General features: G+C 72.5%; 118 protein-coding genes, 3 tRNA genes and 2 pseudogenes (1 of these 123 cut by a window edge). 44 read left to right on the top strand and 79 right to left on the bottom strand.

The window, feature by feature from the left end; translation table 11 throughout:
• The 16 genes from BU204_RS20525 to BU204_RS20450 all read right to left on the bottom strand — a co-directional run.
• Positions 1-89: the start of a cytochrome c biogenesis CcdA family protein gene (locus tag BU204_RS20525; RefSeq protein WP_075127350.1), read on the bottom strand. Its footprint begins 793 nt before the window's first position; 89 of the gene's 882 nt are visible here — the first part of the coding sequence; its start codon is at positions 87-89; its stop codon lies off the left edge, out of view.
• A gap of 55 nt (positions 90-144) precedes the next feature.
• Positions 145-720, bottom strand: a complete 576-nt coding sequence (locus tag BU204_RS20520; RefSeq protein WP_075127313.1) for a TlpA family protein disulfide reductase — start codon at positions 718-720, stop codon at positions 145-147.
• A complete protein-coding gene (locus BU204_RS20515) occupies positions 717-1346 on the bottom strand; it encodes a histidine phosphatase family protein (protein ID WP_075127349.1) in 630 nt (209 codons plus the stop codon). The genes BU204_RS20520 and BU204_RS20515 overlap by 4 nt, the downstream gene beginning before the upstream one ends.
• Positions 1346-2656 carry a glutamate-1-semialdehyde 2,1-aminomutase gene (hemL, locus tag BU204_RS20510; protein WP_075127312.1) on the bottom strand — a complete coding sequence of 437 codons (1311 nt, stop codon included), beginning with the start codon at positions 2654-2656 and terminating at the stop codon, positions 1346-1348. The genes BU204_RS20515 and hemL overlap by 1 nt, the downstream gene beginning before the upstream one ends.
• The gene (locus BU204_RS20505) at positions 2653-3078 is read right to left on the bottom strand and encodes a hypothetical protein (RefSeq protein ID WP_075127311.1); all 426 of its coding nucleotides are present in this window, start codon (positions 3076-3078) and stop codon (positions 2653-2655) included. Before BU204_RS20505 ends, hemL begins: the two co-directional genes overlap by 4 nt.
• Before the next feature lie 23 nt (positions 3079-3101).
• The gene (locus BU204_RS20500) at positions 3102-3659 is read right to left on the bottom strand and encodes a hypothetical protein (protein WP_075127310.1); all 558 of its coding nucleotides are present in this window, start codon (positions 3657-3659) and stop codon (positions 3102-3104) included.
• Between the two features lie 28 nt (positions 3660-3687).
• Positions 3688-4146: a hypothetical protein gene (locus BU204_RS20495; RefSeq protein WP_233160433.1), complete on the bottom strand. Its 459-nt coding sequence runs from the start codon at positions 4144-4146 to the stop codon at positions 3688-3690.
• Positions 4143-4799, bottom strand: a complete 657-nt coding sequence (locus tag BU204_RS20490; RefSeq protein ID WP_143229613.1) for a hypothetical protein — start codon at positions 4797-4799, stop codon at positions 4143-4145. The genes BU204_RS20495 and BU204_RS20490 overlap by 4 nt, the downstream gene beginning before the upstream one ends.
• Positions 4800-4829: 30 nt before the next feature.
• Entirely contained in the window at positions 4830-5801 is a 972-nt protein-coding gene (hemB, locus tag BU204_RS20485) for a porphobilinogen synthase (RefSeq protein ID WP_075127308.1), read from the bottom strand.
• A gap of 9 nt (positions 5802-5810) precedes the next feature.
• Entirely contained in the window at positions 5811-7355 is a 1545-nt protein-coding gene (locus tag BU204_RS20480; protein ID WP_075127307.1) for a bifunctional uroporphyrinogen-III C-methyltransferase/uroporphyrinogen-III synthase, read from the bottom strand.
• Between the two features lie 12 nt (positions 7356-7367).
• On the bottom strand, positions 7368-8342 hold the full coding sequence (gene hemC / locus BU204_RS20475; RefSeq protein ID WP_075127306.1) for a hydroxymethylbilane synthase: 975 nt from the start codon (positions 8340-8342) through the stop codon (positions 7368-7370).
• Complete coding sequence (locus BU204_RS20470) at positions 8339-9664, bottom strand: glutamyl-tRNA reductase (RefSeq protein ID WP_075127305.1); 1326 nt, start codon at positions 9662-9664, stop codon at positions 8339-8341. The genes hemC and BU204_RS20470 overlap by 4 nt, the downstream gene beginning before the upstream one ends.
• Complete coding sequence (locus BU204_RS20465) at positions 9661-10497, bottom strand: redox-sensing transcriptional repressor Rex (RefSeq protein ID WP_075127304.1); 837 nt, start codon at positions 10495-10497, stop codon at positions 9661-9663. Before BU204_RS20465 ends, BU204_RS20470 begins: the two co-directional genes overlap by 4 nt.
• A 154-nt stretch (positions 10498-10651) precedes the next feature.
• Positions 10652-12172: a molybdopterin-dependent oxidoreductase gene (locus BU204_RS20460; RefSeq protein WP_408608025.1), complete on the bottom strand. Its 1521-nt coding sequence runs from the start codon at positions 12170-12172 to the stop codon at positions 10652-10654.
• 136 nt (positions 12173-12308) lie between these two features.
• Positions 12309-12557, bottom strand: coding sequence for a glutaredoxin family protein (locus BU204_RS20455; RefSeq protein ID WP_075127303.1), 249 nt, complete (start codon positions 12555-12557; stop codon positions 12309-12311).
• Entirely contained in the window at positions 12558-14132 is a 1575-nt protein-coding gene (locus tag BU204_RS20450) for an AMP-binding protein (RefSeq protein WP_075127302.1), read from the bottom strand.
• Positions 14133-14308: 176 nt separating this feature from the next.
• Between BU204_RS20450 and BU204_RS20445 the strand changes: the two genes are divergently transcribed.
• The 3 genes from BU204_RS20445 to BU204_RS20435 all read left to right on the top strand — a co-directional run bounded on the left by BU204_RS20445 (position 14309) and on the right by BU204_RS20435 (position 17354).
• Positions 14309-14953: a sigma-70 family RNA polymerase sigma factor gene (locus tag BU204_RS20445; RefSeq protein ID WP_198942932.1), complete on the top strand. Its 645-nt coding sequence runs from the start codon at positions 14309-14311 to the stop codon at positions 14951-14953.
• A 98-nt stretch (positions 14954-15051) separates the two neighbouring features.
• Positions 15052-16371, top strand: a complete 1320-nt coding sequence (locus BU204_RS20440; protein ID WP_075127300.1) for a DUF5667 domain-containing protein — start codon at positions 15052-15054, stop codon at positions 16369-16371.
• Positions 16372-16442: 71 nt separating this feature from the next.
• Positions 16443-17354, top strand: a complete 912-nt coding sequence (locus BU204_RS20435) for an HAD family hydrolase (RefSeq protein ID WP_075127299.1) — start codon at positions 16443-16445, stop codon at positions 17352-17354.
• 230 nt (positions 17355-17584) lie between these two features.
• Here BU204_RS20435 and BU204_RS20430 read toward each other — a convergent pair whose 3' ends face one another.
• From BU204_RS20430 to BU204_RS20370, 13 genes are all read right to left on the bottom strand, one after another.
• Positions 17585-18499 (bottom strand): lysophospholipid acyltransferase family protein, encoded by a 915-nt coding sequence (locus tag BU204_RS20430; RefSeq protein ID WP_075127298.1) that lies wholly within the window; start codon positions 18497-18499, stop codon positions 17585-17587.
• 34 nt (positions 18500-18533) lie between these two features.
• A complete protein-coding gene (locus tag BU204_RS20425; protein WP_075127297.1) occupies positions 18534-19466 on the bottom strand; it encodes an NAD-dependent epimerase/dehydratase family protein in 933 nt (310 codons plus the stop codon).
• A 179-nt stretch (positions 19467-19645) separates the two neighbouring features.
• Positions 19646-19747: a 30S ribosomal protein bS22 gene (locus tag BU204_RS20420; RefSeq protein ID WP_018684825.1), complete on the bottom strand. Its 102-nt coding sequence runs from the start codon at positions 19745-19747 to the stop codon at positions 19646-19648.
• A 154-nt stretch (positions 19748-19901) separates the two neighbouring features.
• Positions 19902-20120 (bottom strand): helix-turn-helix domain-containing protein, encoded by a 219-nt coding sequence (locus BU204_RS20415; protein ID WP_143229617.1) that lies wholly within the window; start codon positions 20118-20120, stop codon positions 19902-19904.
• 135 nt (positions 20121-20255) lie between these two features.
• Complete coding sequence (gene proC / locus BU204_RS20410; RefSeq protein WP_075127345.1) at positions 20256-21080, bottom strand: pyrroline-5-carboxylate reductase; 825 nt, start codon at positions 21078-21080, stop codon at positions 20256-20258.
• Positions 21081-21119: 39 nt separating this feature from the next.
• Positions 21120-21965 carry a thioesterase family protein gene (locus BU204_RS20405; RefSeq protein ID WP_075127296.1) on the bottom strand — a complete coding sequence of 282 codons (846 nt, stop codon included), beginning with the start codon at positions 21963-21965 and terminating at the stop codon, positions 21120-21122.
• A 58-nt stretch (positions 21966-22023) separates the two neighbouring features.
• On the bottom strand, positions 22024-22950 hold the full coding sequence (locus BU204_RS20400; protein WP_075127344.1) for a proline dehydrogenase family protein: 927 nt from the start codon (positions 22948-22950) through the stop codon (positions 22024-22026).
• A gap of 77 nt (positions 22951-23027) precedes the next feature.
• A complete protein-coding gene (locus tag BU204_RS20395) occupies positions 23028-23852 on the bottom strand; it encodes a sugar phosphate isomerase/epimerase family protein (RefSeq protein ID WP_233160432.1) in 825 nt (274 codons plus the stop codon).
• Between the two features lie 2 nt (positions 23853-23854).
• Complete coding sequence (locus tag BU204_RS41415; RefSeq protein ID WP_233160431.1) at positions 23855-25279, bottom strand: NfeD family protein; 1425 nt, start codon at positions 25277-25279, stop codon at positions 23855-23857.
• 142 nt (positions 25280-25421) lie between these two features.
• Positions 25422-26360, bottom strand: coding sequence for a Ppx/GppA phosphatase family protein (locus BU204_RS20385; RefSeq protein WP_075127295.1), 939 nt, complete (start codon positions 26358-26360; stop codon positions 25422-25424).
• Positions 26361-26431: 71 nt separating this feature from the next.
• Positions 26432-27118, bottom strand: a complete 687-nt coding sequence (locus BU204_RS20380; RefSeq protein ID WP_075127294.1) for a response regulator transcription factor — start codon at positions 27116-27118, stop codon at positions 26432-26434.
• Positions 27115-28260 (bottom strand): sensor histidine kinase, encoded by a 1146-nt coding sequence (locus BU204_RS20375; RefSeq protein WP_198942930.1) that lies wholly within the window; start codon positions 28258-28260, stop codon positions 27115-27117. Before BU204_RS20375 ends, BU204_RS20380 begins: the two co-directional genes overlap by 4 nt.
• A 107-nt stretch (positions 28261-28367) precedes the next feature.
• Positions 28368-29312 carry an oxidoreductase gene (locus tag BU204_RS20370; protein ID WP_075127293.1) on the bottom strand — a complete coding sequence of 315 codons (945 nt, stop codon included), beginning with the start codon at positions 29310-29312 and terminating at the stop codon, positions 28368-28370.
• A 94-nt stretch (positions 29313-29406) separates the two neighbouring features.
• Here BU204_RS20370 and BU204_RS20365 point away from each other — a divergent pair, with 94 nt between their 5' ends.
• The gene (locus BU204_RS20365) at positions 29407-30066 is read left to right on the top strand and encodes a helix-turn-helix domain-containing protein (protein ID WP_075127292.1); all 660 of its coding nucleotides are present in this window, start codon (positions 29407-29409) and stop codon (positions 30064-30066) included.
• 15 nt (positions 30067-30081) lie between these two features.
• On the opposite strand, the gene BU204_RS20360 is transcribed toward BU204_RS20365, so the two are convergent.
• The 5 genes from BU204_RS20360 to BU204_RS20340 all read right to left on the bottom strand — a co-directional run bounded on the left by BU204_RS20360 (position 30082) and on the right by BU204_RS20340 (position 35195).
• Entirely contained in the window at positions 30082-30846 is a 765-nt protein-coding gene (locus tag BU204_RS20360) for a phosphoglyceromutase (RefSeq protein WP_075127291.1), read from the bottom strand.
• Positions 30847-31259: 413 nt separating this feature from the next.
• Positions 31260-31760 carry a type III secretion system chaperone family protein gene (locus BU204_RS20355; protein ID WP_075127290.1) on the bottom strand — a complete coding sequence of 167 codons (501 nt, stop codon included), beginning with the start codon at positions 31758-31760 and terminating at the stop codon, positions 31260-31262.
• A gap of 127 nt (positions 31761-31887) precedes the next feature.
• A complete protein-coding gene (gene mshA / locus BU204_RS20350; protein WP_075127289.1) occupies positions 31888-33183 on the bottom strand; it encodes a D-inositol-3-phosphate glycosyltransferase in 1296 nt (431 codons plus the stop codon).
• 18 nt (positions 33184-33201) lie between these two features.
• The gene (locus BU204_RS20345; RefSeq protein WP_233160430.1) at positions 33202-34023 is read right to left on the bottom strand and encodes an alpha/beta fold hydrolase; all 822 of its coding nucleotides are present in this window, start codon (positions 34021-34023) and stop codon (positions 33202-33204) included.
• Positions 34023-35195 carry a L,D-transpeptidase gene (locus BU204_RS20340; RefSeq protein ID WP_075127287.1) on the bottom strand — a complete coding sequence of 391 codons (1173 nt, stop codon included), beginning with the start codon at positions 35193-35195 and terminating at the stop codon, positions 34023-34025. Before BU204_RS20340 ends, BU204_RS20345 begins: the two co-directional genes overlap by 1 nt.
• 116 nt (positions 35196-35311) lie before the next feature.
• Here BU204_RS20340 and BU204_RS20335 point away from each other — a divergent pair, with 116 nt between their 5' ends.
• Positions 35312-36046: an SDR family NAD(P)-dependent oxidoreductase gene (locus BU204_RS20335; RefSeq protein WP_083661462.1), complete on the top strand. Its 735-nt coding sequence runs from the start codon at positions 35312-35314 to the stop codon at positions 36044-36046.
• Between the two features lie 15 nt (positions 36047-36061).
• Here the strand turns inward: BU204_RS20335 and BU204_RS20330 are convergent, their stop codons facing one another.
• Complete coding sequence (locus BU204_RS20330) at positions 36062-37162, bottom strand: UDP-N-acetylmuramate dehydrogenase (protein ID WP_075127286.1); 1101 nt, start codon at positions 37160-37162, stop codon at positions 36062-36064.
• A gap of 25 nt (positions 37163-37187) precedes the next feature.
• On the opposite strand from BU204_RS20330, the gene BU204_RS20325 reads away from it, so the two are divergent.
• A complete protein-coding gene (locus tag BU204_RS20325; RefSeq protein WP_075127285.1) occupies positions 37188-37688 on the top strand; it encodes a DUF2505 domain-containing protein in 501 nt (166 codons plus the stop codon).
• Entirely contained in the window at positions 37667-38473 is an 807-nt protein-coding gene (locus BU204_RS20320; protein ID WP_075127284.1) for an SAM-dependent methyltransferase, read from the top strand. The genes BU204_RS20325 and BU204_RS20320 overlap by 22 nt, the downstream gene beginning before the upstream one ends.
• A gap of 378 nt (positions 38474-38851) precedes the next feature.
• Here the strand turns inward: BU204_RS20320 and BU204_RS20315 are convergent, their stop codons facing one another.
• A complete protein-coding gene (locus BU204_RS20315; protein WP_233160429.1) occupies positions 38852-39742 on the bottom strand; it encodes an ADP-ribosylglycohydrolase family protein in 891 nt (296 codons plus the stop codon).
• A gap of 105 nt (positions 39743-39847) precedes the next feature.
• On the opposite strand from BU204_RS20315, the gene BU204_RS20310 reads away from it, so the two are divergent.
• The 3 genes from BU204_RS20310 (at position 39848) to purU (ending at position 42303) form a co-directional block, all read left to right on the top strand.
• On the top strand, positions 39848-40615 hold the full coding sequence (locus BU204_RS20310) for a MerR family transcriptional regulator (RefSeq protein ID WP_075127282.1): 768 nt from the start codon (positions 39848-39850) through the stop codon (positions 40613-40615).
• 66 nt (positions 40616-40681) lie between these two features.
• Positions 40682-41443 (top strand): maleylpyruvate isomerase N-terminal domain-containing protein, encoded by a 762-nt coding sequence (locus BU204_RS20305; protein ID WP_075127281.1) that lies wholly within the window; start codon positions 40682-40684, stop codon positions 41441-41443.
• Positions 41440-42303, top strand: coding sequence for a formyltetrahydrofolate deformylase (purU, locus tag BU204_RS20300; RefSeq protein ID WP_075127280.1), 864 nt, complete (start codon positions 41440-41442; stop codon positions 42301-42303). Before BU204_RS20305 ends, purU begins: the two co-directional genes overlap by 4 nt.
• A 2-nt stretch (positions 42304-42305) precedes the next feature.
• On the opposite strand, the gene BU204_RS20295 is transcribed toward purU, so the two are convergent.
• The 6 genes from BU204_RS20295 to BU204_RS20270 form a co-directional block, all read right to left on the bottom strand.
• Complete coding sequence (locus BU204_RS20295; protein ID WP_075127279.1) at positions 42306-42851, bottom strand: YbaK/EbsC family protein; 546 nt, start codon at positions 42849-42851, stop codon at positions 42306-42308.
• Positions 42845-43138, bottom strand: coding sequence for a DUF2516 family protein (locus tag BU204_RS20290; protein WP_075127278.1), 294 nt, complete (start codon positions 43136-43138; stop codon positions 42845-42847). The genes BU204_RS20295 and BU204_RS20290 overlap by 7 nt, the downstream gene beginning before the upstream one ends.
• Before the next feature lie 125 nt (positions 43139-43263).
• A complete protein-coding gene (locus BU204_RS40165) occupies positions 43264-43926 on the bottom strand; it encodes a hypothetical protein (protein ID WP_075127277.1) in 663 nt (220 codons plus the stop codon).
• A gap of 5 nt (positions 43927-43931) precedes the next feature.
• Complete coding sequence (locus BU204_RS20280; protein ID WP_408608024.1) at positions 43932-44405, bottom strand: helix-turn-helix domain-containing protein; 474 nt, start codon at positions 44403-44405, stop codon at positions 43932-43934.
• An 89-nt stretch (positions 44406-44494) separates the two neighbouring features.
• Positions 44495-45121, bottom strand: coding sequence for an AAA family ATPase (locus tag BU204_RS20275; RefSeq protein ID WP_198942929.1), 627 nt, complete (start codon positions 45119-45121; stop codon positions 44495-44497).
• Positions 45122-45146: 25 nt separating this feature from the next.
• Positions 45147-45485: a TFIIB-type zinc ribbon-containing protein gene (locus BU204_RS20270; protein ID WP_075127275.1), complete on the bottom strand. Its 339-nt coding sequence runs from the start codon at positions 45483-45485 to the stop codon at positions 45147-45149.
• 125 nt (positions 45486-45610) lie between these two features.
• On the opposite strand from BU204_RS20270, the gene BU204_RS20265 reads away from it, so the two are divergent.
• The gene (locus tag BU204_RS20265) at positions 45611-46375 is read left to right on the top strand and encodes a 3-hydroxybutyrate dehydrogenase (protein WP_075127274.1); all 765 of its coding nucleotides are present in this window, start codon (positions 45611-45613) and stop codon (positions 46373-46375) included.
• A gap of 181 nt (positions 46376-46556) precedes the next feature.
• Positions 46557-48402: pseudogene (locus BU204_RS20260) on the top strand (helix-turn-helix domain-containing protein).
• On the opposite strand, the gene BU204_RS20255 reads toward BU204_RS20260, so the two are convergent.
• The 5 genes from BU204_RS20255 to BU204_RS20235 form a co-directional block, all read right to left on the bottom strand.
• Positions 48395-48715 carry an antibiotic biosynthesis monooxygenase family protein gene (locus BU204_RS20255; protein WP_075127273.1) on the bottom strand — a complete coding sequence of 107 codons (321 nt, stop codon included), beginning with the start codon at positions 48713-48715 and terminating at the stop codon, positions 48395-48397. The pseudogene BU204_RS20260 and the gene BU204_RS20255 overlap by 8 nt on opposite strands.
• Before the next feature lie 21 nt (positions 48716-48736).
• Positions 48737-51064 carry an FtsX-like permease family protein gene (locus BU204_RS20250; RefSeq protein WP_075127272.1) on the bottom strand — a complete coding sequence of 776 codons (2328 nt, stop codon included), beginning with the start codon at positions 51062-51064 and terminating at the stop codon, positions 48737-48739.
• Positions 51061-51738: an ABC transporter ATP-binding protein gene (locus tag BU204_RS20245; protein WP_075127271.1), complete on the bottom strand. Its 678-nt coding sequence runs from the start codon at positions 51736-51738 to the stop codon at positions 51061-51063. The genes BU204_RS20250 and BU204_RS20245 overlap by 4 nt, the downstream gene beginning before the upstream one ends.
• A complete protein-coding gene (locus BU204_RS20240; protein ID WP_075127270.1) occupies positions 51735-52259 on the bottom strand; it encodes a PadR family transcriptional regulator in 525 nt (174 codons plus the stop codon). Before BU204_RS20240 ends, BU204_RS20245 begins: the two co-directional genes overlap by 4 nt.
• Positions 52260-52332: 73 nt before the next feature.
• Positions 52333-52692, bottom strand: coding sequence for a VOC family protein (locus BU204_RS20235; protein ID WP_075127269.1), 360 nt, complete (start codon positions 52690-52692; stop codon positions 52333-52335).
• A 79-nt stretch (positions 52693-52771) separates the two neighbouring features.
• Here BU204_RS20235 and BU204_RS20230 point away from each other — a divergent pair, with 79 nt between their 5' ends.
• The gene (locus BU204_RS20230; protein ID WP_075127340.1) at positions 52772-53230 is read left to right on the top strand and encodes a CGNR zinc finger domain-containing protein; all 459 of its coding nucleotides are present in this window, start codon (positions 52772-52774) and stop codon (positions 53228-53230) included.
• Between the two features lie 26 nt (positions 53231-53256).
• Here BU204_RS20230 and BU204_RS20225 read toward each other — a convergent pair whose 3' ends face one another.
• Positions 53257-54465 (bottom strand): DUF445 domain-containing protein, encoded by a 1209-nt coding sequence (locus BU204_RS20225; RefSeq protein ID WP_083661467.1) that lies wholly within the window; start codon positions 54463-54465, stop codon positions 53257-53259.
• A 104-nt stretch (positions 54466-54569) separates the two neighbouring features.
• Between BU204_RS20225 and BU204_RS20220 the strand changes: the two genes are divergently transcribed.
• A complete protein-coding gene (locus BU204_RS20220; protein WP_075127339.1) occupies positions 54570-55736 on the top strand; it encodes a pyridoxal phosphate-dependent aminotransferase in 1167 nt (388 codons plus the stop codon).
• A gap of 7 nt (positions 55737-55743) precedes the next feature.
• Here BU204_RS20220 and BU204_RS20215 read toward each other — a convergent pair whose 3' ends face one another.
• Complete coding sequence (locus BU204_RS20215) at positions 55744-56571, bottom strand: hypothetical protein (RefSeq protein ID WP_075127267.1); 828 nt, start codon at positions 56569-56571, stop codon at positions 55744-55746.
• Between the two features lie 61 nt (positions 56572-56632).
• On the opposite strand from BU204_RS20215, the gene BU204_RS20210 reads away from it, so the two are divergent.
• Positions 56633-56842 (top strand): helix-turn-helix domain-containing protein, encoded by a 210-nt coding sequence (locus BU204_RS20210; RefSeq protein ID WP_075127266.1) that lies wholly within the window; start codon positions 56633-56635, stop codon positions 56840-56842.
• Position 56843: 1 nt separating this feature from the next.
• Entirely contained in the window at positions 56844-57386 is a 543-nt protein-coding gene (locus tag BU204_RS20205; protein WP_075127265.1) for a Clp protease N-terminal domain-containing protein, read from the top strand.
• A 16-nt stretch (positions 57387-57402) separates the two neighbouring features.
• Here the strand turns inward: BU204_RS20205 and yczE are convergent, their stop codons facing one another.
• Positions 57403-58014: a membrane protein YczE gene (yczE, locus tag BU204_RS20200; protein ID WP_075127338.1), complete on the bottom strand. Its 612-nt coding sequence runs from the start codon at positions 58012-58014 to the stop codon at positions 57403-57405.
• Positions 58015-58095: 81 nt separating this feature from the next.
• On the opposite strand from yczE, the gene yczR reads away from it, so the two are divergent.
• A complete protein-coding gene (gene yczR, locus BU204_RS20195) occupies positions 58096-59556 on the top strand; it encodes a MocR-like transcription factor YczR (protein WP_075127264.1) in 1461 nt (486 codons plus the stop codon).
• A 347-nt stretch (positions 59557-59903) separates the two neighbouring features.
• Here yczR and BU204_RS41975 read toward each other — a convergent pair whose 3' ends face one another.
• Positions 59904-60860, bottom strand: coding sequence for a hypothetical protein (locus tag BU204_RS41975; RefSeq protein WP_143229611.1), 957 nt, complete (start codon positions 60858-60860; stop codon positions 59904-59906).
• Between the two features lie 264 nt (positions 60861-61124).
• Between BU204_RS41975 and BU204_RS20185 the strand changes: the two genes are divergently transcribed.
• The gene (locus BU204_RS20185; RefSeq protein WP_075127262.1) at positions 61125-61658 is read left to right on the top strand and encodes an RNA polymerase sigma factor; all 534 of its coding nucleotides are present in this window, start codon (positions 61125-61127) and stop codon (positions 61656-61658) included.
• Here the strand turns inward: BU204_RS20185 and BU204_RS20180 are convergent.
• Positions 61655-62956, bottom strand: a complete 1302-nt coding sequence (locus BU204_RS20180; RefSeq protein WP_075127337.1) for a UDP-glucose dehydrogenase family protein — start codon at positions 62954-62956, stop codon at positions 61655-61657. The two genes, BU204_RS20185 and BU204_RS20180, sit on opposite strands and share 4 nt — an antisense overlap.
• Before the next feature lie 351 nt (positions 62957-63307).
• Here BU204_RS20180 and BU204_RS20175 point away from each other — a divergent pair, with 351 nt between their 5' ends.
• The 12 genes from BU204_RS20175 to BU204_RS20120 all read left to right on the top strand — a co-directional run bounded on the left by BU204_RS20175 (position 63308) and on the right by BU204_RS20120 (position 81279).
• The gene (locus BU204_RS20175) at positions 63308-64630 is read left to right on the top strand and encodes a nucleotide sugar dehydrogenase (RefSeq protein WP_075127261.1); all 1323 of its coding nucleotides are present in this window, start codon (positions 63308-63310) and stop codon (positions 64628-64630) included.
• Positions 64611-65807, top strand: coding sequence for a glycosyltransferase family 4 protein (locus tag BU204_RS20170; protein ID WP_075127260.1), 1197 nt, complete (start codon positions 64611-64613; stop codon positions 65805-65807). The genes BU204_RS20175 and BU204_RS20170 overlap by 20 nt, the downstream gene beginning before the upstream one ends.
• Positions 65808-65964: 157 nt before the next feature.
• On the top strand, positions 65965-67335 hold the full coding sequence (locus tag BU204_RS20165) for a YveK family protein (RefSeq protein ID WP_075127259.1): 1371 nt from the start codon (positions 65965-65967) through the stop codon (positions 67333-67335).
• Entirely contained in the window at positions 67332-69164 is a 1833-nt protein-coding gene (locus BU204_RS20160) for a Wzz/FepE/Etk N-terminal domain-containing protein (protein WP_083661460.1), read from the top strand. Before BU204_RS20165 ends, BU204_RS20160 begins: the two co-directional genes overlap by 4 nt.
• A gap of 12 nt (positions 69165-69176) precedes the next feature.
• Positions 69177-71087 carry an asparagine synthase (glutamine-hydrolyzing) gene (gene asnB, locus BU204_RS20155; RefSeq protein ID WP_075127258.1) on the top strand — a complete coding sequence of 637 codons (1911 nt, stop codon included), beginning with the start codon at positions 69177-69179 and terminating at the stop codon, positions 71085-71087.
• Positions 71088-71102: 15 nt separating this feature from the next.
• Entirely contained in the window at positions 71103-73385 is a 2283-nt protein-coding gene (locus BU204_RS20150) for a bi-domain-containing oxidoreductase (protein ID WP_083661459.1), read from the top strand.
• On the top strand, positions 73385-75364 hold the full coding sequence (locus BU204_RS20145; RefSeq protein WP_075127257.1) for an alginate lyase family protein: 1980 nt from the start codon (positions 73385-73387) through the stop codon (positions 75362-75364). Before BU204_RS20150 ends, BU204_RS20145 begins: the two co-directional genes overlap by 1 nt.
• Positions 75365-75378: 14 nt before the next feature.
• Complete coding sequence (locus BU204_RS20140) at positions 75379-76893, top strand: right-handed parallel beta-helix repeat-containing protein (protein ID WP_075127256.1); 1515 nt, start codon at positions 75379-75381, stop codon at positions 76891-76893.
• A gap of 13 nt (positions 76894-76906) precedes the next feature.
• Positions 76907-77770 carry a class I SAM-dependent methyltransferase gene (locus BU204_RS20135; RefSeq protein ID WP_075127255.1) on the top strand — a complete coding sequence of 288 codons (864 nt, stop codon included), beginning with the start codon at positions 76907-76909 and terminating at the stop codon, positions 77768-77770.
• Positions 77767-78990: an O-antigen ligase family protein gene (locus BU204_RS20130; RefSeq protein WP_143229610.1), complete on the top strand. Its 1224-nt coding sequence runs from the start codon at positions 77767-77769 to the stop codon at positions 78988-78990. Before BU204_RS20135 ends, BU204_RS20130 begins: the two co-directional genes overlap by 4 nt.
• Complete coding sequence (locus tag BU204_RS20125) at positions 78987-80189, top strand: glycosyltransferase (protein WP_075127254.1); 1203 nt, start codon at positions 78987-78989, stop codon at positions 80187-80189. The genes BU204_RS20130 and BU204_RS20125 overlap by 4 nt, the downstream gene beginning before the upstream one ends.
• Positions 80167-81279 carry a nucleotidyltransferase family protein gene (locus tag BU204_RS20120; protein ID WP_075127253.1) on the top strand — a complete coding sequence of 371 codons (1113 nt, stop codon included), beginning with the start codon at positions 80167-80169 and terminating at the stop codon, positions 81277-81279. Before BU204_RS20125 ends, BU204_RS20120 begins: the two co-directional genes overlap by 23 nt.
• Positions 81280-81328: 49 nt before the next feature.
• Here BU204_RS20120 and BU204_RS20115 read toward each other — a convergent pair whose 3' ends face one another.
• A complete protein-coding gene (locus tag BU204_RS20115) occupies positions 81329-83053 on the bottom strand; it encodes an ATP-binding cassette domain-containing protein (RefSeq protein ID WP_233160427.1) in 1725 nt (574 codons plus the stop codon).
• Positions 83054-83273: 220 nt separating this feature from the next.
• On the opposite strand from BU204_RS20115, the gene BU204_RS39235 reads away from it, so the two are divergent.
• Together BU204_RS39235 and BU204_RS20110 are read left to right on the top strand one after the other, a co-directional pair.
• Positions 83274-83408 (top strand): lasso RiPP family leader peptide-containing protein, encoded by a 135-nt coding sequence (locus BU204_RS39235; RefSeq protein WP_143229609.1) that lies wholly within the window; start codon positions 83274-83276, stop codon positions 83406-83408.
• 73 nt (positions 83409-83481) lie between these two features.
• Entirely contained in the window at positions 83482-84615 is a 1134-nt protein-coding gene (locus tag BU204_RS20110; RefSeq protein WP_233160426.1) for an asparagine synthase-related protein, read from the top strand.
• A 16-nt stretch (positions 84616-84631) separates the two neighbouring features.
• Here the strand turns inward: BU204_RS20110 and BU204_RS20105 are convergent, their stop codons facing one another.
• Entirely contained in the window at positions 84632-85606 is a 975-nt protein-coding gene (locus BU204_RS20105) for a helix-turn-helix transcriptional regulator (protein WP_075127250.1), read from the bottom strand.
• A 61-nt stretch (positions 85607-85667) separates the two neighbouring features.
• Here BU204_RS20105 and BU204_RS20100 point away from each other — a divergent pair, with 61 nt between their 5' ends.
• Positions 85668-86240, top strand: coding sequence for a DinB family protein (locus BU204_RS20100; protein WP_075127334.1), 573 nt, complete (start codon positions 85668-85670; stop codon positions 86238-86240).
• Positions 86240-86677: a VOC family protein gene (locus BU204_RS20095; protein ID WP_075127249.1), complete on the top strand. Its 438-nt coding sequence runs from the start codon at positions 86240-86242 to the stop codon at positions 86675-86677. Before BU204_RS20100 ends, BU204_RS20095 begins: the two co-directional genes overlap by 1 nt.
• 26 nt (positions 86678-86703) lie before the next feature.
• Here BU204_RS20095 and BU204_RS20090 read toward each other — a convergent pair whose 3' ends face one another.
• The 3 genes from BU204_RS20090 to BU204_RS20080 are packed head-to-tail and all read right to left on the bottom strand — an operon-like array spanning position 86704 to position 88302.
• A complete protein-coding gene (locus BU204_RS20090) occupies positions 86704-87648 on the bottom strand; it encodes a hypothetical protein (RefSeq protein WP_075127248.1) in 945 nt (314 codons plus the stop codon).
• Position 87649: 1 nt separating this feature from the next.
• Positions 87650-88051, bottom strand: coding sequence for a lasso peptide biosynthesis B2 protein (locus BU204_RS20085; RefSeq protein WP_075127247.1), 402 nt, complete (start codon positions 88049-88051; stop codon positions 87650-87652).
• Positions 88051-88302 (bottom strand): PqqD family protein, encoded by a 252-nt coding sequence (locus BU204_RS20080; RefSeq protein ID WP_075127246.1) that lies wholly within the window; start codon positions 88300-88302, stop codon positions 88051-88053. Before BU204_RS20080 ends, BU204_RS20085 begins: the two co-directional genes overlap by 1 nt.
• Before the next feature lie 113 nt (positions 88303-88415).
• Between BU204_RS20080 and BU204_RS20075 the strand changes: the two genes are divergently transcribed.
• Positions 88416-89102: a phosphatase PAP2 family protein gene (locus BU204_RS20075; RefSeq protein WP_143229608.1), complete on the top strand. Its 687-nt coding sequence runs from the start codon at positions 88416-88418 to the stop codon at positions 89100-89102.
• Here BU204_RS20075 and BU204_RS20070 read toward each other — a convergent pair.
• From BU204_RS20070 to BU204_RS20005, 14 genes are all read right to left on the bottom strand, one after another.
• A complete protein-coding gene (locus BU204_RS20070) occupies positions 89078-89875 on the bottom strand; it encodes a class I SAM-dependent methyltransferase (RefSeq protein WP_075127245.1) in 798 nt (265 codons plus the stop codon). The genes BU204_RS20075 and BU204_RS20070 overlap by 25 nt on opposite strands.
• A gap of 9 nt (positions 89876-89884) precedes the next feature.
• On the bottom strand, positions 89885-91195 hold the full coding sequence (locus BU204_RS20065) for a glutamate-1-semialdehyde 2,1-aminomutase (protein ID WP_075127244.1): 1311 nt from the start codon (positions 91193-91195) through the stop codon (positions 89885-89887).
• A gap of 5 nt (positions 91196-91200) precedes the next feature.
• Positions 91201-91746 (bottom strand): dTDP-4-dehydrorhamnose 3,5-epimerase, encoded by a 546-nt coding sequence (gene rfbC / locus BU204_RS20060; RefSeq protein ID WP_075127243.1) that lies wholly within the window; start codon positions 91744-91746, stop codon positions 91201-91203.
• The gene (locus BU204_RS20055; RefSeq protein WP_233160425.1) at positions 91743-92960 is read right to left on the bottom strand and encodes a polysaccharide pyruvyl transferase family protein; all 1218 of its coding nucleotides are present in this window, start codon (positions 92958-92960) and stop codon (positions 91743-91745) included. Before BU204_RS20055 ends, rfbC begins: the two co-directional genes overlap by 4 nt.
• Positions 92957-93895 carry a glycosyltransferase family 2 protein gene (locus BU204_RS20050; RefSeq protein WP_075127242.1) on the bottom strand — a complete coding sequence of 313 codons (939 nt, stop codon included), beginning with the start codon at positions 93893-93895 and terminating at the stop codon, positions 92957-92959. The genes BU204_RS20055 and BU204_RS20050 overlap by 4 nt, the downstream gene beginning before the upstream one ends.
• Positions 93892-95106 (bottom strand): MATE family efflux transporter, encoded by a 1215-nt coding sequence (locus tag BU204_RS20045; protein WP_233160435.1) that lies wholly within the window; start codon positions 95104-95106, stop codon positions 93892-93894. Before BU204_RS20045 ends, BU204_RS20050 begins: the two co-directional genes overlap by 4 nt.
• Before the next feature lie 68 nt (positions 95107-95174).
• The gene (locus BU204_RS20040) at positions 95175-96419 is read right to left on the bottom strand and encodes a DUF4910 domain-containing protein (RefSeq protein ID WP_075127331.1); all 1245 of its coding nucleotides are present in this window, start codon (positions 96417-96419) and stop codon (positions 95175-95177) included.
• Between the two features lie 20 nt (positions 96420-96439).
• Entirely contained in the window at positions 96440-97465 is a 1026-nt protein-coding gene (locus tag BU204_RS20035) for an NAD-dependent epimerase/dehydratase family protein (RefSeq protein WP_075127240.1), read from the bottom strand.
• A 1-nt stretch (position 97466) separates the two neighbouring features.
• Entirely contained in the window at positions 97467-98117 is a 651-nt protein-coding gene (locus tag BU204_RS20030) for a PIG-L deacetylase family protein (protein WP_075127330.1), read from the bottom strand.
• The gene (locus tag BU204_RS20025) at positions 98114-98911 is read right to left on the bottom strand and encodes a glycosyltransferase family protein (protein ID WP_075127239.1); all 798 of its coding nucleotides are present in this window, start codon (positions 98909-98911) and stop codon (positions 98114-98116) included. Before BU204_RS20025 ends, BU204_RS20030 begins: the two co-directional genes overlap by 4 nt.
• A complete protein-coding gene (locus BU204_RS20020) occupies positions 98908-100143 on the bottom strand; it encodes a class I SAM-dependent methyltransferase (RefSeq protein ID WP_075127238.1) in 1236 nt (411 codons plus the stop codon). Before BU204_RS20020 ends, BU204_RS20025 begins: the two co-directional genes overlap by 4 nt.
• Positions 100143-101645: a sugar transferase gene (locus BU204_RS20015; protein WP_083661457.1), complete on the bottom strand. Its 1503-nt coding sequence runs from the start codon at positions 101643-101645 to the stop codon at positions 100143-100145. The genes BU204_RS20020 and BU204_RS20015 overlap by 1 nt, the downstream gene beginning before the upstream one ends.
• Positions 101646-102378: 733 nt before the next feature.
• Positions 102379-102455, bottom strand: a tRNA-Phe gene (locus BU204_RS20010).
• 94 nt (positions 102456-102549) lie between these two features.
• A tRNA-Asp gene (locus BU204_RS20005) sits at positions 102550-102623 on the bottom strand.
• Positions 102624-102888: 265 nt separating this feature from the next.
• Here BU204_RS20005 and BU204_RS20000 point away from each other — a divergent pair.
• The 5 genes from BU204_RS20000 to BU204_RS19980 all read left to right on the top strand — a co-directional run bounded on the left by BU204_RS20000 (position 102889) and on the right by BU204_RS19980 (position 106516).
• On the top strand, positions 102889-104013 hold the full coding sequence (locus BU204_RS20000; RefSeq protein ID WP_075127236.1) for a hypothetical protein: 1125 nt from the start codon (positions 102889-102891) through the stop codon (positions 104011-104013).
• Between the two features lie 12 nt (positions 104014-104025).
• The gene (locus BU204_RS19995; protein WP_075127235.1) at positions 104026-104415 is read left to right on the top strand and encodes a hypothetical protein; all 390 of its coding nucleotides are present in this window, start codon (positions 104026-104028) and stop codon (positions 104413-104415) included.
• Positions 104412-104987 carry a DUF3558 family protein gene (locus BU204_RS19990; protein ID WP_083661456.1) on the top strand — a complete coding sequence of 192 codons (576 nt, stop codon included), beginning with the start codon at positions 104412-104414 and terminating at the stop codon, positions 104985-104987. Before BU204_RS19995 ends, BU204_RS19990 begins: the two co-directional genes overlap by 4 nt.
• A 38-nt stretch (positions 104988-105025) precedes the next feature.
• Positions 105026-105493 carry a hypothetical protein gene (locus tag BU204_RS19985; RefSeq protein ID WP_075127233.1) on the top strand — a complete coding sequence of 156 codons (468 nt, stop codon included), beginning with the start codon at positions 105026-105028 and terminating at the stop codon, positions 105491-105493.
• A gap of 102 nt (positions 105494-105595) precedes the next feature.
• Positions 105596-106516 (top strand): class A beta-lactamase-related serine hydrolase, encoded by a 921-nt coding sequence (locus BU204_RS19980; RefSeq protein ID WP_233160424.1) that lies wholly within the window; start codon positions 105596-105598, stop codon positions 106514-106516.
• Positions 106517-106604: 88 nt separating this feature from the next.
• Here the strand turns inward: BU204_RS19980 and BU204_RS19975 are convergent.
• Positions 106605-106680 (bottom strand) — tRNA-Glu (locus tag BU204_RS19975).
• A 110-nt stretch (positions 106681-106790) separates the two neighbouring features.
• Positions 106791-107033 (bottom strand): hypothetical protein, encoded by a 243-nt coding sequence (locus BU204_RS19970; protein WP_075127232.1) that lies wholly within the window; start codon positions 107031-107033, stop codon positions 106791-106793.
• Between the two features lie 298 nt (positions 107034-107331).
• On the opposite strand from BU204_RS19970, the gene BU204_RS19965 reads away from it, so the two are divergent.
• Complete coding sequence (locus BU204_RS19965) at positions 107332-107544, top strand: heavy-metal-associated domain-containing protein (protein WP_075127231.1); 213 nt, start codon at positions 107332-107334, stop codon at positions 107542-107544.
• A gap of 393 nt (positions 107545-107937) precedes the next feature.
• A complete protein-coding gene (locus BU204_RS19960) occupies positions 107938-108192 on the top strand; it encodes a hypothetical protein (protein ID WP_233160423.1) in 255 nt (84 codons plus the stop codon).
• Between the two features lie 67 nt (positions 108193-108259).
• Here the strand turns inward: BU204_RS19960 and BU204_RS19955 are convergent, their stop codons facing one another.
• Complete coding sequence (locus BU204_RS19955) at positions 108260-108463, bottom strand: cold-shock protein (RefSeq protein WP_075127229.1); 204 nt, start codon at positions 108461-108463, stop codon at positions 108260-108262.
• Between the two features lie 362 nt (positions 108464-108825).
• On the opposite strand from BU204_RS19955, the gene BU204_RS19950 reads away from it, so the two are divergent.
• Positions 108826-110076 (top strand): L,D-transpeptidase, encoded by a 1251-nt coding sequence (locus tag BU204_RS19950; RefSeq protein WP_083661455.1) that lies wholly within the window; start codon positions 108826-108828, stop codon positions 110074-110076.
• 77 nt (positions 110077-110153) lie between these two features.
• Positions 110154-111065: a helix-turn-helix transcriptional regulator gene (locus BU204_RS19945; RefSeq protein ID WP_233160422.1), complete on the top strand. Its 912-nt coding sequence runs from the start codon at positions 110154-110156 to the stop codon at positions 111063-111065.
• Here BU204_RS19945 and BU204_RS19940 read toward each other — a convergent pair.
• From BU204_RS19940 to BU204_RS40160, 5 genes and pseudogenes are all read right to left on the bottom strand, one after another.
• A complete protein-coding gene (locus BU204_RS19940) occupies positions 111059-111802 on the bottom strand; it encodes a helix-turn-helix domain-containing protein (RefSeq protein WP_083661454.1) in 744 nt (247 codons plus the stop codon). The two genes, BU204_RS19945 and BU204_RS19940, sit on opposite strands and share 7 nt — an antisense overlap.
• Positions 111803-111806: 4 nt before the next feature.
• Positions 111807-112403: a hypothetical protein gene (locus tag BU204_RS19935; protein WP_075127227.1), complete on the bottom strand. Its 597-nt coding sequence runs from the start codon at positions 112401-112403 to the stop codon at positions 111807-111809.
• On the bottom strand, positions 112400-113197 hold the full coding sequence (locus tag BU204_RS19930; RefSeq protein ID WP_075127226.1) for a PspA/IM30 family protein: 798 nt from the start codon (positions 113195-113197) through the stop codon (positions 112400-112402). Before BU204_RS19930 ends, BU204_RS19935 begins: the two co-directional genes overlap by 4 nt.
• Positions 113191-113481 carry a hypothetical protein gene (locus BU204_RS19925; RefSeq protein WP_075127225.1) on the bottom strand — a complete coding sequence of 97 codons (291 nt, stop codon included), beginning with the start codon at positions 113479-113481 and terminating at the stop codon, positions 113191-113193. The genes BU204_RS19930 and BU204_RS19925 overlap by 7 nt, the downstream gene beginning before the upstream one ends.
• Before the next feature lie 26 nt (positions 113482-113507).
• A pseudogene (locus BU204_RS40160) lies at positions 113508-113722 on the bottom strand (WXG100 family type VII secretion target); the annotation flags it as partial.

Below are 113722 nucleotides of genomic sequence, written 5' to 3'. Positions count from 1 at the left end.
AAGGAGATGATCCCGGCGAGCAGCGAGACCCCGCCGGCCAGCAGGAGCGGACCGTCGAAGGCGAGGGCGGCGGGATCCACGGACCCCAGGGTAGGCACCACGCCGCACCGGCCGACCGGCGCCTCCCCGGCGCGGCGGGCGGCGCTACGTCCGCTCGGCCAGCAGGCGGTCGACCACCGGCACCAGGTCCTCGGCCAGCAGGTCGCGGAGGAACACCGCGGCGACGCGGTGCTCGGAGTCCAGCACGATCGTGGACGGCACGACCGAACGCGGGTAGCCCTTCAGCGCCAGCAGCGACCGGCCGGGCGGATCGTAGATTGACGGGTAGGTCAGCCCGGTGTCGCGGACGAAGTCCTGGGGCGCCGTCGGGTTCTCGTCTCGGACGTCGATGCCGAGCACGGTCACCCCCTCGTCCTTCTTGGCGTCGTAGAGCTTCTGCAGCTCGGGGGCCTCCACCCGGCAGGGCGGGCACCAGGCGCCCCAGATGTTGAGCACGACGACGTCCCCGGCGAAGTCGGACACCGCGAGGTCCTCGCCCTCCGACATCAGGTCGGGCCCGGACATCGCGGGGATCTTCTGGCGCTCGTCGCCGTCGTAGAAGATCTCGGTCTGCCCGCCCGGCGAGACGAACTGGAACTCGGTGCCGCGCACGACGGCGTCGGTGCCGGTCGAGCAGGCGGACAGGACGACCAGCAGGGCGAGGAGGGCCGCCCGCCTCATGCGCCGGTGACCTTCGGGCTGGACGCCCCGGCCGGCTCGGCGTAGCGGATCCCGACCAGCTTCTCGCCCTCGAACAGCAGGCTGGTCAGCGAGGCGAGCGAGCACTGGCGGCGGCGGGGGTCGTGCCAGAGGCGCTTGCCCTCGAGGAACCGCCGGACGGTCCAGATCGGCAGCTGGTGGGACACGCATACCGCCTCGTGGCCCTCGGCCCGCTGGCGGGCGCGGTACACCGCGGCCAGCATCCGGTGCGCGATCCGCAGGTAGGGCTCCCCCCAGGAGGGCAGGAACGGGTTGTGCAGGGTCGGCCAGTGGCGGGGGGAGCGCAGCGCGCCGTCGCCCACCGCCACCCGCTTGCCCTCGAACTTGTTGTCCGCCTCGATCAGCTGCTCGTCGGTGTGCAGGGTCAGCCGGTGCGAGTCGCTGATCGGGCCCGCGGTCTGCTGCGCGCGCTCCAGCGGGGAGGCGACGACGTACGTGACGTCGTTGGCCGCCAGGTGCTCGGCGACGATCAGCGCCTGCCGGCGGCCGAGCTCGGAGAGCACGAAGCCGGGCAGCCGGCCGTAGAGGATGCCGGTCGGGTTCTCCACCTCGCCGTGCCGAACCAGGTGCACGGTCGTACGCGTGATCACCGGGCCCCCTCCGCCGCGGCCGCGGCTGCCGCCGGCAGCGCCGCCGCGATCGTCTCGAACGCCTCGTCGTCCATGGCCGCGTTGACGAACCAGGCCTCGAACGCGCTGGGCGGGGGGTAGACGCCGCGGGCCAGCAGGGCGTGGAAGAACGCCGGGAACCGCTCGGTGGCCGCCGCCCTCGCGCCGGCGTAGTCGCGCACTGGCTCGGCGGTGAAGAACACCGAGAGGAGGTTGCCGGCGTACTGGACCCGGTGCTCGACGCCGGCCTCGGACAGCGCGGTGGTCAGCAGCTCCCCCAGGCGGGCGGCGTTGGCGTCCAGTGCGGTGTACACCTCGGGCGTCGCGGCCCGCAGCGAGGCCAGCCCGGCGGCGACCGCGACCGGGTTCCCGGACAGCGTCCCCGCCTGGTAGACCGGCCCGGCCGGAGCGAGCGAGGCCATCACGTCCGCGCGGCCGCCGAACGCCGCCGCGGGCAGCCCGCCCGACATGACCTTGCCGAACGTGTACAGGTCGCCGGCCACCCCGTCGAGGCCGTGCCACCCGGCGGCCGACACCCGGAACCCGGTCATCACCTCGTCCATGACCAGCAGTGCGCCGTGCCGGTCGCACAGGGCGCGCAGGCCCTCGTTGAACCCGGGTTCGGGCGGCACGGCCCCCATGTTCCCGGCGGCCGCCTCGGTGATCACCGCGGCGATGTCGTGGCCGTCGGCCGCGAAGACCGCCTCCACGGCGGCCAGGTCGTTGTAGGGCAGCACGACCGTGTCCGCCGCCGACGCGCCGGTCACCCCCGGGGTCGTCGGCAGGCCGAGCGTCGCCACCCCCGAGCCGGCCTCGGCGAGCAGCGCGTCGACGTGCCCGTGGTAGCAGCCGGCGAACTTGACGATCCTGCGCCGGCCGGTGAACCCGCGCGCCAGCCGGATCGCGCTCATCGTGGCCTCGGTGCCGGAGTTGACCAGCCGCACCTGGGCGACCGGGTCGACGCGGCCGATGATCTCCTCCGCGAGCGCGATCTCGCCCTCGGTCGGCGTGCCGAAGGAGAGGCCGGCCGTCGCCGTCGAGGCGACGGCCTCGACCACCGCGGGATGCGCGTGGCCCAGGATCATCGGCCCCCAGGAGGCGACCAGGTCGACGTACCGGTTGCCGTCGACGTCCCACAGGTAGGCACCCTCGCCGCGCACCATGAACCGGGGCGTGCCGCCCACCGCCTGGAATGCGCGCACCGGGGAGTTCACCCCGCCCGGGGTCACCGCCCTGGCTCGGTCGAACAGTTCCGCCGATCGCTGTGCCGTCTCGAGCTCAGTCGTCACGAGCCACCCTCGTCGATGTGCTGCCTTGTCGCTGTTCGTGGTGTCGCTGTTCGTGGTGTCGCTGTCCGTGGTGTCGCTGTCCCTGTCGCCGCGGCGGTCCCGCCCGCGCGGGGCCTGACCCGCACCGCGAGCACCAGCTGCCGGATCGCGTCCAGCACGAGCAGCGCGGCCAGCGCGCCGAAGCCGATCGCGCCGCCGAGCCAGTTGCCGTAGGTCCGTTCGGAGAGCAGCCGGGTCCCGTCCCCGGCCACGGTGACGATCGTCGCGAAGCCCCTGGGCCAGGCCCAGAAGGCGGCCGCCACCGCCCCGCCGGCCACCAGCAGCTCGACGACCGCGACGATCGCCCGGCGCGGCCGGTGCAGCCGGTCGGGCTCGACCGTTGGCGGCGCGGCCGGCTCGTCAAGCGCCCGCGGTGCTGTCACGACGGAAAGCCTCTCATGACCGCCTACCCCCGGCCGCGCTTGGCGAGCTGCCGCTTGCGGTGCTCGGCGAAGTACGCCGTGGACTCCGGGCGGAACATGAACACGACGGCGGTGACCGCGAACGCGACCTCGGCCAGGCTCCAGATCAGCCCGAGTTCCGCGCCGCTGGCGGCCATCGCGTTGAGGAAGCGGACCACGCCGATGAACGCCAGCACGGTGATCACCATCCGCGCCCAGTTCCGGCCGGCCCGCATCTTCAGCGCGAACAGCAGGGACAGGCCGAGGAAGACGGCGATGCCGAAGGCCATCGCGAGCCGGAAGGTGCCGATCGCGGTGGCGACCTCCTGCTCCCCGTCCGGCAGGCCGGCGCCCCGCAGCGTGTCGCGCACCAGCACGAGCATCGTCTCGCGGTCGAGCATCAGGGTGAGGACCGTCGCGACGGCGCCGATCACCGCACCGGCGACGCTGGCCTGGAACGCCGTGTCGACGGCCTTGGGGCGGGGGATCGTCACGCCACCCGGATCGTCCCGGACCGGCGGCGCGGGCTCTGGCCGGAGGCCGTCCTCGTGCGGGTTCGACACGTGTCCATTCAACATGACGTGTGCGGGTTCAGGAGGGGCCGGGTTCGACGAGCCGGCGCAACGCCTCGCGCAGGCCGTCGTCGTCGCGTGCCCAGGCGAGCACGACCGAGCCGTCGGTGAGGCGCAGCGGGATCGAGGTCGTCCTGCGCGGCACGGTCCAGCCACCGCCCAGGATGCGCGCCCCGGCCGGCGTGCCGACGTCGGTGACCGCGGCGATGTCGTCCACCGGCAGCGGCTCACGGCCCTGGGTGAGGGTGCCGGTGGTCAGCCTGACCAGGTAGACCCGCCGCCGCGCGGACACCCAGACCAGGGCGCCGCCGCCGAGGCCGCCACCCACCAGCAGCCAGGCGGGCCAGTGCACCGGACCGGTCAGCGCCTCCAGCACGATGCCGGCGAGGGCGAACAGCGGCCCCCAGAGCACCGGCCACCAGCTGGACCCGCGCTCGGCGAACAGGACCGGCTCGTCTTCTGGTATGGACGCACTCACCTGAGGGGCTGGCGGGGTGGGTAGAAGGTGCGGGAGGCGGGCATGTATAGCAGGGCCGCCGCGATCGCCGAGATCATGCCGGCCAGCTGGCCGAACAGCGTCGGCACCAGCATGAAGTGGAACAGCACGACCATCACGGTCACGATCGTCACCAGCATCCTGGCCCGCCGTTGGCCCTCCATGGCCTTGTACGCGAACAGTGCCTGGAACACGCCGAAGACGACGTTGATGACGAGGAACACCCACAGCCCGTTGGTGACGCTGCTCTCGACCTCCTCCCGGGTGAGGTCCCGGTCGCCGTTGTCGAACTCGAGGGCGTTCGAGACCAGCGTCTCCTTGTTGAGCATCAGGTAGATCGCGCCGAACAGGCTGATCAGCACGGCCGCGACGATCAGGTAGAAGCCCCAGCGGATGACGGCCGGGGGCGGCCGGTCGCCGATCTCGGCGGCGGCCTCGCGGGCGGTCGGCATCACCGGCCGCTGCCGCTCGGGACGCACTACCGGCTTCGACCGCACCTCGGGCGCGGGCTCCGGTTCGGGTTCGGGCGTGACCTCGTCACGTTCGGTCACGTCCTGCCCGGCGTCGTCGCGGTCGGTCACGCCGTCGGTCACGCCGTCGTCATCGGGCCGGTCCGAACTGCCTGGCTTCGTCACGGCGGGGAGGGTACCCCGGTACCGATCGGGTCAGCGCAGCCAGCCCGCGGCCTCGGCCGCCCAGTAGGTGAGCACGACATCCGCGCCGGCCCGCCGCAGCGACGTGAGCGTCTCCAGCACGGCGTCCCGCCGGTCGAGCCAGCCGTTGGCCACCGCGGCCTCGACCATCGCGTACTCGCCCGAGATCTGGTACGCGGCGACGGGGACCTCGCTGATCTCGGCCACCGCGCGGATCACGTCGAGGTAGAGCATGCCCGGTTTGACCATCACCAGGTCCGCACCCTCGTCGAGGTCGAGCCGCACCTCGCGCAGCGCCTCCCGGACGTTGGCCGGGTCCTGCTGGTAGGTCTTGCGGTCCCCGGTCAGCTGGGACTCGATGGCGTCCCGGAACGGCCCGAAGAACGCCGAGGAGTACTTCACCGAGTAGGCGAGGATCCCGACGTCGGTCCTGCCGACCCGGTCCAGCGCCTCGCGGACCGCGCCGACCTGGCCGTCCATCATCCCGCTCGGGCCAAGCAGGTGCGCCCCGGCCTCGGCCTGGGCGAGCGCCATCTCCCCGTAGACCCGCAGCGTGGCGTCGTTGTCGACGTTGCCGTCGGCGTCGAGCACCCCGCAGTGGCCGTGGTCGGTGAACTCGTCCAGGCACAGGTCGGACATCAGCACGGTCTCGTCCCCGAGCTCGGCCCGCAGGTCGCGCAGCGCCACGTTGAGCACGCCGTTCGGGTCGACGCCGCCGGAGCCGACGGCGTCCCGCTCGGCCGGCACACCGAACAGCATCAGTCCGCCGACGCCGGCCTGCACGGCCTCGACGGCCGCCTTGCGCAGGCTGTCCCGGGTGTGCTGGACGACGCCGGGCATCGTCGCGATCGGGACCGGCTCGCTGGCACCTTCCTTGACGAACATCGGCAACACCAGCTGGCTGGGTCGCACGGTCGTCTCGGCGACCAGCCGGCGCATGGCGGGGGTGGTGCGCAGCCGGCGGGGCCGGTGGCTCGGGAACATCAGCTCTCCCTAACGGCGGGCTCTCTTCGTCTTGCGGGGCGGGGGCAGCGCGCCCTCGGCGCGCAGCCGGGCGGCGTGCTCGGCGAGGGCGTCGACCAGTGCGGGCACGTGGGCGTGCTCCGGCTGGACGTCCACCCGCAGGCCGAACTCGCGCGCGGTCTCGGCGGTCTTCGGGCCGATGCAGGCTACGAGGGTACGGGTGTGCGGCTTGCCGGCGATGCCGACCAGGTTCCGCACGGTCGAGGACGAGGTGAAGCACACCGCGTCGAACCCGCCGGTCTTGATCATCTCGCGGGTCTCGGCCGGCGGCGGCGCGGCCCGGACGGTCCGGTACGCGGTGACGTCGTCGATCTCCCAGCCGCGGTCGCGCAGACCGGCGGCGAGGGTCTCGGTGGCGATGTCGGCACGCGGCAGCAGCACGCGGTCGACCGGGTCGAGGATGTCGTCGTAGGGCGGGAACTCCTCGAGCAGGCCCTCGGAGGACTGCTCGCCGGAGGGCACCAGCTCGGGGATGATGCCGAAGCCGCGGACCTTCTCCGCGGTCGCCTCGCCGACGCAGGCGATCTTGACGCCGGAGAACGCCCTGGCGTCCAGGCCGAACTCGGCGAACTTCTCCCAGACCGCGCGGACGGCGTTGGTCGAGGTGAACACCAGCCACTGGTAGCGGCCGTCGACCAGGCCCTTGACCGAGCGCTCCATCTGGGCGGGGCTGCGCGGGGGCTCGACCGAGATCGTCGGCACCTCCGAGGGGATGGCGCCGTGCAGCCGCAGCCGCTCGCTCATCTCGCCCGCCTGGTCCTTGGTCCTGGGCACCAGCACCCGCCAGCCGTACAGGGCGCGGGACTCCCACCAGGACAGCTTGGTCCGCCCGGCGACCGCCTGGCCGACGGTCACCACGAGGTTGCCGGCGATCTCGCCGGCGTCCGCGGCGAGCGAGGCCAGCGTGGTGTCCAGCGTGCGCTGGCCGGAGCCGGTGCCGTCCGCGGTGACCGCGACCGGGGTCTGGGCCGCGAGCCCGTGCTCGACCAGTGCCGAGGCCGCCTCGGCGAGGTGGCTGGAGCTGGCCAGCAGCACGAGCGGGCCCGGGGTGGCCGCGAGGCCGGCCCAGTCGACCTCCCCGCGGACGTCGACCTCGGTATGCGTGGCGCCGAGGGCGATGCCGGCGTAGGCGGGCACCGCCGTCGCCGGCGGAACGCCCGGCACGACGTCGAACGCCGCGCTGGTCTTGGCCACCGCCTGCGCCTCGGCGACGAGCGCGGAGTGCGTGAGCGGATCCCCGGAGACCAGGCGGATCACCGTTCGGCCCGCCTTGGCCTCGGTCACCAGGTCCTTGGCGACGTCGTTGGGGTCACCGACGGCCGGGCGGACCTCGGGCTCGCCCTCGACGTCGCTGCCGGCGAACTCGAGCACGGCCGCCGGCACGTCCGGGTCGGTCACGACGAGCTCGGCGCGGGCCAGGAGCTCCCTGGCACGGATGGTCAGCAGCCCCGGGTCACCGGGTCCGGAACCAACGAACGCGATGCGCCCCGAGCTCTTTCGGGTACGGGTGGTCATATCGGCCACTTCCTATCGAGATGACGACTCGGGACCGGACGGCACGCCGGCTCCGAGTTCGAGCAGCTCGGCGGCCAACGCACGCCCGAGCTGCTCACCTTCGGTCAGGTCACCGGTGGCCGAGGCCCGGAGCAGGCCGACGGCGGAACCCTCCAGGTCGCCGTCCGCGGTCCAGTTCGCGGCCGCGACCCCACGCAGCGACAGGCGGTGAACCACCTTGTCGTCGGCGTCGAGGTCCTCGACCACATCGGCCAAAGCACCAACCGGGGCGTTGCAGCCGGCCTCGAGCGCGGCCAGCATGGCGCGCTCGGCGGCCACCGCGAACCGGGTGGCTTCGTCGTCCAGAACGGACTGGAGGAGGTGTTCGGTGTCGACGTCGTCGACCCGGCACTCCACCGCGATCGCTCCCTGCGCGGGAGCAGGCAGGACCTGGATCGGGTCGAGCACCTCGGTGATCTCCGCCAGCCTGCCGAGCCGGGCGATCCCGGCCCTGGCGAGCACGACGGCATCGAGCTCGCCGTCGGCCACCTTCCGGATCCGGGTGTCGACGTTGCCGCGGATCGGCACGATCGACAGGCCGAGCCCGAGCGCCTGCAGCTGCGCCGCTCGGCGTGGCGCGCCGGTCCCCACCCGGGAACCGGGGGGCAGCTCACCGAGGGTCAGCCCGTCCCTGGCCACCAGCGCGTCCCTCGGGTCGGCCCGCGGGGGTACCGCGGCGAGCGACAGCCTCGGGTCCGGCTTGGTCGGCAGGTCCTTGTACGAGTGCACGGCCACGTCCACCGTGCCCTCGGCGAGCGCGTCGCGCAGCGCCGAGGTGAACACGCCGATGCCGATCTCGGCGATCGGCGCGGACGAGCGGTCCCCAGGGGTCTCGATCGTGACCAGCTCGACGGTCGCGCCGGCCCGCTCGAGGTCCGCGGCCACCGAGCTGCTCTGGGCGAGAGCGAGGGCGCTGCCCCTGGTCCCGATCCGGATCGTGCGGGTCACCTTGGCTCACCGTCTGTCGTACTGGTCGCAGCACGGGTTGCCGTGCTGATCGTCGATGGCGCCGCGGGGTCGAGCTGGAACAGCTCGCGCAGGGCCTCGGCGTACTCGGCACCACCCGGTCCGGAGGCCAGCTCCTTGACCCGGACGGTCGGGGTGTGCAGCAGCTTGTCCACGACCCGGCGCACGGTCTGGGCGAGCTCGTCGCGCACGCCGCGCTCCAGCTCGGGTAACCGCGAGTCCAGCCGAAGCAGCTCGGCGTCGACGACCTCGGCGGCCCGGCGCCGCAGCGCGGTGACCGTCGGGGTGACCTCGGCGGAGCGCTGGGCGGCGAGGTAGCCGCGCACCTCCTCGGCGACGATCTCACTGGCGCGCCGGGTGTCCAGCCCGCTCGGGGCGGTCGCCAGCCGACGCTGCAGGCTCTCCAGGTCGACGATCGTGACGTTCGCCAGCTCGCCAACCGCGGCGTCCACGTCACGGGGCAGGCCGAGGTCGCAGACCACCAGCGGGCGGGTGCGCGCGACGACCGAGCCGGCGTCGATGACCGTGCCCCCCGCACCCGTGCAGGCGACCACCAGGTCGGCCCGGGCGATGTGGGTGGCGAGGTCGTCGAGGCCGACCGAGGTGGCCGGCACGCCGTGTTCGCGCTGCAACTGCGCCAACCGGGCGGCGGTGGCCTCGGTCCGGTTGGCGACCACGATCTCGCCGATGCCCGCGCGGCGCAGCGCGGCCGCGGTGAGCCCGCCCATCGAGCCGGCGCCGACCAGCAGCGCCGAGCGGCCGGCGAGGCCGCCCAGCAGCCGGTCGGCGTCGGTGAGGGCCTCGGAGACGACCGAGCCCGCGGCCCGGTCCAGTCCGGTCTCGGTGTGCACCCGCTTACCGACCCGCAGAGCGCGCTGGACCAGCTCGTGCAGGGTGCGGCCGACGGTCCCGGCCTCGCGGGCCACGCCGTAGGCGTTGCGCACCTGGCCGAGAATCTGGGGCTCACCGACCACCATCGACTCGAGGCCGGCGGCCACGGAGAACAGGTGGGCCACCGCCGCGCCCGCGTAGTGGACGTAGAGATGCTCGTAGAGCTCCGCGGCGTCCAGGCCGGAGTGCCGGCCGAGCACGGCGACGATGTCGCCCAGCCCGCCGTGGAACGCCTCGACGACCGCGTAGACCTCGACCCGGTTGCACGAGGTGACCAGGGTGACCTCGGTAACGTTGGGGCAGCGCACCAGCTCGTCGAGAACCTTGCCCGTCTCACCGGACGGCACTACCGCGCGCTCGAGGACGCGCAGGTCGGCGGACCGGTGGGAGAGCCCGACAGCGAGCAGGCTCATCGGCGCACCACCACCCCGCGCGGAGCGGCGACGCCGTCGACCCGGGGGGCGGGCGTGGCGTCGTCGGCCGGCGCGTGGTCGGCACGCCTCGCGACGTGGAAGGAGAGGATCTGCAGCTCGACGGCGAGGTCGACCTTGCGCACCTCGACGGTCTCCGGGACCTGGAGCACCACCGGCGCGAAGTTCAGGATGCACTCGACACCGGCCTGCACCAGCCGGTCGCAGACCGCCTGGGCCGCGGCCGGGGGCGTGGCGATGACGCCGATGGTGACCTCGCGGGCGGCGCAGACGGCGGGGATGTCGTCGATGTGGTCGACCGGGATCCCCCCGACGGGAACACCCATCAGGTCGGGGTCCACGTCGAACAGTGCCGTCACCGGGAAACCTCTGCCTGGGAAACCGCCGTAGTTGGCGAGCGCATGTCCGAGGTTACCGATTCCCACGACGGCCACGCTCTGTTCACGCGTGAGACCGAGCACCCGCTCGATCTGGTCGATGAGCACCTCGACCTCGTATCCGACGCCCCGCGTGCCGTACGAGCCGATGTAGGACAGGTCCTTGCGGAGCTTGGCCGAGTTCACCCCGGCGGCCGCGGACAGCTCCTCGCTGGAGACCGACGCCACGGCCTGCTCACGCATCCCGGACAGGACGCGGAGGTAGACGGCGAGACGGGCGACGGCGGCCTCCGGGATCGCCCTGGCGCGGTCGCGCAGCCCCGGCGCGGGCATCCCGTTCCCGCCGATGGCGGGCATTGGCGTGGTGATCTCGGCCGCGTTCTCGGCAGGCGCACGGGGTGGTCTACCGGCTGCGTCGGACTGGCCACGCTGCGCCACGCTGGTACTCCTCGAAAGACTGGGCCCCTGGGATGTGCTTACGGTAGCCGCTTGTGAACGTAGGCACAAAGTCGCCGGCCAGGGACGTCGACCGCCGCCCTTTACCTGATGTCTACTACGGTCCGGTCGCGCTCCGGTTGAGAGGGCCGAACGACTAACGAGCGGTGACCGTCACCGTGTGCCACCCGGTGGCGCCGTCGGGAGCGGGGGCGGCGAGCCGGTCGGTCTGGGTGACACCGGACCGGTCCGTGGCGCGGACCGCGATCCGATGCTCTCCGGCCGACAGGTCGAGCGCCACCCGCCACATGCGCCACGTGTTCCGGTCCACCTCGACGGCCAGCTCGGCCTCGTGCCAGACGCCGTCCACGCCCACCTCGACCCGGCGGATGCCGATTGCCGGCGCCCAGGCCACCCCGGCGACGGTCACGCGGGTGCCGGTGGTGGCGCCGTCGCGCGGTGTGTCGATCCGCGACTGGGTCTTGACCGGGCCGCGAGCCGACCAGCCGCGCGGCATCCAGTAGCCCTGCTTCGCGGCGAAGGTGGTCAGCTCGAGGTCGGTCACCCACTTGGTCGCCGAGACGTACCCGTAGAGGCCCGGCACCACCAGGCGGGCCGGGAAGCCGTGCTCGACCGGGAGCGGCTCGCCGTTCATGCCGATCGCGAGCAGCGCTCCGCGCTCGGGGTCGAGCACCGCGTCGACGGGGCTGCCCGCGGTGAACCCGTCGACGCTGGTGGACAGGAGCTGGTCGGCCCCGGGCCGGACGCCGGCCTCGGTCAGCACGTCCCGCAGCGGAATGCCGATGAAGGTGGCCGTGGACACCAACGAGCCACCGACCTCGTTGGACACGCAGGCCATCGTGATCGGCCGCTCCACCAGGTCCCGGGCGCGGACCTGCGCGTAGTCCAGCTCGAGCTCCCGGTCGACCAGGCCGTGCACCCGCAGCCGCCACTCCTCGGCCGTGACGCGGGGGACCGTGAGCGCGGTGTCGATCCGGTAGAAGTCGCGGTTGGCGGTGATGAAGCTCGCGGTGCCGGGGAAGTCGGCGCCGGGCGGGACGGGCGGCGCCGGCTCGGCGACACGCAGCCGGCCGACCGCGCGCCGCGACCCCTCGACGTCCACCCTGGACGCCAGTACCTGGCCCAGACCGCCCAGCGCGCCCGCGCCGGCGACCACCCCCGCCGAGAGCCGCAGGAAGTCGCGCCGACCCCGGTCGGCGGCGAGGGGGACGGCCCTGCGGTGCAGCAGCGAGAAGACGGTGGCCCCGGTGAGCAGGCTCGCGGCCGGGGCGGCGATTCCGAGCTGGCCGAGGTCCGGCCGACCGAGCACGGCCACGAACCCGACGACGCCGAGCGCCGCGACGACCAGCAGCCCGGGCGCCGGCCTGGTCCGCGCGAGCACGCCGGCGCCGGCCGCGCAGGCCAGGACCACCAGCGCCACCCCGGCGAACAGCACGAGCTTGTCCGCGGTGCCGAAGGTCTCCTTGGCCCATTCGGTGACCGGGTGCGGGCTGAGGTCGCGCACCCAGTTGCCGACGGCGAGGAACGGTGAGGCCGCCGGCCCGACGAACCCGGCCACGAGATGCCCCGCCGCGAGCGCGGCGAGGAGGGAGACCAGCCCCACGGCGACCGCCCGGCGCCGGCCAAGCCGGGTGGGGGTGACGGTGGCGGCCGCCACGGCCGCTTCCGCGGTCGGCTCGGCGGCGGTCACCGGGTGGGTCGTCGCTCCGGTCTCGGAGCCGCGCTCGGGATGCACGCCTCCACCGTCGTCCTCGGCAGCCCCGGGCGGCAACCGGATCGCGCTTACGGCTTCCTTACCGCCCGGTCGGCGCCAGCGCCGCCCGCAGGCGGTCCTCCTCGACCCGCCAGTAGCCGTGCTGCTCGTCGTCGACGAGGATCACCGGGACGTAGTCGCCGTACTCGGCCCGCAACTCGGGGTCGGCGTCGACATCCCGCACGTCCCACTCCACGTCCAGCTCCGCGCAGATGCGTGCCACGTCGGCCTCGGCCACCTCGCAGAGGTGGCAGCCCTCCCGCGACACGACGGTCACCCTGGCCACCATTCAGGCGACACTACCGCGCAGGCTCGCCCGGCGGACCTTCCCGGTCACGCCGTGCGGCAGCGAGTCGACGAACTCCACGGCACGCGGGACCTTGAACCGGGCCAGCCGCTCGGCGCAGTGCTCACGGACGGTGTCCTCGGTCAACACGGCCCCCGGCCGCAGCACGATCACCGCCTTCACCAGCTCGCCGGTTCGCTCGTCCGGCACGCCCACCGCGGCCGCCTCGGCCACCTCGGCCAGCTCGCCGAGCACCCGCTCGACCTCGTTGGGGTAGACGTTGAACCCGTTGACAATGATCAGATCCGTCGCCCGGTCCACCAGCCGCAGGTCGCCGTCGGCGTCGAAGTAGCCGACGTCGCCGGTGCGGAACCAGCCCTCGGCGTCCGGGCCGTGCGCACCGTCGGGCCAGTAGCCGCTGAACAGGTTGGGCCCGCGGGCCGCGACCCGGCCCGTCTCCGAGCGGGGGTCGGCCACGTCGTCGAACCAGCCTTCCTCGTCCGGGTCGGCCCCGGCGCCGACCGGGCGGCCGTCCGAGTCCACCAGCGTGATCTCCACCCCGGGCAGCGGGCGCCCGACCGAGCCCGGCTTGGCCACCCCGGCGACGAGGGTGGAGGTGAGCACCGGCCCGGTCTCGGTGAGCCCGTAGCCCTCGAACACCGACAGGCCGGTAGCCGCGCGGATCGTGGCCAGCACCGACGGCGGCAGCGGCGCCGCGCCCGAGGTCAGCAACCGCACCGACGAGAGGGCCTCGGCGAGCCGGTCCGCCCCGACGGCGGCGAAGGCCTGGTACATGGCCGGCACGCCGACCACCGCGGTGACCCGGTTCTCGGCACAGGCGGCGAGTGCGCGGTCCACCCCGAAGGTCTCCATCAGCACTGCCGTCGCCCCGGCCGAGGCCACCTGCAGCAGGCCGGGACCGAGGCCGTAGGCGTGGAACAGCGGCACGGCCAGCAGCACCCGGTCGGTGGAGTTGACCGGAGCCGGGCGCAGGGCCGCGCACTGCGCGACGTTCGACAGGAGCGCGCGGTGGGAGAGCATCACCCCGCGCGGAAGGCCGGCGGTGCCGGAGGTGTAGCAGAGGACCGCGAGGTCCTCGCCGCCGCGCGGCTCGTCGGCGGTGAGCTCGACCCCGCTCGGGGCTGGGTCGAGCTCGGGTGGGGGCAGGACGGTGGGGAGGCCGCCCGAGGCCTCGGCGAGGAGGTCGCCGAGCCCGTCCGGGGCCGTGCCGACCAGGAGGGCGGCGCCGCTGTCGTCGAGCACCCGCGCCAGCTCGGGGGCCGGCGAGCTGATGCCGACCGGTACCGCGACCCCGCCGGCGCGCAGCACGCCGAACAGCGCCACCGCGCACCGCGAACCGTTGGGCAGCACGACGGCCACCCGGTCGCCGGGCACCAGGCCGGCCTCCAATAACCTCCCGGCGAAGGCGGTCACGGCGGCGTCCACCCGCTGCCAGGACAGCGCCGCACCGCCGCCCTCGTCGAGCAGCGCGGCATGCTGTGGTACCCGCCGCGCGGCCTCGGTGACCAGGTCGGCAACGTTGCCGGTCAGCGCGTCGACCATTGCGATTCTCCGCATCTTTTGCCAATTCCCCGTAACTTCCCGCAGTGTGGCACGACTCACTTGCGTCATGGTTGACCACCCGACAAGTCTCAACACGGAACGGCCATGCAGCGTGAGCGAGCACACGTATGCTGCTCAGGCGGGCTCCGGTCGGCGGTGCAGCTGGTCGGGAAGCGATGAGGAGAAGATCCATGCCGTCCGTGCGCCCAGTTCCACGGGACGCGGTGGGGACCACACAGGACGGGCCGGACGGCGGGGGTCCGGCCGAGGGTGCGATCCCCCGCCAGGACTCCGGCGGCTCCTGGGATCTCGTACATGCGGCGCAGGACGGTGACCGGGGCGCGTTCGCCGAGCTCTACGACCGGTACGTGGACGTCGTGTTCCGCTACGTGCTGTTCCGCGTGGGCGACCGGGAGCTGGCCGAGGACGTCACGAGCGAGACGTTCCTGCGCGCGCTGCGCCGGATCACCTCAATCAGCTACCAGGGCCGGGACGTGGGCGCCTGGTTCGTCACGATCGCCAGGAACCTCGTGCTCGACCACGTGAAGTCGAGCCGGTTCCGGTTGGAGGTCGCGACCGCCGAGATCGACGACTCCCAGCACGTCGAGGCGGGACCCGAGCAGCAGGTGCTGGCCAGGGTCACCCGCACCGCGCTGCTCGAGTGCGTCAGCCAGCTCGGCGACGACCAGCGGGAGTGCATCGTGCTGCGCTTCCTGCAGGGCCTGTCGGTCGCGGAGACCGCGCAGGTCATGGACCGCAACGAGGGTGCGGTGAAGGCGTTGCAGCACCGCGCCGTGCGCCGGCTGGCACAGCTCCTGCCGGCGGAGCTGCGATGAGCCCTAATTCCAGGCGTAGAGCCGTAACCCGCGCCCGCCGGGCTCGTTCACAACAGGAGATCCCGGATTCGGTTCCGGGGTCAGGACCGGAGCACGATGTGAACACGGGCAACGGGCCGGACCGGCCGGGGAGCGAGCGAACCGGGCACGAGCACATGGTCGTGCCCGCCCTCGCCTCCCTCGCCCCGCTGACCGCTCCGACACCGGTCGAGCGCGCCCGCATGCGCGAGCGCGTCCTCGCCGGTCTGGCCGAGCACGCCGAACCGGCCGCCGACTCCCCCGGAGCGGCGGCCACCGTGGAACCGAGCACTGAACAGCCGAAGACAGCAAACCCGAGCACAGCGGAACCGAGCACAGCCGAACCACACGCCTCCGGGCGAGTCGCGCGGGCACGTCGGGGGCCACGCGGCCGCTGGAGATCGGGTCGGGGCGCCGGACAGGGGCCTGGTCGCGGTCGGTCAACCGACCAGCCGGCCAGGCCACTGTCCGGCGCCAGGGCCCGCTTCGCCGTCGCGGCGGTCGCGGTGCTGGCGCTGGTCGGCTCGCTGGCCGGGATGAGCCTGCTGCTGGCGAGGGACGCGCTGCCGGGCGACGCTCTCTACGGGTTCAAGCGCACGGCCGAGGCCGCCTCGCTCGGCCTCACCTTCGGCGACGAGTCCAAGGCGCTCAAGCACCTCGACTTCGCCGCAGCACGGATCAGCGAGATCGAAACCCTCGCCCGGCGCTACCCCGACCCGGAGAGCGCGCCGGTCGGCAGCTACCTCACCGCGCTCACCGACTTCGACAACGACGCGGCCGCCGGCTCCCGCCAGCTGGTCGCCCTGGCGACCAGGGAGGACGGAAGCCAGCTGGAGCTGCTCGGCACCTGGTCGCGACAGCAGGACGCGCGGTTGACCGCCGTACCGTTCCCCGCCGCCGTGCGCGGCCGCGTGGTCGCCTCACGCGGCCTGTTGACCAAGATCGTCGGCAGGACCGACGCGCTGCTCGCCAGGATGGACTGCTACCAGATCACCTCGGGCTCCTTCGACGACGTCGGCGCGCTGCCCGCGACCGACGCCTGCCGGCCGGTCTCCGGCACGTCGCCCGCCCCGACGCCTGGCACGACGCCCGGCACGACGCCCGGCACGACGCCCGGCACGACGCCCGGCACGACGACGACACCCCGCGGCACCCCGCCGACCGCCACCCCGCCGGCAGGCGGCGGCCAGGAGCGGCAGCCGTCCGCGCCGCCGCTGCCGGACCTGCCCGGCGCCGTGACCACCGTCGTCCCGGGGGACCAGCAGCCCTCCGGAGGCGGCGCGGCCCCACCGGCCGACAACGGCGCGACGCCGCCGTCGGCGACGCTGCCGCTGCCCCTGCCGCCGGTCGACCTGCCGCCGTTGCTACCCGGGGAGACCGGTGTGCGCCTCGGCAGTTGATCGCGGAACGAGCAGCCCGCATCGCTACGCTGTCGGGGGATTACAGGTGGTCGAATCGCGGAGGCGAAGTCGTGTCGCTGTGGCGTGGCCGTGAGAAGCAGCCGGAGCTCGAGCAGCAGCTCGCCACGCTCGCCGGCGAGGCCTCGGCCGAGGCTGCGGTCGCCCTGGAGCGCGCGACCGAGGTGCCCGGGGTACCGCGCCCGGTCCCGGCGGACCTGACCGCCGCGGCGTTCTTCGACGTCGACAACACGATGATGATGGGTGCGTCCATCTTCCACTTCGCTCGCGGCATGGCCGCCCGGAAGTTCTTCACCAGCTCCGACCTCGCCAAGTTCGCCACGCAGCAGGTGTTGTTCCGGGTGGGCGGGCGGGAGACCCGGGACGGGATCCGCAACGCACGCGAGTCCGGGCTGTCGTTCGTGGCCGGGCACTCGGTCGCCGAGCTGATGGCCCTCGGCGAGGAGATCTACGACGAGCTGATGGCCGACAAGATCTGGCCGGGCACCCGCTCGCTGGCCCAGATGCACCTCGACGCCGGTCAGCGGGTCTGGCTGGTGACGGCGACCCCGGTCGACCTCGCGACGATCATCGCCCGCCGGCTCGGCCTCACCGGCGCGTTGGGCACGGTGCTGGAGAGCGAGGACGGCGTCTACACCGGCCGGCTGGTCGGGGAGATGCTGCACGGGCCGGCCAAGGCGCATGCCGTGCGCGCGCTGGCAGCCCGGGAAGGACTGAACCTGCGTCGCTGCACCGCATACTCGGACTCGGCCAACGACGTGCCGATGCTCTCGGTCGTCGGCACGGCGGTCGCTGTCAACCCGGACGGCACGCTGCGGGAGACCGCGCGCAAGCGCGGCTGGGAGATCCGGGACTTCCGCACCGGCCGCAAGGCGGCCCGGATCGGGGTGCCCTCCGTGCTCGGCGCGGGTGCGCTGGCCGGTGCCGTGGCCGCCGGGCTCGCCTACCGCCGGCGGCTGTTCTGATTGTTCGCTCCGCGAGGGCGCTTACCCTCCGTCTTCCCTCCTTCGCGTCCTCGGCGCCTGGGGCGCCTGCGGGCGCTGCGTCGGTCCAGACGGAGGACGCGCCCTCGCTCCGCTCACGCAGCCGCGAACGGTTCACCGCTCTCGGGAGTTGGGTGCTGTGCGTCCCGGCTTTGCTATGGGTCGCGGGGGCGGGAGGGGTGACGCTTGCTCGCTACCGGTCATGTGAGCAGCTAGAAGATTCCTGGGCGGGCGGCGACCGCGCGGTCGAGGGTGGTCTGGATGGTGTCGCGGACGCGGTCGGCTATGTCCAGGACCAGTGCCTGGTCCTGGTCGGCGCCCGGGCCGGCCAGGTCCGTCCGGACCGGCTCGCCGAAGTGGATCGTCCACTTCGTCGGCAGCGGGATCGCCCCGAGCGGGCCGAGCAGCGGGAACAGCGGGGTCACCGGGAAGTACGGCAGGCCCAGCAGCCGCGCCAACGGCCTGAGCTCGCCGATCTTGGGGTGGATCTCCTCGGCACCCACGATCGAGCACGGGATGATCGGCACCTCGGCCCGCAGGGCCGTCGCCACGAACCCGCCCCGGCCGAAGCGCTGTAGCCGGTACCGGTCGCGGAAGGGCTTGCCGATGCCCTTGAACCCCTCCGGCCACACCCCGACCACCTCACCGGACCGCAGCAGGCGCACCGCGTCGGCGCGGCAGGCCAGCGTCTGGCCGGACCGGCGGGCGATGTCGGCGAGCACGGGGACCTTGAACAGCAGGTCGGCGCCCAGCATCCGCAGGTGCCGGTGCTCGGGGTGGACGTCGTGCACCGCGACCGCGGTCATCGCGGCGTCCCAGGGCACGGTCCCGGAGTGGTTGGCGACGACCATGGCCCCGGTGCCGGCCGGCAGGCTTCCGGTCACCGTCACCCGGAACCACTTCTCGAAGATCGCGCGCATCGGCGGGAGCAGGACGGTGTCGGTGAACTCGGGGTCGAAGCCGAACTCGTCCACCGGGTAGTCGCCGGTCAGCCGGTGGCGGAGGAACTCGCGGAGGTTCGGCGCCGGGCCGTGCGGCTGCCGGACCAGCGCGGGAGTGGCGGGGCGCAGCGGCGCCGCATCCTCCACCCCCCGGCGGCGCAGCGGGATGACCCTGGCTTCGGGCACCGTGTTCGCCTCACATCCGGTCGGGTGTCACTGGTCAGCGCGGCGGGCGGGCGTGGACGTGGTCGTCGAGGGCCGCGGAGGTCGACCACCTGGGGGCGTAGCCGAACGACGTCCGGAGCCGGCTGGTGTCGACGACCCGCCCGAAGCTGAGCAGGCGGGTGAGCCCCGGCGAGACCGGGGTCCTGGCGATCCTGGCAGCGGCGGGAACGGCCGCCGCCGGTACCGGCAGGGCGACGCGACCGGCGCGGCGCAGCGCCTGGGACAGCAGGAGCACGCCGTCGCCGGCGACGTTGAACACGCCGGGCAGGTCGTGCGTGCTCGCGCGGTGCAGCACGGCTACCGCGTCCTGGTGGTGCAGGAACTGCACCCGGGCGTCGAAGCCGAGGACGGTGGGCACCACCGGGAGGCTCAGGTAGCGGCCCAGCGCGCTGTCCACCCGGCCGGAGAGCAGCTCGGCCAGCCGGAAGACCGTCAGCGTGGTGCCGGGCGAGCTGGTGGCGAAGGCCCTGGCCTGCTCCTCGACCTCGAGGGCGGCGGGGCGCGGCGCGCCGGCGGGGACGTCCTGCTCGGTGAACACGGCCGGCGCGTTCGGCCCGGCGCCGTACACCTCTGTCGTCGAGCGCACCACCAGTCTGCGCACGCCGCCGGCTCGCTGACAGCTCGCGAGCAGGCGCATGGTGGCGACCACGTCGTGGTCTTCGGACAGCCGGCCGGGGCTGGGCCGGTCGGCCGAGCGCGGAGCGGCGTACACCACGGTCTCGACGCCGGCGGAGCGGAGCACCTCGACGAGGAGTGGGCTGCCCGGCTCCGCGACCACGAGCTCGACCCGCTCGGGTAGACCGACGGCCGGTGGGCGCGGAGCGGCGACGATCACCCGGCGGACGACGGGATCCGCCGCCAGCCGGGCGGCCAGCCGGCCGCCGACGTGGTCGGCGACCCCGGTCAGCAGAACGACGTTCGACGCCATGCGACTCCGGGAGGATCGATCAGGTTGCTGGCGATCCGGCTGTCACGGTGTCGGACCCGCCAGCCACCGTACCGCCAGAATCATGATCGAACCGCTGCCGTAGCCCAGTGGTTCACGTAGGTTCACACGCCTGTTTCGCGGATGTCCCCCGTTCGGTGGCACCCGCGACCCGGCGCGTCCTACTTCTTCAGCTTGCGGCGCTGCACTCGCGTCTTGCGCAGAAGCTTGCGGTGCTTCTTCTTCGACATGCGCTTGCGGCGCTTCTTGATGACCGAGCCCATGCGGATCCTTCACTGTAGTCGGTGATCGATCTTGCCTGGGGCAGGCAACGACCACTCGACCGTCAGGTCACGGACGTGCTCAGAAAACCAGGCGCAACGGTCGTCAAGGTTACCCGGCGGGTGATGGAGGTCGGTCACCGGCTATCCGATCGCCTCATCCGGCGTCGAAGTAGGCACTGCGGAGGTAGTCGTTGACCGCCTTCTCGGGCACCCGGAACGACTTCCCGACCCGCACCGCGGGCAGCTCGCCGTTGTGCACGAGCCGGTACACCGTCATCTTCGACACCCGCATCAGGGTCGCCACCTCGGCCACGGTCAGGAACCGGACCTGGGCAAGTCCTGGATGTTCGGGGTCGTTCGTGTTCGCCGGCATCATCACCAGCCCTTCGACACGCGTCGCGCCGCCGGCTTCCCCACCGACGGTATCGACACGCACGTGCTTCACCCGAGAGTAGCGGGACTGGTGTGACTGATGCGACGTTCGAGGAGGACTTTTCCGACCTCCCGGTCAGTCCTCGTGCTGTCGTCCCAGCTCCTGGGACCTGTCGTGGGCCGCCTCGATCGCGGCCAGCAGCGCCGCCCGCACCCCGTGGTTCTCCAGCTCGCGGATGGCCATGATCGTCGTCCCGGCCGGCGAGGTCACCGCCTCCCGGAGGGTGACCGGGTGCTCGCCGGTCCTGGCCAGCATGGTCGCCGCGCCGACCGCCGACTGGATGATCAGCTTCTCCGACACCGCACGCGGCAGCCCCAGCAGGATGCCGGCGTCGATCATGGCCTCGACCAGGAAGAAGAAGTAGGCCGGTCCGGACCCGGAGAGGGCGGTAACGGCGTCCTGCTGCGACTCGGGCACCCGCACGACCAGGCCGACGACGCCGAGCAGCTCCTCGACCACCGCCAGGTGGTCCGCGGTCGCGAACCGGCCGGGCGAGATCGCGCTCATCGCCTCGCCGACGACCATCGGCGTGTTCGGCATGACCCGGACAACCGGGACGCCGTCGGGCAGCCGCCGCTCGTAGAGCGAGGTGGGCAGGCCGGCACAGAGCGACACGACCAGGCTGTCCCCGCCCACAGCCGGGGCGAGCTCGTCCAGCAGCGGCTCGATGTCCTGCGGCTTGACCGCCACCACGAGGACCCGCGCGTCCTTCGCCGCGGTGGCGACGTCCACGGCGCGAATGCCGTACCGGTTCGTCAGCTCGCTCGCCCGCTCGCCGTGGCGCTCGGTGAACATGAGCTCGTCGGGCCGTCGCCCCCCGGCAAGCAGGCCGGACAGCAGGGCCTCCCCGATCTTGCCCGCCCCGAGCACGGCGATGGTGGGCTTGTCCGCGTTGGTCATGCGCACCAGCCTGCCACGCACGCCGGGGGTCGGTGGTCCCTATCCCTGGGCGGAGAGGGCGAGCTGACGGGCCTGACAGACCAGCCGCCCGGTGGAGTCCACGACCGTCGCGTCCGAGTCGAACCAGGCGCCGTGCACCGCGCGGCAGTCCACCTGCACACGTAACCACCCGGGTGCCGGGCGCGAGCGCAGCAGCCCGGTCAGCTGGACGGTCGGCGTCCAGCCGAAGCGGCCCAGGTTGAACGTCACGGGCACCGAGACATCCCCGGCCAGCAGGGCGAACATCGGGTCCACCTGCTCACCGCGTGGGCGCACCCACAGCCGCAGCCGGGGCGGGTCGCCGGCGTGCCCGTGCAGGAAGCCGGCGCCGTTCGGGTCGAGCCGGACGTCGCACCCGGTGGTCAGCCGGAACACCGACGCCATCGGCAGCGCCGCGACGTCCACGGCGTTGCCCGGCGGCTCGGCCGGTTGGTTGGGCAGGTCGGACCAGGCCGCCCGCTCCCTGGGCAGCCGCCCGGTGGTGACCACGCCCTCGACGCAGGACTGCCCCCGCTGTTCGAGGTGGACCGACACGACGGTGGCCTGGCGGCCGGACTTGCGGATGTCGGTTCGCAGCAGGACCGGACCGACCTCGGGCGGCCGGAGGAACTGGGCGCTCACCGCGAGCGGGTCGGCGACCGGGGAGCCCGAGCCCGCGGTCGCGACCGCGGCTCTGGCGAGCAGTGCCATCAGGAAGCCACCGTGCGGCTTGCCGCCGACGGTCCACGCGTTGCCGAGATCGGCGGTGAAGGTTCCGTCCCCGAGCGAACGGACCCGGGAGGCCGCGGTGAACGGGCCGACGGACGAACCGGGCCCACCGCGGGCATCGCCCGCAAGACTGCTCATGATTATTAGCCTGCCACGTTGGTTCGAGCTTGATCAGTTTGCGTTCGAGAATGCCGTCTCAGGAGCGGGAGACCAGGGCACGCAGGAAGAACGCCGTGTTCGCCGGGCGCTCGGCCAGCCTGCGCATGAGGTAGCCGTACCACTGGACGCCGTAGGGCACGTACACCCGGACGGTGTGCCCGAGCGCCGCGAGCCTGCGCTGCTCCTCCGGGCGGATGCCGTAGAGCATCTGGAACTCGAAGCCGCCCGGCTTCCTGCCGTGGGCCTCCGCCCTGGCGTCGACGATCGGCACCAGGCGCGGGTCGTGCGTGGCGAACATGGGGTAACCGTCGCCGGCGAGGAGAGTGTTCACGCACCGCACGTAGCTCAGGTTCACCTCGTGCATGTCCTGGTAGGCCACCTCGGCCGGCTCGGCGTAGGCGCCCTTGCACAGCCGAACCCGGGAGCCGGTCCCCGCCAGCCGGGCGCAGTCGCCGACCGTGCGGTGCAGGTAGGCCTGTAGCACCGCGCCGACCGAGGGCCAGGTCCGGCGCAGCTCCGCGAGCACCCGCAGGGTCGAGTCGGTGGTGGTGTGGTCCTCCATGTCGAGGGTCACCGTGGTGCCGCACTGCTCGGCGGCGGCGCAGATCCGCGCCGCGTTCGTCAGCGCGAGCTGCTCGTCGAGCAGCTGGCCGACCGCGGTCAGCTTCACGCTCACCTCGGCCCCGGCGGCCAGGCCTTCGGCGTAGAGCGCGTCGAGGAGCTCCAGGTACGCACGCACGGTCTGGTCGGCGAGGTCGGCATCGGTGGTGTCCTCGCCCAGGTGGTCCAGCGTCACCGTCAGCCCCGAGTCGACCAGCTGTCTGGTCACCTCGATCGCGTCGGCGACGGTCTCCCCGGCCACGAACCGGCGCACCACGTCCCGGCTCACCGGAGCGGTCGCGACCGTACGACGGATCACGTCGTTGTCGGCCGCGGCCAGGATCAAGCTACGTAGCGGGTTCACGAACGCTCCCATTCCACGCACATCGGGCGGCCCGCCCCATCCGACGGGTGCCTCGCAGCGAGACTTTACGGTGCCACTTATGGTGCCGTTGTCCGGTCGTCCGCCGTCGGCGGCCGTTGGCCCAGGTGCAGCCTGGCGAACCGCAGCGCCTCGCGCAGGTCCTCGGCGCGCTCGGCCTGGCCCCGGGCGCGCCGGGTGTTGATCTCCACGACCACCTGCCCGGTGCTCCCGGCGGCCGCGACCGACGCACAGACCTCCGCGCACGGCTGCGTGCCCCGGCCGGGAACGAGGTGCTCGTCGCGCGGGGCGCCGGTGCCGTCCGCGAGGTGCAGGTGGGTCAGGTTGGCGCCCATCCGGCGGGCGAGCTCGACCGCGTCCACCCCCGCCGCGGCCGTGTGCGACAGGTCGAGGGTGTAGTTCCGGTGGCCGACGTCGGTGGGGTCGATCGAGGGGTGGAACGCCGACAGCTCGCCGCCGAAGCGGCGCACGGGGAACATGTTCTCCACGGCCACCGCGATCCCGCTCGAGTCCTCGAGCTCGGCGACCAGTTCGACGAAGCCCTCGGCGTAGCGCTTCTGCCAGCGGAACGGGGGATGCACGACCACGGTCGACGCGCCGAGGTCCTGCGCCGCCAGCACCGATCGACGCAACCGTTCCTCCGGCCGCGGTGACCAGATCCGTTGGGTGATCAGCAGGCACGGCGCGTGCACGGCGAGCACCGGCACCCCGGTCTGCCGGGAGCGGCGGCCAAGGGCGGCCGGGTCCTGGCTGATCGGGTCGGCCCAGACCATGACCTCGACGCCGTCGTAGCCGAGCTCGGCCGCGAGCCGGAACCCGGCGGTGGCCGACTGCGGCCAGACCGAGGCGGTGGACAGCCCCACCCTGATCGGCGCGGTCCCCACCGTCAGCGGTTCAGCAGCAGCAACGCCGCCGGGGAGACGGTGGCCAGCAGGCCGACCAGTACCGCGTACACCGTGGTCTGCAGGTCCTCCGCCCGACGGATCTTCCGGACGATGAACACCATGCCCGCGATCACCGCGAGCGCCAGCACCAGCGCGGCCTGCGGAAGCGCACCCCACAGCCAGTTGAAGCCGAGCCACACCGCCGCGCCGCCGAGCACCCCGAGCGCGAGCTGACCGGCCATGATCAGCCATTCCCTGGCGGCGGAGGCCGGCTCGCGGTCCTCGAGCTCGTCCAGGTCGTCCAGGTCGTCCAGGTCGTCGAGGTCGTCGAGGTCGTCGAACGCGCGGTCCCCGTCCTCGACCTCACGTTCCCGACGCCGGCCCAGCCGGCGGCGGGAGGGCGGAGCACCCGCGAGGTCGGTCCCGCTGTCCTCGAGCTCCCCGCGGAGATCGTCACGAAGATCGCCGTCGAGCTCGCGGTCGGGCGTGTCCAGGACGCCGTCCCGGGCGAAGCCCCGACCGGTGTCCCGGCCGAAGTCGCGGTCGTAGTCCTCGTCCCGGTGGCCCCGCTCCGGGTAGCCGCCGCGGTAGCCCTCGTCCCGCACCGCCGGCTGCAGCTGGGTGGGGCCCTCCGGGTCGGCCGCGGGCTCGATCGAGGGGTAGGTGGGAACCCTCGGCAGCTCCTCGGTCATCGGCTCCGGCGGCGGAGGGGTCGGTGCCATGGTCTGGGTCGGCGGCATGGGCGGCGGCGGGTCCGCGTCCAGCCGAGAACGCAGGGACGGCTGGATACCGCTGCGAGTCCCCGGGGGTTGCCCGCCCGGCGGCTTGCGTAGCTGCTGGGACGGCTGCGGCTTGGGCAGCTGTTGGGACGGCTGGGGCGGCTTCGGCAGCTGCTGGGAGGGCTGGGGCTTGGGCAGCTGCTGCGAGGGCTGCGGCTGACGGCGTGCGGGTGGGGGCGGACCGCCGGGCGCGATGCGTCCCCCGGACGGCCGGTCACCACGGCCTCCGCCGGGGTGGTCACCGCGAACCGGGCGGGTCGACTCGGGCGGCTGGCCGACGGCCGGCAGTCGCGGCGAGGACGGCGGGCCCACCAGCGGGCCCGGGGTGGCCACGGTGGGCGGGCCGGGCGACGGGGGCGGCGGGGGCGACTGCTGACGGCGGCGGGGAGGCTCTCCGGCCGGGCGCTGGAAGTCGGGGCGGTGCCGGTGCGAGGTGCGCTCGGGGGGCGGGGTGTCGTCGCGGATGACCGGCATCTCGCCGCTCTCCGACATCACCCGTTCGATGATGGCCTGGGCGCCCGTGTCCTCCACGTCGTCGGCACGCCGACGGCGGCGACGGGGCGCGCGCTCCCCCGTCTCCTGGCCGTACTTGGCGAGCAACTCGGCGACAGTGCGCTGAGTTGGTTCAGGTCCGCCCTCGTGACTCATTGGCTCCACCGTGCCCGGCACCGGGCGAATCGTCCAGCGAATCGTCCAGCATCGATGCGCTTGCGGCGTGGCCCACGGTCATGGGCCACCGATCGAACAGCCAACATTATGGATCCTGCCCGAACGTGATCTTCGCGAAGCATCAGGAGTCCTCGCCGTCGACGCGGTCCAACCGGCGCAGGATCACGCCCTCCCGGAGGGCCCAGGGGCAGATCTCGAGCTCCGGCACGCCGACCGCCAGCATCGCCGCCCGGGCGACCAGTGCCCCGGCGACCAGCTGTGGAGCGCGTCCCTGGCTGACGCCCTCGAGCTCGGCGAGGTCCGCGGCCGGCATGCGCGAGATGAACGCGATCAGCTGCCGCAGGCCCGGCTCGGTGAGCACCCGGCGAACCCGCGGCCCGACCGAGGACGGGGCCGCGCCGGTGAGCCTGGCCAGCGAGCGGAACGTCTTCGAGGTGCCGACCACCCGATCCGGCACCCCCTGCTTGGCGAGCTTCTTCCCGACCGGCGCGAGCTGCTCGGCCAGCCATTCCGCGGTCTCGGTGACCTCCCCCCGGCTCGGCGGGTCGCTGGTGAACCGCTCCCTCGTGAGCCGCCCGGCGCCGAAAGGAACCGAACGGGCGTAGGCGGGCTCCTCGTCGACGCCCATCGCGACCTCGAGTGACCCGCCACCGATGTCGAGCACAAGAAGGTTGCCGGCCGACCAACCCAGCCAGCGGCGAGCGGCGAGGAAGGTCAGCCGCGCCTCGTCGGTTCCGGTGAGCACGCGGAGCTCGACGCCGGTCTCGTCGTGAACGCGGGCGAGCACCTCGGCGGCGTTGCCCGCGTCGCGGACCGCGGAGGTGGCGAAGGCCATCAGGTCCTCGCAGCCCAGCTTGCGGGCGGACTTCTTCGCCGCGGCGACCGCGCGGACGAGGTCGTCCGCACCCTCCTCGGACAGGTCGCCGCCGGCGTTCAACCGTTCGGCCAGCCGCAGCACCGTTCGCTCCGAGCTGGCCGGCGTGGGGTGGCCACCGCGGTGCGCGTCGACCACGAGCAGGTGGACCGTGTTCGATCCGACGTCCAAGACCCCTAGGCGCACGGGGGGCTAGGTTACCGGTAGGTCGCGTTCCGGGAAGCGTTCACGCACGATTCGCCCCGTGCCGCGTTCGCTCACGACTCGAACTTGTAGCCCAGTCCGCGCACGGTGACCAGGTGCCGGGGTGAGCCGGGGTCCGGCTCGATCTTTGACCGCAGCCGCTTGACGTGCACGTCGAGGGTCTTGGTGTCCCCCACGTAGTCCGCGCCCCAGACCCGGTCGATGAGCTGGCCCCGGGTGAGCACCCGGCCGACGTTGCGCAGCAGGTACTCGAGCAGGTCGAACTCCTTGAGCGGGAGCGAGACCTCGCCGCCGTCGACGGTGACCACGTGCCGCTCCACGTCCATCCGCACCGGCCCCGCGGCCAGCACCTGGGGGAGCAGCTCGCCCTCGCCGGTCTCCCCGCCCCGGCGCAGCACCGCGCGCACCCGCGCGATCAGCTCTCGCGCCGAGTAGGGCTTGGTGACGTAGTCGTCGGCGCCGATCTCCAGGCCCACCACCTTGTCGATCTCGCTGTCCCTGGCCGTGACCATGATCACCGGCACGGTGGAGCGCTGACGCAGCGCCTTGCACACGTCGGTACCGCTCATCCCGGGCAGCATCAGGTCGAGCAGCACGATGTCCGCGCCGTTGCGGTCGAACTCCTCCAACGCCTGCTGGCCCGTGCTCGCGACCGCCGCTGTGAAGCCCTCCTTCCGCAACAGGAACGCGAGCGGGTCGGCGAAGGACTCCTCGTCCTCGACGATGAGCACCCTGGTCACGGCTGTCCTCCATCGTTCGAACCGTTGAGGTGGGCGGGGATGCGCAGGGTGAACGTGGAGCCGGTGCCCGGCCGGCTCCACAGCTTGACCTCACCGCCGTGGTTGGCCGCCACGTGCTTGACGATCGCGAGCCCGAGCCCGGTGCCGCCGGTGGCGCGCGACCTGGCCTTGTCCAGGCGGTAGAACCGCTCGAACACCCGCTGCTGCTCCTCCGCGGGGATGCCGATGCCGCGGTCGGTGACCGAGATCTCGACGTACCCGCCAGCCAGCCTCCGGCTCACCGACACCGGGCTCCCGGGCGGGGAGTAGGCGACGGCGTTCTCCAGCAGATTGGTCAGCGCGGTGGTGAGCAGCGTCCGGTCCCCCTCGACGAGCAGGCAGCTGTCCTGGTCGGTGGCGACCTCGATCCCGGTGGACTCGGAGGCGAGCTGGGTGCGGGACAGCGCGTCGCGCACGACGGCGTCCACCTCGACCGGGTTCAGCTCGGGCAACCGCTCCGCACCCTGCAGCCGCGACAGCGCGATCAACTCGGTGACCAGGGTGCCGAGCCGGGTGGCCTCGCGGAGCACCTTCGTGGTGAACCGACGAACCGCCTCGGGGTCGTCGGCGGCGTCCAGCACGGCCTCGGCGAGCAGGGCCATCGCCCCGACCGGCGTCTTCAGCTCATGGCTGACGTTGGCGACGAAGTCCCGGCGGGTGGCCTCCAGGCGCACGGCCTCGGACTCGTCGGCCGCGTCGACGGCGAGGAAGCCGTCGCCGAGCGGGCGGATCTCGCCGCGCACCGCCTCGGGGCCGCGGCCGAACTGGACGCCGCGCTCGGCCGGGGACAGCTCGATCTCGACCGGCTCGCCGGTCTCCAGGACCAGCTCGGCGGCCTTCTTCGTGCGGGTGTCCACCCGGCGGTTGCGCACGACGCCCAGCTCGACGGCGCGCTGGTTGTACTGGACGACGTCGGCGAACTCGTTGAGGATCACGATCGCGTTGTGCGAGGACTGGACCAGCCGCTGGACCAGGACCGAGATGGACGGCCCGGCCGGGGCGTTGGCCGCCGGTCGGGTGCGGCGCCGGGCGACCCAGTAGCCGGCGACGAGACCGAGCAGCAGGGCGCCGGCCGTCAGGAAGATCCAGACCACGTCGGTCACGGGGGAATCGTAAGCAGGTCAAGGCCGCTGTCGACCAGTCCACAGCGGCCGAGGTGATTGTCCTGACACCCTGCTCGGCCGGTTTTCTCCCGCTGGTCAGCCCGCGTTCACCTGATCGTGTCCAACCTGGCTCGCTCCTCGTCGGTCAACCGCAGTTCCCCGGCCGCCACGTTCTCCTCGAGGTGCGCCGGGTTGCTGGTGCCGGGAATCGCCAGCAGGTGCTCGCCCCGGTGCAACGTCCACGCCAGGCGGACCTGGGCCGGCGTCGCACCGTGGTTCCGCGCGATCTCCTCGACGGCAGCCTCGACGGCGGCGTCGGGAGAGGTGCTCGCGCCGGGCGGGGTCTGCCCGGGGATGCCGCTCGCGATGGCGAAGAACGGCACGAAGGCGATGCCGTGCTCGGCGCACAGGTCGACGAGCGCGTCGTCCTCGCGGCGGGCGGTCAGCCCGTACTGGTTCTGCACGCACACCACGGGCGCGATCGCGAGCGCCTCGGTCAGGTGCTCGGCGGTGACGTTGGAGATGCCGAGGTGGCGGACCAGGCCCGCCTCGCGCAGCTCGGCGAGGGCACCGAAACGGTCGGCCAGCGACCCCGAGCCGCGCTCCAGGCCCTCGCCGATGCGCAGGTTGACCACGTCGAGATGGTCGAGGCCGAGCTGGCGGATGTTCTCCTCGACCTGCCCGCGCAGCTGCTCGGGGCGCGCCGCGTCGAGCCAGTCGCCGGAGGGCCCGCGTCCCGGCCCGACCTTGGTCGTGATCACCAGGTCCTCGGAGTAGGGCGCCAGCGCCGTGTTGATCAGCTCGTTGGCCGAGCGGCGGGGGGAGAAGTAGAACGCGGCGGTGTCGATGTGGTTGACGCCCAGCTCCACGGCGCGCCGCAGCACGGCGACGGCGGTGTCCCGGTCCCCCTCGGTGCCGTTCGGCCCCATCATGAGGCGCATCGCGCCGAAGCCGAGCCGGTTGACGGTGCGGTCGCCGAGGAGCCAGGTGCCCGCGGCCGCGGCGGTGGGGGCGGAGGAGGTGGAGCCGGTCTGGGCGGAGATCGTCGTCATGGCTCCAGCCTCTGCGGCGGACCGGGCCGGCGCACCCTTTGGCAACTTCCTGCCGGTTGTGGTCCCGGCCTGGTCCAGGCGGGAGACTCGGGGTATGGAGCTGACGAGCCAGGTCGCGGTGGTCCGTGGCGAGGAGGAGCTGTTCGCGCGTACGGCGCACCTGTTCGCGGCGGCGACCGAGGTCTGCTGCGCCGCGAACGACCTGAACACCTGGGTCAGGACGCGCGCGGCCGGCTCCACGACCGCGCCGGCCCCGCTCCCGGCCAGGACGAGCGGGCGCCGCGTGCGCAAGATCTACCGTCCCGGGGTCCTGCTGTCGCCGGCGTCGACCAGACATCTCACCGAGGTGAGCGCGGCGGGCGCGGAGGTGCGGATCACCTCGGGGGAGATCAACGAGACGATCATCCTGGACCGCCGGGTGGTCATCCTGGCCGGGGACACCGCGGCGGGCACGCGCAGCTACAGCGTGATCCCGCTGCCGGAGGTGGTCCAGGGCGTGCTCTCGCTGTTCGAGGCGGCCTGGCGAGGCGCGACCGATCTCGCCGTCTACGACGCCCAGACCGCCGAGCTGCGCCAGCTGGCCCCGCGGGTGCTGGAGCTGCTGGCGTCGGGCTGCAAGGACGAGACGGCGGCCCGTGCGCTCGGGCTCGGCGTGCGGACCTACCGCAGGCGGGTCGCCGAGCTGTTGGCCGCGCTCGGCGCGGACTCCCGGTTCCAGGCCGGGGTCCGCGCCCGCGAGCTCGGTCTCGTGTGAGCTGTCTCGTGTGAGCTACTGGCGGCCCTGGTTGGCCACCGCCGCGGCGGCCTTCTCCGCGGTCTCCGGATCCAGGTAGGTACCGCCGGGGTTGAGCGGCTTCAGGTCCTCGGACAGGTCGTAGCGCAGCGGGATCCCGGTGGGGATGTTCAGGCCCGCGATCGCCTCGTCGGAGATGCCGTCCAGGTGCTTGACCAGGGCGCGCAGGGAGTTGCCGTGCGCGGCGAGCAGGACGGTCCGGCCGGCACGCAGGTCCGGCACGACCTCCCCCTCCCAGTACGGCATCATCCGCGCGACGACGTCCTTGAGGCACTCCGCGAGCGGGGCCGCGTCGCCGAGCGCGGCGTAGCGGACGTCGCTGTCCTGGCTGTACTCGCTGCCGGGCTCGATGGGCGGCGGCGGGGTGTCGTAGGAGCGGCGCCAGAGCATGAACTGCTCCTCGCCGAACTGCTCGAGCGTCTGCTTCTTGTTCTTGCCCTGGAGTGCCCCGTAGTGGCGCTCGTTGAGCCGCCAGTCGCGCTTCACCGGGATCCAGTGCCGGTCGGCGACGTCGAGCGCCACGTTGGCCGTGGTGATCGCGCGCCGGAGCAGTGAGGTGTGCACGACGTCGGGCAGCAGGCCCGTCTCCCGGAGCAGCTCACCCCCGCGCTGCGCCTCGGCCATCCCCTTCTCCGAGAGGGGAACGTCCACCCAACCGGTGAACAGGTTCTCCGCGTTCCACGTGCTCTCGCCGTGGCGGAGCAGTACGAGGGTTCCGATCCCGTGCGTCGATCCAGCCATGAGGGAAGCGTGCCAGACGACCGCCGTCGGCACAGCGCCACCCGTTCGGACGAAAACGGCCCCATACAGAGGGTCAAAACACAGATAGTTGACGGTTCATCTGGCTTCGTGACCTTATCGTTACCTACGGAACGCAGTTATCACTTCACGGTGTTGGGCGTGGCCTTGTGTAACCGCCCGACTTCTGACAGGTTGACACCCGCCCTTGAAGGATCAGCTCCCACGCACTCCCTGATCCGGAAAGGGCAGCAGTACGGCTCGTCTCCCCTGCCGAGCCGTACCCCGCCCGGAATCCCAGGGTGCCCCCCGCCTCAGGACTCCGACGCGGCGGGAACGCACGCGGCGCGGCTCGAGATCGCGACTCCCCCCTCGCTCGAGCCGCGTCGCGATTCCTTCTCCGACACCGCCGTTCGCTAGCGGTCCGGCTCGCTCCGCGTGAGCAGGTGCTCGAACGCCCTGAGGTTGGCCAGCGACTCTCCTCGCGATACCCGCCAGTCGTACTCGCGTCGGATCGACGTCGCGAAGCCGAGTTCCAGCAGCGGGTTGAAGTCCCCGTCCGCGGCCTCGACGACCTGGCCGAGCAACCGGTCCAGCTCCTCGGGCGTCACCGCCGCCAACCCGACCCGGCCCACCAGGTAGATGTCACCCACCTGGTCGATCGTGTAGTGCACGCCGTAGAGCTTCGCGTTGCGGCGCAGCAGGTAGCGGTAGACCTCGGCATGCGCCTCGTCCGGCCGCCGGCACACGAACGCCTCGACGACCAGCGCGTGCTCGCCCACCTGAAGCCAGCAGTTGGTCTGCAACTTCTTGGTGCCGGGCAGCGTGACCAGGAACCGCCCCGGCGCCGGGTGCTCGTAGACCAGCTCCCGCTCGTCCAGCGTCGCCGTGATGACCGCGTCCAGCTCCGCCTTCACTAGTCCGCCTCCCCGGAATTCTGAGTGTTGGTCGCCCTGGGTGGGTGGGCTTCGGACTGGGCGCGTACTTGTGGCTGGGTTGCGTCACGTTCCCCTGAGGTGACGGTTGCCGAGGTGGACAGGTGTCTCATACCGCGACCTCCCCCGCGAACAGCGCGCGCCGGAACGTGTTCGCTGCCTCGACGTACCCGGCGACCAGTGCGTCGGTGGTGCGGTCCCAGGAGAACTCGGTCGCGTGCGTCACCGCGCGCGCCGCCAATCGGGCCCACAGCCGGGGCGAGGTCGCGACCCGCTCGAGCGCCGCGGCCCAGGGAACCGGGTGGTGGCCCTGGACGAGCACCCCGGTCTCCCCGTCGGCGACGGCCACCGGCAACCCGCCCACCGCCGCGGCGACGACGGGGGTGCCACAGGCCTGCGCCTCCAGCGCGACCAGACCGAACGACTCGTTGTGGCTGGGCACCGCGACCACGTCGGCGGCCCGGTACACCTCGACCAGGGCTGCGCCCCGGCGGGGCGGGAGGAACCGCAGCACGTCGGAGATCCCCAGCGAGGCACCCAGCTCGTGCAGTGAGGTGGGTGCCTCCAGGCCCGAGCCGGACGGGCCGCCGGCCACCAGGACCACCAGCCGCTCCCGCGGCACCGCGCCCCGGGCGAGAAGCTCGGCGGCCGCCCGCAACAGCACGTCCGGCGCCTTGAGCGGCTGGATCCGGCCGACGAAGGCCAGCACGACGGCGTCCGGCCGGATGCCGAGCGCTGCCCGTGCGGCGGCGCGGTCACCGGGGCGGAACAGGTCCAGGTCCACTCCTGGAGCCACGGTGTTGAGCTTCTCGGGCGCGGCGCCGTAGAGCCGCACCAGCTGCGCCGCCTCGACGTCGGTGTTGGCGATGAGCTGGTCGGCCTGGTCGACGACCTGCTGCTCGCCGATCTCCCGGGTGCGCGGCTCCGGCGTGTCCCCGGCGGCGAGCGCGGCGTTCTTGACCCTGGCCAGGGTGTGCGCGGAGTGCACGAGCGGCACCCCCCAGCGGTCCCGGGCGAGCCAGCCGACCTGGCCGGACAGCCAGTAGTGGGAGTGCACGAGCCCGTAGTAGCCGGGCTCGTGGCGCGCCTCGGCCCGCAGCACGCCCGCGGTGAACGCGCAGAGCTGCGCCGGCAGCTCCTCCTTGCCGAGCCCCTCGAACGGGCCGGCGTGCACGTGGCGCACCAGCACACCCGGCGCGAGCTCGGCCACCGGCGGCAGGTCGGAGGAGGTCGCCCGGGTGAACACCTCCACGGCGATCCCCCGCCTGGCCATCCTGGTGGCGGTCTGGGTGATGTAGACGTTCATGCCGCCGGCGTCGCCGGTACCCGGCTGCTCGAGCGGCGAGGTGTGCACGGAAAGCACCGCGACCCGGTTGGGCGGCCGGTGGAGCCGAATCACTGTCACGTGAACATCCACTCCCGACTAGTGGTCCATGACCGAGCCCGCGAAGGCACGCAGGTCGTCGTTGAACTCCGCGGCCCGCTCCGCGAGCGGCATGTGGCCCACACCTGTGAACCAACGCCTGCGCGCACCGGGAATCTTCCCGGCCGCGTACTCCCCGGCGGCAACACTGATGATCTCGTCGGCGTCCCCGTGTACCACCAGAACCGGCACGTCAACCGCCGCGAGCACGTCGCCGCTGGCCGCCGTGCGGCGGAAGAGGGCCGCGCGGACCCTCGCCGGCACCCGCAGCGAGTCGGCGAGCCGGCGGCGCACCTGCTCGGCGGTCCCCGGCTCGGCGGTCATCCGCTCGGCGAGCGTGGTCAGCGCCGGAACCGCGACGGCGGGGTCCTCGGAGAGGGCCGGCCGCATGATCCGCGCCATCACCGGGCCGACCGCCCCACCGGGTAAGCCCCTGCCGATCTCGGTGATCGCACCCACGAGCACGATCCCGGCCACTCCCGCGGTACCGCACACGCGCAGGTAGTCGGTGACCACCAGCCCGCCGTAGGACCAGCCGACGAGCACCGCCGGGCGCCCCGCGTACTCGAGCAGAGCGGCGACGTCACCGGCCCAGACCGCGGGGTCGTCGTACCCGTCGTCGGGGGTGGCGGACTCGCCGTGCCCGCGCAGGTCGGCGGCGATCAGCCGGTACCGAGCGGTAAGCGCGTCGTCCTCGAGCTGGTCGGCCCACGACAGAGCGCTCGCCGCCCACCCGTGCAGCAGCACGATGGGCGGCGAGCTCGGGTCGCCGGCCTCGCGGAGAGCCAGCCGGACGCCACCGGCGCCGGACAGGGTCCGCACTAGGCGAGGGCGGACATCGTCTGCCACTGGCTCCACGGGATCAGCCAGTCGTACACGTCCGAGGTCGTCGGGAAGTTGGCCCGGGAACCGGTGATCTCCACGGGGTCGCCGATCAGGGCGCTGTCGAAGTACTTCCTGGCGTCGGACTCGTAGAGGTTGATGCAGCCGTGGGAGGTGTTGGCTCGGCCGATGTTGGGCCGGTTCTCCTCGTTCTCGTGGATGAACTCGCCGTGGTTGGAGATGCGCACGGCCCACTTCTTCTTGACGTTGGTGTAGCCGTACCGCGGGTTGGAGAAGTCGCCGACCGGCTCCTTGGACATGACGATCACCGTGCCGTTGGGCGTGTTCAGGTTCGGGTCGGCGTCCTTGCCGTTGCTCGACGGGTAGGTGGCCTGGAGCTGCCCGTCGCGGTAGACCTTCATCGTGTGGTCGGGGGTGTGCACCTTCACGACCTGGTTGCGCCCGATGGTGAACACCGTGGTCAGGTCGGCCTTGCCGTAGGCCCCGCCGCCGTAGTTCAGCCCGTAGAGCTTGGCCGTCACGTTGACCTGGGTGTTGGCCGGCCAGTACTCCTTGGGCCGCCAGTCCACCTGCTGGTCGTTGAGCCAGCCCCAGGAGCCTTCGACCGGCTGGGAGGTCTCCACCTTCAGCGCCTTCTCCACGGCGGCCTTGTCGGTCACCGGGCCCTCCGGGAACTTGATGCTGACCGGCATGCCGACGCCCACCGTGGCGTTGTCCCCGGGGTTGATCGTCGCCCGCGGCGTCGCCGCCGGGGCCACGGTGGCGAAGGAGCCGCTGAGCTCGGTCTCCTCGCCGTCGGCGTTGGTCGCCTTGGCGGTGTAGGTGTAGGTCTTGGCGTAGCCGAGGACCTCGCCGCTGGTCCAGGTGCGCTTCTCGGCGTCCAGCTGGCCGACGACCTCCTTGCCGGCCGGGTTGGTGACCGTGGCCTCGGTCAGCTCGCCGTCCCTGACGGTGATCTTGACCGGCTCGAGCACCGAGACGTCCTTGGTACCGTCTGCGGGGGCGAAGCTGATCTCGGCCGGCGGCGCCTTGGCCTCGGACTTGGCCTGGTCAGCGAGATCGCCGCCATCGGAGTCGGAGGTGCACGCCGAGAGCAGCGAGAAGCTCGCCAGCAACGCGACGACCGGACCGAACAACCGCTGTGATCTCACCTGGTGCCTCCGCCCTGTGTGTGGTCGTGTTGTGAGGACGCCCAAGCCCCGGGCGAGGTGCGCGTCGGCCAGTGTGACAGTCGCCATACCGCCTCCCCGGAAAGGACCCCACCACCGTGAACAACCTGGGAACCGCAGTCGTTACCGGAGCAAGCGCCGGCATCGGCGCGGCGACCGCGCGGCGCCTGGCGGCCGCTGGCTTCCACGTGGTCCTGGGTGCCCGCCGACTCGACCGTCTACACGCCCTGGCCGAGGAGACCGGCGGGACGGCGGTCCGGCTCGACGTCACCGACCCCGAGTCGGTCACGGCGCTCGCCGACTCGGTGGGCGAGTGCCACGTCCTGGTGAACAACGCCGGCGGCGCGCGGGGCCTGGCACCGGTCGCCAAGGCCACCGAGGAGCACTGGCGGTGGATGTGGGAGACGAACGTGCTCGGCACGCTCCGGGTGACCAAGGCCCTGCTGCCGGCGCTGGTGGCCTCCGGGAACGGGCACGTGGTCACCGTCACCTCGATCGCCGCCCACGACGTCTACGACGGCGGAGCCGGGTACACCAGCGCCAAGCACGCCCAGTCGGCACTGCACCAGACCCTGCGCGGGGAGCACCTGGGCCAGCCGGTGCGCTTCACCGAGATCCTGCCCGGCATGGTCGAGACGGAGTTCTCGCTGGTCCGCTTTGACGGCGACACCGAGCGCGCGGACGCGGTCTACACCGGGCTGACCCCCCTGACCGCCGACGACGTCGCCGACACGATCGCCTTCGCCGTGACCCGCCCGCCGCACGTGAACATCGACCGGATCGAGCTCAAGCCCCGCGAGCAGGCCTCGGCCACCCGGGCCCACCGCGCCTGAGCTACCGCGCCGGAGCTAGAGGGAGCATCCGACGAGCACGGGCTCGGGGTGCAGCTCGACGCCGAACGCGGCCTGGACGCCGGCCCGGACCTCCCGTGCGAGGGCCAGCAGGTCCTCGGTGCGCGCCCGGCCGCGGTTGGTCAGCGCCAGGGTGTGCTTGGCGGAGAGCGCGACCGGCCCGCCGTCGCCCGGGTAGCCCTTGGCGAAGCCGGCCCGTTCGATCAGCCAGGCGGCCGACAGCTTCGAGGCACCCGGGCCGGCCGGGTACCGCGGGACCGGGACGTCGGGTCCGACCCTGGCCGCGATCCGGGCGCTGACCTCGGCCAGGTCCCGGTCCAGCACGATCGGGTTGGTGAAGAAGGAGCCGACGCTCCAGGTGTCGTGGTCCGCCTCGTCGAGCACCATCCCCTTGCCTCGTCGCAGCTCGAGCACCGCGGCGCGGGCCAGGTCCACCGGGACCTGCCGGCCCTGCCGCACGCCCAGCACCCGGGCGAGTTCGGTGTAGCGGACAGGCGCGGACAGCCCACCGTCGGCGAGTTCGAAGCGCACCCGCAGGACCACGGCGCGCTCGGTGCCCTTCAGCACCGAGGTGCGGTAGCCCAGGCCGAGCTCGTCCACGCCGAGGGTGCGGATCTCGCCGCTCACCCGGTCCAGCAGGTCCACCGAGATCAGCAGCTGGCCGACCTCCACGCCGTAGGCGCCCACGTTCTGCACCGGTGTCGCGCCCACCGACCCGGGGATGCCGGACAGACACTCCAAGCCGCCCAGCCCGGCCTCGACGGTGCGGCAGACGACGGCGTCCCAGTCCTCACCGGCCTCGACGGTCAGCGCGACCCGCCCGTCCCCCAGGGAGTCGATCTTGCTGCCTTGGCTGGCGACCTGCACGACCGTGCCGTCGAAGCCCTCGTCCGCGACCACCAGGTTCGAGCCGCCGCCCAGCACCAGCACCGGCTCACCCCGCCCGTCCGCGGCGCGCACCGCGGCGACGACGTCCTCGGCCGAGCCGGCGGCGAGGAAGCGGGCGGCGGGGCCGCCGAGGCGCAGGGTGGTGAAGTCGGACAGAGGGACCGCGCCGCGGTCCACGAGCCCGTCCGCGCCGAGGGGGAGGCTGGTCATGGGCTCCAACGGTAACCTCCGTCCCATGGCCACCAGCCTGGAGCACCGTTCCGCGTTCACCGCCCCCGCCGACGCGGTCTACCCCACCCTCGTTGACGAGGCATTCCTCACCGAACGACTGCGCAGCATCGGCGGCAAGGGCGCGGCTCTGCTCGCCTACGACCGGGTCGGCGAGTCCGTCGAGTTCACCCTGCGGCAGGGGGTGGAGGCCTCCCGGCTGCCGGGCGCGGTCAAGGCGGTCCTCGGCGGGGACCTGGTGGTCGAGCGGGAGGAGCGCTGGCGGTCGGACGGGCCGCGCTACGCCGCGGTGACCCGGGTCTCGATCGCGGGCACGCCCGCCGAGATCCAGGGCCAGGCGCGGCTCGGTGACCACGGCGAGGGCAGCCTGCTGGTGGTCCGCGCGCAGGTGCGGGTGGGCGTCCCGCTGGTCGGCGGCAGACTGGAGAAGGTCGTCGTCGAGCAGGTCGGCAAGCTGCTCGCGGCCGAGGCCGAGTTCGCCGAGTCGTGGCTGGCCGAACGCGCCTGAGCGGCCCCCTCGGCTCGCCGACCAGGGGCACGACCAACCCGAACCGGCTACGCCGGGTGGACCGCTGGCTCACCGGGACCGATCCCACGCGCTCCGCGCTGCTCGACGCCGCCGACCCCCTCGTGGTCGACCTCGGCTACGGCGCGACCCCGGTCACGACCGTCGAGCTGGCGGCCCGCCTCACCACCGTGCGCCCCGACGTCCGGGTGCTCGGCCTGGAGCTGGACCAGGAGCGGGTGGCAGCTGCCGCCACCGCCGCCGACCCACCCCGCCTCGACTTCCGTCGCGGCGGCTTCGAGCTGGCCGCCACCCGCCCCGTGCTCGTGCGCGCGTTCAACGTCCTCCGCCAGTACTCCGAGGCCGAGGTAGCCCGCGCCTGGACGACAATGCAGGACCGCCTAGCCCCCGGCGGCCTCCTCGTCGAGGGCACCTGCGACGAACTGGGCCGCCGCTGCTGCTGGGTGACACTGACCGCCGACGGACCGGTATCGCTCACCCTCGCCTGCCGACCAGCCGACCTCGAACGCCCATCCGACCTGGCCGAGCGCCTACCCAAGGCCCTCATCCACCGCAACACCCCAGGCGAACCGGTACACGCCCTGTTCACCGCCCTGGACCGCTGCTGGGCCAGCGCCGCCCCCCTAAGCACATTCGGCCCCCGCGCCAGATGGGTAGAGACGATCCGCCTCCTCAAGGCACAGTCCTGGCCAATCCGCGACACCCGCCGCCGCTGGCGCCAAGGAGAACTGACCCTCGACTGGACAGCGGTAGCCCCGACCACCTGACCCCAGCCCACCAGCCCAGCTCCCTGCTCCCTAGAGCCCCCCGGGCTACCTCGCCCAGGCCATCTCGTAGCTCCTGGTCGGCGGAGTCAAGGGTCGAGCGAAGCGAGATCGCGAAGCGACGCCCGAAGGGCGCCCTTTACGCCGCCGACCAGGAGTACGACACTCGAGGCCGAGGGAGCTGTCTCAACCGTGAACACGGATCGCTCCCTCGGCCGTTGATCGTCGTACTCCGCCCCAACGGTGTAAAGGGCGCCTTCGGCGTCGCTGACGCGAGCTCGCTTCGCTCGCCCCTTGACACCGTTGGACCGGAGCTACGAGACGGCCTGTGCGAGGGAGCCCGGAGGGTCTAGGGAGCTGGGGTGTTCGTCAGGGCGCGGCTCAGGTCGGGAGTACCCAGTCCGGTAGGGGTTCGCTGGCGGCTCGCCATTCGGCGGGGATCGCGGACTCGCCTATGCGGCCGGCGATGATGCCGCCGGCTATTGCGCACACCGTGTCGACGTCCTCGGCTACCGAGGCGGCTGTGCGGACGGCGCGTTCGTAGTCGTCCAGGTGGGTGGCGGCTACCCAGAGTGCGAGGGGGACGGTGTCCGCGGCGCTCAGCTTGCGTCCGGTGCCGAGCTTCTCGGCGGCCTCGGTCGGGGAGGCGTCGGCGAGGTTCGCCGCGTCGCGGAGGCCGTCGTGGACGGTGCCGGCGGGGGTGCGGCGCAGGACGGCGTCGATCATGTCGGCGGGGGTCGCGCCGGCGGCGGCCTGGGCGGCGGCGACCGCGGTGGCGACGGCGCCCGCGATTCCCTCCCGGTGGGTGTGGGTGATCGCGGCGGACGCCTCGGCGTCGATCGCGGCCTGGTCGGGGTCGTCGTAGTACCAGGCGCCGAGCGGGGCGATCCGCATGGCGGCGCCGTTGCCCCAGGAGCCGGCACCGCCGAAGGTCTCGGTGGCCAGGTTGCCAAGCGAGGCGCCGCGGCGGCCGACCTCCCGGATCATCGCGTCCACGCCGGGCCCGTAGTTGCGCTGCTCGTCGTAGTGGGCGACGAAGCTCTCGCTCAGCGCGTCGACGTCCAGCCGCCCGTGCACGGCCAGCACGTGCACCACCGAGCAGGCCATCTCGGTGTCGTCCGTCCAGCGCCAGGGCGGCGCTGGCAACCCCTCGGTTCCCGTGTGGTCGGCCGGGGAGTGCCGATCGGCCGAGTGCTCGATCGTGTCGCCGAGGGCGTCGGCGACGGCGGTGCCCAGGAGGCTGGCCATGGCCCGCGCGAGTCTGTCCGTCACACCCGCTTGGTACCACATCGGTCCGGGTTGACTTTGACGTTGCGTCAACTTCTACCGTGGTCACGGGTCGGAGAGACCGGCCCCTCGGGACGCGGAGCGGGCGAGATGGCGTGGTCGATCGCACAGGTGGCGCGCATGTCACGGGTGACGTCGCGGACGCTGCGGCACTACGACGAGATCGGCCTGCTGCCGCCGGCGTGGGTCGGCTCGAACGGGTACCGCTACTACGAGCGCGAGCAGCTGCTGCGGCTACAGCAGATCCTCGTCATGCGCGAGCTGGGCGTGGGCCTGGAGGCGATCGCGGAGATCGTGCACCAGGGCCGCGACCAGGTCGAGGTGCTGCGCATGCACCACACGTGGCTGCTCGCCGAGCGCGACCGCTTCGCCCGGCTGGCCGACACCGTGTCCCGGACCATCGAGGACCTGAGAGGAGGTGAGAAGAGAATGAGCAACGCGTCGATGGACCACTGGTTCGACGGCTTCGACGACCCGGCCAGGCAGGAGGCCCTCCAGGAGGAGGCCAGACAGCGCTGGGGCGCGGAGACCGTCGACGCCGCCAACGCCGCGGTCAAGGACAGGCCGAAGCAGTGGTGGCAGGACCAGGGCAGGCAGTGGAGCGAACAGCTCGGCGGGCTGGTCGACCTCATCGAGGCCGGCCGCGGGCCGGCCGACCCCGAGGTGCAGGCCGTGATCGAGAACCACCACGCCTGGATCAGCGGGATGTGGACGCCCAACCGGGAGTCCTACACCGGTCTGGGTGACCTGTACGCCGACGACCCGAGGTTCCGCGAGAACTTCGACCGGACCGACCCCCGGCTGGCCGAGTTCCTCCGGGCGGCGATGGCCGAGTTCGCGCGGACCCGCCTGCGGTAGCGAAGCGGGCCGGGAGAGCCATGGATCTCCCGGCTGGTCGCGGCCAGTACCGCTATTGTCACCCACGTGGAGTTCGCCGAGTACCTCGACGAGATCGCCCGCCAGGCCGCCGCCCTACGCGCCGCCGCCGTGTCCGCCGGCCCCGACGCGCCGGTGCCGACCTGCCCCGAGTGGCGGGTGCTGGACCTGGTCCGGCACATCGCCCGCGTGCACAACATGGTCGGCCACGCCCTGCGCTCCGCCCCGGAGTCCGAGGGCGTTCGACCGGACCGGCCACCCGAGTCCTGGGACGAGGTCCTTCCCTGGTGGGACGACCAGCTCGCTCGGATGCTCGGCACGCTGCGCGAGGTCGGCCCGGACTCGCCGGCGTGGGTGTTCGACATGACCGCCACCTCGTCCCCGATCGAGCCGAACGCCCTGTTCTGGGCCCGCCGGCAGGCCCACGAGACCGCCGTGCACCGACTCGACGCCGAACACGCGAAGGCCGGTTCGGACCGGGCGGACGCCGTGCCGTCCCTGGTCTTCGAGCCCCGGTTCGCCGCCGACGGGGTGGACGAGCTGATCGTGCTGATGGTGCCGCGCAAGCTCCTGCGTGAACGCCCCCAGGTCGGCGGCACCGTGCTGTTGCACGCGGCCGACGCCGGCCGGGCCTGGCTGGTCGAGCTCCGGCCGGGCGAGGTGCCGGTCGTCGGGCCGGCGGACGAGATCGACACCGACGCCTCCCTGGTCGGCACGGCCGACGCGGTCTACCGCGCCGCCTGGCGCCGGCCGAGCACTGCCATCGTCACCGGGGACCGCACGCTCGTGGACGCGCTACGCACGCCATGACCCGCCGCTACGTGATCACCTTCGGGTGTCCGGACCGGGTCGGGATCGTGGCCAGCATCGCCACGTTCCTCGCCGAGCTCGGCGGCATGATCGTCGAGGCGGCCTACCACACCGACCAGGACACCGGCTGGTTCTTCACCCGGCAGGAGATCGACGCGGCGACGCTCCCCATCGACGTCGACGAGCTGCGCACCCGCTTCGGTGAGGTCGCGGCGCGGCTCGCCGAGCACAGCGACTGGCAGATCATGGACACCGCGAGCCGGCGGCGGGTGGTCATCCTCGTGTCCAGGGAGGGGCACTGCCTCTACGACATCCTCGGCCGGGTCGCCTCGGGCGAGCTGGACGTCGACGTACCGGCCGTGATCGGCAACCACCCCGACCTCGCGCCGATCACCGAGGCGCACGGCATCCGGTTCCACCACGTCCCGTTCCCCCCGGGGGACCGCTCGGGGGCCTTCGCAGCGGTGCGGGACCTGGTGGAGGCCGCGGAGCCGCACGCGATCGTGCTGGCCCGGTTCATGCAGATCCTTCCGGCGCAGCTGTGCGAGCGGTGGGCCGGCCGCGCGCTGAACATCCACCACAGCTTCCTGCCCTCGTTCGTCGGGGCGAAGCCCTACCACCAGGCCCACCAGCGCGGGGTGAAGCTGATCGGCGCGACCTGCCACTACGTCACCGCCGAGCTGGACGCCGGTCCGATCATCGACCAGGACGTGATCAGGGTCGGCCACGCGGACTCGGTCACCGACATGGTGCGGCGCGGCCGGGACATCGAGAAGGTGGTGCTGGCCCGGGGCCTGCGCTGGCACCTGGAGAACCGCATCCTGGTCCACGGCAACCGCACCGTGGTGTTCCAGTACTGAGGTCAGCGGGCGAGGCCCTCGACGACCTCGGCGCCCGGCAGGGCGGCCAGCAGCGACCCGGGCACCAGGAGCTTGCTGCCGCGGATGCCGCTGCCCACGACGAGCTCGGGAGCGCGCGCGACAGCCCCGTCCAGCAGCAGCGGCCATTCGGCCGGCAGGCCGATCGGGGTGATGCCGCCGTAGGCCATGCCGGTCAGCTCGACGGCGGTGTCCATCGGGGCGAACGAGGCCTTGCGCACGTCCAGGCGCCGACGGACCACCCCGTTGACGTCCGCGCGCGTGGTCGCGAGGACCAGGCAGGCGGCGAGGCGTTCCTCGCCGGAGCGCCGGCCGGAGACCACGACGCAGTTGGCGGACGCGGACAGCGGAGAGCCGTAGGCCGCACAGAACTCGGCGGTGTCGGCGAGCTCGGGGTCGATCACGACGACGCCGACCCGATCGGCGTCCGGCAACAGGGCGAGCGCCTTGACGACAGGCTCGGCGAGCAGGTCGGGTCTGCTCACGGCCGGCTCGCCGGCGAGCGAGCCGGCGATGGTCCAGCTCACCATCGCTGGCCGCGTTGGACCTCGATCAGTCGAGGCCGGACGTCGACGATGTAGACCAGCGCGGCCACCAGCCCGGCCATCCAGAACATCCAGCCGATGTCGGCGAAGCTGAACAGCAGCAGCGCCACGGCCGCACCCCCGGTGATCCCGAGCCAGGCCGGCTTGGTGAGCCGGTCGATGGCCGCGTAGGCGTCCGGGCGCTGCATCAACGCGTGGATGAACGCGAACACGCCGACCGGCACGGCGGCCCAGTCGATGATCCGCAGGATCAGCAACGCTTCGTACGGCACCCCCCAAGACTACGTGCGATCCCGAGCGGGTGACCAGCGGACCTCGGACACGCGACGGAGCGCCGCCGAGACGCGCACGGGCGCCCCGCGGTGGGGGCGCCCGTGGGTGTTCTCGGCGGAAGGCCTCAGTTCTTGGTCGACCTGGTGGCCTTCGCGTTGTTCGCTCGCGTCGTGGCGGCCTTGCGCGGGGCCGTGCGGTTCGCGGCCTTGCGCGTCGTACTGCGGACCTCGTGGGCGACCTCGTCGCCCAGCTCCTCGATGGCCTCGGCGGCCTCGCCCGCGGCGCGCTGGGCGGTGCGGGCCGCCTTCTCGCCGGTGGAGCGGGTGCGCCGGGTGACCCTGGCCAGCACCTCGTCGGCCAGCTCGCGGGCGTCGCCGGCGGCGTCGCCGACGCGCTCCTGCAGGGTCGCGATGGCCTCTTCGAGCTGGTCGAAGGCCTTGCGGACCTGCGGCTGGGTACGCAGCTTGGTCAGCGTGTCCTCACCCTGGCCGGCGAGCTTCTGGTACAGCTTCTGCGCGGCTTCGGTGTACTCGTCGACCAACTTGCGCAGCTCGGCCGGGTCCAGGCGGTCACGTACCCCGGCCAGGTCCCTGGGCAGTTCGTCGACGGCCCCGCGGGCGGCCTCGGCGCCCTCGTTGACCCGGGTCCTGGTGCGGCCGACCGCGTCGCGCACGGCCTGGGTGGCCAGGTCCCCCGCGCCGAGTGCGGCCAGCAGCGGGGTACGCAGCACCTCGACGGCCTGCCCGCCCGCCTTGCGCACGTCCTCCGTCTTCGGCAACGCAACCATCTGTCTCACTCCTCGTATCGGGGCCCGTTCGGCTCGACCTCACCATCCACACCGGACCCCTCCACTGTGGATCGTGCTGGGCTCTGCGCCGCGTTCTCCCGGCGGAATGACTCGTACACGTCGAGCAGGACCTGCTTCTGTCGCTCGGTGAGGGCGTCGTCGGCCCGGACCGCGTCGACGACCGGCCCGCCCGCCGCGATGTCGAGGATGCCGGCCTGGACGTACAGCGCCTCGGCCGAGATCCGCAGGCCCCGGGCGATCTGCTGGAGGATCTCCGCGGACGGCTTCCGCAGGCCCCGCTCGATCTGGCTGAGGTACGGGTTCGACACCCCGGCGAGCTTCGACAGCTGGCGGAGGGAGATCTTCGCCGAGTTGCGCTGCTGCCTGATGTACTCGCCAATGTCCCGTCCGAGGTGGGCGACCTTCCCGGTGACCTGCTCGATCGCCTGGTCGATCGGCCGATCGGCCTGCTCGTCCACGGTTGGTCACCTCCTCGCGACACCATTGACGGTACGCAGGAGTGCTAGCAGTTGCAAGCGCACTGCTTGCAGCGACCCGGTGGGTCCGGTCACACGGCGAGGAGCCCGCGGACCCAGTTCTCGACCACGTCGGCGGTCTGGTCGACCGTGCTCCGCGTGGTGTCGAGCAAGCCCATCGGCGGCACCGTCCGGGACGCCTGGACCCGCACCCACTCGTTGAACTCGAGCATCTCCTCGATGCGGCGGTGGTCCCAGCCGCGCCAGGCCGGCCGCGCCCGCAGGCGCGCCCGCAGGACCTCGGGGGCACACGTCAGCGCCAGATAGTGGATGTCGGCGAACAGGACCCGCTCGGGCCAGTACTCGAACTGCGGCGGCGCGACCGTGCCGCACAGCACGACCGGGCGGCCGTTCTGCTGGAGGCTGGCGGCGAGGCGCAACCAGGTCTGCCGGAACGCGGGGGAGTCACCGCTGGGGTCGCGCAGCGCGCCAACCCACAGCAGGTCCTGCTCCACCACCACGCACCGGTCGCTGAGCCGCTCGACGAGCACCCGGCCGACGGTCGTCTTGCCGGTGCCGCTCGGTCCGGTCAGCGCGAACAGCGGGAGACGCCGGAACGGTTCTCGGTGCCCACAGGACAGGCACACGAGAACCGCTCCGGGGCCGTCGGTTTCCACCCGCGGTTCGTCGGTCCACACCCCGCAGCCGGCACAGATCATGGGATTCATGTGCGCGGCAGGGGGATCAGTCGAACAACTGCTCCAGGAAGCTCTTGCGCCGGTGGGGGTGGTGGCCGCCGTGGTGGCCGCCGTGGTACCCCCGGGGCGAGTCGGAGTAGCCGTAGCCGCGGGGCGAGTCCCGGTAGTAGCCGCCGGGCTGCGGTGGCGGCGGCGGGGGCACGGAACCGGGGCCGGGCTGGTACGGCGGCGGAGCGGCCTGGGCGCTGTACTGGCGCTCCGCGTTCAGGATCGATTCCAACTCCCCCCGGTCCAGGAAGATCCCGCGACAGCCGTCGCACTGGTCGATGTGGATGCCTTGGCGGTCCACCGTGCGCAATGTGTTCTGACACTTCGGGCAAATCACACATGCAACATTACGCAAGCCGGCACGTGGGCGGCCACACATGTCCGCCGCCACCAGCGGCCGGCGTCGTGCTGTGGTGAAGTCAACCATGGTCGGACGCGCTGGGTGCACCTAGCGTTACCCGTATGGATGGTGGCGCAGCTCACATCGACCTCGCGGGGCGCAGCGCCCTGGTCACCGGCGCCGGCAGCGGCATCGGCCGGGCGTGCGCGCACGTCCTCGCGGGCGCGGGGGCGCTGGTGCACGTCGTGGACCGGGACGGCGACTCGGCGAAGGAGGTCGCCGGGCTGCTCGGCGGGCAGGCGCACGTCGTCGACCTGAGCGACGCCGCCGCGGTCGAGACCCTGCCGACCGAGGTCGACGTCCTGGTCAACAACGCCGGTCTGCAGCACGTCGCGCCCCTGCACGAGTTCCCGCCCGAGGTGTTCACGCTGATCCAGCAGGTGATGGTGACCGCGCCGTTCCTGCTCGTGCGGCGCTGCCTGCCGCACATGTACGCGCGGGGGTGGGGTCGGGTCGTGAACGTCTCCAGCGCGCACGGGCTGCGGGCGAGCGCCTTCAAGGCGGCGTACGTGAGCGCGAAGCACGGGCTGGAAGGGCTGTCCAAGGTCACCGCCATCGAGGGCGCCGCCCACGGCGTGACCAGCAACTGCGTCAACCCGGGCTACGTGCGCACGCCCCTGGTCGAGAACCAGATCGAGGCGCAGTCCAGGGCGCACGGCCTGGACCGGGAGGAGGTCGTCGAGAAGGTGTTGCTGGATCGCTCGCCGGTCAAGCGCCTGGTCGAGCCGGCCGAGGTCGCCGCGCTCGTGCTCTGGCTCTGCGGCGACCACGCGAGCTCGCTGACCGGCGCGTCGCTCCCCCTGGACGGCGGCTGGACCGCGACCTGACCAGACCTTCTCCCGGCCGGTCAGCGAGGACAGGCGTCCTGCCCGCGCCGGACCAGGTCTCCAGGGCCGGCCCGGACCACCGTGCTCGCCGTGGTCGTGGCCGGCGAGACCCGGGGCTCGGAGCTGGAGGAGCCCGTGGTGACCTCCTCGACGTTCCCGGCTGGCGCCGGCGAGTGACACGATGACCCGCGTGGAGGCGACCGACGCGGCACGTCGGCTGCTCGACCTGCTCGCCGAGGGCGCGAGCGGCGAGCGGCTGGCACAGGTGGCAGTCGAGGGCCGCGACCTGCCGCCGGCGGAGCGGCCGGGCCTGGTGGAGGCGGTGGAGGTCGCGCTGCGGATCCATCGCACCCTCCGCGAACACCGCCGCCGCGAGGCCGAGCTGACCGCCCTGTTCGACACCGCCCGCGACCTGTCCAAGCTGCGTGACCTCGACGAGGTGCTGCAGTCGATCGTGCGGCGGGCCCGGCAGCTGCTGGCGGCCGACCTGTCCTACCTGAGCCTGAACGACGAGCGGGCGGGCACCACCTACATGCGGGTGACCGACGGGTCGGTGTCCTCCCTGCTGCCCCGGCTGCGGATCGGGCACGGGGAAGGGCTCGGCGGCCTGGTGGCCCAGACCGCCCATCCCTACGCGAGCGCGGACTACCTGTCCGACCCCCGGTTCGACCACACCCCCGCGATCGACGAGGCGGTGGCGGCCGAGCACATGGTGGGGATCCTCGGGGTGCCGCTGTCGCTGGGCGGGACGGTGATCGGGGTGTTGTTCGCGGCGGACCGGGCGCGGCGCGAGTTCCCCGCCTCGGAGGTCGCGCTGCTGTCCTCGCTGGCCGACCATGCCGCGATCGCCATTGACAACGCGCAGCTGCTCGCCGAGACCCGCCGCGCCAACGAGACGATCACCGGGCACAACGAGGAGATGCGCCGAGGTGAGGACGCCCACGACCGGCTGATGGAGCTGGTGCTGCGCGGCGGGGACCTCGTCGAGCTGACCGCCGAGGTGGCCGCCGTGCTGAACGGCGGGATCGTGCTGCTGGACGACGCCGGCGGGGAGCTGGCCAGGGTCGGCCGGGACCCGGTGCGCCTGCCCGGGTCCGCCGTCGCCAGCTCGCGGTCCTCCGGCCGGGCCGTGCGGTCGGACGAGGAGTGGGTGTGCGCGGTGGTCGCCGGGCCGGAGCTGCTGGGCTGCCTGGTGCTCGGCGGCCGGCCGAGCCTCGGCGAGGCCGACCGGCGGCTGTTCGAGCGGGCCGCGGTGGTGGCCGCGCTCCTGCTGTTGCTGCGGCGCTCGGTCGCGGCGGCCGAGGACGAGGTGCGCGGGGAGCTGCTGGCCGACCTGCTCACCGCGCCGCACCGCAACCCGGCGGCCCTGCTCGCCAGGGGTCGCCGGCTGGGGATCGACCTGACCACCCCGCACGCCGTGCTGGTCGCGGCGAGCGACGGCGTCCCGCGGCGCCGGCTGGCGGCGGCGTGTGCCCGGCACGCGGCCCTGGTGGGCCTGCACGCCGACCAGGTGGTGCTGCTGGTGGACGGATCGCCTGCGCTCGCCGCCGGCCTGGCCGGGGAGCTGACCGCGGCGGTCGGCGCGCCGGTGACCGTCGGCGGGTCCGGGCCAGCCTCGGGTCCGGCGGCGGTGGCGGCCGCCGCGGAGGAGGCCGCGCGCTGCGTTCGGACCCTGCTGGCGCTGGGCCGGCCGGGGACCGGAGCCCTCGCCGGCCGACCTCGGGTTCGTCGGGCAGTTGGTCGGGGACCGGACCGACCTCGCCGGGTACGTGCGCTCGGTCCTGGGGCCGGTCCTCGACTACGACGCGCGCCGGGGTACCGACCTGGTCCGCACGCTGCGCGCCTACTTCGACTGCGGCGCCAACCTCACCCGGGCCAGGGCCGAGCTGCACGTCCACGTGAACACCGTCGTCCAGCGGCTCGAGCGGATCTCGGCCCTGCTCGGCGAGGACTGGCAGAGCCCGGAGCGGGCGCTGGAGGTCCAGATCGCCCTGCGCCTGCGCCGGCTCCAGGCACCCGCTAGCTGAGCCGCTGCTGGAGGTCGACGGCCACCTCGTGGTGGGTCACCTCCTCGTCCCAGCGGGACAGGACGGCGCGGGCCGCCTCCTCGACCACGGCGCGACCCGGCTCCGCCCCGGCGAAGCCGGCCACCGCGTCCATGCTCTCGAAGAACGTGAGCGAGGTGAACGCCACCTCGTCCCCGTCGGTCCGGCTCAGCAGCCGGGCGCCGCGGAAGCCGGGAACCCCGGCGAGATGGTCGGCCACCTCCGACTCGTAGTGCCGCCGGTAGCTCTCCGCCGTCTCGACCGGGGCCCAGCCCCGCCACATGCGTGCGATCATGGCCTGGTCATACCAGGCCCCTCACTCGGTCCGCAGCGAGGTCAACCGGGTGGCGCCGCGCAGGAACGGCAGCGTCATCGCGGTCACCAGCACCGACAGCAGCGCCGCTCCGGCCGACAGCAGGCCGACGCCGAGCCAGTCGACGACCACGCGCTCCTCGCTGATCCGCACGATCATCGCGCCGAGACCGATGCCGGTGCCCACGGCGACCACCACCCCGATCCCGAGCGGCAGCACCACCTGCCAGAGCAGCGACCTGGCAAGTACCCCCCTCGGCACCCCGGAGGCGACCAGCATGGCCAGGGCACGGCGCCGCTCTCGGATGTGTTCGAGCGCGAGGACCAGCAGGCTCACCCCGGCCAGCAGCAGGATGAACACCGACGCGGCGTAGAGGGCGTTGCGGACGGCGAGGAACACCGCCTGGTCGGCACGGAGGTCCTCGACGGTGTTGTACGAGTAGACGTAGGCCCGCCAGCCGAACTCGCCAACCGAGTTCCGGAGTTGCTCGAGCTGGTCGGAGGTCGGGTTGCCGGCATCCACCCGCAGCGAGGTGTACACCGCCGGGGGCAGGCTGGCGAAGGCGCCAGGGGTGGCGATCAGGTCGGCGAAGGCCACCATCTCGTCGAGCTCCGCGTTCCCGTCCACCTCGCGCATCCGGTTCGGCACCGTCCAGGTTCCGAGCCGCTCGAAGGTGGCGGATTCCTCGGTCGGCTCGTCGGAGTACTCGTACTGGCGGAACTCGAGCTCCGTTCCGGGGCGAGGTACCGAACGGCCGTCCGGCACGGTGAGGACGTCGCCGTCGGCGCACTCCTCGACACCGGCCGCCGCACGCATCGCCGCGCAGTCCAGCACGACGATCTGCGTGCCGCTGCCCTCCGACGCACCCGGCTCGAAGGCCGCCACCCCCCGCAGGAGGTACGCCTCGCGCACCGCCGGTACCGCCCTGACCTCGGCCAGCGCCTCGTCGGCGATGTCATGGTCGACCAGTTTGACCTCGATGACCGGCTCCGGCGGCTGCCCGGCCGCGGCGGCCGTGATGCCCATGTCGTCCTCGACCGAGGTCAGGGTCGTCTGCAACGCGATCGCGCCGGCCAGGACGACCACGACGCCGCCGACCACCCTGGCCGAGGTGCCGCTGTCCAGCTGGAGCCGCCGGACCGCGAGCTGCCAGGACGAGGGCCCGCCCGAGATCCGGCCGGCGATCCCCTCCACCAGCCAGGGGAGCAGCACCGGCACGCCGATCAGCAGCAGCGCCGTCCCGGCCGACAGGGCGATCGCCCACTGGTCCGAGCCGCGTGACCCGCCGCCACCGGTGAGCAGGAGCGCCACCCCGGCAGCCACCAGCAGGAGCCGCCACCACACCTGGCGGCGCACCGGTTTGACCCGCCGGACCACACCGAGCGGCTCGATGATGGTTCGGCGCAGTGCGACCAGCGCGGTGAGCACCGCCAGCGCCGGGATGGCCACCACGATCACCAGCACCAATACCGGGTTCGGCACGACGTCCTCGCGGTACACCCGCAGCCCGAGCAGCTCGATGTCCTCGGCGAACGCCCGCAGGACGAGGAAGGCCGCGCTGCCGACCACGAGCCCGGCGAACGCGCTGATCGCCGTCTCCGCCGCGGCGATCCGCCGGACCTGCGCCGCTCCGACACCCACCAGGCGCAGTGCCGACAGGCGCCGGTCACGCTCGGCTCCGGCGATGCGACTGGCCGAGGCGACGAAGATGAACACCGGTACGAGCAGGATCACGGCACCCAGGTTGACGAGCAGCATCGCCTCGACCGCCGGTGGACTCGACTCGTACTGCGCTCCGAACTCGTAGACCCGCTCCGCTTCCGGGGCCCCGATGAGCTCCGCGTCCGCACCGACGTAGGCGATGAGGTCCCCGGGCTCGGGCACCATCTCCCGGCCGATGGTTCCGACCAGTTCCTGGGGCAACCGCGGGCGGAGGAGGTCACCGTCGGGCGAGCCGAGCAGGCCGACGAGGGCCTGCGAGGCCACCATCTCGCCCGGCGCCGGCACCTCGTCGATGCCGGGGGGCAGCGGCGGGTTCTCCCCCTGCGCGTGGACGAAGGCCAACTCGATCGACTCGCCCTGGAACTGGCTGATCGACCGCGCCACGTACAGCGGGTCCACCCCGTCGACCGGTTCGGTCGACCTGACCGTGTCGGCATCGTCCCGCTGGTCCTGCTGGGTCACGATCGTGCCGACGGACGCGCCGACCAGCAGCACGACCACAGCGACGCCGACGCCGACGGTGCTGAGCACGAACCTCGTCACGGAGCTGCGGCCGCCCCCGACTGCCAGCCGCATCCCCAGGATGAGGTCGCTCGTCCACCCCCTCATGCGAACTCCACCGCCCTGGTGTGCCCGTCGCGGACGACGACCTCGCGGTCGGAGTAGGCGGCGACCCTCGGCTCGTGCGTCACGAGGATGACCGCGGCGTCGGTCTCCCGGGAGGCCTCGGTCAGCAGCCGCATCACGTGCTCGCCGTTGAACGAGTCCAGTGCCCCGGTCGGCTCGTCCGCGAAGATCACCTTTGGCCCGGTGACCAGGGCGCGGGCCACCGCGACCCGCTGCCCCTGGCCACCGGACACCTCCCCCGGGCGGTTGCTCGCGACGTCGCCGACCTCCAGCCGGGCGAGCCAGTCGCGGGCAAGCGCCTCGGCCTCGCGCCGCCTGCGGCCCCCGAGCCGCAGCGGCAGGGCGACGTTCTCCACACAGGTCAGCTCGGGCACGAGCTGACCGAACTGGAACACGAACCCGAACTCCGTCCGGCGCAGGGCGCTGCGCGCGGTGTCGGACATGGTCGCGATGTCCTGGCCGCCGTAGGTGACCGTGCCGGAGTCCGGGGTGATGATGCCGGCGAGGCAGTGCAGCAGCGTGGACTTGCCGGAGCCGGACGGGCCCATCACGGCCACGATCTCGCCGGCCCGCACGCCCATGCCCGCGCCGTCCAGCGCCTTGGTCCGACCGAACGACTTGACCAGGGCCTCGGCTCGCAGGAGGGGCTCGCTCATCCCCGCACCCGCCTCTCCAGGTCGGCGAGGCGCGCCGCGGTGAGCTCCAGCCAGCGCAGGTCGGCCTCGAGGTGGAACAGGGCGTGGTCGCAGATGAGCTGGTCGGTGAGGTCGCCGGCCCGCTTGCGCACGGTGAGCTCGCGCATCGCGTTGAGGTGCGCCGCACGCTGGCCGTCGAGCACCTCCTCGGCGGCGCGGCCGGACAGCAGGGCGATGACGACCTTCGTGTAGAGCGTGCTCTGCAGGTACAGCTCGGGCTTCTCCGGCGTGGCGAGCCAGCGCTCCACGTCGGTCACGCCCTCGGCGGTCACCGCGTACCGCTTGCGGTCCGGCCCGCCGCCCTGCTCGATGCCGTCCTCGGTGACCAGGCCGTGCTTGAGCAGCCGGGACAGCGTCGAGTAGACCTGCCCGTAGTGCAGCGGGCGGTCCTGGCCGAAGTGCTCGTCGTAGGCGCGTTTGAGGTCGTATCCGTGCCGGGGGCCGTGTTCGAGCAACCCCAGCAACGTGTGGCCGATTGACATGGCGAGGACAATACACAGTGTGTATAGATCAAGTCTATACACACTGTGTATTGCCCTCTGAGCTGCGGTTTTTCTAGCCGCAGAGGCAGAACGGGTGTCCTGCCGGGTCGGCGAAGACGCGGAAGGTCCGCTGGGTGTCGAGGTGCTTGGCACCGAGGTCGACGGCCCGTTCGTGCGCCGCGTCCATGTCCTCGACGTGCAGGTCGAGGTGGAACATCTGCTGGCGCTCGGGGTCGGGCCAGGTCGGCGGGCTGTAGTCGTCGGCGCGCTGGAACTCCACGCTGATGCCGTTCGGCGTCTTCAGCGTGGCCCACTCGGCCCCCGGCTCCGCCTCCGCGTCCGGCGGCAGGTCGAGGAGTCGGGCGTAGAAGTCAGCCAGCGCCTTGGGGTCCGGACAGTCGAGGACCACCGACGACAGGGTCGGTACGGACATGTCGCTCCCTTCTGAGCATTCTGCGTAACCATCAAACGCGTGACACAAGTTACCAGCTGACCGGCCTACAGTGGGGGACGTGACCGAGGACGTGACCTTGGTGCTGGACTTCCTGAACACGGTCGACGTCGAGGCGGGTACCGACGTCATCGAGGACCCCGTGCGGTGGGCCGGATGGTTGGCCGAACGGGACCTGGCGCCGGGCGAGGTGGAGCCGGCGGCCGTGCGGGCGACCCTGCGCGCGGCCGCGGGCGACCCGACGGCCGCGGCGGCGCCGGTGACCGCGCCGGTCCTGGTGACCGTGACGGAGGGCACGCCGAAGGTGGAGGCCCGGGACGTGGTGGGGGCGGTACTCGCGGCGGCCAGCCGCCTGGCGGTGCTCGGTAGCTGGGACCGGGTCAAGATCTGCCCGGCCGACGACTGCCGGTGGGCCTTCTACGACCGTTCCCGCAACCACTCCCGCACCTGGTGCTCGATGCAGGTCTGCGGCAACCGGGAGAAGGCCCGCGCCTGGCGCGAGCGCACGCGGGAACGGTAGGGGCTGGGCTGGGCTGGGCTGGGCTCCTAGAGGATCAGCTGGGCGACCGCGTAGATGAGCAGACCGGCCAGGGCGCCGACGACCGTGCCGTTGATCCGGATGAACTGCAGGTCGCGGCCGACCTGGAGCTCGATCTTGCGCGAGGTCTCCTCGGCGTCCCAGCGCTGGACGGTGTCGGTGATCAGCGTGGTGATCTCGTCGCGGTAGTTGAGCACGACGTAGGCGGCGGCGCCCTCCACCCAGTGGTCGACCTTCTCCCGGAGGGTGTCGTCCTCGGACAGGCGGCGGCCCAGCGAGACCAGGCCTTCGCGCACCCGCTTGCGCAGCTCGCTCGAGGGGTCCTCGGCGGCGTCCAGGAGCATCCCCTTGGCGGTCGACCAGGCCGACCCGATCACGTTCTGCACCTCGGGGTGATCGAGGACCTGCTGTTTGACCTGCTCGGCGCGCTCCATCGTCGTCGGGTCGGTCTGCAGGTCGCTCGCGAACTCGGCGAGGAACTTGTCCACCGCGAGCCGCATGGGGTGGTTCGGATCGGTCTTGACCATCCACGCGAACGACTGCACCTCGCCGAAGACCTTGTCCGCGACCAGCGAGTCCACGAACCGCGGCGACCAACTCGGCGCCCGGTCGGACACCACGCGCAGCACCGTCGAGTGGTTGGCCTTGACCCAGTCGTAGGCGCGGTCGCAGACCAGGTCGACGAGCTTGTGGTGCGAGCCGTCGGCGAACACCCCGGCCAGCAGCTTGCCCAGCGGCGGCCCCCACGGCACCGCGACCACCCGGCGGACCACGGCGTGCTCCATCACGGCCTGCACGTCCTCGTCACGCAGCACCGCGACCGCCCCGCGCACCACGGTGGACAGCTCGGCGGTCACCCGCTCGGCGTTCTCCGGTTGCGCCAGCCAGCCGCCGAGGCGACGGGCGACGCCGACCCGGCGCAGCCGCTCCCGGACGACCTGCTCGGAGAGGAAGTTCGTCCCGACGAAGTCGCCGAGGCTGTCGCCCAGGGCGTCCTTGCGGGTCGGGATGATCGCGGTGTGCGGGATCCGGATGCCGAGGGGGTACCGGAACAGGGCCGTGACCGCGAACCAGTCGGCCAGCGCGCCGACCATCCCCGCCTCGGCTGCCGCCTTGACGTAACCGACCCAGGTGGGCGCGCCGGCGGACTGCCAGAACGCCGTCGCGAGGAAGATCACTGTCGCCCCGAGCAGGAACGACAGCGCAACGAGTTTCATCCGGCGCAGACCGCGCCGCTTCTCCGCCTCACCAGGGATGGGGGCGTTGGTCAGGGGGACCGTCGGTTGCCGCACACGTCCATTGTCCGTGAGACTGCGTGACCGTGCCCCGGAAAGCCTTGGTTCCCCGACTCGAGCCGTTCACCTCGACCATCTTCGCGGAGATGACCGCACTCGCCACCAGGACAGGGGCGGTGAACCTCGGTCAGGGCTTCCCCGACACCGACGGTCCGCCCTCGATGCTGGAGGTCGCCCGGGAGGCGATCGCGAGCGGGGTCAACCAGTACCCGCCCGGCCCCGGCCGGCCAGAGCTGCGGGCGGCGATCGCCGCCCAGCGCTCGGGTTACGGCACCCGGTTCGACCCGGACACCGAGATCCTGGTCACCGTCGGCGCGACCGAGGCGATCGCGGCCTCGATGCTGGCGCTGGTCCAGCCGGGCGACGAGGTCGTGCTGTTCGAGCCCTACTACGACTCCTACGCCGCCTCGGTCGCGCTGGCCGGCGCGCAGCGGCGGGTGGTCCCGCTGGCCGAGGCCGGTGACGGCCGCTTCGCCGTGGACCTCGACGCGCTGGCCGCGGCGATCGGCCCGCGCACCCGGGCGATCCTGGTCAACTCCCCGCACAACCCGACCGGCACGGTCTTCACCCGGGCCGAGCTCGAGGGCATCGCCGCCCTGTGCGTCGAGCACGACCTGATCGCGGTGACCGACGAGGTGTACGAGTCGCTGACCTATGACGGCGTCGAGCACGTCCCGCTGGGCTCGCTGCCCGGCATGGCGCAGCGCACGCTGACGATCTCCAGTGCCGGGAAGATGTTCAACTGCACGGGCTGGAAGATCGGCTGGGCCTGCGGACCGGCCGAGCTGGTGTCGGCGGTGAAGGCGGCCAAGCAGTTCCTGACCTTCGTCGGCGGTGCACCGTTCCAGCCGGCGGTGGCGCACGCGCTCGAACACGAGGCGGCCTGGGCCGCGGCGCTCCGCGAGGACCTGCAGGGCAAGCGGGACCGGCTGGCGGCGGGACTGGCCGCGGCCGGTTTCGAGGTCCGCCGCAGCGCCGGGACGTACTTCGTGTGCGCGGACGTGCGCCCGCTGGGGTTCACCGACGGCGCGGAGCTGTGCTGGCGGCTGCCGGAGCGGATCGGCGTCGCCGCGGTGCCGGTCCAGGTCTTCACCGACAACCCCGACCGCTGGCGGCACATCGTCCGCTTCGCCTTCTGCAAACGCGACGAGGTCCTCGACGAGGCCGTGAAGCGCCTGCACAAGCTGGCGTAGGCCGAACTCAGCCCTGGTCGGGAGTGAGGTCCACGACGGCGAGTGCCTGGTCGTCATGGACCTTGGGACGCGGCCAGCGGCGACCGTCCCGGTCGCTCTCCTCGGCCGCGCGGACCTCGTCCAGCACGGCCTGCGGCCCCCTGGTCCTGACCAGCTCGACCACGGCCGGCCAGTCGAACAGCCCGTAGTCGTCGACGCCGCACGAGACACCGTCGCTGGCGAGCAGGACCAGGCTGGTCGCGGCCCGCGGCCAACTGGCGCGGACCGCCTGGTAGGCCGCGTCCGGATCGGCCTCGGCCACCCAGAACCCGCCCTCGGTGTTGCGCAGCTCACCCACCTGGGCCGCGGCGGCGCGCAGGGCCGCGACGTGCTCCTCGCCGTAGCCGGCACCGGCCCGCAGCCGACCGCGGTACCCGCCCCCGCGTCGGGGCAGGGCGGCCAGCCGATGGTCGGCCAGGAGCGTGGTCCCGCCGCCGGTGACCGCCACGACCGGGCTGTCCGCGAGCACCAGGCCCTCGACGGTCTCGGCCGACCAGCGCACGAGCGCGACCGTGCTGGACGGGGAGTCGCCGGGGACCAGATCGTGCTCTCTGGCGACGGCGTGAATGGCGGCGGCGAGCAGGTCGGCCAGGTCCATCGTGGGATACCCGGTGAGCCGGGCGACCAGGTGACCGGCGAGCACCCGCGCGTACCAGCCGCCCCCGCGACCGGGTCGGGTCGAGGTGGCGCCGTCGAGCAGCACGACCGCGTTGGGGAGCGGGACGACCACGTCCTCGCTCGGCCGCGGTTGCCCGTCCAGACCGACCCCGGGCTGTTCCGCGATGTCGATCTTCATGAGCACACCCTACGTGTCAACGTGAGTTGACAGTCCGCTCGCGTCAACGTAAGTTGACAGCATGAGTGAGGCAACGCAGCTGGCCAGCGCGGCCGGCGACCGGGATCCGCGAGTGGGCCTGCGGGCCGTCGCGGGTCTGCGGCGGCTGCTGGAACGCCTGGAGGCGGTCCAGGTCCGCAACGCGCGGATGCAGGGCTGGTCCTGGCAGGAGATCGCCACGGAGCTGGGCGTCAGCCGGCAGGCGGTACACAAGAAGCACGGGAGGGCGTGACATGTTCGAACGGTTCACCAGGTCCACGAAGAGGGTGGTGCTCGACGCGGTGCGCGAGGCCGAGCGCGAGGAGGCCGCCGAGGTCGGCCCCGAGCACCTGATGCTCGGCCTGCTGCACGACCACGCCCGGTCCGCCCCGATCCTCGTGGCCGCGGGGCTGCGCCGGGAGGCCATGCTGGCCGAGTTCGCCGCCGCCCGCAGGCGGGGCGGCCTGTCGACGGCCGAGGCCGACGCGCTCGGCCGGTTCGGCATCGACGTGGCGGCCGTCGTCGAGCATGTCGAGCGGGCCCACGGGGAGAACGCGCTGGCCCGCGGGCCGCGCCGGCGCTTCCGGTTCCCGAAGGGACACCTCCCCTTCGGACCGGAGGCGAAGGCCGCACTCGTGGGGACGCTGCGCCAGGCGCAGGAGCGCCGGGACCGCCGCATCGGCGACGAGCACCTGCTGTTGGCCATGGCCGCGGGCGGCGGGGTGGGCGCCGAGGTGCTCGCCGCCCACGGCCTGTCCTACCCGGAGGTGCGCAGCCGGTTGGCCACCGTGCAGTGACCACGGTTGGCCGCGGTCATGCCTCGGCCGCGTCCACGCGCTCCGGCCGCCACCGAACCAGGGGCAGGAACGCCTGGGTGAGCGGGCCGATGGCGAGGGCGTAGACCACGGTGCCGATACCGGCCGTGCCGCCGAGCAGCCAGCCCACGGCCAGCACGGTCAGCTCGATCCCGGTGCGCACGACGCGGATCGAGACGCCGGTCCGCGCGGCGATGCCGGTCATCAGCCCGTCGCGCGGACCGGGCCCGAGGCGCACCCCGATGTAGGTCGCCGTGGCCAGGCCGTTCAGCACAACGCCGCTCACCATGAGGACGATCCGCGCGGCCAGCGCCGAGGGCGGGGGCAGCAGCGCCAACGTCAGGTCCACCGCGACCGCGATCACGACGATGTTCGCCACGGTGCCCACCCCCGGCCGCTGCCGCAGGGGGATCCAGCAGAGCAGCACCAGCGCGCCGAGGATGCCCGTCACCAGGCCGAAGCTCAGCCCGGTGCGCTCGGAGAGCGCCTCGTGCAGGACGTCCCACGGGTCGAGCCCGAGGGTGCTGCGCACCATCAGGCCCATGCTCACGCCGTAGAGCACCAGCCCGGCCAGGAGCTGGGTGAGCCGCCGGGTGGGGCGAACGGCCATCGGGATCGGCTTGAAGTCCACGCAGCCATCCTGCGCAGATCGGCCTTCCCCATCAATAGCCAATGCGGAACAATTGGCCTCATGAACCCCGAGATCCCACCCAGTGGACGGGTAACGGCACGGCGGTTGGCCGAGCACCTCGGCCTGTGGCGGCGAGGAGGCTCCCGACACGGAGCCGCCGACCTCGCCGCGGGCATCCGGATGCTCGTCCTGGACGGGCGCCTCCCGCCGGGCACTGGCCTGCCACCGGAGCGGGAGCTCGCCGAGGCGCTGGGGGTCAGCCGCACCCTCGTCGCCTCGGCCTGGGAGCGGTTGCGGACGAGCGGCCTGGTGGTGAGCCGACGGGGGGCCGGCTCGTGGACGGCGGTGCCGCGCGGCAGGTCCTCCGGCGGCCTCGCCGACGAGCCGGCGGACGCCCACCAGCTGATCGACCTCGCCCGGGCTGTACCGGAGGCCATCCCCGGGGTGGCCGCCGCGGCGGAGGCGGCGTTGCCGCGGTTCACCGCCGAGCTCGGTGGGCACGGCCTCTACGAGCAGGGCCTGCCCGAGCTGCGGGCGCGCATCGCGCAGCGCTTCACCGAACGCGGGCTGCCGACCGAGCCCGACGAGATCCTGGTGACCAACGGCGCGCACCATGGCCTGGCGATGGCCCTGCGCGTGCTGGTCGGGCCGGGCGACCGGGTGCTGCTCGAGCAGCCCACCTACCCGAACGCGATCGAGGCGGTCCGGGCGGCACACGCGCTCCCGGTACCGGTCGCGATGACCGAGGACGGGTGGGACCTGGACGGGCTGGAGGCGACGCTGCGCCAGGCCGCGCCCCGGCTTGCCTATCTGGTCGTCGACTTCCAGAACCCGACCGGGCACCAGCTGGACGAGGCCGGCCGGGCCCGGCTCGGCACCGCGCTACGCCGGGCGAGGACGCCGGTCGTGATCGACGAGACCCACGTCGACCTGGACCTGCGGGACTCCCCGGCCTCCCCGCCGCCGTTCGCGGCGTTCGCCGGCGACCTCGTGCTGGCCACCGGGTCCGCGGCGAAGTCGCACTGGGGCGGCCTGCGGATCGGCTGGATCCGAGCCTCCCGCGAGCTCGTCAACCGCCTGCTGGTCGCCCGGCGCGGGCTGGATCTCGGTTCGCCGGTGTTCGAACAGCTGGTGTTGGCCGAGTTGCTCGCCGCGCCGCCGGCAGCGCTCGTGGAACGCCGAGCGAGGCTGGCCGCGCAGCGCGACGCGCTGGCCGACGCGCTGGCGCGGGAGTGCCCGGACTGGTCGTTCCACCTCCCCGACGGCGGCCTCTCGCTCTGGTGCCGGCTGCCCGCCCCCGTGAGCACCCGGGTGGCTGCCGTGGCCCAGAACTTCGGGGTACGGGTGGCCCCTGGCTCGTTCTTCGCGGTGCACGGCGGGCTGGAACACTGGCTCCGCCTCCCGTTCACCCGGCCGAGTGACGTATTGGCGGAGGCCGTGCGCAGGCTGGCATCGGCGGCGGCATCAGTGGCTGAATGCGGTGCCCCGATGGCGGACAACGGACCTGTACCCGTGACCTGACTAGCGCCGCGGTCGTTGGGAGCGGTAGAAAGCAGTGCGCTGAATGGCCCAGTTCGTCCTGGGCCATCCAGCGCACCGGTCGCCTCTGGCGCGCACGGAGGTGTGGCCGGCACAGCCCCTCGATGTGCCGGTCGGGCCGGGCGGTCAGAGGGAGAGCCCCGGCGCCGCGGGGGCATCGCGGCGCCGGGGCCAGGCCCCGACCTGACCGGGCGCGGTCGGCAGGTCGGGTGGTTCGGGTTGTTCTGTTCGGTTGCTCGGCGAAACGCCTGAGCGGGCCATTCGGTTGGACCGGACGCAGTAAGGGCGGCCGGCGCGGAACAGACGGCTCCCGGGAGGCTCGGGTCGGGTCAGTCGGGAGAGGTGACGGGCAGGCCGGCGGTCCGTCCCGCGATCTCGGCCGTGTCGCCGCCGGTCCTCGACCCGGCCGTCCGCGGCGCGAGTGGGCTCTGCGCGGACAGTACGCCCTGGCCGCCCCGAGCGCCGCTCGACGTGTCGTGGGTGGTGGAGGCCGTGGGGCAACCACCGGGCGCGGCCGGCGCCTTGGTCGGCAGCGGCGGCGGTGCCGGGGACTCCTGAGCGAGCTCGGCGACGTCGGCGCTCGCCACTACCGCACGCGGACCGTCCCGAAGGGACGGAAAGCTCTCGGGTGCGTGCGACGACGCCACGTGCTCCCAGGAGAAGCCGCGCGTGGTCGCGCGGGTCGGCTGCTCGGCGGGTGCGACCGACGGCTCGGCCGGCGCCGCCGGGGACGTGGGGACGGCCAGGCTCGGCGAGGGCTGCGGTGTCGCCTCGGGCTGCGGTTCCGGCAGGGGTAGCGGCTGGTCCTCGGGCACGGCCGGGGGCGGCCACGCCCAGGGGGACTCGGACTCGGCCGAGGAACCGTCGTCGAGCACGCCCAGGACGGACTCCAGGCCGCCGAGCAGGCCGCCGAGCGGCCGGTCCTGCTGTTCCGGCTTGGCCGGGGCCGGCGACGGCTCGGCCACCAGGGGGAACGGCAGGTCGGCCAGAGTCTCCAGCGCCGGTGAGGGTGTGCCGGGCGTCGGGTGCCATGGTGCGGGGTCGGCCGCGGGGTCCATCGGCAGGTCGGCCTCGGCCCGGGTGTCGGTCTCCGGCGCCGAGCTGGGGTACGGGCCGGGGTGCCGGGGCTCGTTCTCGGGCAGGCCCTCGGCCGCGGCGGTGGCGGTGGCGAAGAGCGCGCCAAGCACCCAGCCGGCGAGCGCGAGCGACGCGACCACCAGCCAGCCGCGGGCCAGCCGGCGAAGGCGGACGCCGGCGGGCGCACGCACGCCGTCCACAGCGACCACCACCGTCCCTTAGTTACGCCACGTACTTCGTCGGTGCCCGTCCCGACTGTGGACACTATCCAGCACCGCACCGACACTGTGCACCCTAGCTCGACCGAATCCACCCGGAAAGACGGCAAAGGCGCACCGTATCGGCCGCATGGCCTGGGTTGATCACGTCCGGTGAGAGCGGTCGACGGGGGTAGTCCTACTCATTTCCCGGCCCTCGCGGCACCGCTACCAGCCGCGTCCCGTCCCACCCCGCCGAGTGCGGAGGGGGACGACGTGAGCACCGAACGCGACCTGCTGGGCGGCCGGTACGGGGACCGGGGCACCCCGTGGGGTGAGCTCGTGCGCCGGCACTCGCCGGTCGTCTGGGTGGTCGCCAGGTCCCACCTGCTCGACCGCGCGGACGCGGCCGACGTGGTGCAGAGCACGTGGACCGCGCTCGCCGCGCACCTCCCCCGGCTGGCGAGCCCCGAGCGGCTGCGCGCCTGGCTGGTGACGACCGCGCGGCGGGAGAGCCTGCGCATCCGGCACCGCCGCACCCAGGAGACCCCGGGCGCGGCGCGGGTCGACGCCGAACTCCCGCCCCCGATGCTGTACACCGCCCATGACCAGGCACTGCGGGAGGCGTTCGGCCGGCTGCCGGACCGCTGCCGGGAGCTGCTGGCCCTGCGCGCCAACGCGCCGGAGCTGACCCACACCCAGCTGGCGACGGCGTTGGGGATGCGGGCCGCCAGCGTGGCCCGCATCCGCTGCCGCTGCCTCGACCGGCTCCGCCGCCACCTCGCCGAGCAGGACCTCGGGGGCTGTTAGCGGCGGCCGAGCCCGTTCCACTCGAAGCCGGCGCGGCGCACGACGTCGGGGTCGAGCAGGTTCCTGGTGTCGACCACGACGGGCCGCGCCACCACGGCGGCGAGCTTGGCCCAGTCCAGCGTGCGGAACTCCGGCCACTCGGTCAGCACGACCACCGCCTGCACGCCCTCGGCGGCGACGTAGGGGTCGTCGACCACGGTGATGCCCTCGTCGATGCGCGTGTCCCCGGAGCGGACCGCCGGGTCGTAGGCGACCAGCTGCGCGCCGGCCTGGCGCAGCAGCGCGGCGACGGCCAGGGCCGGCGAGTCGCGCAGGTCGTCCGTGCCGGCCTTGAAGGTCAGGCCGAGCAGGCCGAGGCGGACCTTGGACAGTGAGCCGCCGCGCTTGCCGGTGACGGCGAGGCGCACCTTCTCGACCATGCGCTGGCGCTGCCGGTTGTTGGTGTCGATCGTGGCCCGGATGAGCCGGAACTCGTAGTCGGCGGCGTCGGCGAGCTGGAGCATCGCCGAGGTGTCCTTGGGCAGGCACGACCCGCCCCAGCCGGGACCGGGCTGCAGGAACGCCTGGCCGATGCGCTTGTCGTAGCCCACGCCCTCGGTGACGTCGGAGATGTCGGCGCCGAGCCGGTCGCACAGTTCGGCGATCGCGTTGACGTAGGACAGCTTCATCGCCAGGAAGCAGTTGGCGGCGTACTTGACCAGCTCGGCGCTCGCCGCGTCGGTGAGCACGGTGGGAGCACCGAGGCGGGCGTAGAGGGCGGCCACCCGCTCGGCGGCGTCCTGCTGGTCGCAGCCGACGACGATCCGGTCGGGGTTGAGGAAGTCGTGCACCGCGGAGCCCTCGCGGAGGAACTCCGGGTTCGACACGACGGCGACGTCCTCGCGGTCGAGCAGCTCCGCGGTGCGCTGGGCGCTGCCGACCGGGACCGTCGACTTGTTGACCACGACGCAGCCCGGCGGCAGGAGCGCGCCGACCTCCTCGAGCACCGACTCGACGATCGACAGGTCGGCCACCCCGCCAACGCCCATCGGCGTCGGCACGCAGAGGAACACGACCTCGGCCCCGTCGACCGCGGCGGAGGCGCCGAGCACGAACGAGAGGCGGCCGGCGGCGATGCCCTCGGCGACCAACTCGGCGAGCCCGGGCTCGAGGATGTCCACCTCGCCCGCGGACAGCCGCTTCACCTTGTCGGCATCCACGTCGGCACACACCACGTGGTGCCCGAGCGAGGCCAGGCAGGCGCCGGTGGTGAGGCCCACGTACCCCGTGCCAATCACGCCGATCCGTCGTACGAACACGGTCACTCCCCTTCGTGCGAGCGATCCCACCGGACGGCCTGGTGCACGCCCGTGACCCCGACGAAACCTACATGGGCACCCCGGTATGCCCACGTCGCGCCCCGAGTCATGTGACGCATAGTGATCAACATTCAGCCTATTCACTCCCAATTACCCAGGACCGGGGGATTTTTTCACCACACGCGGTAACAACCACCCTTCCGGGATCGACCTACTGGGCGAGTCAGGTGCGGAGTGGCCCCTCATATCTCGCTGAGTCCGGCTCGGGGGCCGGAGCACAAGCCGACGGAGGACGCGCGTGGTTGTGTCACGCCTGTTTTGTGCTGCCCGCGAAAAGGCGGGAGAAGTGACATGAGGATCAGTGTCTTCGGACTGGGCTACGTCGGCTGCGTGTCAGCCGCGTGTCTGGCGGCCCGGGGCAACGAGGTCGTCGGGGTGGACGTCAACCCGACGAAGGTCGAGCTCATCACCGGCGGGAACGCGCCCGTGGTCGAGGAGCGGATCGGCGAGCTGACCGCGGAGGTGGTGGCCTCCGGGGCCCTGCGCGCGACGACCGACGTCGCCGAGGCGGTCGCCGCGACCGACGTCTCCCTGGTCTGCGTCGGAACCCCCTCGGCGGCCAACGGGAGCCTGTCCACGGCGTACCTCGAACGCGTCGCCGAGGAGATCGGCGAGGCACTGGCGGACAAGCCGGACGGCCAGCGCCACACCGTGGTGTTCCGCAGCACGATGCTGCCGGGTACCTGCCTGAACCTGCTGGTCCCGATCCTGGAGAAGGCCTCGGGCCGGACCGCGGGCGTCGACTTCGGCGTCGCCGTGAACCCGGAGTTCCTGCGTGAGGGCACGAGCGTGCGGGACTTCTTCGAGCCGCCGAAGACGGTGATCGGCGAGCTGGACCCCGCGAGCGGGGACGTGGTGGCCGAGCTGTACTCCGGCCTGCCCGGCGAGGTGTTCCGGGTCGCGATCCCGGTCGCCGAGATCACGAAGTACGCGGACAACTCGTTCCACGCGCTCAAGGTGGGCTTCGCCAACGAGCTCGGCTCCATCTGCGCCGCGCTGGGGCTGGACTCGCACGCGGTCATGGACGTCTTCCTGGCCGACCGCAAGCTCAACATCAGCCCGGCCTACCTGCGGCCCGGCTTCGCCTTCGGCGGCTCCTGCCTGCCCAAGGACGTGCGCGGACTGGTGCACGCGGCCCACCGCGCGGACGTCGCCGTGCCGATCCTGTCCCACGTCCTGCCCTCCAACGAGGAGCACCTGCGACGCGCCTTCGAGCTGGTCGCGCGGACCGGACGGCGCCGGGTCGGCCTGTTCGGCCTGTCGTTCAAGCCGGGCACCGACGACCTCCGGGAGAGCCCGCTGGTCGAGCTGGCCGAGCGGCTGCTCGGCAAGGGCTACGACCTGCGCATCCACGACGCCAACGTCAGCCTGTCCCGGCTGCTCGGCGCCAACCGGGAGTTCATCGAGGCGCGGCTGCCGCACCTCGGCCAGCTCCTCGCCGCCGACGTCGACGAGGTCCTCGACCACGCCGAGGTGATCCTCGTCGGCACCAAGGACCCCGCCGTGCTGGCGAAGCTCCCGCACGGCGGCAGCCAGACCATCGTCGATCTCGTCCGCCTCCCCGACGCGCAGGCGCGCCGGGCCGAACCGGGGTATGTGGGCCTTGCCTGGTAGAGCACTGATCCTTGTCGAGAACCTCTCGGTCCCCTTCGACCGCCGCGTCTGGCAGGAGTCCACGACCCTGCGCGACGCCGGGTGGGAGGTGCACGTCATCTGTCCGCAGGGGACCAAGCGGGACACCGAGCCCTACGTCGAGCTGGACGGGGTGCGCATCCACCGCTACCCGCTGGCCGCGGCGACCGGCGGGCCAGCCGGCTACCTCAAGGAGTACGGCTCGGCGCTGTGGCACACCTACCGGCTTGCCCGGCGCATCGAGCGCACGGTCGGCCCGGTCGACGTCGTACACGCCTGCAACCCGCCCGACCTGCTGTTCCTGGTCGCCCGCAGCCTGCGGCGGCGCGGCGCGAAGTTCGTCTTCGACCAGCACGACCTGGTGCCGGAGCTCTACCTGTCCCGGTTCGGCCGGGGCGAGGACCTGCTCTACCGCGCCGTCTGCCGGCTGGAGCGGGCGAGCTACCGCGCCGCGGACGTGGTGATCGCGACCAACGAGAGCTACCGCCAGGTGGCGTTGCGCCGGGGCGGCGTCGCGCCGGAGAAGGTGTTCGTCGTGCGCAGCGCGCCCGCGGTCGAGCGGTTCCGCCGCGTCGAGCCGGAGCCCGAGCTCAAGCGCGGCAAGCCGAACCTGCTCTGCTACCTCGGGGTGATGGGTCCGCAGGACGGGGTCGACTACGCGCTCCAGGCACTCGCCGCACTGCGCGACGAGCAGGGCCGCACCGACTGGCACGCGGTGTTCGTCGGCGCCGGCGACACCTTCGAGGAGATGCAGGCGCTGGCCGAGCGGCTGCGCCTGGCCGACCAGGTGGAGTTCACCGGGCGGATCCCGGACGCGGACCTGGTGCGCTATCTGTCCACAGCGGACATCTGCCTCTCGCCGGACCCGCGCAACCCGCTCAACGACGTGTCCACCATGAACAAGGTCATGGAGTACATGGCGATGGGCAAGCCGATCGTGTCATTCGAACTGCGTGAGGCGCGGGTGTCGGCCGGCGACGCGGCGGTGTACGCCCGGGCGAACGACGTCTCCGAGTTCGCCAAGCTGACCGCCGAGCTGCTCGACGACCCCGCCCAGCGCGCCCGCATGGGTGAGATCGGCCGGGCCCGCGTGGAGGGCCCACTGTCCTGGGCGCACTCGAGTGAGGCGTTACTCACTGCGTATAACGCAACCGAGTGACAACCGAATGAATTCCCCTCCCCACATTCGGTCCCGTTTTGACTAAGAGTCACGGCATTGATGTAACCAAAGCGGTGACACGGGCGACGGGACGAGTGAAAGCCCTGCTAGCCGGTGTTTGTGCGTGCTGGCGAGCACAGCGAGGGGAGTACACAGGGTGACTGAGGACACGGTTCGCCTGTCGGTGGTCGGTCAGGTCCTGAAGCGACGGTGGCGACTACTGATTGTGTTCGCCGTGCTCGGCGCGGTCGCCGGGGCGGGTGCCTCGCTGGTGTTCTCCCCCGGCTACGAGACCTCCGCCAACGTCCTGCTGCAGGGTCCGCGCGACGCCGACGAGCTGCTGACCGAGGCACAGGTCGCGCAGAGTTCGGTCGTACTGGACCGGACGGCCGCCGGCCTGCGCTGGGGCGTCCCGGGGAAGGACCTCGCCGACGACGTGAGCGCGCAGGTGGCCGAGGGCAACATCATCGAGGTCACCGGCCGGGCCGACAGCCCCGAGCGGGCCCAACAGCTCGCCGACCGGGTGGCCCAGGAGTACGTGACCTACTCCACCCAGCTGCTCAGCGACACCGCCGACTCGGCCGCGCAGGTCTCCCAGGAACAGCAGCAGAACCTGCGCCAGCAGATCCTGGACACCAACCAGCGCATCTCCGACCTGCACGCCTCGGCGGGCGAGGGCAACACCATCGACAGCGTGGGCGTGCGCACCGAGCTCGAGTCGCTGCGCACGGCGCTGTCCCAGGCGATGACCAAGCTCGACGAGCTCGACGCGGCGTCCACCCAGGCCAAGATGGTCGTGATGGGACCGGCCGAGCGCCCGGCGGGTCCGGCCGCGCCGACCATGACCCACTTCGCGGGCGGCGGCGCCGCCGCGTTCCTGCTGATCGGACTGTTCGGCCACCTGCTGGCCGCCCGCTCGGACCGGCGCCTGCGGGGAGAGGCGCAGATCGTCTCCGCGCTCGGCGCGGACGTCCTGGGCGGCGTCGACGTCGCCGACGAGCCTGGCGACACGGCCGGGACCGGCAGGCGCGGGCTGCTGCGCCGGTTCTTCCTCGGCGAACGCGACTGGCACCTCCCGGCGCTCCCGCCTCCCGCGGACGAGGAGGGTCTGGAGATCCGCTACCGCCGGGTGGTCTCACGGCTGCGGGAGAGCACGCCGAGCGGCCCGTCCGGCCTGTTGCCGCGGGTGCTCGTGGTGGTCCCCGACGACGACCCCGCCGCCCGCCGGGCGGCGCAACGCCTCGCCCGCACCGCCGCGGCCGGGCCGGCCCGCGCGACGCTGCGGGTGGCCGAGGTCTCCGCGGCGCGGCCGATCGTCCCCGACGCCAACGTCGCCGGCGCGCTCGTGGTGGTCACCGCGGGCACCCGGACCGGCTGGGAGCTGGTCGGCATCCACGAGGCGTGCACCGACGCCGGCCACGACGTCCTCGGCGTCGTGGTCACCCACCGGACCAGGCCGCTCGGCCAGGCCGGACCGACCGAGGCGCCGGAGGTTCCGGTGGACAGCGTGATGGCAGGTTCAGCATGAGCACCAAGACCCGGCAGTCGAAGACCCAGCGGGCAGCCACGCGGTCGACCGCGCTCAGCACCGAGGCGGAGGCCCCCGAGACCGCGTCCGGACCGCAACCGCTGATCGACCTCACCCGCCTGTGGGTCGGGGTCCGGCGCCGGCGCCGGATGTGGGTCGCGCTCGCGCTGCTCGGCATGATCGCCGGCGGCCTGTTCTCGACGCTGTTGCCGAGCCCGGCCGAGGCGGTCACCCGCATCCTCGTGCTGCACGAGGAGGACCAGCCCTCCGACGGCGGCAGCCTGATCCGCACCGACGCGACACTGGTGATGACCACCCGGGTCGCCGCGGCGGCACTGGACGCGCTCGGCTCCGACCAGCGACCCGAGCAGTTCATCACCCAGTACACGGCGGTCGGGCTCACCAACAACGTGCTCGAGCTGACCGTCAAGGGCCCGACCCCCGCCGAGGCCGTCCGGCGCGCCGACGCGCTCGCCCAGGCGTTCATCGCCGACCACGTCGGTCGCATCCAGACCTCGGCGGACGCGCAGGCCAAGGCGCTGCTCGCGCAGCGGGACAAGATCAACACTGAGCTGAAGGACGTCAACGGCCAGATCGCCAGGGCCGAGGGGGAGGCGCGGGCGGCGCAGGAGCAGGCCGAGCTGAACGGCGAGACGACCGACAGCGGCCAGCAGGTGCAGCCGAACGCCGCCAACCTGGACTCGCTCTACGCCCGGCGCGCGGAGCTCACCTCCCGCATCTCCGACCTGTCCCAGCAGGCCCAGGAGGCCGGGATCGGCGCGCCGCGCGTCGCCGCCGGTACCCAGGTCGTGGACAAGGGCCGGGCGATCCGCCGATCGGTGCTCGCCTCGACCGGAGCCGCGGCCGGGATCGGGCTCGTGCTCGGGCTGGTCTCGGGTGTCACGCTGGCCGCGGTCATGGGCGTGGTCCGGGACCGCCCCGTGCTGCGCAGGGACATCGCCGCCCACCTCGCCGCCTCGGTGGTCGCCCAGCTGCCGGCGCCCCGGCGCGGGCCGGCCCGACTCTGGCGGCGCTCACGCGCGGCGCAGGAGCGCGACCGGGTGGCCGCGACGCTCGTCCGGCTCGTCCGGGACGGCTCCGGCCCCGTGTCGGTGCTCGAGCTCGGCGCCCCGCGGGTGGCCGCGGCGCTCGCCCTGGACGTCGCCACCCGGCTCGACGACCGTCCGGTGGCCCTCGTCGAGGACCCAGCCGGCCGCCTTACGCGCGACGACCTCTCCGGTCGGGACCTCGCGGAGCTGACCGGACGCGAGAAGCACCCGGTCCGGGTCGTCGGCGCCGAGGACACCGGCCCGGCCCGGCCCGGCGAGGTCCGGATCGGCGTCGGCTCGGTCACCCCGGGCACGGCCTGGACCGACCTGCCCCACCTCGGCCAGGAGACGCTGCTGGTGGTGCGGGCCGGGTTCGCGAACGCGGCCTGGCTGCACACCGTGGCCCGCCAGCTCGCCGACGCCTCGATCCCCGTCGTCGGGGTCGTGCTGGTGGACCCGGACCCGAAGGACTCCACCGACGGCACGCTCTGGGACGGCCTGCACACGGCCCTGCGTGGCAGGGCCGCGCGGGCCGAGACGGTGCCGCGGCTCGAGCCGGGCACGGTCAACGGGTCGGCTCGGACGACGTCTGTGAACGGAAGCACCAACGGGGCCACGAACGGGAGTGCCGACGGTCCCGAGCTGCCGACCCACCGGTTCTCCCCGGTCGGGCAGGACCGGGCCCCCGAGCAGTCCGTGCACGACGTGCCCACCAGGCGGTTCCCGCCGGTCCGCGCGGAGGACGTCGAAGGACTGAACCAACGCAGGACCAAGGGCTGAGAGGGCGACCACATGTGCGGCATCGCAGGCACCTACCTCTGGCCGGACGGCGGCCCGCTGACCGACCGGCTGACCAAGACCCTCGCCCACCGCGGCCCCGACGGCCACGGCCGGTACAGCCACCGTGCGGGCACCGGCGAGGTCCACTTCGGACATCGGCGGCTGTCGATCATCGACCTGTCGGAGACCGGCGCCCAGCCGATGGTCTCCCACGGGCTCGCCATCACCTACAACGGCGAGCTCTACAACGCCCCGGAGCTGCGGCGCGAGCTGGAGTCCGCCGGCGTGCGCTTCCGCGGCACCAGCGACACCGAGGTCCTGCTCGAGGCGTGGCGCCGCTGGGGCACCGACTGCCTGCCGCGGCTGCGCGGGATGTTCGCCTTCGGCGTGTTCGACGAGCGGACCGGTGAGCTGACCCTGGTCCGCGACCAGCTCGGCATCAAGCCGCTGTTCCTGGTGCGACGCCGCCAGGGCCTCGCGTTCTCCTCCGAGCTCAAGGCACTCGCCACCGAACTCGGCGACGGTCTGCACGTCGACAACGCCGCCATGGTCGCCTCGCTGCTCTACTACTGGGTCCCCGATGGCCGGTGCGCCTTCCGTGAGGCCGAGAAGCTGCCGCCGGGCAGCTGGCTGCGCATCCGCCCGGACGGGACCAGCGAGCGCGGGGTGTACTGGTCCATCGCCGAGGTCGCCGAGGCCGCCGCGCACGAGCCGGCCCCGGACCTGGCCCAGGTGATCGCCGACTCCACCCGGGCCCATCTGCTCGCCGACGTGCCGGTGGCCACGTTCCTCTCCGGCGGGCTCGACTCGAGCTACCTGACCGCGCTCGCCGCCCGCTTCCAGCCGGGAATCTCGGCGTACACGATCGGCTTCCGGGCCGAGGACGCGCGGTTCGAGGCCATGCCGGACGACCTGCGCTACGCCAGGCAGGTGGCGCGTCGGTTCGGCGTCGAGCTGAACGAGATCGAGATCGCGCCGCAGGTGCTCGACCTCCTGCCGAAGATGACCTACCACCTGGACGAGCCGATCGGTGACCCTGCGGCCATCAACACCTACCTGATCTGCGCCGCCGCCCGGGAAGCCGGGGTGAAGGTGATGCTCTCGGGGATGGGTGCCGACGAGCTGTTCGGCGGCTACCGCAAGCATCTGGCCAACCTGCTCGCCCTGCGCTACCAACAGGTTCCCGGGCTCGTCCGCCGCCCGATCGGCGCGGTCGTCGACCGGCTGCCGGTGGCGTCGTCCCGGCGCGGGTACCGCTCGGTCCGGTTCGCCAAGCGCTTCCTGTCCTTCGCCGAGCTGCCGGAGGAGACCGCGTTCCGGCGCAGCTACACGATGTACGACCGGGGCGAGCTGCTGGACCTGGTCAACCCGGACCTGGCGTCCACGGTGGACGACGTGTTGGCCGAGCACGCCGAGATCTACAACGACAACACGCTCACCGACCACGTGAACCGGATGTGCCTGGCCGATGCCCGGATGTTCCTGCCGGGGCTGAACCTCGCCTACACCGACCGCTCCAGCATGGCCGCCTCCACCGAGGTGCGCGTGCCGTTCGTGGACGTCGACGTGGTCAGGGCGGCGTTCGCCTTGTCCGGCAAGGAGAAGATCGCCGGCCGGCAGAGCAAGGCCGCGCTCAAGCGCGCCGCGCTGTCGATCCTGCCGAGCGAGATCGTGCACCGCCCCAAGGGCCTGTTCAGCGCCCCGCTGCGGGCCTGGATGAGCCGGGACCTGGCCCCCCTGGTGCGCGAGGTGGTCAACGACGGGCTGCTGGTCCGCGACGGCCTGCTGCGCAGGGACGCGCTGCGCCGGCTGGTCGCCGAGGACGCCGCCGGGCAGCAGGACCGGTCCAAGCACCTGTGGCACGTGCTGACGCTCGAGTACTGGTACCGCGGCGCGACCGCCGGGACCACCGTTTCCGCCTGAGACGAGGGAAGAGTCTTGAAGCAGGTTGTGCAGAACTACAAGAGCGGGGAGCTCGCCCTGCTGGACGTGCCGACGCCGGCGGTCAAGCCGGGCGGGGTGCTGGTCCGCACGGTGTTCTCGCTGATCTCCACCGGCACCGAGCTGATGAAGGTCTCCGAGGCGAGCAAGTCGTTGGTGGGCAAGGCGAAGGCGCGGCCGGACCAGGTCGCCAAGGTCGTGCAGAGCGTGGCCACCAACGGCCTCGCGGCCACCTATCGCAAGGTGAGCAGCAAGCTCGACTCCTACACCCCGCTCGGCTACTCGCTCTGTGGGGTCGTGGAGGAGGTCGGCGCCGGCATCGACGACGTCGCGGTGGGCGACCTGGTGGCCTGCGCCGGCAACGAGCACGCGCTGCACGCCGAGCTGAACTGGGTGCCGAAGAACCTCTACGTGAAGGTGCCGGCCGGCGTCGACCCCCGGCACGCGGCGTTCGGCACGGTCGGCGCGATCGCCATGCAGGGCGTCCGGCGCGGCGAGCCCCAGCTGGGCGACCTGGCGCTGGTGATCGGGCTCGGCCTGATCGGCCAGCTGGTCGTGCAGCTGCTGGTCGCCTCGGGCGTGCGGGTCGTCGGGGTGGACCCCGACCCGTCGCGCTGCGAGCTGGCCGAGCGGCTCGGCGCGCTGGTGGCCGGGCACCCCGACGCCGGTGTCGTGGACACCGCCGTGGACGAGCTCAGCGGCGGGCACGGGGTTGACCAGGTGTACCTGGCCGCCGGTGGCAGCTCCAACGGTCCAGTCGAGCTGGCCGCGAAGCTTGCCAGGGACCGTGGCACTGTCGTCGACATTGGCAAGTGCTCCCTGGACCTGCCCTGGAACGCCTACTACGAGAAGGAGCTGGACGTCCGGTTCTCCCGCTCCTACGGCCCGGGCCGCTACGACCCGAGCTACGAGCTGGAGGGTCGCGACTACCCGATCGGGTACGTGCGCTGGACCGAGCGGCGCAACATCGAGTGCTTCCTGGACCTGGCAGCACGAGGCCGGATCGACGTCGAGCCCCTGGTCTCACACGTCGCCGAGTTCGCCGAGGCCGCGGAGACCTACCGGGCGCTGGAGGCCGGCGAGCTCAAGGCCGTCGCCGTCCTGTTCAGCTACGACGCGGCCGGCCCGGCCGCCGCCGAGACCGTTACCGAGATCGCTACGGCCGAGTCGGCGGTGCTCCGGGTTCCCGTCTCCGCCACCGGCCAGAGCGGGCCGCGGCGGGGCTGGCAGCGGCGCAGCGGGGAGCTCCGGCTCGGTTTCATCGGCGCCGGCAACTACGCCTCCTCGATGCTGCTGCCGCACCTCGCCGAGCGCGAGGACGTGCGGCTGAGCCACGTCGTCACGACCTCGGCGCTCTCGGCGGCCAACGCCAGGCGCAAGTTCGGCTTCGCCGAGGCCTCCACCGAGCTCGACGACGTGCTGGCGAACGACGACGTCGACGCCGTGTTCGTGGTCACCCGGCACAGCTCGCACGCCGAGCTGACCGCCCGGGCCCTGCGTGCCGGCAAGGCCGTGTTCGTCGAGAAGCCGCTGGCGCTGTCGGAGGCGGAGCTTGCCACCGTGCTCGACGCGATCACCGAGTCCGGCAACGACCGGCTCCAGGTTGGCTTCAACCGGCGCTTCGCGCCGCTGCTGCGGCAGGCCCGCGCCCAGTTCGGCCCCAGGGTGGGCCCGGCGACCGTGCGCTACCTGGTCAATGCCGGCCGGTTGGACGGCGGTTCCTGGTACAACCGGTCCGACCGCGAGGGCACCCGGTTCGCCGGTGAGGGCGGGCACTTCATCGACACGGTCAGCTGGCTGCTGGGCGCGGACCCCACGTCGGTGTACGCGTGCGCCACCCCTGGCAACGCCGACCTGCAGGCTGTGCTGCGCTACCCCGACGGCTCGACCGCCACGATCACCTACGCCACCTCCGGCTCGACCGGGTTCGCCAAGGAGACCCTGGACCTGGTCGCCGACCAGAAGGTGCTCCGGCTGGACGACTTCGTGCGTGCCTCGGTGTACGCGCGCAAGCGGTGGGCGACCCCGCTGCTGCCGCGCGGTCGGGACAAGGGGCAGCGCGCCGAGCTCGACGCGTTCCTCGGTGCGGTCGCCACCGGGGCCCCGATGCCCGTTCCGGTCGACTCGCTGGTCTCGACGACCCTGGCCACGCTCGCCGTGGAGCGCAGCCTCGGCGCGGGCGTTCCGGTCCGGCTCGAGCGGCCCGCACCGGCGGCCACCGAGACGACCACAGAGACGTCCACCGAGACGTCCACTGAGGCATCCCCGGTGGCGCCGTGATGTCCCCCGGCTGGTACCTGCGCCGCCTGTCCCGGATGGGCCCGGCGGAGGTCGCCGGCCGGCTGGGCGACGTGGTGCGCCGACGGCGCTGGCGCCGGGAGCTGGACGCGCCGGTGCGCGAGACCTGGCTCGCCCACCGGACGCCCGCGCCGGTGCTGGAGCCCGGCGTGCTGGCCGCGGTGCCGGCCGACGCCGTCGCCCGGCTCACGGCAACGGCCGACGAGCTGGTGGCCGGCCGGGCGGAGTACTTCGGCGTGCCGCGCGAGGACCTGGTGGCACCGGACTGGTCCCGTGACCCGAAGACCGGGCGGTCGGCACCGGCCGACCGGTACGCCTTCGACATCCCCTACCGCAGCGAGGACGCGGTCGGCGACATCAAGCAGATCTGGGAGCCCTCCCGCCACCAGCACCTCACCGTGCTGGCCGCTGCGTACGCGCTGACCGGTGAGGACCGCTACGCCACGCGGGTCGCCGAGCACCTGCGGTCGTGGTGGGCGGCCAACCCGCCGATGCGCGGGGTGCACTGGGTGAGCGGGATCGAGCTGGGCATCCGGCTGCTGTCCTGGGTGTGGGTACGCAGGCTGCTGGACGGCTGGCCCGGCGTCACCGCCCTGTTCGACGACAACCCGGTCGCGCTGCACCAGATCCGCCAGCACCAGCGCTGGCTCGCGGCGTTCCCCAGCCGGGGCTCGTCGGCCAACAACCACGTGATCGCCGAGGCCGCCGGGCAGCTGGCCGCCGCCACGGCGTTCGACTGGTTCCCCGAGTCGCCGACCTGGCGCTCCGCCGCGCTGCGGCTGCTGGACGCGCAGTTGCAGCGAAACACGTTCGGCTCCGGGCTCAACCGCGAGCTCGCGACCGAGTACCACGGCCTGGTGCTCGAGCTTGGTCTTGCCGCGGCGCTGGAGGCGCACGCGGCCGGCGTCGAGGTGCCGGAGACGACCTGGCTGGTGCTGGTCCGGATGTGCGACGCGCTGGCAGCGGTCGTCGACACCCGCCTCGCCCCACCGAGGCAGGGCGACGCCGACGACGGCCACGGCCTGGTGCTCGACGGGGCCGGCACGCACCGCTGGGGCTCGCTGCTCGCCACCGGCACCGCGCTGTTCGGCCGGCGCGAGTGGTGGCCGGAGGTGGCCGCTACCGATGTCCGCACGCCGCTGCTGACTGCCCTGGGCAAGGGTGTGCCGGTGCCGGCGGCGGTCCGGCCGGCCGTCCGCCCGACGCACCTCGGCGACGCCGGGCTGACCGTGCTCCGCGCCCGGTCCGGTGCCCGGGAGATCTGGTGCCGCTGCGACGGGGGTCCACACGGGTTCCTGTCGATCGCGGCACACGCCCATGCCGACGCGCTGTCGCTCGAGGTCCGCCACGGCGGGGTGGAGATCCTCGCCGACCCGGGTACCTACTGCTACCACGGTCAGCCGCGGTGGCGGGCCTACTTCCGCTCCACCCTCGGGCACAACACCCTGGAGCTGGCCGGGCGCGACCAGTCCGACAGCGGCGGGCCGTTCCTGTGGACGCGGCACGCGCGGAGCCGGGTGCTGGCCGTCGACGTCCCGCCGGAGGGCGGCACGGCCCGCTGGAGCGCGGAGCACGACGGCTATGCCAAGGGCCCCACACCGGCGACCCACCGCCGCACGGTCGAGCTGGGAGCGGAGTCCGGCGAGCTGCGGGTGTTCGACGAGGTGTACGGCCGGGGCCCGTACCGGGCGCGGCTCGCCTTCCACCTCGGCCCGGCGGTGACGGCGGTCCTCGAGGGCAGCTCGGCCCGCCTGACCTGGACCGACGAGCACGGTGGCCACGGTGCCGTGCTCGAGCTGCCGCCCGACCTGTCCTGGTCGGCCCACCGCGGCGAGACCGACCCCCCGCTCGGCTGGTACTCGCCGGGCTTCGGCCGCCTCGAACCGGCGACAACCCTCGTCGGCACCGGCTCGATCGGCGGCGACGCCGTGCTCACCACCCTGCTGTGCTTCGACCGCTAGCCGGAGGTTCTGCTGTGGACACTCGACTGTGGACCCGTGCACGCGTTACCGCGTCCCTGGGTGCACTGTCGCTGCTGGCCTTCTCCTGTACGACCTCCGTCGACCAGTCAGGCGGCGTCAACGAGGAGAACCCGGCCGGTGACGTGACGGCGGTCTGTGGGCACACGGTGCCCGGCCCCGCCGCCGCGCCGGCCGGGGCCGTCACCGTCGACGCGGACGTGGACGGCGACCTCGCCGACAGGACCGAGCAGAGCCCGGCCGGCACCACGTTCTGGCTCGAGCCCGGCACCCACACCCTGGGCACCGGCGAGTTCGGCTCGGTGAGTCCCAAGGACGGCAACGTCTACCTCGGTGCCCCCGGCGCGGTGCTCGACGGGCAGGAACGCAACAAGTACGCGTTCGTGGCGCAGGCCGCCGACGTCACGATCCGCGGCCTCACCGTCCGCGGCTTCGTCGCCCCGGCGGACGAGGGCGTGGTCAACCACGACTCGGGTGACGGCTGGGTCATCGAGAACAACACGATCGAGGACAACGGCGGCGCCGGGATGATGGCCGGAGCCCGGCAACAGGTCCGCGGGAACTGCCTGCGCGACAACGGGCAGTACGGCATCAACGCCTACAAGAACGGTCCGATCGGGGACCTGGTCGTGGAGGGCAACGAGATCGTCGGCAACAACACCGACGACTGGGAGTCCAAGATCGAGGGCTGCGGCTGCACCGGCGGGGTGAAGTTCTGGGCGGTCGACGGCGCCGACATCCGCGGGAACTGGGTGCACGACAACCGCGGTACCGGCCTGTGGGCCGACACCAACAACAACGACTTCCTGATCGAGAAGAACCTGATCGAGGACAACGACGGGCCGGCGATCTTCTACGAGATCAGCTACAACGCGACGATCCGCGGGAACACCATCCGGCGCAACAACATCGTCGAGGGCCGGGAGTTCGCCAACCGGGGTGACAGCTTCCCGGCGGCGAGCATCTACATCTCCGAGTCCGGCGGCGAGGGCCGGGTCCCGGCGCGGACGGACAAGCTCGACATCTACGGAAACGCGCTGATCGACAACTGGGCCGGGATCACCCTGTGGGAGAACGCGGACCGGTACTGCAACAGCCCGGCCAACACCTCCGGCGGCTGCACCCGGCTGGTGCCGGACATGGCCAGCTGCGCCGCGCCGAACATCAGCAAGGACCCGCTCTACGACGACTGCCGCTGGAAGACCCAGAACGTCGACATCCACGACAACCTGTTCTCCGTCGAGCCGCGCTCGATCGGCTGTGACTCGCTGTGCGCACGGATGGCGCTCATCTCCAACTACGGCACCTTCCCGGACTGGTCGCCCTACCGGGCGGACTCGGTCCAGCAGGCCATCACGTTCGAACAGAACAACACCTGGCGAAACAACCACTACATCGGTCCCTGGACCTACCTCGCCGTGGACACCGGCAAGGTCATCCAGCCGCCGCAGTGGCAGTCCCCGCCGTACTCGCAGGACCGGCGCAGCACCTACGTCCAGTCAGGCGGCTGAGGAGAGAAGTGGCATGAACGAGACAGAGGTCCAGGCGTTCTGGAACGCGCATCCCTGCGGCGACCACATCGTGGGCGGCCTGCACGGGGAGTTCGCCGACGACTACGAGCGCTTCTTCGCCGCCTACGACGCATGGCGCTACGACCAGGAGGGCCACATCCTCGCCTGCCTGGACCGGTTCGACTGGCGGGGCAAGAGGGTCCTGGAGATCGGCCTGGGCCAGGGCGCTGAGTCCGAGCAGCTGATCCGCCGCGGCGCCCGGTGGTCCGGCCTCGACCTGACAGCCGAGTCGGTCGAGCGCGTCCGCGCCCGGCTGCGCACGCGCGAGCTGCCCCACGACGCGCTGAAGCAGGGCTCGGCCCTGTCGATCCCCTACCCGGACAACAGCTTCGACTACGTGTTCAGCCACGGCGTCCTGCACCACATCCCGGACATCCACACCGCGCAGGCCGAGATCCGGCGCGTGCTGCGGCCCGGCGGCACGCTGGTCGCCATGCTCTACGCGCGGGACTCGCTGAACTTCCAGGTGAGCATCCGGCTGGTGCGCAGGGCCGTGCTGGCGGCCGCCTACCCCCTGCGCCGTACGCGGATGGCCGGGCGGTCGGACATGCTGCGCGCCCACCTGGCCAACGCCGAGCGCATCGGGCTGCGCCGGTACCTCGAGCTGGAGACCTTCACCCACCGCAACACCGACGGGCCGTTCAACCCGTTCGCCAGGGTGTACTCCCCGCGCGAGGTGACCCGCGACTTCCCCGACTTCGAGCTCGAGGAGTGGTTCCGCCGCTACATGCACGCGCCGCCGCTGCCCGTGCACCGACTGCCGTTCGGCGAGCGGCTGGGCTGGCACCTGTGGGTGCGGTTGCGGGCCAAGCCATGAGCCTGCTCTCACCGCGCGACGCGGTGGCCGACCAGAACTTCCTCGGCGACCCGGCGCCCCGCCTGCTGGGTGCCGTCTGGACACTGCTGGTGATCAACACCCTGGGCTCCCAGGGCGCGGACACGATCATCCCGATCCCGAAGCCGGTCGCCCAGATCGTCACGATGGGCGCCGTGGTCGGCGCGTTCCTGCTGGCACTGCTGATCAACCCGCGGATCCAGCTCCGGCCGAGCGCGTACCTGCTGATCCTCACGCTGCTGCTGGTGGCCTCGATCGCGTCGAGCGTGCGGATGGAGTCCGGCTACGGCGCACTGCTGCGCTGCTTCCGGTTCACCGTCTTCGTGGCCACGCTCTGGCTGGTCACCCGCTGGTGGCACGACTGGCTGGCACTGGTCCGTCACCACGTCCGGGCGATCGCGGCCGTGCTCGCCACCGTCCTACTGGGACTGGTGATCTCCCCGGGCACCGCCCGGCCGGAGTCCTACGGCGGACGCGTGGTGGGAGCGATCTGGCCGCTGACCCCGCCCCAGGTCGGCCTGTACTCCGCCACGGTCACCGGTCTGGTCGTGCTGCTGTGGCTGGGCAACCGCACGACGCGTACGAGCATGCTGCTGCTCGCCGTTCCCGCGGTCGGTCTGCTGCTCCTCAGCCACACCCGTACCGCACTGATCGGGCTGGTGGCCGGGCTCGCCGTCGCCCTGCTCTCCCTGGCGTCCACATCGGAACGGGCGCGGAAGGTGTTCACCCGGGCGGCGCTGGCCGCCGGTCTGGCCGTGCTGGTGGTCGGGCCGGCCCTGCAGACCTGGTTCCGGCGCGGGCAGGACGACCTGTCCTCGCTGACGGGCCGGGAGAAGGTCTGGGACGCGCTCCTGGCGGCTCCACGCACGGTCAGCGAGCAGTTCCTCGGCGTCGGCCTGACCAACAAGTCCTTCGACGGCCTGCCGATCGACTCCAGCTGGCTGGCCGTCTACCAGGAGCAGGGCTATATGGGACTCGCACTCGTGGTGGCGTTCCTGGCAACGCTGCTCGCCGTGGCGGCCCTGCGGCCACCGTCGCTGGCACGCGCTTGCGCGCTGTTCCTGATCTTCTACACCATCATCGCGTCCTACACCGAGGCCGGCCTCGGCGACGCCTCGCCCTACCTGCTGAACCTGTTCCTCGCCGCGGCGCTGCTCGCCACCGGCGCCCGCTCGACACCCCGCCCCGAGGTGCGCACATGACCGATCTCTCCGTACTCGTGGTGCACAACCGGTACCGGTCGGCGCAGCCCAGCGGCGAGGACAACGTGGTCGACCAGGAGACCGCACTGCTCCGCGAGGCAGGTCACCGGGTCGAGCTGTTCGAGCGGCGCAGCGACGACATCGCGACGATGTCGTTGCTGGACAAGGTGGGCGTGCCGCTGCGGGTGCCGTACAACCGGGCGGCGCGCGAGGCCATGCTGGCCCGCATCCACGCCGTCCGTCCGGACGTCGTGCACGTGCACAACACCTTCCCGCTCATGTCGCCGGCCGTGCTGGACGCGTGCACGACGGCCGGCATTCCGGTGGTGGCGACGCTGCACAACTACACCCAGGTCTGTCCGACCGGGACGCTCTACCGCGACGGCGGCGTCTGCACGGACTGCGTCGGCCGTTCCCCGCTCCCGGCCGTGCGCCACGGCTGCTACCGGGGCTCGTCCGCCGCGACGGTCCCGGTCGCGCTGAGCTTGCTGGCGAACCGCAGGCGCTGGTGGTCGTCGGTCTCCCGGTTCTTCTGCATCTCCGCCGCCCAGCGGGACACGTTGGTCGCCGCTGGCATGCCCGCGGAGCTGTTGGCGGTGAAGTACAACTTCGTGCCCGACGCCGGCGCCCGGCGCATCGGCGACGGCTCCTACCTGCTGTACCTCGGCCGGCTGGCCGAGGAGAAGGGGCTGCGCCTGCTGATGGCGGCCTGGGACGAGGCCAGGCCGGGCGTGCCGCTGGTCATCGCCGGTGCCGGCCCGCTCCAGGACGAGGTCGCCGCGTGGGCCGCCGAGCGCTCCGACGTCCGGTTCGTCGGGCTGGTGGACCGGGCCGCGGGACGGGCCCTGGTGGCCGACGCCGTGGCCGTGGTGGCTCCCTCCGTCTGGATGGAGACCTTCGGCCTGGTGGTCGTGGAGGCCGCGGCGGCCGGCGTGCCCTCGGTGGTGGCCGGGCACGGGGCCCTGGCGGAGCTGGTCGCCGACGGCGTGACCGGCCTGACCCACCGACCCGGTGACCCCGCGTCGCTCGCCGAGGCGCTGCGCCGGGTGGGCCCGCTCTCACCGATTCTCGGTGCCGCCGCCCGCTCGCGGTACGAGGCCGAGTTCACCCCGCGGGTCGGGCTGCGCGAGCTGGTCGCCGGCTACCGATCCGTGCTGTCCGACGAGGAGGTTCGCCGTGGCGCGCAGGCTGTGCGGTGAGGACGCGTACCCGGCGACCCTGCTCGCGGTCGCCGCGACCGGTCTGCCCAGCGAGCGGGTGTTCCCCCGCCTGCCGCTCGCCGAGGAGGACTGGACCGCCCTGCTGGGCGCGGCCCGCAAGCACCGTCTCCTCGGACACCTCCGGGCCGCGGTGGCCTCGGGCGAGCTCCCCGCCACCGACGCACAGGCCGCGCAGGTCCGCGCGGTGCACCGGGCCCTGCTGCTGCGGGTGCTCTCGCTGGAGCGGGAGCTGGTCGGGGTGGTGGACCGGCTCGCCGAGGCAGGCCTCGAGACCAGGGTGCTGAAGGGCAGCGCGTACGCGCACCTGGACTACCCGGACCCGGCGCTGCGCTCGTTCATCGACCTGGACCTGCTGTTCCGTCCGACCGACTTCGACGCCGCGGTGGCCACACTGGTCGGCGCCGGCTTCGTCCGCACCCTGGCCGAGCCGCGCCCCGGCTTCGACCGCCGCTTCGACAAGGGCACGACGCTGCGGGCCGAGGGCTTCGAGCTGGACCTGCACCGGACGTTCGTCCTCGGCCCGTGGGGCGTGCTGGTCGACCTCGACGCGCTCTGGGCCACGTCGGAGACCTTCGAGGTGGGCGGCCGGACGCTGACCACCCTGTCGGCCCCCAACCGCTTCCTGCACGCCTGCTACCACGCCGCCCTCGGCGACTGGCCGCTTCGTCTCGGCTCGCTGCGCGACGTCGCCCAGCTGGTTCCGGCCGACGAGCACGCGGTGATCGCCACGGCCACCGCCTGGGGGGTGCAGGCCGTCGTCGCGGCCGCGGTGGCCGACTCGACCCGGCTGCTCGGCCTGCCGGTGGACGGCCCGCTGCGCACCTGGGCCCGTGACTTCGTGCCGACCAGGCGCGAGGAGTCGTGGCTCGCCCTGCACACCCACGCGGGCAAGACCTTCGCCGCCCAGGCCATCGCCACGCTGCCGGTCCTGCCCGGGGTGCGGGACAAGGCCGCCTACCTGCGCGCGCTGGTGTTCCCGGACGACCGCTACACGGACGGCCGGCACAGCTCGGCCCTGTCCCGCTTCGGTTTCGGGGTCCGCGAGGCCCTGCGCGGGCGCCGCGGCTGACCGGCGCAGGCGAACCTCGGCCGCGTTCGTTCGTGGTGGCGTCGCCGCCTCAGCGGTAGGCGGCCGACTGGAGGCGGTACAGCTCCGCGTACTGGCCGGCCGCGGCCATCAGCTCGTCGTGGGTGCCGCACTCCACGACCCGGCCGTCGGCCATGACGTAGATCCGGTCGGCCATCCTCGTGCTGGAGAACCGGTGCGAGATCAGCAGCGCCGCCCGTCCGCCGAGGGTCGCGCGGACGTTGGTGAACAGCTCGTGCTCCGCACGCGGGTCCAGTGCCGCCGCCGGCTCGTCGAGCACGATCAGCGGGGTGTCCCGGTAGAGCGCTCGGGCCAGCGCCACCCGCTGCCACTGACCGCCGGAGATGTCCACGCCCTCGTCCAGGTCACGGCCGAGCACGGTGTCCATGCCGTCGGGCAGCCGGCCGACCGCACGCAGCAGCCCCGCCGCGCGGGCCGCCTCCTCGGCCAGCTCGGCCGAGCCGCCGTCGTCGCTGATCGTGATGTTGTCCCGCAGCGACATCTGGTACCGCACGAAGTCCTGGAAGATCACGGTGACCGAGGCGCGGACGTCGGGCGCGGGCAGGGCGACACCGTCCCAGTGCCGGGTACCGGTGTCCGGTTCGTACAGCCCGGCGACGATCTTGGCGAGCGTCGTCTTGCCGGAGCCGTTCTCGCCGACCAGCGCGACCACCTCTCCGGCACGGATCTCGATGTCAACGCCGTCGACGGCGTAGCGCGCCTGACCCGGGTAGCCGAAGCGGACCCCGCGCAGCGCGACACCGGCGGCCAGCGGCCGCTTGCGCCCGCGCGGGGCGGCCGGCGGCCCGGAGGTGACGAAGCGTTCCAGGTCGGCGAGGAACGGCGCCGACTCCAGCAGGCCGCCGATCGAGGAGAACAGCGTGCCGAGCTGGCCGGACAGCATGCGCACGGCGATGGCGGCCGCGCCGGCCTCGGCCAGGCCGATCCGTCCGGACTGGACCAGCTGCACGATCGCGAGCAGCGCCGCGGTGAGCGCCGCCGCGACGCCCAGCGTGGTGAGCGCCGCGACGAGCTGGCGGCGGCGCACCTGCGCCCGCAGTGCGGCGTTCACCTCGACGTTCATCCGCTCGTGCCGCTCACGCAGCCGCGGGGTGGCATCGAAGGCGCGCACCTCGGCGGCATAGGGCCGCCGGGTCAGCAGCTGGCGCAGGTAGTCCCGCCGGCGGAACAGCGCGGTCAACCGGTGGGCGAAGGCGAACTCGGTACGGCTGGCCCAGCGGGACAGCAGCACGGCCGGCACGCCCGCGGCGAGCAGCAACGGCAGCAGCAACGGCTCCACCGTGAGCAGCACCGCCGACATCGCGCCGACACCCAGCAGGCTCCCGGTGAGCCCGAGCAGCGCGGTCGTCACGGCGAAGGGCCGGGTGAGCGCGTTCTGCTGAACCCTTTCGAGAGCCGTGGCGAAACCGGTCGACTCGTAGGTGACCAGGTCGGCCCGCGCGGTCGTGTCCAGTAACCGGTCCCACACCCGCTGCGACACCCGCTCGCCCAGGATCCGGTGCTGCTGAGTCTGGAGTGGACTCACTGCTCCGGACAGCGCCGTCGTCAGGGCCAGTAGCAACAGCGAGGGCGTGAGACCGAGCGCGGCCCGCTCGGGGGTCAGCAGGGCGTCGAAGGTGAGTTTCCCGGTGACGACGACCCCGAGTGCCGCGACCGCGCCGACGAGCTGATATGCCGACGCCACAAGGGTTCCCGAACGGTCGGCCTGCCGTACCTCCCGTGCGGCGGCCAGCACGAGACGCGGTGTGGCTAGCGAGGCTTTCGCCAAACGTCCCAGTCGCACAAGAAATCCTCGATCTCGGTCAGAAGGTTTCTGTACCTGACGTCCGATTACGCAGCGTTTTCGTTACCGTCCAGCCTGTTCCGATATCAAACGTTATCCCTTGCGCAGTAATGATTGCCGACCCCGGGCGACGTAACAACCAGTATTCCCGATGCGCTCGAGGAGGTGAAAAATGCGGAAGCCATACGAGGCACCGGAGCTCACCGCGCTGGGATCGCTCACGGACGTGACCCAGGCCAACCTGTTCGGTGAGTCCTCCGACAACCTGACCTGGATCATCCCGATCCTCGGCGACAACTACTCGTGATCGTGAGGAGGCCGCGGCGTCGTATCCTGGAACGACGCCGCGGCCTCCGTGCGCCAACCAAAGGAGGAGCGGCGTGGGTTTGTATACAATGGACCCGCTGGAGGTCGCCGGAGGCTGGGTCAACGGGTACGACCCGGTACCCCTGCCCGCCGGGCCACACGACCGACCGCGTCGCGTACTCGATCGGCTACTGCTTCCCCACCTTCAGAAGTCGGAGTGCCTGGTCGCGTTCTCGGGCGGCCGGGACTCCTCGGTACTGCTCGCCGCCGCTGTCGACCTCGCGCGCCGAGAGGGTCTACCGGTTCCGGTCCCCGTGACACTGTCCTATCCGGGCGCCGCGGACGCCGACGAGTCGGCCTGGCAGGACGCCGTACTGTCCCATTTGGGCATCAGCGAACGCGTGGTGCTGACCGTGCACGATGAGCACGACCCGCTCGGTCCGATTGGGATCCGGGTTCTCCGACAGCACGGTCTGGTGTGGCCCCCTAACTTCACCCCGACCTACCGGATGCTCACCCACGCCCGTGGTGGTGTGCTGCTCACCGGCGAGGGGGGCGACGAGGCGTTCGGCCTGAAGCGGGTCACCCCGCTGACAAAGGTGCTGAAGTCCCGCTTCCGCGTCCCACCGGCGGTCTACCGGGACGCGGCCCGAGCGCTGGCCCCGGCAGTTCTGCGCCGTCGCTCCGCACTGCGCGACCGCTACCGGCGACCGTGGCTGCGCCAGGAGACCGAGGAGCTGCTGGCCCGCCGGGACGCCGCCGACCAGGCCGCCTACGCCCTGAACGCCGGCCAGAACACCTGGCAGTTCTCGATGCGGCGCTGTGCACGGATCGGCTACGAGACGATGCGGATCCTGGCCTCCGAAATGGACACCGACTACGTCCAGGCGTTCGCAGAGCCGGAGCTGGTGGCCTCGGTGGCCGCGGCGGGCGGCTACTGGGGCTGGACCGGCCGCACGGCGACGATGCGCGACCTGTTCGGTGACCTGCTGCCCCGCGAGGTCCTGGAGCGCCGGACGAAGGCCCTGTTCGCCAACGCCGTCTTCCGCCGGTACACCCGCGAGTTCGCCCGCCGCTGGAGCGGCGCGGGCGTCGACCCCGAGCTCGTGGACGCCGAGGCCCTGCGCGAGAACTGGCTCTCGCCCACCCCGCACGCCCCGACGATGTCACTGCTGCAGCAGGCCTGGCTGGCCGAGAACCCTCGCTGACCCGCCGCGGAGGAGTTCAGCGAGGTCCGGCCATCGAGGCCAGCCGGGCGGCGAGCCGGGCGGCGGCCGCGCGCAGTTCCGGCGGCTCGAGCACCTCCGCCTCGAAGCCCAGGCGGGCCACGTGCACGGCGAGCCAGTCCGGGTCCTCCCCGCCGGCGACAAGCACGCACCACCCGTCGCGGTCGTCCTCGACCTGCGCCACCTGGGGCGGCACCAGCTCCCGCACCTGCTCCGCCCGGGCCCGGATGCGGACGCGGGCGAGGTACCGGTACGGCGCCGCGGTCACCGACCGCTGGACGTAGGCGACCGGATCGGGGTGTTCTCTCGGGCGGAAGCGCCAGGTCGTCGCCTCGACCTGGCGCATCCGGTCCAGCCGGAAGGTGCGCCAGTCCGCGCGGTCGACGTCCCAGGCCATCAGGTACCAGCGGCGGTTGGTGGCGACCATCCGCACCGGCTCGACAGTGCGCTCGCGCTCCTCGCCCTCGCCCTCACGCGGCCGTCGCCCGGCGTAGCGGAACCGCACCCGGATCGCGTCGCGGCAGGCCCGGGCGAGCGTCACCAGCAGCTCGGCGTCGATCTCGACACCGGCTCCGACGAGGGTGTCGGTGGCGTCGTGCACGGCCCTGACCTCGGTTCGCAGCCGGGGCGGCATCACCTGGTCGAGCTTGGCGAGCACCCGCAGCGCGGCCTCGCCGGCCCCGGCGACCGTGCCGCCGGTGGCCATCCGCAGCGACACCGCGGTCGCGATCGCCTCCTCGTCGTCGAGCAGCAGCGGCGGCAGCCGGGTGCCGGCGCCGAGCTGGTAGCCGCCACCGACGCCGGCCGTCGCGTGGACGGGGTAGCCGAGCGCGCGCAACCGTTCCACGTCGCGGCGCACCGAGCGGTCGGTGACGCCGAGCTCGGCGGCGAGCTCGGCAGCGGTCCAGGACGGCCTGCGCTGCAGCAGTGCCAGCAGCCGCAGCACTCGCTCGGTCGTCGCCTCGACGGTCACCCGACGATCGTGGCACAGATCTAGGAACGATCCTGTCCGCTATTCGCGCAAGAGTATGATCATGACCGACCAGACCTGGAACGCCCTGCTTCGAGACCAGATCGACTGGCACTGGACCAACCAGCTGCGCGGCCGCCTCGACGGGCTCACCGACGAGGAGTACTTCTGGGAGCCGGTGCCCGGCTGCTGGAACGTGCGGCCACGGGGCACCGGCACCGCACCGGTGCAGGCCGGTTCCGGCGCGGTGACCGTCGACTTCGCGATGCCCGAGCCCGACCCGGCGCCGTTCACGACGATCGCCTGGCGACTCGGGCATGTGCTCGTCGGCGTGCTCGCCATGCGCAACGCCTCGCACTTCGGCCGGCCGCCCACCGACTACGACTCGTTCGAGTACGCCGAGACCGCGGCCGAGGCGCTGGCCCAGCTGGACGAGGAGTACGCGCGGTGGCAGGCCGGGGTCGAGGCGCTCGGCGAGGCCGGCCTCGCCCGTCCCTGCGGGGAGGCGGAAGGACAGTACGCCACGCTTCCGATGGCCGCGCTCGTGCTACACATCAACCGCGAGCTGATCCACCACCTGTCCGAGGTGTGCCTGCTCCGCGACCTCCACCTGCACACCCACGGGAAGGCGAGCTGATGGCCCGCACTGTCCAGATCACGTTCGACTGTGCCGACCCCGCCGCCCTGGCGGCGTTCTGGGCGCAGGCCCTCGGCTACCGGCTCCAGGACCCACCGCCGGGCTTCGGCTCGTGGGAGCAGGCCCTGGAGGCGATGGGGGTGCCGCCCGAGCGCCGCAACGACGCCTCGGCGCTGGTCGACCCCGCAGGCGAGGGGCCGCGGTTGTTCTTCCAGCGGGTTCCCGAGGGCAAGCAGGCGAAGAACCGCGTACACCTCGACGTGCGTGCGGCGCCGGGGCTGGACGGCGACGCGCGGATGGCCGCACTGGAGACCGAGGCCGAACGGCTGGTCGCGCTCGGCGCCACCCGGCTGCGGCGCCACGAGCCCGCGCCGCCGCTCGGGGCCGGCCACATCGTGCTGACCGACCCGGAGGGCAACGAGTTCTGCCTGGACTGAGCCGGCTAGGGCTGTGCGGACGTGCCCTAACCGGCCACCGCGCTGGGGACCGACACCGCGTCCAGCAGGTCGGCCAGGACACCGTCGGCGAACGGGAGGCCCCAGGGGATGGTCGCCTCGAACACCGGGACGCGTTCGACCAGGTCGGCCAGGGACTGGAAGGCGGCCGCCGCCGAGGCGGGGTCGGACCAGCCCAGGACCCTCGGGTAGCGGCTCAGGCTCAGCAGGGCGATCGACGGCCGCAGCCGGCGGACGGCGACCCGCTGCGCGGCGCGGTCCGGGCGCGGCACGACGCAGGCGGCCAGCGGCAGCGGGTCACCGGTCCAGGTGCGCGGGCTCACCGCGAGCCGGCCGTCGGCGGTCTCGCGGACGGTGTCGGCCGGGGCCGCCGTCGCGAGGGGACGGGCGCTCGGCCGCAGGCGGCTCTCGGTCCCCCCGGGGTGGACGAGCAGGGTCTCCCCGACCCGGTCGACCCGGAGCAGGTCGTCGGAGACCAGGTCGCAGCCGACCCCGCAGAGCGCCGCCGACACCGTCGACTTGCCCATCCCGGACGAGCCGACGAACGCCAGCGCGCGGCCGTCGCGGTGGACGGCGCTGGCGTGCAGCACATGCGCGTGCCGCAGCATCAGGTGTACGGCCAGCAGGGTTCCCGAGATCATCACCGAGAGCAGGCCCTCGTCCGCTCCCGGCGCGAGGTGCACCGAGACCGTCGAGAGCGTCGGGTCGCCGGCGAAGTCGCACAGGCCGGGGTACCGCAGCACGGTCCCGGAGGCCGACCGGCCGAGCGTGTAGAAGATCGAGCCGTCCGGCCGGGTCACCTCGGCCAGGCGCTCGGATCCCGGGCGCTCCTCGGGGACCGGGCGGTCGGCGCCCCGGCGCAGCAGCACGTCCGGTTCGCCGCCGGCGCACGGCGGCAGCGGTAGCGCGATGTCGCTCGCGACCAGGAGGCCGTAGGCGCGGTAGGTGAACACCTCAGCGTCCCAGGGTCGCGAAGCCGGCGGCGGTGGGGTCGAGCGTGCGGCCGTCGACCTCCAGCCAGGAGTGGGCGACCAGCCCGGACGCGTCCCGGCGCACGCCGATCCGCAGCACCGGCGAGAGCCGGCGCAGCCGGTGGCCGGCAACCAGGCAGCGGCGCAGGCAGGTGTCCCCCGCGGGCCACCGGCTGGTGACCGCCGAGCAGGCGCGCAGGGCGGTCCTGGCCCAGCCGGGCAACACCGCCGGCTCGGTGGCCGGCGGGCTCGCGCTCTCCAGGTCGGGGACCACTCCCAGCGCGTGGCACACCACCCGCAGGTCCTGCCGGCGCAGCATGAGCTCGATCCGGGCCAGTGAGAACAGCGCCGAGGCGACCTCGATCAGGAACCGGGGACGCCGCATCACCGGAGCAGCCGCGCTTCCCGCAGCCGGCCGACGAACGCCTCGACGTCGCGGCGGGCGACCTCCTCGTCCACCTCGTACTCGCCCACGATCCGCTCGACCAGCTCGTCGGCCGAGTGCTCCTCACCGAGCAGCTCGAAGATCCGGGTCCCGATTCCCGTGACCGAGAAGTACTGGGAGTCCGACAGGCTCAGGATGATGGTCTCGTCACCGACGGTGCGGGCCGAGATGTCGTTCGATCGCAGGCGCATGGGGCGTTCCTTTCGCGGACCACGTCCATAGTGGATTCGCCGGTGAACCACGGAGCGTTACCGGCCGGGGCCGACCGCGAAACAACTGTGACCATGACAGCGATTCTCCTTGTGTGCGAATCGATCCGAGAACCGAGAACACCGCGAGGCCGGCCCCGCCGGCACTCCCCACCGCGGTCCGAACACCACTGGCTGTAGCGGCCGTGTGCGGGGCGGTGGCCCTGGTGGTGCTCGGGGTGCTGTTCGCCGGCCAGACCAGCGGCACCGCCTTCGACGCCTGGATCCGCTCCCCGCTGATGGAGCTGCACGCGCCCTGGCGCCAGATCGCCCTGGTCGTCGACTACACCGCGGAACCGGTCGGCGGCGCGCTCGTGCTCGGCACGCTGACGCTGGTGTTCCTCCGGCTCGGCCACCGCAGGGCCGCTCTGCTGACCGTGCTCGGCACCGGTACGAGCATCGCGATCACCACCGGCCTGAAACCCGTTGTGGGCAGGGACATCAACAACGGGTTCTTCGCGTTTCCCAGCGGCCACACGGCTACCGCCACCGCGTTCGCCCTCGTCGCCATGCTGGTGCTGGTTCAGCGCAGACGGCTGCGCGCCACCCCCGCCACCGCGCTCGTCGCCGCGGTGACGCTCACCGCGGCCGTGGTGATGGCCTTTGCCCAGGTACTGCTCAACGCCCACTACCCGACCGACACCATCGGCGGCTTCGCCACCGCGGTCGCGGTCGTCCCGGCCGTCGGCCACGCCATCGACCGGGTGGCCGACCGCGCTCAGGGCCGGGAGACCACGAAGTAGGCGTAGCGCTCGTCCAGCTCGTCCTTCGGCACGAGCTGGACCGACTCCGGTCGCAGGCCCGACTTCGTGACCAGCTCCCAGAACTCGGCGATCCCGTAACTGGTCATGCCGGCGACCCCGGTCCGGTAGGCACGCCGGCGGGAGCGCGTCCAGAAGCCCCCGTCGTGGTACTTCACCTGGATCAGGGCCAGACCGCCCGGCTTCAACAACCGCTGGGCCACCCGCAGCAACCGCTCGCCGTACTCCGGCGTTGGCAGCAGCTCGAAGACGTAGCAGCAGAGGAAGACGTCGCAGGGACCGATCTCGTCCACGGCGCGCTCGGGGTCGGCCACCTCGACCAGCACCGGCCGGTACGGGGTGTCGCAGTGTGCTGCCACCTGCCGACCGCACTCCTCGAGGCTCTCGGCCGACACGTCCACACCGACGAACTCGGTGGCGGCCTCGGCGAAGTGCACCGCGTTGGCACCGCCCCCGCAGCCCCACTCCACGACCCGCCCCCACGGCCGGTCGAACCCGGTCAGCCGGGCGCCGCGCTGGAACATCTCCAGGTGGCGCCGGCCGATCCGGGACCAGAGGTCGCTCCCGTCGAACACCGAGGCGTCGCGCCAGTGCGAGTTGGCCTTCCAGCGCGCACCGCCGGCGTCGGACCAGTAGTCCTGCGCGTCCGCGGAGATCGTCGTCTCCGGCTGGCTCATCCCGACCCGGCTGAGGGTCCGCTGCAGGAGCTCCTCGACCTGACCGCCGGCCTGCCGGACTCGGCTACGAACGTCCATCGTCACTCCTCAGGCGAAGCGTCGGAACACCGGACGGACCGCGCGGCCGCCCATCCACGGCGTCGGGTCGTCCGCGTCGAGTGCGCGCCGGTACACCGCACAGGCCCTGGCGACCACCTCGACCGTGCGGTCGATGTCCGATTCGGACAGTGCGCTGCTCACCACGAACGACGGGGCGAGCACGCTGCCGGACAGCAGCTGGCGCAGGAACAGCGTCCGGTACTCCTGGGAGGGCCTGCCCTGGTTGTCGAGCGTGGCGAACACGAGGTTGCTGTCCCGGCCCCGCACCACCACGTGCTCGGCGACGCCGGCGGTCGCGGCCACCGCGCGCACCCCGGCGGCGAGGCGTGCGCCGAGCGCGTGCAGCCGTTCGGCGATGCCCTCCTCGACGTAGGTCTCCATGACCGCCATCGCCGCGGCGAGCCCCGGCGCCTCGGCACCGTGCGTCGTCGACAGCAGGAACACCCGCTCGCGGCTGTCCCGCAGGCCGCCGAGCTCCATCAGCTCGCGGGTTCCGGCGAGTGCGGAGACGGCGAACCCGTTGCCCAGCGCCTTGCCGAAGGTGGAAAGGTCGGGCGTCACGCCGTACACGCCCTGCGCGCCGGACTCCGACCAGCGGAAGCCGGTGATCATCTCGTCGAACACCAGCACGACGCCGTGCCGGGTGCACAGCTCGCGCAGGCCGCGCAGGTACCCGGGCGGCGGGTCAGCCTGGGTCGCGGCCTCCAACACGACACAGGCGATCCGCCCGTCGTGCAGGGCGAACAGGTTCTCCAGCGCCGTCAGGTCGCCGTAGGGAAAGGTCACCGTCAGCTCGGCGACGGCCGAGGGGATGCCGGCGGCCATGGCCGTCGTGGCGATGAACCAGTCGTCGGTGGAGAAGAACGGCTGGTCGCGGCAGATCGCGACCATCGACCGGCCGGTCGCGGCCCGGGCGAGCCGGATCGCGGCGGTGGTCGCGTCCGAGCCGTTCTTGGCGAACTTGACCATCTCCGCGGTCGGCACGGTGGCCAGGAAGCGCTGCGCGGCCTCCAGCTCGATCACCCCGGGCCGGACGAAGTTCGACCCCAGCTCGAGCTGGGCACGCACGGCCTCGGTCACTCGGGGGTGGGCGTGGCCGAGGCTGACCGAACGCAGCCCGGAGCCGTACTCGATGTAGCCGTGCCCGTCGACGTCCCAGACGTGTGCACCGCGGCCGTGCGAGATCACCGGCGCCATGCCCTCGGGGTACTGGTCCTCGCCCTTGGCGTAGGTGTGCGCCCCGCCGGGCACCAGGTCGTGCAGGCGCTTGTTCGCCTCGCGGGAGTTCGTGAAATCCACTGGCCCTAAATCCCTTCCAACGCGGCCTGCAGCGAGGGCGCTCGTTTGTCCCGTTCGGACATCAGCGCCACGGGTAACGGCCACGGGATGGCGAGCTCCGGGTCGTCGAACGCGATCGACACGTCCTCGGACGGGTCGTGCGCGCGGTCGATGCGGTAGGACACGTCGGCCGGGTCGGTCAGCGCCTGGAACCCGTGCGCACAGCCGGCCGGCACGTACAGCGTCACCTGGGTGTCGCCGGACAACGTGAAGTGCCCCTGGTTGAGGTAGGTCGGGGAGTCCGGCCGCAGGTCCACCACCACGTCGAAGACCTGTCCGTAGGAGCAGCGGACGAGCTTGGCCTCGCCCCGGCCCGAGCGCAGGTGCATCCCGCGCAGCACGCCGCGACGCGAGCGGGAGAGGCTGTCCTGGACGAACCCGTCCGGGTCGATGCCGACCGATGCGACGACGTCGTGGTCGAACGTCCGGGAGAAGAACCCGCGCTCGTCGGCGTGCGGGGTCGGCTCGAACAGGAACGCGCCGGCGATCTCCGGCACCGGGCGGGCCTTCACGAGGCCCTCCCGGCGGGGGCGGCCGCCGGTACCGGGGCACCGAGCAGCGTCGAGGACAGCACCTCGTACTGGTGGTCGAGCGCCGCGGCGTTGACGGCCGCCCGCTCGGCGAGCACCGGCCGGATCCGCTCCGCCCGCCGCTCCACCTCGTGCAGCTGCTCGACCAGCAGGTCCACGTCCACAGCGCGGGCGTCCTGGCAGTACTCGCCCAGCCCCATCTCGGCCATCAGCCGCTCGCCCTTGGCCGAGTAGCAGACCGCCACGGTGGGCTTCGCCAGCTTGAGCGAACAGAGAACGTTGTGGTAGCGGGTCGCGACAACCGCGTCGAGCCCCGCGATCTGCGCCATCAGCTCGCCCACCGTCGCCACCGGCTCGAAGACCAGGGCCGACGGGTCGAGGTCGGACCGGGCACGCACGTCCTCGACGATCTCCGCGACGACCCCCTGGTCCGGCTCGTCACCGGTGAGCAACCGCACCCGGCGGCCCTCGGCGAGCAGCCGCCGCACGAGCTGCTTCATCCCCTCTACATAGGACGTGTGGATGTCCTCGGCCCGGTGCCGTTCGCCGGTCCCGCCGTGGAAGTCCATCAACCCCACGCCGACGGTTCCCGGCTCGGCCTCCGCCGGTGGGACCGGCAACGCGAACGCCAGGTCCGGGTACACCTCGTCGGCCCCACCGACGCCCATCGCCAACACCGCGTCCCGGGAGAGCTGGTCGCGGAACGACCGGTAGTGCACGAGCCGCGCGGCCCAGCGGAACAGCGACCGCAGCGACCGCTGCTCGACGGTGTTCGCTCCGACGTTGATCATGGCGACCTTCGTCCCGGCGAGACGGCCGGACAGGCCGAGCAGGAAGACGGAGAAGGGAAAGCCCCACGGCCGAAGCGGAAGAGTGTTCTCCAGGATCCCGGTCCCCGGCACGAGCACGACGTCCTGACGGCGCACCCAACGCACCAGGCGCAGGGCATCCCGGACCTTGCCGACCGCCTTGAGCCCGACCCGAACCGGCAGGACCGGCCGCCGCTCCCGCTCGGAGTACCAGTACAGCGGGGTGGCCCGGATCCCGAACCTGGCCGAGACGACCTCGGGCCCGGAGCACAGACAGGCGAGCTCGGCGTCCGGGTGGCGCTCGCGCAGGTAGGCGACCACCGCCTCCAGACACCCGTCGTTGCCGAGGTTCCCCCCGCCGAACATCCCGAACAGTCCGATCCTCACGACACCCTCCCGGGCACGATGCCGTCGATCGTCAGCACCTGGGTCGTCGGCGCGACACCCTGCGGCTCGTTGGACGCGCCGACACCGGCCCTCGCCCGGGTGGCGAACCAGCGGGCGAGGTGCCGGTAGCACCGGCGCTTCTCGACGGCGCTGATCGGCGCCCGGTGGACCAGGCCCACGAACCCCAGGACGTACTCGCCGAGCAGCCGGACCACGGGGTGGCGCAGCCGGTCGGCGCGCCGAGGGTCCAGGTTGGCGCAGCGGCTGCGCACCGACGGGTGGGCGCGCTCGGCGCGCGTCGGGTGGTCGCGGCGGAAGTAGAGCAGCTCGGGCACCTGATGGAACGGGCCGTGCATGGCGATCTCGGCGACGAAGGTCCGGTCGGCGTGGTGGTAGCTGTCGTGCGGCCGCACCCGGCGCAGCACGTCGGTACGCATCACGCCGTAGAAGTCGTCGCCGCCGGAGGCGAACAGCAGGCCGGCGAAGCGTTCTGACGGGGACGGCGAGTCGGTCGGCATCCGGTAGTCGAACGGCGCGATGACCCGACCCGAGCTGTCGATCGTGGCGTTCCACGTGTGCGCCAGCACCACCTCCGGGTGTGCGTCGAGCGCCTCGACGCACACCGCCAGCAGGTCCCGCCCGTAGAGGTCGTCGTGCGAGGCCCACTTGAACAGCTCGCCCCTGGCCAGCGTGAGCACGTGGTTGTGGTTGGGCGCCGCGCCGATGTTGACCGGCAGCCGGTGGTAGCTGATGCGGGAGTCCCGTGCCGCATACCGGCGGCAGATCTCCTCGGTGCCGTCGGTGGAGGCGTTGTCGGTGATGATCAGCTCGAAGTCCTCGTAGGACTGTCCGAGCAACGCCTCGAGGGACTCCGCGAGGTACTCCTCGCCGTTGTAGACGGGCAGGCCGATGCTCAACCGGGGCACGGTGGTCATGTCGTCCTCATCTCGATGGCGGCGAACTCCTCGGTCTTCGGCTCGGCCGTGGCGGCGTGCTCGCGCAGCGCCGCCCGCAGCTGGAGCCACCACACGACGGCGCCGCACCACATGGCGATGGTCGAGCCCCAGGTCGCGCCGAGGGCACCGGCCAACCAGGCGCCGGCCAGGCCGCCGCCGAGGTAGCCGGCGGAGGCGAACAGCTGGGCCCGCAGGCTGCGGCTCGCGGCGCCGAGCGCACGCAGGCCGGCTGCGGCGCCGGCGACAACGCCGGCACCGGTGACCGACAGCGCGACCGGCAGGATCAGCTGGGAGGCCGGGCCCCACACGTCGTCCAGCACGAGCCGGCCGACCGAGTCCGGCACGGCGAACAGCAGCGCCAGGCCCCAGAGCGCGGCCGCGACGGCCTGCCCCCCGCCCAGCACCAGGCAGAACCGCGCCAGGCGGTGCGGGGCGTGGCGCAGCACCCTGCTCGCCTCCGGCACCGCGACCAGGCTCAGGCCCATGAGCAGCGCGAGGAACGGACCGAGCAGCAGCTCCGCACCGCGGATCGCGCCGACCGCGGACAGCCCCACGATTCCGCCGACGCCGTACATGCGCAGCTGGGAGGCACCGGAGTTGCTGACGTTCTCCATCAGGTAGCGGCTGCCCAGCTCCTTGTGCCGGCGCAGCCACTCGCCGACCCCGTCCAGGCGCGGGGTGATCCCGCTCTGCAGCCAGCCGCAGCCGGCGGCGAGCACCGAGGCCCCGCCCCAGGCGAGCACGAAGACCCACACCGTGTCGTTGCCCGCCGCCAGCAGCAGCGCCGGCACCATGCCCGCGGCCCACACCAGGTCGTTGACGAACGCCTTGTGGCCCTGCCCCGCCGCGAAGAACGCGTACCGCCAGCTGTCCTGGAGCAGCATCCCGGGCACGACGACGCCGAGCGCGACGAACGCGGCACCCAGCGACCCGCCCAGCGTCATCCCGACGGCAACGCTGAGCGCGCCGAACGCCAGGCCGACCGCGACCGCGGTACCGGTCGCGCTGGTCGTCGCGGCCCGCCAGCGGTCCGGCGCGACCGCGGAGAACCGGACCATCAGCGGGTCGGTCGCCAGCCCGCGGGAGACGTTGAGCACGACGCCGTAGGTGACCCAGGCGAGGCTGAAGATGCCGAACCCGGTCACCCCGAGCTCGCGCGCCACGACCACGCCGACCAGGAAGTTCGTCATGCTCGACACGGCCTGGTCGCCCAGCCCCCAGCTGAGCCGACCGAGGATTCCCCTGATACCCACGTCCGCTACGCCTCCTTCAGGAGGTCGGCGGCGCGCAGGGCGTCGGCGGCGGCGACGACGGCGGTGAACGGCAGCCCGGCTCGCTCGGCGATGTCGAGCAGGCTGTGCCAGCCGTCGGAGAGGTTGAGCACCCAGAGCATCGCGAGCTGGGCGTCCTTGGCGTCGCTGCGCCCGCCGAGCGAGTCGTACAGGCCGCGCCGGCCGAGTTGGGGCTCGCCGTACGGGCTGAGGTTGACGAAGGTTCGGTTCCGGTCGAGCACCGCGAACGCCTCCCGGCATACGGCCAGGGTGTCCACCATGGCCTCGGGCGAGACGAAGTCCGGGTTGTCGCCGGAGGTGTGGTACTCGGGGTAGCCGGCGTAGGGCGTGCGGGTGAGCGAGCCGACGCCCAGGTTGTAGCCGGGCGAGCAGTACTGCCGCTCGTCGTAGCCGTAGGGCGAGAAGTCCCGCATCTCGTGTGGACGGTCCCGCAGGACGTGCGCCAGCACCCGGTCGATCTCGGCGTCACCCCGGCGGCTTCGCTTGTAGGTCAACGGACCCGGGTCACCGGCACACGCGAGCACCAGGCCGTGGCGCACCTGCTCGACCACCGCGGCGTTGCGCGCCAACCAGGTGATCGCGCCGATGGTGCCGGGCGCGAAGATGAAGCGGTAGGTGTAGTACGGGTTCACCAGCGACCGGGCGAGCTGCACTGCGACCGCGACACCGGCCAGGTTGTCGTTGGCCAGCGAGGGGTGGCAGACGTGGCAGCTGACGATCACCTCCTGGTCGACCTGGCCGCGCACCACGTGCTCGCCGTAGGTGAGCGAGCCGTCGGCCAGCGTCGAGTCGACGACGACCTCGTAGTCGCCGTCGGGCAGCGCGTCCAGCACGTTCTGGGCGAGGCAGAAGCCCCAGGTCGGCTGGTAGTAGCTGGTGCGGTACGGGACGAGGTCGGGCTGGTCGGGCAGCGTGTGCAGGTGCTCACGCAGCTCGGCGAGCGGCATCGTGGTCCGCACCGGCACGCTGTAGCCGACCACGTGCAGGTTCGACTCACGGAAGTCGATCACACGCCGGCCGGTCGCGTCGGCCACGTAGGCGTCGCGGATGTTCCATTCTTTCGGCACGGTCCAGTCGAGAACCTGGGTTCCGGTCGGCACCTCGTGCACGGTGAGCGGGATGAGGTCGTCGATGACGGCGAGCGTCTGGCGCACACCGTCGCCGGTGATGCTCCTGCACAGCGGGTACAGCCGTCGCACGAGGGCGTCCATCTCGGCCCCGGCGCCCCCCGTCACCGGGCGTGCCGCAGGGTGGCGTCGACGTCCCCACCGGCGGACCGCTCACGCAGCCAGGCGAGCCGGGTGAACCGCTGTTCGAAGCCCTCCCGGGTCAGACCGTGTCGCTGGTAGGCCTCGATGAGCTCGACCGCGCCGTCCTTGACCGTCCAGGCGCACTCGAAGCCGGGAACCGCCTCGCGGAAGCGGGAGAAGTCGACCCGGTAGGACCGGGGGTCGGCCCCCGCCTCGCCGGTGATCCGCAGCCGTGCCCCCGGGACCACCTCGACCACCTCGGTCGCGATCTCCGCGACCGTCACGTTGTTACGCTCGGTCCCGATGTTGAAGGCCCGGTCGTGCACGGCCTCGCGGGGTGCCTCCAGGGCGGCGAGGAAGGCACTCGCGATGTCCCTCGCGTGCACCAGGGGGCGCCAGGGCGTGCCGTCGGAGAGCACCAGCACCTCGCCGGACAGGTACGCGTGGCCGACCAGGTTGTTGAGCACGATGTCCGCGCGCAACCGGGGCGAGAAGCCGAAAGCCGTCGCGTTGCGGAGGTACACCGGGGTGAAGTCGCCGTCGGCCAGCTCGTGCAGGTCGTCCTCGACGCGAACCTTCGACTCCGCGTACGGGGTGACCGGCCGCAGCGGCGCGTCCTCACCGACCAGTCCGTCACCGCCGGCGGCGCCGTACACCGAGCAGGTCGAGGCGTAGAGGAACCGACCCACACCGGCGTCACGGGCCAGCCGGGCCAGCCGCACCGAGGCGTGGTGGTTGATGTCGTAGGTGAGCTCGGGGGCGAGCGCTCCCAGCGGGTCGTTGGACAGCGCGGCGAGATGCACCACCGCGTCCACACCGGACAGGTGTTCCGCGGTGACGTCGCGCAGGTCGACCTCGTGGCCGGGCGGGTCGGCCGGCGCCGGGCCGAGCACGCAGGGCCCGAACAACCCCGAGTCCAGCCCGATCACCTCGTGCCCGGCGTCCTGGAGAACCGGGGCCATCACGGTACCCAGGTATCCTTTGTGGCCGGTCAGCAGAACGCGCATGTCAGTTGCCCTCCAGGTCGAGAACCAGCTTCGTGACGTGGAATGCCTCCGCATAGCGCGACTGGCACTCGATCCCCCGGATCCGCGCCAACCCGAGGAAGGCCTCGCGGTCGTACCAGGGGCGGTGTCGCTGGGACGGGTAGTACCGCGCCAGCAGCTCCACCTTCCGCTCCGCCAGTTCCGGGGTGAGCGGCTGGTACACGGTGGGGCGGGCTAGGTCGCCGTCCCACTTGACGATCTCGTAGCCGAGCACCAGGTGGTCACGGAACGCCGTCGGCACCAGCTGGGCGAGGCCACGGTGGTCCTGGTGCGCGTCGTCGGTGCGCGGCGCCAGCAGCAGGTCGGGCTCGGTGCGCCCGCGCAGCTCCTCGAGCGCGGACTTGGCCTCGTCCCAGTGCGCTGGCAGCCGCCCGTCGGGGAGCTTCAGCACCGTCACGTCGAGGTCGGCGTCCGGGCAGAACGCGGCGAGCGCCGCGCGCTCCTCGTCCTCCCGCTCGGTGCCGCCGCCGGAGAGCACGAGCGCGTCGACCCGCAGTCCGGGCCGCGCGCGGCACAGCGCGTGCAGCGTGCCGCCGGCGCCGATGGCGATGTCGTCGCAGTGCGCGCCGAGCGCCACGACCCGACCGATGCGGGCGGCCCCCAGGCGGATCACGCCGTCCTCGCCGGGACCTTCGCGTGCTCCCACAGCGCCCACGGCCGCTCGCCGCGCGCGTAACCGTCGTCGAGCGCGAACCGCTCCTTGACCGTGTCGGTCGGCCGCCAGAACCCGCGGTAGGGGTAGGCGAGCAGCCGGCCGCGCTTGGCCAGCTCGCCGCATCCGTCGGCGACCAGGTCGCCGCCCTCGGGGATGTGGTCGAAGATCTCCTGGCGCAGCACGAAGTAGCCGCCGTTCTCCCACAGCGGCATCTCGCTGACCGCCGTGATCGAGCCGACCCTGTTGCCCTCGCCCATCTCCACGCAGTGGAAGGAGGACTGCGGCGGTACGACCATCATCGAGGCGCCGGCGTCGGAGGCGGCGAACCGGTCGACCATCAGGTCCAGCGGCGCGTCGGTGAGTACGTCGGCGTAGTTGGCGAGGAACATCTCGTCGCCGTCGAGGTGCTCGCGCACCCGGCGCAGCCGCTCGCCGATCGCCGACTCGATACCGGTCTGCACGAAGGAGATCGACCAGTCCGCGATGTCGGTGCTGAGCAGCTCCGCCTTGCCGCCCCGCAGGATGAAGTCGTTGGAGATGGTCTCCTCGTAGTTGAGGAAGAAGTTCTTGATGTGGTGCGCCCCGTAGCCGAGGCACAGCACGAACTCGGTGTGGCCGAAGTGCGCGTAGTAGCGCATCACGTGCCAGATCAGCGGGCGCGGCCCGACCATGGCCATGGGCTTGGGCACGTCGTCGGCGGCACCGTTGCGCATGCGCATCCCGTACCCGCCGCAGAACAGCACGACCTTCACGGCTTCACCTCGACGATCTCCAGGCTCGGGATAGGGAACACGAGCCTGCCGCCCCACTCGCCCACATAGGACAGTTGGGTGGTCAGCTCGTCCCGCAGGTTCCACGGCAGGACGAGCACGTAGTCCGGCTGGTCCTCGGCGATCCGCTCCGGCGCCAGGATGGGGATCCTGGTCCCCGGCGTGAACCGGCCGTGCTTGTAGGGGTTCCGGTCCACCGTGTAGGACAGCAGGTCCGGACGGATGCCGCAGTGGTTGAGCAGGGTGTTGCCCTTGCCCGGCGCGCCGTAGCCGACCACGGTCTTGCCCTCGGCGGCGGCGGTGGTGAGGAAGGCGAGCAGCTCGCGGCGCACGGTCGCGACCCGGGTGGCGAACTCGGCGTAGCCGGCGAGCTCGTGCAGCCCGGCGGCCTTCTCCCGTGCGAGCACGTCGAGCACGGCCGCGCTCGGCTCCTCGGCGATCTCGGCCGGGCGGGCCCACAGCCGGATCGAGCCGCCGTGGGTCGGCAGCAGCTCCACGTCGACCAGCGACAGGCCGCCGCTGGCGAGCGCGCGCTGCGCGGAGGCGACCGTGTAGTACTGGAAGTGCTCGTGGTAGATCGTGTCGTACTGGTTGTGCTCGATCAGCGAGAGCAGGTGCTGCACCTCGATCGAGACCCAGCCGTCGTCGGCGACGAGGTTGCGCAGGCCCTTGGTGAAGCCGACGACGTCGGGGATGTGCGCGTAGACGTTGTTCGCGACGACGAGGTCGGCCGGGCCGTGCTCCTCCCGGACCGCGGCACCGGTCAGCGGGGTGAGGAACTCGGTGAGCGTGGGCACGCCCTTCTCCCTGGCGGCCTCGCCGACGTTGACCGAGGGCTCGATGCCCAGGCACCGGATGCCGCCCGCGGCGACGTGCTGGAGCAGGTAGCCGTCGTTGCTGGCCACCTCGACGACGAACGAGTCGGCGTGCAGCCCGAGCCGGACGACCGAGTTGAGCACGAACCAGCTCGCGTGGTCGACCCAGGAGTCCGAGTACGAGGAGAAGTAGGCGTACTCGGTGAAGGTCTCCTCGGGGCTGATCAGCGGGGGCAGCTGGGCGAGCCAGCAGCTCGTGCAGACCCGCAGATGCAGCGGGTAGGTCAGCTCCGGCTGGTCGAGCTGGTCCCGGGTGAGGAACAGCTCGCAGGGGGGTGTCGCGCCGAGGTCGACGACGCTCTCCAGGTTCTCCGAACCACACAGGCGGCAGGTCATCATCAGTACGCCCCCTGCCCGCCGAGCACGGCCCGGAAGGTCTTCCACAAGATCATTGCGTCCATAGCCAGCGACCAGTCCTCCACATAGCGCAGGTCCAACCGAACCGCCTCTTCCCACGACAGGTCGCTACGTCCGCTGACCTGCCACAATCCCGTCAGTCCGGGCTTCACGAGCAGCCGGCGCCGCATGTCCGGCTCGTATTTGGCGGACTCCTCCGGCAGCGGCGGCCGCGGTCCCACCAGGGACATGGCGCCGGAGAGCACGTTGAGCAGCTGCGGGAGCTCGTCGAGCGAGTAGCGCCGCAGCACCGCGCCGACCCGGGTGACCCGCGGGTCCTTGCGCATCTTGAACAGCACACCGGCGCCCTCGTTGGCCGCGGCGAGCTCGTTCCTGAGCCGGTCGGCGTCGCGCACCATCGTGCGGAACTTGAGGATGGTGAACTCCCTGCCGCCCTTCCCGACCCGTCGCTGCCGGTAGAACACCGGTCCTCGGCTGTCGGCGGCGATGGCGACCGCGGCGATGGTCATCACCGGCAGCGCCATGAGCAGCAGCACGACCGCACCGACCCGGTCGACCACGCCCTTGACCACCCGGCGCATGCCGGTGAACGTCGGCGCCGAGACCCGCAGCAGAGGCATCCCGAGCACGCCGGTGACGTGCAGCCGGGGACCGGCGACCTCCATCAGCGTCGGCGCGACGACCATCTCCGCGCCGCTGCCCTCGAGCCGCCAGGCGAGCTGCTGGAGGCGCCGGGGGGTCCAGTAGGAGTCGGCCGTGATCGCGACGATCCGGTAGCCGCCCCTGCGGACGTGGTCGGCGAGCTCGTCGAGCCGGCCGACCACCGAGACGCCGTCGATCTCGTCGACCGGGTCGCCGGTGCCGCCGGCGGTGCACACGGCGGCGACCTTCCACCCGATGTGCGAGTTCTGCTGCGTGCGGCGGATCAGGTCGCTGACCGTCTCCGGCCCACCGGCGGCCATGACCGGCAGCAGACACTCGCCCACCCGCCGCGCCTTGTGCAGGTACTGGCGGAGCAGGTACCGCGCGAGCAGGGCGAGCAGCGCGTTCACCGGCACGACGACGAAGACCCAGGGGCGGGCGGAGACCACGCCGGTGGCGAGCCCCGCGAGCGCCAGCGTGACCGCGGCGGCGAACATGCCGCGGCCGAGCCGCACGTACTCCTCGGCGCCCTGACCCAGCGCGACGGGGTGCCAGGCGCGGTTGGTGGCGATGGAGACGAGCACCACGGCGACGGTGAGGAAGCCGAGCGTGAGGTCCTTGAAGAGGGCCGCGCCGCTGACGCTCACCCAACCGCCGACCCCCACCGCGGTGAGCAGCGTGACGGAGACGTCGCTCGCGATCACGAGCCGCCGGTACCGCGGCTCCCAGCTGGCCACCGGCGGCTGGGAGAGCTCTCCCGGCGAGAGAGCGTTATCACGCTGTGTGAGACCCCGCCATCGTGTGGGTCTCCACCGCGGGGCACCGAGTTGTTGGTCACTCATTGTCGTCCCCCTGGCCGTGTGGGTGCTGACACACGGTGGGATCGAGGGCCGACGTAGACGGCCCGTGGTTGCCGATTCGCTTGCAACCCAACGAATCGGTCTGCCCCTCGCCGAGCCGCGGTCGCGTTCTCTGATTCGTTTCACCTCGGGCACCTGTTACACGGAGGGTGAAAGTGGATTCATCCGGACGGGTTGCAGACCAGGCGAAATACACCGTCGAGAGTGGATTTCTACTTGACCCGTCACATACCGCGACGACTACTGACCCCACTCGATGGCCCAGCGAGCTGTCCTACCGTGTAGCGGAGCACGCGGTGAGCCATCCGCACCCGGTGCCTGACCCACTCGGCAGACCAGCCCCACGACGTGCCTGGCCAGGCGTTCGGCGGCGCCAGCGGGGGGCGGAGGGGTGAGCGGAGGAGAAGTCCGCGACATCCTCCGTTTCCCGTGCATCCGCACGGACGAGAAACCCGAGAACGAAGTCGTGTGATGCCCCGCACAAGAAGAAACCCCACCACGTCATGGGTGGGGTCCCACGGTGTGGTCAGGGGCGGGATCGACCCGCCGACCGACCGGTCTCCGGTCCTCCGGTCGCGCGTCCACTGCACCGCGCGAACTCCAGCGCGGTCGATCGACCATTCACCCGTGGCGAGACTGGCCGAGCCGTGCCGCCGCTGAGACCCCAACCGAGACCGAACAGCCCCCGCCGGAAACCGACGAGGGCTGTTTGCACTGGTGGCCAGGGGCGGGATCGAACCGCCGACCTACCGCTTTTCAGGCGGTCGCTCATACCAACTGAGCTACCTGGCCCCAACCCCTGGCATTCGCTGATCGAGCTCACCGGTGGGGTGTGGAACGACTACCGCCCGCGCTGTGCGCGGGCCCGGCGCTCCCAGGAGCTCCGCGACCCAGACGGGACTCGAACCCGCGACCTTCGCCGTGACAGGGCGACGCGCTAACCAACTGCGCCACTGGGCCTTGCTTGTGAAACACGCCCCCAACGAGAACGCACAGGGCTCGTCACCTGCGTCCGTTCGGAACGGTAGGAACTCTAGCAGACCGCCTTCCCCTGTTGATCCGGGGTCGGGCTCGGCCCCCGGTCGCTCGCGCTGCGCTCCCCGACCCGGAAGCAGGGGAACGGGAGGTGAACAACGGGTAATCGAACCACCCGTCTCGCGGTGGCGGTGCGGCGGCTGACCTAGCCTCGAGCGGCAACGTTCGGTAATGAGGGGGACAGTTCGACATGGGTGGGTTCAGTGTCCAACCGCCGGCTCTTCGTGAGCTGGCCGGCCTGCTCGACCGGGCCGGGGAGGACTTCCGGGCCGGGCGGAAGTACCTGCACGACGGCGTCTCCCCGATCACCGGCGAGGGCCTGGTCAACCGGATCACCGACAGCCACGACACGGTCGTCAGGACGCTGGACACGTGGTTCGGGGACGTCACCGACGCGGCCGCGGCCACGTCCGCCTCGGTCACCGACGCCGCGGCCTACTACGAGCGCACCGACCAGGCCGCTGCCGCGCGGCTCGACGAGAGCTACCCGCCGGCGGGGCTGACCGACGCCCGCGAGCACACGGACTACGTCCCCGTCGAGCCGCCGGAGGACACCGCGAGGTTCGGCGACGTCGTTCAACCGCAGCAGCACCTGGGCGAGGTGAAGGACTACAACCGGGAATTGGACGGCTCGCCGAACTGGTGGGACGCGTTCAGCCCGATGGCGCACATCGGCAACGCCATCGAGAGTGTCACCTGGCTGGCCGCGCAGCTCGGCTGGATGGACCGCCCGATCGACCCGCAGGCCGAGATCGTCAAGCCCTGGGTCGGCGACTGGGCGGGGGTGCGGTCCGCGGCCGACGTGTTCGAGCGGCTCGGCCACCTCTGCCGGAACGTGGCCATCAACATCGACTGGGCCTCGCAGGGCACCGAGGACGTGTGGACCGGCCATGCCGGCGAGGGCTGTTCGCTGTACCTGATGAACCTCGGCCGTCCCCTGCACGACGCCCAGAAGCCGCTCGCCGAGCTGAGCGATCAGTACCGGACCGCGTCGGAGGAGATGGTCACGCTCCGGGACGCGGTGGTGAACGTGCTGAACGAGATCGGTGACGCGGCCGTCAGTGCGGCATTCGCCGCCGGGGTGAGCGGAGGGGCCGCCGCGACCGGCGTCGGCGCGCCGGTCGCGGTGGGGGCCGGGCTGCTCGCGGGTTGGAAGATCCACCGAGTGATCAGCGGTATCGAGCAGATCATGGATCTCCGCGGCAGGCTCGAGCTCGCCCTGAGCGTGGTCAAGGCCGCACAGACCGACTTCGGGAGTCTGTCCGGGTCCTCCGCCATGCCCAGTCTGCCGCCCCGTCCGGCGACCCCGCGCTGACAGGAGTTTCCGATGCCCGAGTTCCCGACCAGCCTGGACAAGCTCCTCGAGCTCACCAGAGGCACCCCCTACGAGCACCTTGCCAAGGACGAGCAGGCACTCGAGCGCCTGTTCCTGGACACGCTGAGGACCAGCGACGACCCGATGTTGCGGGAGATCGGCACCGGCATCGGCGACGGCACGATGACCTGGCGCACGGTCGCCACCCACTCGGCCTATGCCGGCATCCTCGAGCAGAACCTGGAGAAGGCGCGCGAGTTCGACGGCGGTGCGCTCGCCGCCGAGCTCACCGCCGAGCGCTCGAGGACGGACGAGAAGGAGCGCCAGCAGCGGGAGCGAACGGACACCGACGACTCCGAGGACCTGTTCCGCGGCGGCGTGCTGAAGCGGCGCAGGCGATGAGGACCGCCGTGGCGAAGGCGGGTGGGGCACTGGCCGCGCTCGCGGTTGTGCTCGTCGGGTGTTCGGCGGACACCGGCGAGGGGGGCGCGGACGACCCGGTCGTGACTCCCTCCTCCGGGCTGCCGTCGGACTACGAGGTTCCGGCGATCGCCGAACCGCTCGAGCCCGGTCGGTTCGCCGACGATCCGTGTGGGTTGCTCACCGCCGAGCAGCGCGCCGAGCTCGACCTGCCGGACACCGAGCGCACGGAGCTGGGCGGCACCGCCGAGTGCCTGCTGCATCCGGCGGGCGACCGGATCACCACCGTCCAGCTGCAGCTGATGACCGACCGAGGGCTCGCGGACCTGGTCGCGCAGTGCCGTGGCGACAACGCCCCGGCGGCCTGCGCGACCTGGGCGCCGAACACCGTCGACCGATACCCGGCGATCGTGGACGACGGCGGCCAGTGCCGGGTCATGGTCGGCATCGCCGAACAGGCCGTGCTGCTGGTGAACGACCTGAAGCAGCCCGAATGCCGGCGCGCGACCGAGGTCGCGACGACGGCGCTGTCGACACTGCGGGAGGGGCGCTGAGCGCGTCGCGCAAACCCCTTCGGCGGACGGCATGGGGCATGCTGGCCGCCGGTCTCGTCGGCACCGCGCTGATGCTCGGCGTCGGCGCGGTCGCGGTCTCGAACGCCCCGTCCGCCGGGCCGGGCGAGGAGGCGAGCTGGCCGGCCGGGGAGACAGCGTCGTTCGACAGGATCCCCGGCGAGCGCAACTCCGGCGATCCGACGGTCACCTGCACGCTGACCCCCGAGGGCCGGCTGGTCGAGCGTGGTCACCGCTTCACCGTCGGCGAGCCGGTGGACCCGGACTTCGCCGGTACCGCGACGGTCACCTGCGACCAGCCGGTGGCGCTGGTGACCGGAACCTCCCGGATCGTCGCCGACCACGCGCGTGGCCCCCTCGTGGTCGTGCCGATGTTCGTCGCCGCGCTGGGCGTCCTGCTCTTCGTTCCGCGCTTCACCCTCGCCCTGGCGAGGCTCTCCACCAGCGGCTGGCTACGCCGGCTGCTGCGGGCGCCGCCACCGGGCTGACTCCCCGAGTGTGACATTTCGGGCCTGGATGTCGCGTCATGATCGACTCCCGCTACGGTGTGTGCTCTTCCGTGTTCATCGAGGAGTTTCGAGGTCAGCGATATGAGGGTTGTACGGCGCCTGGGTGGGCTGGTGTTGGGGGCGACCGCGGTCGTGTCGATGTCCGGGCAGGCCGCGGCGGCGCCGGATCCCGCCGAGGTCGATCTTCCCGAGGGCATGACGGCGAGCTATCTGGTGCTCGACCGCACGACCGGGGCGTCCTGGGGGATGGAGGAGCACAAGCAGTACCGGTCCGCGTCGGTGGTCAAGCTGTTCATCGCGTTGGACTACCTGGAGACCCGCGGCCCCGACCACGTGGTCCCGCCCGAGGACCTGGCACTGCTGGAACCGATGCTGCGGTCCAGCGACGACGACGCGGCCAGCACGTTGTGGGTGCGGGACGGGTGGGAGCAGATCGTGGTGCGGACGGTCGCCCGGCTCGGTCTGACCGACACCGAGCCCCCGGCGCAACGCGGCAAGTGGGGCTACACCGCGATCAGCGCGGCCGACGTGGTGCGGACCTACCAGTACATCCTCACCGAGGCCCACCCGAAGTACCGGGACTTCATCATGGGCAACCTCCGTCAGGCCACCAGGTGCGCCACGGACACGTTCGACCAGTCGTTCGGGATCCCCAGCGCGTTGCCGAGGCCGTGGGCGGTCAAGCAGGGCTGGTCCGGCTTCGGCGCCGCTCCGACGCCCGGCGAGGAGTGCGTGGAGCCGAGTCGAACCGCGCCGGTCACCCGGGAGATGCGCGCGGCCGCCGCCGCGATCGACCGCGAGAACAAGCGCCAGGCCGCCAAGGCCGAGCCGGACATCGATCTCACCAGCCGGGCCATGCACACCACCGGCACCGGCCGATGCGACGAGAAGATTGTGGTCGTGCTGACCCTGGAGCCGACGACCCTGTCGTGGCAGGACTCCGCCGACCGGATCACCGACCTGACCGAGGCCGTGTACAAGGCGGACTCCGACGCGGTCTGAGCTGCTGGAGCCGACCCACGAGGGCCCGGGCGGGTATGTCCTCGGCGTAGCCGACCCGGGCACGGCTCGGTCGGTTCTGGTGAGGGGGTGGTGCTCCCAACGGGATTCGAACCCGCGCTGCCGCCTTGAAAGGGCGGAGTCCTAGGCCGCTAGACGATGGGAGCCCGGGTTGCCCGCTTGGAGCACGAAAAGCATAGGACACGGCCCGCGGTCACCACAAAGCGGGTGCCCGCGGGCCGGTCCGGCTGGTCGCCCCGGGCCGAAGCTGGGATGCCTATCTCCGTACGGGCGGTACGCCGTCCTCGCCCGGCACGAGGCCGAGCATCTCCAGGAGCTCCCGGCAGTCCTCCGCGTCCCGCGCGCTGTGCGCGACCGCGAGCTGGGCCCGTCGCACCTGCTCGTCGGTCACCCGCGAGGACTCGCCGCTGCGCGGAGCCGGCACGCCGCCGAACCCGAGAGAGGTGTCCCGGGTCTCCTGTTGTAGCAGGAAGTCACGAACTTCGACCGGTCCGCTCATGTCGCCTCCCCGACCTATGTGTATTGGCCGAGAGACTATGAGCCCAAGGGCGCGATCCACAGCCCCCCGAGGAGTGAATCGCGACCACACGTTGCGTAGTCGGCGCTGGGTGGCGCACCCCTCGCGCGACGGAGACCATTCGCATGATTGATCGATGATCACTCGAATGGACGCAGGCCCCGGGCTGGGACAAGGCCACCCGGACGGGCGACATCACGTGCCTCAAGGCCGGCTCGCCGGCTCCCGAAGAGACCAGAGGGAGGCGGGGAGTCGAACCGAGAGGAAACGTTCAGTGCCCATGCACACCATCTACAACGTGTACGACGTCGCCGGGATGACCTGCGACCACTGCGCCGCGTCGGTGACCGAGGAACTGTCCGAGCTTGACCACGTGACCGACGTGGCCGTCAACCTGCCGGCCGGGCGGGTCACCGTCGTCAGCGCGGACGAGCTCAGCCGGCCGAGCGTGGAGGCGGCACTCGCCCTCAGCGGGCATCGCCTGGCGACCTGACGAGCCGCGGAGCTCCAGGCCGGTAGCGCACCGAGGTGGAGAAGTCAGCTGGATCGGCGGGGGTAGGTGAACAGTTCTCCCAATTTTCTACTCCTACCCACTCCCACGAAGCGCGTGCGCGTGCAACAATCGACTCGCTGACACACCCCCGGTCAGCGCCTGTGGAGATCCCCTCCGGCCCCCGCGTTCCTCCCCCTGGCGCGGGGGCCTCTCCATGTCGGTGGTTCGCCTCGTTCGTGATCGCGGTCACTCCCGGGGGAAATCTGGTCGCGATGCCTGGAGCCATCGCAATCTGTTCGTTATCCTCCTCTGGTGCTTTTCACCGGACGTAGTCGACCGAGCGTGAAGGCGGGCGATCCCGCGGCCGCTGGGCGCCATCGGGACGAGGCTCAGGTGCAGGACGACAACCTGCCCGACGAGGAGCTGGCGTCGTACCTGGCGGCGCTCTCTCCACAGGGCGACCCTGAGTCCACGGGAGCCGGGCGTCGCTTCGGCGGAGCCGAGGTCTACCAGCTGCGCCTCCCCCTGATGGCCAACGAGCAGCTCCGCGAGCTCGCCGCCCACTACCAGACCTCACCGATGGCACTCGCCCAGGAGTGGGTGCTGCAGCGGCTCGAGTGGGAGTCCCAGCACTTCCACCGCCGCTGATCCCATCGCAACCAGCAGGGCCCCGACCGGTCTCCCGGTCGGGGCCCTTTGTTCGCGCTGGGACCTTCTAGAGAGCGCGCACGTTCGTGGCCTGCGGACCCTTGGTGCCCTGTCCTACCTCGAACTCGACGCGCTGGTTCTCCTCCAGGGTGCGGAATCCCTTGCCCTGGATCTCCGAGTAGTGCACGAAGACATCGGCGCCGCCGTCATCGACGGCGATGAACCCGAAGCCCTTCTCGGAGTTGAACCACTTCACAGTGCCCTGTGCCATCTACCTGCCTCCATCGCAGGATCAGCATGGGGTTACACCGTGCAACCCCGGCAGCCCCTCGGGCGTTGCCTCCGCCAACCTCAGCGGAAGTGCCGCACGCCCGCGTTTTCGTTCCGCGAGCGTGGAAAGCACGAACACAGAAACTACGGCCTGCGCGGCAAAGCGTAGCGCGAAGAACACCTGCGGCACTACCACCAGCACACGACTGACTACAGGTTCCACCCCCTCCTGAACGATCTCCGCAGGCTGAACAGGAGTGACGTGCTGTGATCTGCATCACATCCGAACGAGCCAACGTCGCACCGCTCCGCAGCGTCGAATCAAGTGTGGGAGCACGAGTGGGGTACCGACAGGGGGACGCAATGCACGCAGGCCGAGTTGGCCAGGGACACGACGGCCGACGGCGCGGCTGGCGGCCTGGCTGGCGGCGGGGGCCGCTGACGGCGCTGGTCTCGGCCGGCCTCGTCGCCGTGCTGGGCCTGACCGCGTGCAGTTCGGACACCCCGGACACCGCCGCGACCGACCGTGGGAGCGGCGGAAGCCCGGCGGCGCAGGCGGCGCCGAAGCCCGCCGCCCGGATCGCGCTCGAACCGGCCGCGGGGGCCGCCGACGTCAGCCCGGTCGCGCCGGTCTCGGTGACCGTCACCGACGGCACCATCGAGGCGCTGACGCTGACCAACCCGACCGGCAAGAAGGTGATCGGCTCGCTGTCGGCGGACAAGACCACCTGGCGAGTCGGCGAACCGCTCGGCTTCGGCAAGACCTACACCTGGACCGGTTCCGCGGTCGGCGCCAACGGCGAGCGCAAGCCGATCACCGGCTCGTTCACCACGGTCACCCCGAGCGGCACCCTCGGCACCCGGATCAACACCGGGGACAACGAGACCTACGGCGTGGCGATGCCGATCGCGGTGACCTTCGACGGCCCGGTGACCGACAAGGCGGCCGCGCAGAAGGCCATGACCGTGCGGACCTCGGTCCCGGTCGAGGGCTCCTGGGCCTGGCTGGACGACACCCGCGCGCACTGGCGCCCCAAGGCCTACTGGCCGGCCGGTACGACGGTGGACGTCAGCCTCAAGCTGTACGGCGTGCACTACGGCGGTGGGGTGTACGGCGACGACGACATGACCTCGCACTTCACCATCGGCCGCAACCAGGTCGTCAAGGCCGACACCCGGACCCACCGCCTGCAGGTGTTCCGCGACGGCAAGCGCACAGCCGACTTCCCGGCGAGCTTCGGTCTCGAGTCCGACCCGGGACGGGTGACCAACAGCGGTACGCACGTGGTGATGTCCAAGCACGAGTCGTACTCGATGACCAACCCCAAGTACGACTACTACGACGTCGTCGTCCCGTGGGCGGTGCGGATCTCCAACAACGGCGAGTTCGTGCACGGCTACGCGCCCTCGGTCTGGGCGCAGGGCAACCAGAACGTCTCGCACGGGTGCGTCAACCTCTCCCCGGCCAACGCCAAGCGGTACTTCGACAGCTCCCTGGTCGGTGACCCGGTGGAGATCACCGGGAGCACGAACCCGCTCGACGCGACCGACGGGGACTACTACGACTGGGCTGTGCCGTGGGACCAGTGGCTGTCCATGTCGGCGCTGTCCTGACCGCTGTCCTGGTCAGCGGCTGACACCCGGCATAGGGTGACCCCGTTCGCGAGGTCGCCGACGGCGGGGGTGGGTCGATGGGGGGTGCGGGGCGGGTTCCAGCGAGCCTGGAACGCCGGTTCGCCATGCTCTCCCCGGTGCTCGCGCCCTCGTCGGCGACCGCCGCCGAACCGACGTCGTCCGCGGACGACGAGGTCGCTGCCGGCTATCTGGTGGTCCGCGCCTCCGGCGCCAACGCCGCCAGGATCGCCATGGAGGCCGCCCGGGAACCGGCGCCCCCTCGTCCTCGGGCCGAGCCCGACCAGCTCCAGCTGGTGATGCGGGCCTCGCTGCCCCGCTACCTGCCGGCCGGCGGCGTCGGCCTGACCTTTCCCGAGTGCACCCTGCGGGCCGTGCCGGCCGAGCGGCAGGGCACCGTACTGCTCACCGTGGCCACCACGAAGCTCTCGATCAGCTTCGCTGAGCTCCGCCCGCTGCTGTTCCGCCCGGTCCCGGTGGACCGCCCGTTGCAGACGCTGTTCGCCGCGGCGGTGGCGCACGTGTTGGTGGTGTCGGAGTCGCTGGACCCGCACGGGATCAGGCCCTACCTGACCGGGCTGGCCGAGCTGGTCCTGCGCAGCGCGCTGCGCACCGAGCTCAACCGGGCCGACGCGATAGCCACCCGCCGCCGGGACGCCGTGGTGTTCATCAAGGAGAACCTCGCCGACCCGACCCTGTCCGCCGACCGCATCGCCGAGGCCCTGTTCATCTCCCGCCGCCGCCTGTACCAGCTCTTCGACGACGGCGACGGCGTGTCCGGACGCATCCGCCAGCTGCGCATCGAACGGGCCAAGGAGCTGCTCGGCGACCCCGCGCACGCCGTTCGGGGCATCGGCGAGATCTCCCGCCAGTGCGGCTTCGCGAACGCGGCACACTTCTCCCGCACCTTCCGCAAGGTGGTTGGTCGCACCCCACGCGAGTTCCGCGACCAGGCGCGGCGGGGTCAGTAGCGCTGCGCGTAGTGGGTGGGGGACTCGCCGAAAAGTTGGCGGAAGTCGCGGATGAGGTGGGGCTGGTCGACGTAGCCGAGGTCCGCGGCGAGCTCCGCCCAGTCGAACGGAACGCCCGCGGCCAGACGCTCGGTCACCTCGTGCAGCCGGTACCGGCGGATCACCCACTTGGGGCCGATGCCGACGTACTCGGCGAACCGGCGTTGCAGGCCGCGCACGCTCGTACCGCACTCGCGGGCGAGCGCGTCGACCCGCGTGATGTCGCGTCGCGCGGCGATCGCGGCCACCACCTCCGCGACCTCGGTGGCTCGCGGGTCCGGCTCGGGGAGGACGCGCCGCAGGTAGTCCTCGACGGCCGGCACGTCCGGTGGCTCCGGCGGGACCGGACCGAACACGGGTTCGGCGTCGACGGTGCGGTCGGTGATCGTGGCCACCGACGCCCCGAGGAACGGCCGGAAGCAACCGGGCCGAAAGGCGACGGCGAGCATGCCCTCGCGCCCCACCAGGACCCGGACCCGGTGGACCGACCAGACGCCGTGCAGCTGGACGCCGCCACCGCGGAAGGTCAGGTTCACGTGGGGGTAGGGCACGAGCTTCTGCCGGTACGGCTCCGCGTAGTCCCAGGAGACGATCCGGTACCCCTGCACCCAGGGCGCCAGGTCCGCCGACGGTGCGGCGAAGGCCAGCCGCTGGTAGCGGGTCCACGCTCCACCCAGCTCCCGGGGGTCCCTCGGCACGGTCCTAGGTCCGCCGCCCGGTGGGGCGGGCGGTGACGCGCATCCGGCGTTCGGCGGGCGCGGCCTCGAAGTCCACAGAGGACACCAGGCGGCCGAGCACGCCGGCCAGCTCCAGCCAGCCCCGGCCCGTGGTGGAGTGCAGGGTGAACACGGCCATCCGCCGACCGGACGGGTCGATGACCACGGCCTGGAGCTGGCAGCCGGAGGGCGGCGAGCCGGCCAGCAGGAGCCGTTCGGCCAGTACGACCGGGTAGCCCCGTTCCGTGCGCGACTCGCTGACTTCGCGGATGTCCACGCCGCCGGCGTCGGCCAGGTAGCGGGCGAGCTCCTCCGCCGCGTCGGGCCCGAGCGGCGAGTCGGCGGCCACGACCATGCCGACGAGCACCGCCGGGTCGGCGTTCGGGTGCCCGACGACCGCGACCAGGCCGGCACCGTTGGCGTGCGCCAGCTCGGCCGCGTCGCGAGCCGCGAGCGCGAGACCCGGGTCGTGCGCGGAGTCCCGCCCCCGGATCTCGATCATCAGCTCGGTCAGGGCGCGCTCGGTCTCCTCGACGGAGGAGACGGGCACCGGCGTGATCCCCTCGACCGCGGCGAGCCTCACCCGCCCTCACCCCGCGGCAGCGGGGTCTCGCCCCGCACGACCAACTCGCCCGTGGTCTGCCGGCCGCTCGAGAGCGCCGCGGCGAAGGCGGAGTGCGCGCCCTCGGGCACGGACGCCTCGCGCCGTCCCGGACCGGTCAGGGCGCCGGCCAGCGTCGCCGAGGTCGCCGAGGCGGTCCCGAGCACACCGGCCAGCGCGCGGACGGCCGGCGAGGCAGCCGGCCGGGTGGATGGCTCCTCGCCCCGCAGCGCGGCCAGCTCGTCGGCGACGGCGGCGGAGGCCCGCAGGTGCTCGCGCTCCAGCTCCCGCGCCTCAGCGAGCACCTCCGACAGCGCCGACTCCAGCTCTGCCACCCGGTCCCGCGCCCCGGACAGCGCCATGCTGGCCCCGGCGACGCCCACCGGCGTCGCCGCGAGGTCGACCGCGTCCTGCGTGTCCTGGAGGTCGTCCTGGGCGGCGCGCAGCCTCGCCCGCAGCGACAGCGCTCGCGCGTCCAGCTCCTCGGTGTGGCGTTGGTTCCGGGCGAGCGTGCGCGCCCAGCGTTCGAGAGCGGTCACCGCCTCGCGCAGCAGGCGCTCCCGCCGCCCCAGCTCGCCCGGGGTCGCCGCCAGGCGCTCGCGGAAGGCCTCGGCCGCCGCACCCCGCCATCCCCCTGCGTGGCGGGCCGCGTCGACCAGGGCCGGCTCGACCGCGGCCAACGCGTCGGCGGCGGCGGTGAGCTGGGTGATCGTGTCCGTGACGGCGTCGAGGCGACCGGGGGTGGGGTCGAACTCCAGGCCCCGGTAGCTCACCACGGGCCGAGCTCCCGGAAGCGGGCGCCGGCGTTCTCGTCGACCTCGGCGTAGCCGTCGCGGACCGACCGCACCAGCTCGGCGTCGGCGGCCACGGCCCGGAACACGCCGGCCAGCTCCGCCCGGGTGTCGGCCACCAATGCCCCGGCCACCTCGTCGAGCCGGCCGGGACCGAGCTCGGCGCAGCCGGACAACCCGTCCACCGCCGCCGAGAGCGACTCGGCGGCGGAACCGAGCACGCCGGCGGTCACCCCCAGCGCGGCCAGCTCCGCCTCGAACCCGGACACCGCCGCTCCTTCCCGTGGAACGGGGACTACGCCCCGAACACCGGAGGATAGGCCGGCGGCAGGTCGTCGAAGAGGTCGAGCCCCTCGTCGTACTTGTTGGTGTGCTCGCCATCCTCCTCGCCGTTGGCGTTCCCGCCCAGCGGCATGCCGCCAAAGGCCCCAGCGCCGCCGGCTCCCCGGGCACCGGCAGCGCCGCCGAGCGCGCCGGCCGCCCCCGGCACGGCGCCGGGAACGCGGCCGG

Origin of the sequence: Actinophytocola xanthii, from assembly GCF_001921205.1 — a bacterium.
Classification (GTDB): Bacteria; Actinomycetota; Actinomycetes; order Mycobacteriales; family Pseudonocardiaceae; genus Actinophytocola; species Actinophytocola xanthii.
Note: the sequence above shows the minus strand (reverse complement) of the source record. Positions and strands in the feature narration are given on the sequence as shown.

Coding starts and splice junctions, on each gene's coding strand:
- BU204_RS20520 (WP_075127313.1), bottom strand. CDS start 720: ATGAGGCGGGCGGCCCTCCTCGCCCTGCTGGTCGTCCTGTCCGCCTGC.
- hemB (WP_075127308.1), bottom strand. CDS start 5,801: ATGTTCCCGAGCCACCGGCCCCGCCGGCTGCGCACCACCCCCGCCATG.
- BU204_RS20480 (WP_075127307.1), bottom strand. CDS start 7,355: ATGACCACCCGTACCCGAAAGAGCTCGGGGCGCATCGCGTTCGTTGGT.
- BU204_RS20470 (WP_075127305.1), bottom strand. CDS start 9,664: ATGAGCCTGCTCGCTGTCGGGCTCTCCCACCGGTCCGCCGACCTGCGC.
- BU204_RS20455 (WP_075127303.1), bottom strand. CDS start 12,557: ATGGTGGCCAGGGTGACCGTCGTGTCGCGGGAGGGCTGCCACCTCTGC.
- BU204_RS20450 (WP_075127302.1), bottom strand. CDS start 14,132: ATGCGGAGAATCGCAATGGTCGACGCGCTGACCGGCAACGTTGCCGAC.
- BU204_RS20445 (WP_198942932.1), top strand. CDS start 14,309: ATGCCGTCCGTGCGCCCAGTTCCACGGGACGCGGTGGGGACCACACAG.
- BU204_RS20425 (WP_075127297.1), bottom strand. CDS start 19,466: ATGGCGTCGAACGTCGTTCTGCTGACCGGGGTCGCCGACCACGTCGGC.
- BU204_RS20420 (WP_018684825.1), bottom strand. CDS start 19,747: ATGGGCTCGGTCATCAAGAAGCGCCGCAAGCGCATGTCGAAGAAGAAG.
- BU204_RS20415 (WP_143229617.1), bottom strand. CDS start 20,120: ATGCCGGCGAACACGAACGACCCCGAACATCCAGGACTTGCCCAGGTC.
- proC (WP_075127345.1), bottom strand. CDS start 21,080: ATGACCAACGCGGACAAGCCCACCATCGCCGTGCTCGGGGCGGGCAAG.
- BU204_RS20405 (WP_075127296.1), bottom strand. CDS start 21,965: ATGAGCAGTCTTGCGGGCGATGCCCGCGGTGGGCCCGGTTCGTCCGTC.
- BU204_RS41415 (WP_233160431.1), bottom strand. CDS start 25,279: ATGAGTCACGAGGGCGGACCTGAACCAACTCAGCGCACTGTCGCCGAG.
- BU204_RS20370 (WP_075127293.1), bottom strand. CDS start 29,312: ATGACGACGATCTCCGCCCAGACCGGCTCCACCTCCTCCGCCCCCACC.
- BU204_RS20365 (WP_075127292.1), top strand. CDS start 29,407: ATGGAGCTGACGAGCCAGGTCGCGGTGGTCCGTGGCGAGGAGGAGCTG.
- BU204_RS20360 (WP_075127291.1), bottom strand. CDS start 30,846: ATGGCTGGATCGACGCACGGGATCGGAACCCTCGTACTGCTCCGCCAC.
- BU204_RS20330 (WP_075127286.1), bottom strand. CDS start 37,162: ATGACCAGCCTCCCCCTCGGCGCGGACGGGCTCGTGGACCGCGGCGCG.
- BU204_RS20325 (WP_075127285.1), top strand. CDS start 37,188: ATGGCCACCAGCCTGGAGCACCGTTCCGCGTTCACCGCCCCCGCCGAC.
- BU204_RS20310 (WP_075127282.1), top strand. CDS start 39,848: ATGGCGTGGTCGATCGCACAGGTGGCGCGCATGTCACGGGTGACGTCG.
- purU (WP_075127280.1), top strand. CDS start 41,440: ATGACCCGCCGCTACGTGATCACCTTCGGGTGTCCGGACCGGGTCGGG.
- BU204_RS20295 (WP_075127279.1), bottom strand. CDS start 42,851: ATGGTGAGCTGGACCATCGCCGGCTCGCTCGCCGGCGAGCCGGCCGTG.
- BU204_RS40165 (WP_075127277.1), bottom strand. CDS start 43,926: ATGGTTGCGTTGCCGAAGACGGAGGACGTGCGCAAGGCGGGCGGGCAG.
- BU204_RS20275 (WP_198942929.1), bottom strand. CDS start 45,121: ATGATCTGTGCCGGCTGCGGGGTGTGGACCGACGAACCGCGGGTGGAA.
- BU204_RS20265 (WP_075127274.1), top strand. CDS start 45,611: ATGGATGGTGGCGCAGCTCACATCGACCTCGCGGGGCGCAGCGCCCTG.
- BU204_RS20255 (WP_075127273.1), bottom strand. CDS start 48,715: ATGATCGCACGCATGTGGCGGGGCTGGGCCCCGGTCGAGACGGCGGAG.
- BU204_RS20250 (WP_075127272.1), bottom strand. CDS start 51,064: ATGAGGGGGTGGACGAGCGACCTCATCCTGGGGATGCGGCTGGCAGTC.
- BU204_RS20245 (WP_075127271.1), bottom strand. CDS start 51,738: ATGAGCGAGCCCCTCCTGCGAGCCGAGGCCCTGGTCAAGTCGTTCGGT.
- BU204_RS20240 (WP_075127270.1), bottom strand. CDS start 52,259: ATGTCAATCGGCCACACGTTGCTGGGGTTGCTCGAACACGGCCCCCGG.
- BU204_RS20235 (WP_075127269.1), bottom strand. CDS start 52,692: ATGTCCGTACCGACCCTGTCGTCGGTGGTCCTCGACTGTCCGGACCCC.
- BU204_RS20225 (WP_083661467.1), bottom strand. CDS start 54,465: ATGAAACTCGTTGCGCTGTCGTTCCTGCTCGGGGCGACAGTGATCTTC.
- BU204_RS20215 (WP_075127267.1), bottom strand. CDS start 56,571: ATGAAGATCGACATCGCGGAACAGCCCGGGGTCGGTCTGGACGGGCAA.
- BU204_RS20210 (WP_075127266.1), top strand. CDS start 56,633: ATGAGTGAGGCAACGCAGCTGGCCAGCGCGGCCGGCGACCGGGATCCG.
- BU204_RS20205 (WP_075127265.1), top strand. CDS start 56,844: ATGTTCGAACGGTTCACCAGGTCCACGAAGAGGGTGGTGCTCGACGCG.
- yczE (WP_075127338.1), bottom strand. CDS start 58,014: ATGGCCGTTCGCCCCACCCGGCGGCTCACCCAGCTCCTGGCCGGGCTG.
- yczR (WP_075127264.1), top strand. CDS start 58,096: ATGAACCCCGAGATCCCACCCAGTGGACGGGTAACGGCACGGCGGTTG.
- BU204_RS20175 (WP_075127261.1), top strand. CDS start 63,308: ATGAGGATCAGTGTCTTCGGACTGGGCTACGTCGGCTGCGTGTCAGCC.
- BU204_RS20170 (WP_075127260.1), top strand. CDS start 64,611: ATGTGGGCCTTGCCTGGTAGAGCACTGATCCTTGTCGAGAACCTCTCG.
- BU204_RS20160 (WP_083661460.1), top strand. CDS start 67,332: ATGAGCACCAAGACCCGGCAGTCGAAGACCCAGCGGGCAGCCACGCGG.
- asnB (WP_075127258.1), top strand. CDS start 69,177: ATGTGCGGCATCGCAGGCACCTACCTCTGGCCGGACGGCGGCCCGCTG.
- BU204_RS20145 (WP_075127257.1), top strand. CDS start 73,385: ATGTCCCCCGGCTGGTACCTGCGCCGCCTGTCCCGGATGGGCCCGGCG.
- BU204_RS20135 (WP_075127255.1), top strand. CDS start 76,907: ATGAACGAGACAGAGGTCCAGGCGTTCTGGAACGCGCATCCCTGCGGC.
- BU204_RS20130 (WP_143229610.1), top strand. CDS start 77,767: ATGAGCCTGCTCTCACCGCGCGACGCGGTGGCCGACCAGAACTTCCTC.
- BU204_RS20125 (WP_075127254.1), top strand. CDS start 78,987: ATGACCGATCTCTCCGTACTCGTGGTGCACAACCGGTACCGGTCGGCG.
- BU204_RS39235 (WP_143229609.1), top strand. CDS start 83,274: ATGCGGAAGCCATACGAGGCACCGGAGCTCACCGCGCTGGGATCGCTC.
- BU204_RS20100 (WP_075127334.1), top strand. CDS start 85,668: ATGACCGACCAGACCTGGAACGCCCTGCTTCGAGACCAGATCGACTGG.
- BU204_RS20095 (WP_075127249.1), top strand. CDS start 86,240: ATGGCCCGCACTGTCCAGATCACGTTCGACTGTGCCGACCCCGCCGCC.
- BU204_RS20085 (WP_075127247.1), bottom strand. CDS start 88,051: ATGCGGCGTCCCCGGTTCCTGATCGAGGTCGCCTCGGCGCTGTTCTCA.
- BU204_RS20080 (WP_075127246.1), bottom strand. CDS start 88,302: ATGCGCCTGCGATCGAACGACATCTCGGCCCGCACCGTCGGTGACGAG.
- BU204_RS20070 (WP_075127245.1), bottom strand. CDS start 89,875: ATGGACGTTCGTAGCCGAGTCCGGCAGGCCGGCGGTCAGGTCGAGGAG.
- BU204_RS20050 (WP_075127242.1), bottom strand. CDS start 93,895: ATGACCACCGTGCCCCGGTTGAGCATCGGCCTGCCCGTCTACAACGGC.
- BU204_RS20045 (WP_233160435.1), bottom strand. CDS start 95,106: ATGACGAACTTCCTGGTCGGCGTGGTCGTGGCGCGCGAGCTCGGGGTG.
- BU204_RS20040 (WP_075127331.1), bottom strand. CDS start 96,419: ATGGACGCCCTCGTGCGACGGCTGTACCCGCTGTGCAGGAGCATCACC.
- BU204_RS20035 (WP_075127240.1), bottom strand. CDS start 97,465: ATGCGCGTTCTGCTGACCGGCCACAAAGGATACCTGGGTACCGTGATG.
- BU204_RS20020 (WP_075127238.1), bottom strand. CDS start 100,143: ATGATGACCTGCCGCCTGTGTGGTTCGGAGAACCTGGAGAGCGTCGTC.
- BU204_RS20015 (WP_083661457.1), bottom strand. CDS start 101,645: ATGAGTGACCAACAACTCGGTGCCCCGCGGTGGAGACCCACACGATGG.
- BU204_RS20000 (WP_075127236.1), top strand. CDS start 102,889: ATGGGTGGGTTCAGTGTCCAACCGCCGGCTCTTCGTGAGCTGGCCGGC.
- BU204_RS19995 (WP_075127235.1), top strand. CDS start 104,026: ATGCCCGAGTTCCCGACCAGCCTGGACAAGCTCCTCGAGCTCACCAGA.
- BU204_RS19990 (WP_083661456.1), top strand. CDS start 104,412: ATGAGGACCGCCGTGGCGAAGGCGGGTGGGGCACTGGCCGCGCTCGCG.
- BU204_RS19985 (WP_075127233.1), top strand. CDS start 105,026: ATGCTGGCCGCCGGTCTCGTCGGCACCGCGCTGATGCTCGGCGTCGGC.
- BU204_RS19980 (WP_233160424.1), top strand. CDS start 105,596: ATGAGGGTTGTACGGCGCCTGGGTGGGCTGGTGTTGGGGGCGACCGCG.
- BU204_RS19970 (WP_075127232.1), bottom strand. CDS start 107,033: ATGAGCGGACCGGTCGAAGTTCGTGACTTCCTGCTACAACAGGAGACC.
- BU204_RS19965 (WP_075127231.1), top strand. CDS start 107,332: ATGCACACCATCTACAACGTGTACGACGTCGCCGGGATGACCTGCGAC.
- BU204_RS19955 (WP_075127229.1), bottom strand. CDS start 108,463: ATGGCACAGGGCACTGTGAAGTGGTTCAACTCCGAGAAGGGCTTCGGG.
- BU204_RS19950 (WP_083661455.1), top strand. CDS start 108,826: ATGCACGCAGGCCGAGTTGGCCAGGGACACGACGGCCGACGGCGCGGC.
- BU204_RS19945 (WP_233160422.1), top strand. CDS start 110,154: ATGGGGGGTGCGGGGCGGGTTCCAGCGAGCCTGGAACGCCGGTTCGCC.